Origin of the sequence: Hydrogenophaga sp. T2 (genome assembly GCF_049843535.1) — a bacterium.
Classification (GTDB): Bacteria; Pseudomonadota; Gammaproteobacteria; order Burkholderiales; family Burkholderiaceae_C; genus Hydrogenophaga; species Hydrogenophaga crocea.
In genome coordinates this window covers 109564-219910 of sequence record NZ_JBBHZJ010000003.1, presented here as the reverse complement: position 1 = coordinate 219910, position 110347 = coordinate 109564, and the positions used below count along the sequence as shown (strand labels likewise).

Below are 110347 nucleotides of genomic sequence, written 5' to 3'. Positions count from 1 at the left end.
CTGCAGGCCCAGGACTTCTTCGACGGCTGCGCGGTGCAAGGCGTGCGGCCCGTGGCCGAGCAGGACTGGGTGCGGCTCACGCAGTCGCAGTTCGACCCGGTCGAGATCACGCCGAGCTTCTGGATCGTGCCCTCGTGGCACGAGCCGCCGGCGCAGGCCGAGCGCATCATCCGGCTCGACCCGGGTCTGGCCTTCGGCACCGGCACCCACCCCACCACGCGCATGTGCCTGCGCTGGACCGCGGGCCACGCGCCCGTGGGCCCGCGCGTGCTCGACTACGGCTGCGGCTCGGGCATCCTCGCCATCGGCGCGGCCAAGCACGGGGCGCAGCAGATCCTCGCGGTCGACATCGATCCCGCGGCCGTGGAGGCCACGCGGCTGAACGCCGAGGCCAACCACGTGCAGCTCGTGACCGGCCTGCCCGATGCTGCCGTGGGCGAACACGACCTGGTGCTCGCCAACATCCTCGCCACGCCGCTCAAGGTGCTCGCGCCGCTGCTGTGTGCGCACGTGCGCAGCGGCGGCCACCTGGTGCTCGCGGGCATCCTCGCGCGCCAGGCCGACGAGCTCAAGGCGGCCTATGCGCCCTGGGTCGCGCTCGAGGTGAGCGACGAAGAGGACGGCTGGATCCTCATGACCGCGCGCAAGGCCTGAGTGGGCCGGGCCGGGCGTGAGGCCGCCATAATCCGCGCATGAGTTTCACCACCCGCTGTCCGGCTTGCGGCACCGTGTTCCGCGTGGTGGCCGACCAACTCAAGATCTCGGATGGCTGGGTGCGCTGCGGGCATTGCTCGGACGTCTTCGACGCCACCATCCATCTGCAGCCCTGGACGCCCCCCGCGCGGGCGGCCGCAGAACCCGTGGCCGCGCCGGCACCGCCGGCCGTGCCGCAGCCCGACGAACCGCTGGCCCCGCCCCCGCCACCCCCGGAGCCCACACCGCCCGCACCCGAGGTCGCGATCGTTGCGGCGGGCGAGCCCGACCTCGTGATCGAACCCGAGCCCGCGATCGGGCCTGCTGACGCGGTCGAGCCCCAGCCCGAAGCCGTTGCGCCCGCGCCCGCAGAGGAAACCATCCCCGACGATGACCTGCGCGCCTGGTTCGGTGACGGCCCGCTCGATGCGCCCGCCGCTGCCGAAACGGCGCCGCCCGAAACGCCGGCTCCGCCCGAAGCGGCGCCGGTTCATTCAATGCCCCTCGAAGCGGAGCCGGTCGCTGCGCGCGACGAGGGCCCTTCGTCCGAATTCCGGGCCGAGCTCGAACGCTTCGCGCAATCGACACGTGGCGCGCTCGAGGTGTTGCCCACGCTGCCCGCCACGGCGCGCCAGGACCATTCCACCGACAGCGGCTTCGATGCGCCCGCGGCCGAAACCGCTGCGCCGTCCGTTGCCCTGCCGCCCGCAGCCGCCGACGAAGACGAGGCCCCGGCCGTGCCCGGCTTCGTGCGGCAGGCGCAGCGCCGTGCGTTCTGGTCGTCGCCGGGCATGCGCATCGGCCTGGGCCTGATCGCCGTGCTGCTCGCCGGCCTGCTCGCGGGCCAGTGGGCGGTGCAGCACCGCCACCAGCTCGTGGCCGCGCACCCGCCGCTGCGGCCCGCGATCGAGCAGGCTTGCGGCTGGCTGGGTTGCGACCTGCAGCCGCTGCGCCGCATCGACGAGGTCGAGATCGAAAGCGCCGAGCTCGTGCGCCGCCTGGGCAACTTCTATTCGTTCGACTTCGTGCTGCGCAACCGCTCGGCACTCGAAGTGGCGCTGCCCGCGCTCGAACTCACGCTCACCAACATCGGCGAACAGGCGGTGGCGCGGCGGGTCTTCCTGCCGCAAGACTGGCCCGACGCCCCCACCGCGCTCGCGCCCCACGGGCGGGTGTCCATCAGCCTGCGGCTGTCGCTCATGCTCGGTGACGATGCACCCACCGCGGGCTACCGCGCCCTGGTCTTTTACCCCTGACCTCCACCCTTCAATCCCATCGCCATGGCCATCCTCGTCTGCGGCTCGCTTGCCTTCGACACCATCATGACCTTCGAGGGCCGGTTCGCCGACCAGATCCTGCCCGATCAGCTGCACATCCTGAACGTGTCCTTCCTCGTGCCCGGCCTGCGGCGCGACTACGGCGGGTGCGCGGGCAACATCGCCTACGGGCTGCGCCAGCTGGGCAGCGAAGTGGTGCCGCTGGCCGCGATCGGCAACGACGGTGCCGAGTACCTCGAGCGCATGCGCGGCCTCGGTGTGGACGTGAGTCACGTGCAGACGGTGCCCGATTCGTACACCGCGCAGGCCATGATCATGACCGACCGCGACAACAACCAGATCACCGCGTTCCACCCGGGCGCGATGTCGTTCGCGCACCAGAACCCGGTGCCGGCGCGCAGCGATCTTCAGCTCGGCATCGTGGCCCCGGACGGCCGCGACGGCATGCTGCAGCACGCCGCGCAGCTCCAGGCCGCGGGCATTCCCTTCGTGTTCGACCCGGGCCAGGGCCTGCCCATGTTCAACGGCGACGAGCTGCGCGCCTTCATCGCGCAGGCCACCTGGGTGGCCGTCAACGACTACGAAGGGCGCATGCTCAGCGAGCGCACGGGCCTGTCGCTGGCCGACATCTCACGCCAGGTGAAGGGCCTGATCGTCACCTTGGGCGAACACGGCTGCGACGTGTGGGAGCAGGGCGAGGCGGTGCGTGTGGCCGGTGTGAAGGCCGAGCAGGTGGTCGACCCCACGGGTTGCGGCGACGCCTTCCGTGCCGCGCTGCTGCACGGGCTCTCGCAGGGCTGGCCGCTGCAGCGTTGCGCCGAGCTGGGCAACCGCATGGGCGCGCTCAAGATCGCGGTGCGCGGCCCGCAGAACTACACGCTCGGTGGCCTGCAGGGCTGAAGCCGGCGGCGCCCGCGCATAAAAAAAGCCCGGCGCTTTCGCACCGGGCTTTTCAGATCAACCCAAAGGGACTCAGGGTTTGCTGGACGTGGGGAACGGCCAGGCAGCCTGAGGATTGAGTTTGGTCTGAGCGGCAGGAGCGGCCGCGGGCGCAGGGGCAGCCGGCTTCTTGGCCGGCTCAGCTTTTTTTGCGGGGGCTGCCTTCTTCGCAGGGGCGGCCTTTTTCGCAGCGGCTTTCTTCGCAGGCGCGGCCTTCTTGGCCGGGGCCTTCTTCGCAGGCGCGGCTTTCTTGGCCGGCGCTTTCTTGGCAACGGCCTTCTTGGCCGGCGCCTTCTTCACCGCGGCCTTCTTGGCCGGGGCTTTCTTGGCAGCGACTTTCTTCGCCGGTGCCTTCTTCGCCACGGCCTTCTTGGCCGGGGCTTTCTTGGCAGCGACTTTCTTCGCCGGTGCCTTCTTCGCCACGACCTTCTTGGCCGGGGCTTTCTTCGCAGCGACTTTCTTCGCCGGTGCCTTCTTCACCGCGGCCTTTTTGGCCGGGGCTTTTTTCGCCGCAGCCTTCTTGGCCGGGGCTTTCTTCGCAGTTGCCATTGCTTTCTCCTTGATCAAGTTGCAAAGAGCACTTCATCCGGTCGGATGGCCGGTGAAGTGATTCAACGCCTTGTGGTTGTGCGGCGGTGCCGCAGCAACCCCAGGGGGCTGAATCCGGGTTTCAGGTCAGCGCAGCGTCTGGGCGCGGTGTCGGGCTGACCTGATGAATCGATGCAGGGTCTTTCTTCTTGTGGGATGGCAATGCGGTGTGAGCCCTCGGCCTTTGAAAGCCTCAGTCCCAGGACAGCGCGCCGCCCGATTGGTACTCAATCACCCGTGTCTCGAAGAAATTGCGTTCCTTCTTGAGATCGATCATCTCGCTCATCCAGGGGAACGGGTTCTCTTCGTTAGGGAACAGGGGCTCGAGGCCGATCTGCGTGGCGCGCCGGTTGGCGATGTAGCGCAGGTAGCCCTTGAACATGGAGGCGTTGAGGCCCAGCACGCCGCGCGGCATGGTGTCCTCGGCATAGCGGTACTCGAGGTCGACGGCCTTGAGGAACAGGCCCTTGATCTCGGCCTTGAACTCGGGCGTCCAGAGCAGCGGGTTCTCCATCTTGATCGCGTTGATCAGATCGATGCCGAAATTGCAGTGCATCGACTCGTCGCGCAGGATGTACTGGTACTGCTCGGCGGCGCCGGTCATCTTGTTCTGCCGGCCCAGCGCCAGGATCTGGGTGAAGCCGACGTAGAAGAACAGGCCTTCCATGAGGCAGGCGAACACGATCAGGCTCTTGAGCAGCTTCTGGTCGTTCTCGGGCGTGCCGGTGTGGAAGTTGGGGTCCATGATCGCGTCGATGAACGGGATCAGGAACTCGTCCTTGTCGCGGATGGCCTGGACTTCGTTGTAGGCGTTGAAGATCTCGCCCTCGTCGAGGCCGAGCGACTCCACGATGTACTGGTAGGCGTGCGTGTGGATGGCCTCTTCGAAGGCCTGGCGCAGCAGGAACTGGCGGCACTCGGGCGCCGTGATGTGCCGGTAGGTGCCCAGCACGATGTTGTTGGCGGCCAGCGAGTCGGCGGTGACGAAGAAGCCGAGGTTGCGCTTGACGATGCGGCGCTCGTCTTCGGTCAGGCCGTTGGGGTCTTTCCAGAGCGCGATGTCGCGGCTCATGTTCACTTCCTGCGGCATCCAGTGGTTGGCGCAGGTGGCCAGGTACTTCTCCCAGGCCCACTTGTACTTGAAGGGGACGAGCTGGTTGACGTCGGTCTGGCCGTTGATGATGCGCTTGTCCGCCACGTTGATGCGGCGCTGCGCTGCGCTCTCGCCATGCTTTGCTTCAGCGGTCACTGCAGCTTGCAGATCCGATTCGCTGGCGGCGTTCGGGTTCTGCTTCGATGGCGAATGAGGTGTCGTGGGTTCTTCCCAGGTCAACATAGGGTCGGTCCGATTCAGCGGATTATCAAAGTGTCTGTGCGAATTGCAAAGCGATCAGCGCGCGTGCGATCAAATTTTGTTGCGATGCTGCATCGAATGAATCGATGCAATGCAGCGCGACGCAGTTCGATTGCACGCGATGCAATCACTGGCAAGCCTCGCAGCCCGGGTCGTCAATGGCGCAGAACTTCACATCGGTGGCGGGTTCGCTCGCCATCGCAGCGCTGCTCGCAGCGGCCGGTGCGCTCGGCGTCACCGACACCGCGTTGAGCTGGCCCGTGCGGCCGGTCGATTTCTCGACCTGCGTGGCCGAAGTGGTGCGCAGGTAATAGGTGGTCTTGAGGCCGCGCAGCCAGGCGAGCTTGTAGGTCTCGTCGAGCTTCTTGCCCGAGGCGCCGGCCATGTAGATGTTCAGGCTCTGTGCCTGGTCGATCCATTTCTGGCGGCGGGCGGCGGCCTCCACCAGCCACACCGGCTCGACCTCGAACGCGGTGGCGTAGAGCGCCTTCACGTCCTGCGGCACGCGGTCGATGGGGCGCAGCGAACCGTCGAAGTGCTTGAGGTCCATCACCATCACGTCGTCCCACAGGCCCAGGCGCTTGAGGTCTTTGACGAGGTAGCTGTTGATGACGGTGAACTCGCCCGACAGGTTCGACTTGACCGAAAGGTTGCCGAAGCAGGGCTCGATCGAGGCGTCCACACCGATGATGTTGGAGATGGTCGCGGTCGGCGCGATGGCCACGCAGTTGGAGTTGCGCATGCCGTCCTGCGCGATCTTGCGGCGCAGCGCCTCCCAGTCGAGGCTGGTGGAGCGGTCGACGTCGACGTAGCCGCCGCGCTCGCGCGCCAGCAGGTCGAGCGTGTCGGGCGGCAGGATGCCCTTGTCCCACAGCGAGCCTTTGAAGCTGCTGTAGCGGCCGCGCTCCTTGGCGAGTTCGGTCGAGGCCCAGTAGGCGTAGTAGCAGACGGCTTCCATCGAGCGGTCGGCGAACTCGACCGCTTCGTTGGAGGCGTAGGGCAGGCGCAGCTCGTACAGCGCGTCCTGGAAGCCCATGATGCCCAGGCCCACGGGGCGGTGGCGCAGGTTGGAGTCGCGCGCCTTCTTGACCGCGTAGTAGTTGATGTCGATCACGTTGTCGAGCATGCGCATCGCGGTGGCGATGGTGCGCTTGAGCTTGTCGTGGTCGAGCACCTTGCCGTTTTCACCGTCTTTGAGGTGGCGCAGCAGGTTGACCGAGCCGAGGTTGCAGACCGCGGTTTCGCTGTCGCTGGTGTTGAGCGTGATCTCGGTGCAGAGGTTGGAGCTGTGCACCACGCCGGCGTGCTGCTGGGGCGAGCGCACGTTGCAGGCGTCCTTGAAGGTGATCCAGGGGTGGCCGGTCTCGAACAGCATCGAGAGCATCTTGCGCCACAGGTCGGTGGCGGGCACCTTCTTGTAGGGCTTGATTTCGCCGCGCGCGGCCTTTTCTTCGTAGGCCACGTAGGCCTTTTCGAAGTCGGTGCCGAACTTGTCGTGCAGGTCGGGGGTGTTGGAGGGCGAGAACAGGCTCCACTCGCCTTTTTCCAGCACGCGCTTCATGAACAGGTCCGGAATCCAGTTCGCGGTGTTCATGTCGTGCGTGCGGCGGCGGTCGTCGCCGGTGTTCTTGCGCAGCTCGAGGAATTCCTCGATGTCGAGGTGCCAGGTCTCGAGGTAGGTGCAGACCGCGCCCTTGCGCTTGCCGCCCTGGTTCACGGCCACGGCCGTGTCGTTGACCACCTTCAGGAAGGGCACCACGCCCTGCGACTCGCCGTTGGTGCCCTTGATGTGGCTGCCGAGCGCGCGCACGCGGGTCCAGTCGTTGCCCAGGCCGCCCGCGAACTTCGACAGCAGGGCGTTTTCCTTGATCGACTCGTAGATGCCGTCGAGGTCGTCGGGCACCGTGGTGAGGTAGCAGCTCGAGAGCTGCGAGCGCAGCGTGCCGCTGTTGAACAGCGTGGGCGTGCTGCTCATGAAGTCGAAGGTGGAGAGGATCTCGTAGAACTCGATGGCGCGCGCTTCGCGGTCGATTTCGTTGAGCGACAGGCCCATGGCCACGCGCATGAAGAAGGCCTGCGGCAGTTCGATGCGCGACTTGCGCACGTGCAGGAAGTAGCGGTCGTAGAGAGTCTGCAGGCCGAGGTAGTCGAACTGCAGGTCGCGCTCGGGCTTGAGCGCGGCGCCCAGGCGGGCCAGGTCGAACTGCAGCAGGTCGGGGTTGAGCAGCTCGTTGTCCACGCCCTTCTTGATGAAGCCGGGGAAGTAATCGGCGTAGCGCTGGCCCATCTGCTCGCGCGGCACTTCTTCGCCCAGGATCTCCTTGACGATGGTGTGCAGCAGCAGGCGCGCCGTGGCGTAGGTGTAGTCGGGGTCTTTTTCGATCAGCGTGCGCGCGGCGAGGATGGCGGCCTTGTAGACCTCTTCCATCGGCACGCCGTCGTACAGGTTGCGCTTGGTTTCGGCCACGATGGGCTCGGCCTTCACGTCGGCGCCCAGGCCGGCGCAGGCGTCGGTGAGCAGGCGGGTGAGGGCATCGACGTCGAGCGGCACGCGCTGGCCGTTGTCGATCACGTGCAGCACCGGCTCGTTGGCGCGCGCGGCGGCGGCCTGGCTGGCGCGCTCGGCGGCGCGGCGTTCGCGGTAGAGCACGTAGGCACGCGCCACTTCATGGTGGCCGCTGCGCATCAGGCCGAGCTCGGCCTGGTCCTGCACGTCTTCGATGTGAAAGGTGCCGCCGCCCGGGCGCGAGCGCAGCAGGGCGCGCACCACGTTCTGGGTCAGCTCGTCCACGGTTTCGCGCACGCTGGCCGAGGCCGCGCCCTGGGTGCCGTGCACCGCCAGGAAGGCCTTCATCATGGCCACGGCGATCTTGCTGGGTTCGAAGGGCACCACCGCGCCGTTGCGGCGGATGATCTGGTACTGCGCGTAGAGCGAAGCGCTGCCGGTGCTGCCGCCGCTGGGCATGCCGCTGGCCGGCCGGGCAGTCGATTGCGGTGGGGTCTGGGGGGTGGTGGCGGTCAGCATGGTTCCTCTTGCGGTCCGGTCGGGTTTCTTTATTGGGTGGCTGGTGTCGATGCCCGCTGCATGCCCGTTGCGGTCGGCGGGCCGGGCCTTCGTGCGCGCCCACGAGCATCGCTGGGGGCACACTATATCTGGTGTGTAGGGGGGCTTCAAGGCACTACCGCTAGCGTTTTACGCGTGTGCTTGAGCTACCCCTGCATGGTATCGCCGAAGGCCATTCCCCACACCCGCCAGGGCCTCAGTTCCCGCGTGCGGATCCGCGCGTGAATGCAGTGGCGACGCGCCTTGCAGGGCGATTTGCCGTGGCGGCCCGCATGGCGCCTGCATTCGGCGTTCAGGCGCTGTTCGAAGGCATCGCCGGGGCGCTGCCGATGAATTTTTTTTCGACCTCGGGAAAACACGTGGCCGACCAGCCGAGCGTGTGGCGCAAACGGCACCAATCGAAGCCCGCGCCGGGGTCTTGCTTGCGGCCGGGCGCGATGTGTTCGTGGCCCACGACCTGTGTCAGCGGGTGGTGCGCGGCCAAGGCGCGGCACACGCGGGCCAGTGCCGTGTACTGCGCGTCTTCGAAGGTGCCACCTTCCAGGCCTTCGAGTTCGATGCCAATGGAAAAGTCGTTGCAGTTCTCGCGGCCCCGCCAGGCCGAGCGGCCCGCGTGCCACGCGCGGTCGAGCGTGGACACGAACTGCTGCACGCGGCCGTCGCGGCGCACGAAGAAGTGCGCCGAGACCTCGATGCCGCGGATGGTCTGGAAGTAGGGGTCGGCGTCCCAGTCGAGGCGGTTCGTGAACAGCCGCTCCACCGCGTCGCCGCCGAACTCGCCGGGCGGCAGGCTGATGGAGTGCACCACCACGAGGTCGATGGCGGTGTGCGCTGGCCGCGCACCGAAGTTGGGCGAGCCCAGGGCTTGGGCACCGGCCCACCAGCCCCGCTGCCAGGCCTCAGACATCGCCGGCTTCGGTGTCGGCGCCGCCGGCGGCGCCGGGCAGCACGATGCCCAGGCGCTGGATGCGGTAGCGCATCTGCCGCAGGTTCAGCCCGAGCCGGGCCGCGGCCGCGGTGCGGTTGAAGCCGCAGGCCTGCAGCGCCTGCAGCAGCACGCGGCGCTCCTGCTCGTCGAGGTAGCGTTGCAGGTCGTCGGGCAGCGCCGCATCGCGCGCATCGCTCGCCGCGGAGGGCCGCGCGAACGCGTCCACGGCGGCAGGCAAGGGATCGACCAGGGTGTCGGGGATGGTGTCGCCGGCCTCGCCGAAATCGGCCGGGTGCAGCACCGCGCCGCTGGACAGCGCGAGCGCGCGCTGCAGCAGGTTTTCGAGTTCGCGCACGTTGCCCGGCAGCTCGCGCGACTGCAGCCATTGCAGGGCCGCGGGCGACAGGTCGGGCACGGCCTGACCCGCGTCGTGGCACAGGCGCACGAGCAGCGCGTGCGCGAGCTCGGGCAGGTCCTCGGGCCGGTCGCGCAGCGCGGGGGTGCGCAGGCCGATGACGTTGAGGCGGTAGTAGAGGTCTTGCCGGAACTGGCCCGCCTGCACCAGGGCGGGCAGGTCGCGGTGCGTGGCGCTGACCAGGCGCACGTCGACCGCTTCTTCCTGCACCGCGCCCAGGGCGCGCACGCGGCGCTCCTGGATCACGCGCAGCAGCTTGGCCTGCATGGCCAGCGGCAGGTCGCCGATCTCGTCGAGGAAGAGGGTGCCGCCGTTCGCGGCCTGGAAGTAGCCTTCGCGGTCGGCGCTGGCACCGGTGTAGGCGCCTTTGCGCGCGCCGAAGAACTCGGCCTCGATGAGGTTCTCGGGAATGGCGCCGCAGTTGACCGCGATGAACGGGCCGTGCGCGCGGTGGCTGCATTCGTGCACCGCGCGCGCCACCAGCTCCTTGCCGGTGCCCGATTCGCCCAGGATGAGCACCGGCGCCATGCTGGTGGCGACCTTCTCGATGCGGCCCTTGATCTGCACGATGCTGGGCGAGCGGCCCACGATGCGTTCGAGCGCGCGCACACCCGACGGCGGCGGTGGCGCGACGCGCTGGGGTTCGTTGGGCGCCGCGGCCGGCGCGCGCTGGCTCAGCAGCGCGGCGCTCACGGCGCTGCGCAGCTGGCGCAGATCGACCGGTTTGGTGAGGTAGTCGAAGGCGCCGGCCTTGAGCGATTCAACGGCGTTCTCGGCCGAGCCGTGCGCGGTGATGACGATGCACTTTTCGCTGCGCTGGCGCTCGGCGACTTCGCGCAGCAGCGACAGGCCCAGGCCGTCGGGCAGCTGCATGTCGGAGATCAGCACGTCGAAGCGGCGGCTGGCGAGCTGCTCGCGCGCCTGTTGCAGGTCGGCCGCGGTGGTCACGGCATGGCCCTCGCGCAGCAGCGTGAGTTCGTACAGCGTGCGCAGGTCCGGCTCGTCGTCGACGACCAGGATGGAGGCGCTCGGCGTGGGCGAAGGCATGCGGGCGGCGCTCGGGCTCAGGACGCGGCCAGCGGCGGGCGTCCCGAGCGCAGGGGGTCGACGATGGTGCGTTCGAGATCACCGGGCTCGGCCGGGTAGGGCAGGCTCTGCTGGTGGCCGGCGTCGCGCGCGGGCGCCGCGCTGCCGCCGCGCACCGCGGGGATCAGGACGAAGAACTCGTTGCCCTCGCGCTGGTCCAGGCGCGAGCGCTGGTAGGCGATTTCGGCGCCGTAGCGCTCGCAGAGCTCACGGCAGATGTAGAGGCCCAGGCCGCTGGAACGGCTTTCGGACGAGAAGAAGGGCTCGAACAGGTGCTTGTGCACGGTGGCCTCGAGCGGGCCGCCGTCGCTCCAGACCGAGATGCGCAGGTGGCCGCCACTGGGTTGGGTGATCACGCGGATCGAGGCGGGCTTGCCGCTGGCGTGGCGCAGCGCGTTGTCGAGCAGGTTCACAAGCAGGCGGCGCAGGTGCTCGGGGTCGAAGGCCACCTGCCCCTGGCCCGCGTGCAGGTGCACGCCCAGCGCCTGCGCGACCTGGTTCTGGCGCGACCATTCACCGGTTACCTGGCGCATCACGCTGTCGAGCGGCACCGGGCTGGTCAGGCCGTCGGCCCGGTTCGGCTGGGGCCGCGCCACGTTGAGGATGTCGTCGACGATGCGCGAGAGGCGTTGCGCGTTCTGGTCGATCATGCGCGTGAGCCGTTTGTGCTCGGGCGTCTTCACCTCTTCGTCGAGCAGCGCGTTGGCCTGCGTGATCGCCGACAGCGGGTTGCGGATCTCGTGCGCCACCGCGGCCGACATGCGGCCCATGGACGCGAGCTTTTCGGTGCGCACCCGCGCCTCGACCTCGCGCAGGTCTTCGAGGAACAGCACGCACAGCGCGCCGCGCTCGCCCATCACGGGCGTGAGCTGGGTGCGCGCGTGCAGGCGCTGGTTGGGCCGGTCGGCGTGGTCGATGGTGGTTTCGGTTTCGAGTGCGGCGTCGATCGCGAAGCTCTCCTGCACCAGCGCCGCCAGGTGGGCCCAGCTCGGTCGCGCCGACAGCAGCAGCTTGGCACCGGCCGGGAAGCTTTCGCCCATGAGCATGGCGCGCGCGGCCGGGTTGGCGTTGCGCACCACGCCGTGCGGATCGATCACCAGCACACCCACGCCCAGCGTTTCGATGATCACCTCATTGACCGCGGCCTGGGCGCGCGCGGCGGCCTGGTTGCTGGCCGACACCGCCTCTTCGCGGGCCAGCCGCAGCGCGAGCTGGTGGGCCAGCACCGCAACCACGAAGAAGCCGGTGCCGGTGAGGCCGGCCTGCAGCAGGCGCGTGGCGTCGGCCGTGCCATGCCCGGGCGCGATCCAGGCCTCGGCCAGCATCAGCAGCGTGACCGCGGCGGCCGTGCCCAGGCCCATGAGCAAGGGGCCCAGGATGGCACCGAGCAACACCGGCAGCGCGAACAGCGGCGTGAAGCTGATGGTGCTGGTGTCGAAGTACTGCAGCGCGGCGAACACCGCCACGTCGACGCCGATGGTGAACAGCCATTGCAGGCTGGGCGCGCGGCCGTGTTCGGCCGGCCGCCAGAACAGCATGACCAGCACGCAGGCCAGCAGGTGCAGCGAGGCCAGCGTGGTGAGCCCGATCGAGCCGTTGCCGCCGCCCAGCAGCAGGAACACCTGCAGGCCCAGGATCACCAGCGCCACCACCATGCGCGCACGCATGAAGGCGCGCCACAGGCGCACGAAGGCCTGGTGGCGTTGCTCGCGCGAGCGGTTGACCGGGCTTTCGAAAGCCGAATACCAGGAGGTGGCGAACTGGGAGCTGTCGTCGGAAGGCATGGTGCGATCAGCCGGCGGGGCCTTCGAGCCGTTGGCGGTGTTCGGCGCTGCAATAGCTGCCCTGGCGTCCGGTCACGGCTTCGGTCTGCGGCAGGTGGGTGCCGCAGACGCGGCAGGCCACCATGGTCACCGGCTGGCCGGCCGGGCGGGGGGCGGGGCGCTGTGCGGCGCGTTCGGCCGCCTCGGCGCGCCGGTTGTTGCGCCAGATCCAGAAGGCGACCATCACCACGGCGATCACGAGCAGGTATTTCATGCGGGCTGTATCCAGGGGGTCTACACGGTGCGCTGCAGCAGCACCTCGAGCACGAAGCGCGACCCCACGTAGCCGAGCAGCAGAAAGCCCGCACCGAGGTAGAGCATGCGCACCGCCATGCGCCCGCGCCAGCCCAGGCGCCAGCGGCCCCAAAGCAGCACGCCCATGGTGAGCCAGGCCAGCACCGAGAACACGGCCTTGTGGTTCCACACCATGCGCTGGTTGACCAGTTCCGAGAAGTACCAGCCCGCGGCCAACGTGAGGCTCAGCAGCACGAAGCCGGCGGCCACAAAGCGGAAGGTCAGGCGTTCGAGCGTGAGCAGCGGCATGGCCGCTTCGTTCGCCTGGCCGCTGCGCATGGCCCGTTCGGCGCGCTGCATCAGCAGCGCGTGCACCACCGCGGCCGCGATCAGCCCGTAGGAGGCGATGCCCAGCGCCCAGTGCAGCGGCATCCAGACGGAGGGCAGCGCCGGGTGGTGGGCGCCCGGAAAGAGCAGCGCCAGCAACATCACGGCCGCGCCCAGCGCCGACAGGGTCCAGCGCGCACGCAGTTGCGGGTAGAAGCGGGTTTCGACCAGGTAGACGGTGAGCACCAGCCAGGCCGTGACCGACAGCGCGGGCGCAAAGCCGAAACGCACCGGGTCGCTCATGAGCCCGGTGAGCAGCGCCAGCAGGTGCAGACCCCAGGTGATGCCCAGCACCGCACGGGCCTGCAGGGCGCCCATGCGGGGATAGGCCCAGGGCGCCAGCGCATAGGCCAGCGCGGCGACGGCCGACAGCACCGCCGCCGGCAGGTTCAGCGCCAGTTGGGGCAGCAGGTTCATGACCGTGGGCTGGGGCGGGGCACTAAAATCACCCGCACATCTTAACGGTGCCTCCGGCCGCGAATGCCCGGCCGCCTGCGCCCCGGCCCGAGGCCGCTGCCGCGGCCGCCCTCCATCCCCTCACACCGAGCTCTGCCCATGGCCTCCGCCCTGTCCGAACGCCTGTCACGCATCGTCAAGGAGATGCGCGGGCAGGCGCGCATCACCGAAAGCAACGTCAGCGACATGCTGCGCGAGGTGCGCATGGCGCTGCTCGAGGCCGACGTGGCGCTGCCCGTGGTGCGCGACTTCATCGCGCGCGTGAAGGACAAGGCCCTGGGCGCCGATGTGGTGGGTTCGCTCACGCCGGGCCAGGCGCTGGTCGGCATCGTCAACCGCGAACTCGCCGCCACCATGGGCGAGGGCGTGGCCGACCTCAACCTCGCGGCCCAGCCGCCCGCGGTGATCCTGATGGCCGGCCTGCAGGGCGCGGGCAAGACCACCACCACCGCCAAGCTCGCGCGCCACCTGATCGAGAAGCGCAAGAAGAAAGTGCTCACGGTGTCGGGCGACGTCTACCGCCCCGCGGCCATCGAACAGCTCAAGACCGTGACGGCCCAGGCCGGCGCCGAGTGGTTCCCCAGCACGCCCGACCAGAAGCCCGCCGACATCGCGCGCGCCGCGCTCGACCACGCGCGCCGCCACCACTTCGAGGTGCTGCTGGTCGACACCGCGGGCCGGCTCGCGATCGACGAGGCGCTGATGCGCGAGATCCAGGAACTGCACGCCGTGCTCAAGCCGGTGGAGACGCTGTTCGTGGTCGACGCCATGCAGGGCCAGGACGCGGTCAACACCGCCAAGGCCTTCAAGGAGGCGCTGCCGCTCACCGGCATCGTGCTCACCAAGCTCGACGGCGACGCGCGAGGCGGTGCGGCGCTGTCGGTGCGCTCGGTCACGGGCGTACCGATCAAGTTCGCGGGCGTGTCCGAGAAGATCGACGGTCTCGAGGTGTTCGACGCCGACCGCCACGCGCAGCGCGTGCTCGGCATGGGCGACATCGTGGCCCTGGTCGAGCAGGTCACCGCCGGCGTGGACATGGCCGCGGCCCAGAAGCTCGCGGCCAAGGTCAAGAGCGGCGAGGGCTTCGACCTCGAGGATTTCCTGGAGCAGCTGCGCCAGATGAAGCAGATGGGCGGGCTGTCGAACCTGATCGACAAGCTGCCCGCGCAGCTCGCGGCCAAGGCGGGTGAGGCCGACCTCTCGCGCGCCGAGAAAGACATCAAGCGCAAAGAGGGCATCATCTGCAGCATGACGCCCACCGAGCGCCGCAAGCCCGATCTCATCAAGGCCACGCGCAAGCGCCGCATCGCCGCCGGCGCCGGCGTGCACGTGCAGGAGGTCAACCGCCTGCTCAAGGAGTTCGAGCAGATGCGCGACATGATGAAGAAAATGAAGGGCGGCGGCCTCATGAAGATGATGAAGCGCATGGGCGGCATGAAGGGCCTGCCCAAGCTGCCTGGCATGGGCTGACCCGCGTCAAACCCGCCCGGCCCGCTCGCTCGCATACTGCGGCGCATGTGGCCCCTGATCGAAACCGCCGGCACCGCGCTGGCCCTGATGCTCGCGCTTGCGCTGCGCCCCTGGCGGCTGCTGCGCGGGCCACTGCTCACGCCCGTGCTCGGCGCGCTGGTGCTGTTGCCGCTGCTGTGGCTCACGCCGCAGCTCATGCCGGCGGGGCTGCGCATCCAGCTCTCGGGCGCGAGCCTGCTGGTGCTGATGCTGGGTTGGCCGCTCGCGGTGCCGGTGCTGGCCGCGGTGGCCGCGCTGGTCTGGCTGCTCGGGTCGGGTGGTGCGCTGGACGCGGTGGGCCGCCTCTGGTGGCTGGGTGTGGTGCCGGCCACGCTGGCGCTGGGCATCGGGGCCGCGCTGCGGCGCTGGCTGCCGCCCAACCCCTTTGTCTACACGCTCGGCCGCGGCTTCATCGGCACCGCGCTGGCCGGCTTCGCGGCCGGCGCGCTCATGCAATGGGCCCATCCGGTGGCGGCGGACCAGGCGCTGGTCGCGGCCTGGTTGATGGCCTGGGGCGATGCGTTTCTCACCGGCCTGCTGGTCGCGGTGTTCGTGGCCTTCGTGCCGCAGTGGCTGGCCACGTGGTCGGACGCGCGCTACCTGCGCACGCCCGACGGGGAGTGAAGCGGCGACCTGCCGGTCTCAGGCGGCCTTGAGCGCCAGGCGGCTCGCGTGGCGCCAGGCGCTGCGCAGCACCGCGGGCGACCACGACTCCTCGGGGATCAGCAGCACGCCGCGCGAGCGCATCCAGGCGCCCAGGTCGACATGGCTGGTGGCCACGGTGAGCGGAATGGCCAGCAGCAGCGGCAGCGCCACCGGGGCCAGCCAGAGCAGGGCGTCGGCGTTGAGCAGGGCCACGCCCACGCCCATCAGGCCGATCACCACGCTCATGGGGGCCAGGCGCTGGGCGGCGTCGATCCAGCCGATGCCATTGGCTTCGCGCGGGGGCGACTTCCATTCGAGCTTGATGCCGGTGAGCGCCACCAGCACGAACAGCGAGTGCGCGAGCATGCGGATGGGCGCCTGCAGCAGCGCCAGGCCGGTTTCGATCACGGCGCTCATCACCAGGGTGCGACCACCGCCGAACTGGCGCTGTTCGCGCTTGAGGAACACGGCCACCAGGCCGAGCACACGCGGCATGAACAGCAGGCACAGCGTCCACATCCACAGGCCACGCAGCTCCATGGGCACGGCGTCCCAGCTCGGCACCACGGTCTGGTCGGTCACCCAGAGCGCGGTGCCGAAGGCCAGGAAGGCCAGCCACAGCGGCGCCGACAGGTAGGACATGGCGCCGATGGCGAACATGCTGCGGTGCACGCGGTGGATGCCGGGCTCGGCCATCAGGCGGGCGTTCTGCAGGTTGCCCTGGCACCAGCGGCGGTCGCGCTGCAGCTCGCTCAGCAGGTCGGGCGGCTGTTGTTCGTAGCTGCCCTGCAGGTCGGACACCAGCCACACGTGGTAGCCGGCACGGCGCATCAGCGCGGCTTCGACGAAGTCGTGCGACAGGATGCCGCCCGACATGCCGCCTTTGCCCGGGATGGGCGCGAGCGCGCAGTGCTGCATGAAGGGCTCGACGCGGATGATGGCGTTGTGGCCCCAGTAGTGCGATTCGCCGAGCTGCCAGAACTGCATGCCCAGCGTGAACAGGCGGCCCGTGACGCGCGAGGCGAACTGCTGCGCGCGCGCGTGCAGCGTGGCGTGGCCCACGGCCTGGGTGGCGGTCTGGATGATGCCGGCGCGCGGATTCGCTTCCATGAGCTTGACCATGTCGACCAGGCAGTTGCCGCTCATGACGCTGTCGGCGTCGAGCACGATCATGTAGCGGTAGTCCTTGCCCCAGCGGCGGCAGAAGTCGGCCACGTTGCCGGCCTTGCGGTGGGTGCGGCGCGTGCGCAGGCGGTAGTACACCTCGACCGAGGCACGGCCGCTCTGGGTGGCGAGTTCGGTGCGCAGGTTTTCCCAGGCGGCGCGCTCGGCGCGCTGGATCGCCGGGTCGAAACTGTCGGACAGCACGAAGACGTCGAACACGCGGGCCTCGCCGGTGGCGGCGAGCGAGTCGCAGGTGGCGCGCAGGCCGGCGAAGACGGTGGCCACGTCTTCGTTGCAGATCGGCATGATGATGGCGGTGCGCGCCTCGGGGTTCATGGCGTGGCCGCGCACGTCGGCCGCGCGCAGCGTGTGCTTGTCACCGAACAGCGAGACCCAGAAACCCATGAGCGCGGTGACGAAACCGGTCAGCACCCAGGCCGACAGCGTCACGAACAGCACCAGCTGCCCAGCCTGCAGCCAGGGGTTGCCCTCTTCGGGTTGCAGGTGCGAGAACATCATCGCGGCCATCACCGTCCAGGCCAGCGTGAGTGCGGCAAACACCGCGCGGCGGCGGTTCGCCGCACCCTGCCAGGGCTCGCGCGGCTGCGGCGCGCGCGCAGCGCGCTGGCCGTAAGGCGGCAGCAGGTCGCTCGCGGTGCTCAGCAGCGCGGTGCCCACGCTGTTCCAGAAGCCGCGCCAGGGACGCGGCACCATGGAGCCGCGGTGGATCGGCGGGGCCGTCACCGCGTTCGGGTGGCGCTCCTCGCGCAGGGTGCTGCGCAGGTTCATTCGGGCAGAAGCAGGTGCGTCCATGTTTCGCTCACGGTGTGTTGCTGGTGTTGCAGGAAGGCGCGCAGCTCGACGGGCTGCGTGGGGTCGATGCGCGTGACGCGCAGGCTCACGCGCCAGCTGCGCGTGGCCGGGTTCGGGTAGGCGATGGCCTGGATGACGCGGCCGTTGGCGTTGGCGCTGACCACAGCACGCACGTCGGCGTTGGGGGGCAGGGCGTCGATCGCGGGGCCGGCGAAATCGAGCACGTACTGCGGCTGAGCGGCCTGTTCCTGGGCGCTGAGCCGGGTGTAGCCATGGCCGCGGCGGCTCTGTGTCACCCAGCTCGAGGGCGGGCGCTGCTGCTCGTCGCCCTGCCAGGCGATGTCGTAGGCGAATTCGAGCGGCTGGCCCGCCACCAGGGGCTGCGCGGGCACCCAGTAGGCCACGATGTTGTCGTGCGTCTCGTCGGGCGTGGGCAGCTGCACCAGCTCGACACGGCCCGCGCCCCAGGCGCCGCGCGGCGTGATCCAGGCGCTGGGGCGGCGCTCGTAGCGCGCCTCCACGTCTTCGTAGCTCGAGAAGCGGCGGTCGCGCTGCATGAGGCCAAAGCCGCGGGGGTCGGTGGTGGTGAACGAGCTCACCTGCGGCGTGGCTGGGCGCTGCAGCGGCCGCCACAGCCATTCGCCCTCGCCGGTGGCCAGCATCAGGCCGTCGGAGTCGTGCACCTCGGGGCGGAAGTCGCTCGCCATGGGCTGGTTCTCGCCCGACAGGAACATGCTCGTGAGCGGGGCCACGCCCAGGGTCTTGATGGGGGCGGCGCCATCGCGCGCGAACAGCCGGGCGCGCACGCCCAGGGTGGTGTTGAAGCCGGGGCGGATGTCGAAGCGGTAGGCACCGGTCACGCGCGGCGACTCGAGCAGCGCGAAGACCGTGAGCGCCTTGGCGTCGGCTGCGGGGCGCTGGATCCAGAACTCGGAAAAGCGCGGGAATTCTTCGCCGTTGCCGCCCGCGGTGTCGACCGCGAGCCCGCGCGCCGACAGCCCGTACTGCTGCTGTGCGCCGAGCGCGCGGAAGTAGCTCGCGCCCAGGAAGACCACGAGCTCGTCCTTGTAGGCGACGTTGTTGAGCGGGTAGTGCAGGCGAAAGCCCGCGTGGCCGAGGTCGCCCCAGGCGGTGGTGTCGAAGCGGTTGCCACCGAAGTGGAAGTCGTCGGTGCGGTAGGGCAGGTGGCGCACGCTGCCGTCGGGCATCAGCTCGTGGATGCGCACCGGCTGCGTCTGGTACAGGCCGAGGTGGAAGTACTGGGCTTCGAAGGGCAGCTTGAGGTCGCGCCAGGTGGAGCGCTCGGGGCGGAAGCGGATGTCGCGCAGCTGGTCGTAGGTGATGCTGGCGAGGGGCTCGGGCAGCTTGTCGCCGCTTTCACGCCAGGGCTCGCTGGCGCGCACCTGGGCGAGGTGGGTGAGCTGGTCCCAGTCGAAGGCGTGTGCCGGGGCGAAGGCGAGCAGGGGCGCGGCAAACAGGGCGCTGGTCAGGCGTTGGCGAAGGGTGGGGAAGCTGAGGAAACTCCTTGGCATGCCCTGTCTAGGGCAAACCCTGTGCCAGCTCTGAAAAGTCGTTTCAGATCAAAGGCTTGCACGAAACTGACGGGCGCACCCCCGACCCGGGCCCCCGACGATCAGGGTAAACCCGGGTTTTTTGTCGCCAATGGGCGACGCGGTGCCCGTCGTTCGAAAAAAAGCCCTTGTAAACCAAAGGCTTGGGCGTGTCACGAATCGGCGACAGGGCCCTCGTCGGGCGCCTCGGGCAGGCCCGCGCCATCGCTCTTGAACAGGCCCGGCGTGAGCGCATGCTTTTGCAGCAGGCGATAGAACTCGGTGCGGTTGCGCTGCGCCAGCCGCGCGGCGTCGGCCACCACGCCGTCGGTCATCTTGAGCAGGTCCACCAGGTACTCGCGTTCGAAGCGGTGGCGGGCCTCGGCGAAGCTGAGCACCTCGACCGAGGGCGTGCGCAGCGCGCGCTGCACCAGCGCCAGTGGCACCAGGGGCGTGGTGGTGAGCGCGCACACCTGTTCGACCACGTTGTAGAGCTGGCGCACGTTGCCGGGCCAGGTGGCCATGGTGAGCGCCTTGAGCGCCTCGGGCGCGAAGCCCGAGCTGCGCTTGCCGTACTTGGCCGAGAGCTTGGCCAGGAAGTGGTTGGCCAGCAGGGGGATGTCTTCGCGCCGCTCGGCCAGCGTGGGCAGCGTGAGCGTGACCACGTTGAGGCGGTAGTAGAGGTCTTCGCGGAACTGGCCTTCGGCCATCGCGGCCTCGAGGTCGCGGTGGGTGGCCGAGATGATGCGCACGTCGACCGGCACCGACTGGCTCGAGCCCAGCGGGCGCACCGCGCGCTCCTGCAGCACGCGCAGCAGCTTGACCTGCAGCGCGGGCGGCATGTCGCCGATCTCGTCGAGCAGCAGCGTGCCGCCGTCGGCGGCCTGGAACAGGCCCTTGTGGTTGGCAACCGCGTCGGTGAAGGCGCCCTTGACGTGACCGAACAGCTCGGATTCGAGCAGCGCCTCCGGGATGGCGCCGCAGTTCACGGCCACGAAGGGCTTGCCCGCGCGCGCGCTGGCCTTGTGGATGGCGCGCGCCAGCATTTCCTTGCCGGTGCCCGAGTCGCCGCGCAGCAGCACGCTGGCGTCGCTCTGCGCCACCATGCGCGCCTCGGCGAGCAGGTCGGCCATGCGGTTGGAGCGGCTCACGATGTCGCTGCGCCAGGTCTCGTCGGCGTGCTTCGTCGGCAGGCTGGGGGCGGTGAGCGCCAGCGCCTGCGCGATCTTCTCGAGCAGCTCTTTGGCGTCGTAGGGCTTGGTCAGGTAGGTGAAGACACCGCGCGAGGTGGCCTCGACCGCGTCGGGAATGGTGCCGTGCGCGGTGAGCAGGATCACGGGCAGCGAGGGGTGGCGCGCGCGCACCTCGTCGAACAGGGCCAGGCCGTCGCGGCCGGGCAGGCGCACGTCGGACAGCACGAGCTGCGGGCGCTCGATCGCGAGCTGCGCCAGCGCGGCCTCGGCCGAGCCCACGGCGGTCACGTGGTAGCCGGCCGCGCCCAGGCGCATGGAGAGCAGGCGCAGCATGTCGGCGTCGTCGTCGACCACGAGCAGGCGGGCGCGGGGTGCAATGGGGGTGCTCATGGCGGCCTTCATGGCGAGGGCGGCCGCGGGGCGGTGGCCGGTGTGCGGTTGTTGAGGCTGCGCTCGATCGCGCGCATCGCCTCGAGGCGTTCGTTGAGCAGGTCGATGCGCCGTTGCTGCTCGCGCAGCTGCTGCGCCTGGCGATCGATGTTTTCCTCGAGCTTGCGCTGCTCGAGCAGGCGGTGCGCGATCAGGCGCGCGATCGGCCGGTAGGGGGTGGCGTCGGCTGCGTTGCTGTTGGCGGCGCGCTGTGCCAGCCCGAGCGCGCGCGCCGTGTCCACCGCCTGGCTGGTGCTGGCGAGCGCGAGCGCGAGCTGCAGTTGGCGCGCGGGCTGGTTGCCGGGATCGCCGAGCGCAGCGATCTCGAGCGCGAGCTCGGCGGGCGTGAGGGCGCGCACACGGTCGGCGTAGCGCAGCAGCGCGGCGGTGGCCTCGTTGGCGTTCAGGCCGTTGGGCGCGGGCATCACGAGCGAGGGCGCCAGTGTGGGTGCGGGGGCGGCGGGTTCGGCCAGGGCCGGTGCGGCGGCCGGCGCCGGGGGCTGTGCGGCGCCGGGCGCAGCGCTCGATGCGGCGGGCGCGGACGCCGGTGCGACCGCGCTCGCGGGCGCGCTCGCGGGTGCGCCGGCCGGCGCGGTGGCGGCGGGCGCCGGGCCCGCGGGGGCCTGGGCCGGTGGCAGCGGCGTGACGGCGCAGGCGCCGGCGAGCGCGCTCAGCGCCAGCGCGCAGCCCAGGCGCAGCGCGCGGGCGCCGGGGGATCTGCGCGGGGCGCGTCGGAGGTCATGAGGCATGGGGCAACTCGATGCGGAAGTGGGCGCCCTGCGGGGCATCGATCAGCTCGATGCGGCCACCGTGGGCGACGATGTACTCATGGACGATGGACAGCCCGATGCCGGTGCCGCGCACCGCGCCCTCGGGCTGCCGCTCACCGCGGTAGAAGGGTTCGAAGATCCGGTCGCGATCGGCCGGCGCCACGCCCGCGCCCTGGTCGACGATGTCGATGCTCACGCGAGCGGGCTGGCTCAGCAGCACCAGGCGGATGGTGCCACCGTGCGGCGAAAAGCGGATGGCGTTGAGCAGCAGGTTGCCGATCGCCGAGGCCATCTTCTCGCGGTCCACCGGCACGTGCACCGCATCGCCTTCCACGCGCACCTGCAGGCCGTGCGACTGCCAGTGCAGGCGCTGCGATTCCACCTGCTCCTCGAGCAGGGCGCGCAGGTCGGTGCGCTCGCGCTTGAGCTGCCGCGCCTCGAAGGCCGCGGCGTTGAAGCGCAGCAGGGCTTCGATCTGCGACTGCAGCACCTGCGTGTTGTGTTGCAGGATGTGGGCCACCTCGGCCTGGTCGGTGTTGAGCGGACCGGCCACGCCGTCGCGCAGCACCGCCACGCCTTCGCTCATCGAGGCCAGCGGCGTCTTGAGCTCGTGCGAGATGTGCCGCAGGAAGCGCGCCTTGTCGGCGTCGAGCTCGGTCAGGCGCAGGCGCAGCCACTCGAGCTGCTGGCCCACGCGGCGCACGTCCCTGGGGCCGGGGATGTCGATCGGCTGGTCGAGCCGGTTCTCGCCCAGGCCCACGATGGCGCGCTCCAGGCGCTGGAAGGGCTTGGCCAGCCAGATGCCGAAGCCCAGGGCCATGGCCGCGGCCAGCAGGATGGAGCCGGTCACGATCTGCGTGAGCTGGTCCTGGCTGCGCTTGAAGCCGGCCTGCAGGGCGCTGTTGCGCGCCGCGATGATGGCCTGCACCTGCTGCGCGATCGCGGCACTGTGGCCGTCGATCTCGCGAAAGGCCAGCGCCACCTCGCGCTCGCGCTCGAGCATGGTGTCGGCCGGACCGTCGAGCAGCGCGCTCACCGAGTCGAGCGTGCGGCTCCAGTCGTCGGCGAACTCGGGCGGCAGCTCGTTGTCCTGCAGCTGCCGCAGGATGTCGCGCGCGTTGCCCGCGGCCTCGGTGAAGCGCTGGCGCAGCTGGTTGTCGCGCAGCACCAGCGACTGGCGCGCCGCGCGCTCCATGGTCAGGCTGCGCTCGGACAGCGACTGCGCCGCGGTGGACAGGGCGATCGCCTGCGCCGTGCCTTCGCGGCTTTGTTCGAGCAGGGTCTCGAGCGAGAACAGCGCGCGCACCGCCGCGGCGCCCAGCAGCGCGCCGATCAGCAGGAAGGCGACCAGCAGCAACTGCTGGAAGGACAGCGAGGAGGGCCGCACGGCGCGAGGCAGGCTCAGGCGGTTTCGCGCACCAGCACCTCGCCGCGCAGCGAGTGCGGCAGCGCCTGCGTGATGCGCACGTCGATCATCTGCCCCACCAGGCGCGCACCCTGCGGGCCGCCGTCGAAGTTGACGATGCGGTTGCACTCGGTGCGGCCCATGAGCTCGGCCTTCGCCTGGCCGTGCTCGTCCTTGCCCGGGCGGCGCGACGGGCCTTCGACCAGGATGCGCTGCACCGTGCCTTCGCGGCTCGCGCTGATGCGGCGCACGTTGGCCTCGATGGTGGCCTGCAGGTGCTGCAGGCGCTGCAGCTTGAGCTCGTGCGGCGTGTCGTCGGCCAGGTTGGCCGCGGGCGTGCCGGGGCGCGGGCTGAAGATGAAGGAAAAGCTGCTGTCGAAGCCGATGTCTTCGATGAGCTTCATCATCTTGTTGAAATCGTCCTCGGTCTCGCCGGGGAAGCCCACGATGAAGTCGCTGCTCATCGAGATGTCGGGGCGGATCGCGCGCAGCTTGCGGATGGTGCTCTTGTATTCCATGGCGGTGTAGCCGCGCTTCATGGCCATGAGGATGCGGTCCGAGCCGTGCTGCACCGGCAGGTGCAGGTGGTTCACGAGTTGCGGGATCTTCGCGTAGGCCTCGATCAGGCATGGCGTGAACTCGTTGGGGTGGCTGGTGGTGTAGCGGATGCGCTCGATGCCGGGGATGTCGGCCACGTACTCGAGCAGCAGCGCGAAGTCGGCGATCTCGGCGGTGTCACCCATGGCGCCGCGGTAGGCGTTGACGTTCTGGCCCAGCAGCGTCACCTCTTTCACGCCCTGGTCGGCCAGGCCCGCGATCTCCACCAGCACGTCGTCGAAGGGTCGGCTGACCTCTTCGCCGCGCGTGTAGGGCACCACGCAGTAGCTGCAGTATTTGGAGCAGCCTTCCATGATGGAGACAAAGGCCGAGGCGCCGTCGACCTTGGCCGGCGGCAGGTGGTCGAATTTCTCGATCTCGGGAAAGCTGATGTCGACCTGCGGCCGCGCCTGGCGGCTGCGCTGTGCGAGCAGCTCGGGCAGCCGGTGCAGGGTCTGCGGGCCGAACACCACGTCGACGAAGGGCGCCCGCTGGATGATGGCCTCACCCTCCTGGCTGGCCACGCAGCCGCCGACGCCGATCAGCACGCCCTTTTGCTTCAGGTGCTTGACCCGGCCGAGGTCGGAGAACACCTTTTCCTGCGCCTTCTCGCGCACCGAGCAGGTGTTGAACAGGATGAGATCGGCCTGCTCGGGGTCGTTCGTGGGTTCGTAGCCTTCGGCGGCGTTGAGCACGTCGGCCATCTTGTCCGAGTCGTACTCGTTCATCTGGCAGCCGAAGGTCTTGATGTAGACCTTTTTCTGGGTCATGGCATGGCTCCTGCGGGCGCGGGCGCGCCCTGGTGCGCGCCCGGCGCGGGCGCGCGGTCTGGCGGGGGAATCAGTTGGGGCGCGCGGGTGCGGTGCGCGGGTTGGCCGGGGTCTGCTGCGACTCGAACTCGAAGTTGCGTTCCACGCCGTAGCTGGGCCGCTTCTGCTTCTTTTCTTCGGCCGTGAGCACCCAGGCCTGCGTGACCTGGCCGCGGCGGTCGACCAGGTAGTTGACCGTGAGCGGGCGACCGATCAGCGACGCGGGGCGCAGCACGCGGTTGTCTTCGTCGAACAGCCGCGCGCCGGGCGACAGGCGCGTGAGCTTGTCGTCCATCTCGACGATGGGCGGCTGCTTGATGGTCATTTCGCCACGCCAGGCTTCCCTGGGGAAGTTGCGCACCTGGGTGTTCTGCGCGTGCGCCGTGCCCACGAGGGCCAGGGCGAGCAGCAGGGGGCTTAGGCAGCGGTTCATGGTGTAGATCCAGAGGCTGAACAAGGCCGGGATTGTCTCACGCAGGGGCTCAGCGCCAGCGCACCGGCTCCAGGCTCACGCTGCCGCGCTCGCCCGAGAGCGTGAGCACGCCTTCGAGCACCGTGGCCTGCAGCTGCATGCTGCGTTCGGCCAGGGCGGCGAGCGCGTTGATGCCCTCGGTGGGCAGCCGCCAGACCTGCAGCTTGTCGAGCCGCGTGAGCTTGTTCTCGATGCCGCGCCACCAGACCTCGGCGGCCGAGCCGTAGGCGTAGACGCGCACCGCGTCGGCCTGGCTGCAGGCCTTGGACAGCGGCTTGTCCTCGGGCTGGCCCACCTCCACCCACAGGCGCTTGCGGCCGGTGAAGTCGGTGAGGTGCAGGTCGGGGTCGTTCGGGTCGGACAGGCCGGCGCCGAAGGCCAGGGTGCCGTCGCCGCCGCAGGTGTCGGTGAGCTCGTGCGCGTTGAGCGCAAGCGCGACCAGGCGGGCCATCATGCGCTCGTCGGTCTCGCTCGGGTGGCGGGCCAGCGTCAGCGCGTGGTCGGCGTAGTAGCCATGGTCGATGTCGGCGATCTGCAGGCTTGCCTTGAAGATGGTGGACTTGAGGGCCATGGCGAGAAGGGGGCGGCGGTGCGCGGGCAATGAAAAAGGCGGGACCCGTTGCCGGGGCCCGCCTTCTGGGGTTTGGTGGCGATAGGTGGACTTGAACCACCGACATCAGCATTATGAATGCTGCGCTCTAACCAACTGAGCTATATCGCCGAAGCCCTGCATTATAGACCATGCGCGCGGGCCTGATCAATCAGCGGTTCTGGAAAACGGGCTTGCGCTTGTTCACGAACGCGTCCATGCCTTCTTTCTGGTCTTCGGTGGCGAACATGGCGTGGAACATGCGGCGCTCGAACATCACGCCGTCGGACAGGCCGCCCTCGAACGAGCGGTTCACCGATTCCTTGGCCGCCATCACGCTGGGCAGCGAGAACTCGCAGATGGTGAGCGCGGCGCCCAGGGCCTCGTCCATGAGCTTGTCCAGCGGCACCACGCGGCTCACCAGGCCGGCGCGCTCGGCCTCGGTGGCGTCCATCATGCGGCCGGTGAGCACCAGGTCCATGGCCTTGGACTTGCCCACGGCGCGCGGCAGGCGCTGGGTGCCGCCGGCGCCGGGGATGATGCCCAGCTTGATCTCGGGCTGGCCGAACTTGGCGTTGTCGGCTGCGATGATGAAGTCGCACATCATGGCCAGCTCGCAGCCGCCGCCCAGCGCAAAGCCGCTCACGGCGGCGATCACGGGCTTGCGGATGCTGCGGATGGTTTCCCAGTTGCGGGTGATGTAGTCGCCGTTGTAGGCGTCGGCGAAGGTGTACTTGGCCATGGCGCCGATGTCGGCGCCCGCGGCGAAGGCCTTTTCGCTGCCGGTGACGATCATGCAGCCGATGCCGGCGTCGGCGTCGAAGGCCTTGAGCGCGGCGCCGAGCTCGTCCATGAGCTGGTTGTTCAGCGCGTTGAGCTGCTTGGGTCGGTTGAGCGTGACGATGCCGACGCGGCCTTCGGTGCGCACGGTGATCAGTTCGGGGGCCTGGCTCATGGGGTCTCCTGTGGCGGTTTGTGGGCTCAGCCGGGCACTATAGCGACCCCGGGCTAGGGGTATTCATTAGCCGACCGATCGGTTGGTTAATGGTAGATTGCGCCCCAGCCACCCACCGAGGAGACCAGACGATGAGCGACACCACCGTGGTGTACGAAGAGCGCGGGGCCGTGGCCCTGCTCACGCTGAACCGGCCCGAAGCGCTCAACAGCTTCACGCGCGCCATGCACCGCGACCTGTGGGCCGCGCTCGACCGCGCCGAGGCCAACGCCGCGATCCGCGCGCTGGTGATCACGGGCGCGGGCCGCGGCTTCTGCGCCGGCGCCGACCTCGCCGAGTTCGATTTCGAGCCCGGCCCCGACCTGGTGAAGCGCGCCGACCCCGGCCCGGTGATCGAGCAGGCCTTCAACCCCACGGCGCGGCGCCTCATGGCGCTGCGCATGCCCACCCTCGCCGCGGTGAACGGCGTGGCCGCGGGCGCGGGCGCCTCGCTGGTGATGTGCTGCGACATCGCGATCGCCGCGCCCGGCGCGAGCTTCATCCAGGCCTTCAGCAAGATCGGCCTGATCCCCGACGCCGGCGGCAGCTGGCTGCTGGTGGAGCGCCTGGGCCTGGCGCGCGCGATGGCGCTGGCCATGACGGGCGACAAGCTGCCCGCCGCGCAGGCCAAGGAGTGGGGCATGGTGTGGGATGTGGCCGACGACTGCCTGGCCGCTTCGCTTGCCATGGCCGACAAGCTCGCCGCCATGCCCACGCAGGCGCTGGTGGCCACGCGCCGCCTGCTGCGCGAGGCCGGCACGCGCAGCTTCGATGCCCAGCTCGACGCCGAGCGCGACGCGCAGTCGGCCCTGGGCAAGACGCACGACTACATCGAGGGCGTGATGGCCTTCCGCGAAAAGCGCCCGGCGCGCTTCAAGGGCGCATGAGCATGACACCTGCCGAACGCGCCGCCAAGGTCGGCCAGACCATGTTCGCCGTCGACACCGCGAGCAAGGACACCATGGGCATGGAGCTGCTGGCCTGCGAGCCTGGCCGCGCCGTGATGCGCATGGTGGTCAGGCCGCTGCACCTCAATGGCCACCAGATCTGCCATGGCGGCTTCATCTTCACGCTCGCCGACTCCACCTTCGCCTTTGCCTGCAACAGCCACAACCGCAATGCGGTGGCCGCGGGTTGCAGCATCGAATTCCTGCGGCCCACGCACGTGGGCGACGTGCTCACCTGCGAGGGCGTGGAGCAGACGCTGTCGGGCCGCCACGGCGTGTACGACATGAAGGTCAGCAACCAGCGCGGCGAGGTCGTGGCCCTGTTCCGCGGCAAGAGCGCGCAGATCCCCGGCAACGTGTTTCCCGAAGAGGACCCGGCATGAGCCAGCTTCCGCTTGAACCGATCGAAAAGGCCAGCGTCGACGAGCTGCGCGCACTGCAGCTCAAGCGCCTGCGCGCCACGCTGCAGCACGCCTACGCGAATTCGCCCGTCTACCGCGCCAAGTTCGACGCCGCGGGCGTGCACCCCGACGACTGCCGCAGCCTGGACGACCTCGCGAAGTTCCCCTTCACGACCAAGGCCGACCTGCGCGACAACTACCCCTTCGGCATGTTCGCGGTGCCGCGCGCGCAATGCGCGCGCATCCACGCGAGCAGCGGCACCACGGGCAAGCCCACGGTGGTGGGCTACACGCAGCGCGACATCGACACCTGGGCCACGGTGGTGGCGCGCAGCATCCGCGCCAGCGGCGCGCGTGCGGGCGACCTGGTGCACGTGAGCTACGGCTATGGCCTGTTCACGGGCGGCCTGGGTGCGCACTACGGCGCCGAGAAGCTGGGCCTCACGGTGGTGCCCTTCGGTGGCGGCCAGACCGAGCGCCAGGTGCAGCTGATCCAAGACTTCCGGCCCGACATCATCATGGTCACGCCGAGCTACATGCTCGCCATCGCCGACGAGTTCGAGCGCCAGGGCCTGGACCCGCGCGAGAGCAGCCTGCGCATCGGCATCTTCGGCGCCGAGCCCTGGACCAACGACATGCGCCAGGCGATCGAGCAGCGCATGGGCATCGACGCGGTGGACATCTACGGCCTGTCCGAGGTGATGGGCCCGGGCGTGGCCAACGAGTGCGTGGAAACCAAGGACGGCCCGACGATCTGGGAAGACCACTTCTATCCCGAGATCATCGACCCGGAGACCGGCGCGGTGCTGCCCGATGGCGAACTGGGCGAGCTGGTGTTCACCAGCCTCACCAAAGAGGCGCTGCCCATCATCCGCTACCGCACGCGCGACCTCACGCGCCTGCTGCCGGGCACCGCGCGCACCATGCGCCGCATGGAAAAGATCACCGGCCGCAGCGACGACATGATGATCGTGCGCGGCGTGAACGTGTTCCCCACGCAGATCGAGGAGCTGATCCTGCGGCAGCCCGCGCTGACCGCGCACTACCAGTGTGTGCTCACGCGCGAAGGGCCCATGGACTGCCTCACGGTGCGCGTGGAAACCCGCCCGGGTCTCGACCCCAAGGCCGCCGAGGCCGTGGCCGCGGCGCGCGCGCTGCAGCACGATGTGAAGACCTTCGTGGGCACCAGCATCGACGTGCAGTTGCAGGCCGAAGGCGGCGTGGAGCGCAGCCAGGGCAAGGCCAAGCGCGTGCTCGACCAGCGCCCGAGGTAAGCGTCAGACCGACAGCCAGGGCGCCAGGCGGGTGGCGTCGCCCACGGTGACGCGCCAGGCGGTTTGCGGCGCGGGCCATTGCAGCGGCAGGCGCAGCAGCTGGCGGTCGCGCGACACCAGCGCGGTGAGCTGGGTGCGCGGCCCGCGCAGGGCCTGTACCTCGTCGAGCTTGCCCACGCGCCAGGCCTCGGGCGCGCCGCCGCGCCGGGCGGGCGCGAATTCCACACCCAGCCATTCATCGCCCGCGGCCAGGCCGGCCGCTTCGCCGGCCCCGCCGCGCAGCACGGCCTTCACCGTGAGCGTGCCGCCGGCTTCGGCCACGCGCAGGCCCAGCTGCTGGGCCAGCGGCGCCGGGTCGTGCTGCACCTTGGCGCCCAGGGCCTGCAGCAGCGCTTCGAGCGGCAGGTCGGCGGTGCCGTGCACCCAGGCATCGAGCTCGGCGTCGTAGGCGCGGCCGCCGAGCTGGCGCAGCGTGCGGCGCAGATCGGTCTCGCGCATGGGGCCGGCCTCGCAGCGTTGCCAGAGCGCGCGCATCACGTCGTCGAGCGTGGCGCGGCCTTCCTGGCGCAGCGTGAGATCGAGCGCCAGCGCCACCAGCGCGCCCTTGGTGTAGTAGCTCACCGTGGCGTTGGGCGTGTTCTCGCCCACGCGGTAGTACTTGGTCCAGGCATCGAAGCTGGCCTGGGCCACGGTCTGCAGCTGCCGGCCCGGCGTCTGCAGCACCTGGTTCACGGTCTTGGTGACCAGCTGCAGGTAGGCGGCGTCGTCGATCAGGCCGGCGCGGCGCAGGAACAGGTCGTCGTAGTAGCTCGTGAAGCCTTCGAAGAACCACAGCAGCTCGGTGTGGTTCTCGCGGTCGTAGTCGTAGCGCGCGAACTCGGCCGGGCGCAGCCGCTTCACGTTCCAGGTGTGGAAGTACTCGTGGCTGATCAGGCCCAGCAGCGTGGTGTAGCCATCGCCGGCCTTGAGGGCCGCGGGCTTGGCGTCGCCCGTGCGGCGCGCGGGCAGGTCGCTGCGCTGGCAGATCAGCGCGGTGCTGTTGCGGTGTTCGAGCCCGCCGTAGCCGTCGCCGCTGGCGTGCAGCATGAACACGTAGCGCTCGAAGGGCGGCGCACCGTCGCCATGCCAGAACGCGATCTGGGTTTCGCAGATGCGGCGCGTGTCTTCGACCAGGCGCTCGGTGTCGGCCCAGCCGCCCGCGCCCGTCATCACGAAGCGGTGCGGCACACCGCCGGCAGTGAATTCGGCGCTGAAGAAGCGGCCCAGGGTGACGGGGCAGTCGGCGAGCTCGTCGTAGTCGGCCGCGTGGTGCGTGCCCCAGCCTTGTTCGTCCACCCGTTGCGGCGCCAGGCCGGTGGCCACGGCCCAGTCGGCCGGTGCGTTGCCGCGCGCGATGTCCAGGGTGTGCGGCCGGTCTTCGTGGCCGAGCACGCGCAGGCAGGTGCTGGTGGCGTTGAAGAAGCCGCGCGTGGCGTCGAGCCAGGCGGTGCGCACCGAGGCGTCGAAGGCGTAGATCTGGTAGCGCAGCTCGAGCGGTGCGCCGGCCGCGTTGGCGGCCTGCCAGCGGTGCTTGTCGAGCTGCTTCAGGGCCACGGGCGCGCCGCCCTGGCTGGCCTGCAGGCCTTGCAGGTGCTGAGAGAACTCGCGCACCAGGTAGCTGCCCGGGATCCACACCGGCAGCGCGAAGCGCTGGGCGCGCGCGGGTTCGGTGACGGTGAGCGTGACGCCGAAGAGGTGGGCGTGCAGGTCCAGCACCTCGACGCGGAAGTGCACGGAAGCGGCCGCCTTGCCGCGCGGGCGGCTCATTTGGCCTTCGCTTCCTTGAACTGGGCCTCGATGCGGTCGGCGGTGATGAAGCCCGGCACCCGCGTGTCGTTGGCGAAGATCAGCGTGGGCGTGCCGTTGATGCCGTGTTTGGCGGCCAGCGCGGCGTTGCGTTCGATGGCCGCGGTGTCGCAGCTCGCCTCGGCGGGCGGCTGCTGGTTGAGCATCCAGCTGCTGTAGGTCTTGGCGCGGTCCTTGGCGCACCAGATGCGCTGCGACTTCACCACCGAGTCCGGGCCGAGCACGGGGATCAGGAACACGTGCAGGGTGACGTCGTCGACCTTGGTGAGTTCCTGGTGCAGGCGCTTGCAGAAACCGCAGTTGGGGTCTTCGAACACCGCGAGCTGGCGCGTGCCCTTGCCCTTGACCAGCTTGAACGAGTCCTTGAAGGGTAGGTCCTTGAAGGCCACGGCGTTGAGCTTGTCGAGTCGGGCGTCGGTGAGGTTGGTGCGGTTCTTGGTGTCGATCAGCGGGCCGCCGAGCACGTAGGTGGCGTTGTCGTCGGTGTAGACGAGCTGGTTGCCGCTCAGGCGCACCTCCCACAGGCCGGGGAAGGGTGTCTTGCTCACCTCTTCGATGGGCGGCAGGTTGGGCAGGCGCTCGGCGAGGTTCTTGCGGATGGCCGCGTCCTGGGCCGCGGCCGACAGGCTCAGGCCGGCGAGCAGGCCGAGCAGCAGGGTTTTGAGAATGTTCATGGGGCAGGCCCGGGCGAAGAATCGGAAAGGCGTCAGAGCGACAGGCCCATGGCCTGGCGCGCCAGCCAGCGCTTGAGCGGTCCGCTGCGGTCGAAGCCCGACAGGCCCCGGTTGCGCAGCAGCTGCACCCGTGCATCGGCCAGGCCGAACAGCGAGAACAGCCCGTCGGTCACCCAGGCCATGGCCTGCAGGTCGCCGGCGCGGGCGCGCTCGTAGCGTCTGAGCAGTTTGGGGTCGTCGAGTTCGCGCCAGTACTCGCGTGCATGCAGCACGCGCGCGAGCTCGGCCGCGTCGGCCAGGCCCAGGTTGAGGCCCTGGCCGGCCAGGGGGTGCACGGCGTGGGCGGCGTCGCCCGCGAGCACCACCGTGCCCTGGTCGCCCCGGGCGATCCAGCGTCGCGCGCGCGACAGCTGCAGCGGCCAGGCCTGGGGCGCGCCCAGCAGCGTGAGTTCGCCGAGCGCCTGCTGCGAGCGCTCCTGCACCGCCTGCGCGAAGGCCGCGGGCTCGGCACCCAGCCAGGCGGCGGTGCGCTCGGCGGGCAGCGACCACACCAGCGCGAGCTCGTGCGCGCCTTCGCCGCCCAGCGGCAGCAGCGCGAGCACCTCGCCCTCGGTGAACCACTGGCGCGCGACGCCACCGTGCGGCTGCGCGGCACGCAGCCGCGCCGCGATGGCCTTGTGCGGGTAGGGCCGCACCTCGTGCTCGATGCCCAGGGCCTCGCGCGTGCTGCTGTGCCGGCCTTCGCAGACCACGGTCAGGCGCGCGGGCGGGGCCTCGGTCACGCGCTCCACACCGGCGGCGAAGCCGATCGCGTCCGCGAGCCGGCGCTCCAGGGCAGGCACGTCGACGATCCAGGTGAGGGCTTCGGCGCCGAGCTCGGCGGCCTCGAAGCGCAGCGAGCCGTCGGCGTCGCCCTGCACCTGCATGGCGTGCACCGGGGTGACCGCGCCCGGCACGTCGTCGGGCCAGGCGCGCAGGGCGCGCAGCAGCTCGCGCGAGGCGGTGTTGAGCGCGTAGGCGCGCACGTCGTCGGGGCGGGGGGCGGCGGCAGGGGCCACGAGCGCCACGCGCAGGCGCTCTTGCGCCAGCAGCAGGGCCAGGGCCTGGCCCACCACGCCCGCACCGCGGGTGACCACGTCGGCGCGTCGTGAGGTGGCGTTGGAAGACATGCCCGGATTCTAGGAGCACTGCCCCCACGCTCCGCCGCTGCGCGGGTCGCTGCCCCCCGAGGGGATTGCGCCGGCTTGGGGCGGCCCGGCGCCGGCGCGGGCACAATCCGGCGCTTTCGCGCCACCCCCAAGTCCCCAGCGCCATGTCCGACACCGCCGACGTCCAAGCCACCATCGACGCCCTCTGGGTCTACCCCGTGAAGTCCTGCGCCGGCGTGCGCGTGCAGGAGGCCGAGCTCACCGAGACCGGCCTGCTCTACGACCGCGCCTGGATGGTGGTGGACGCCGACGGCGAATTCGTGAGCCAGCGCGAGCTGCCGCGCATGGCGCTGATCCAGCCGAGCTTCAAGATGGGCCAACTGGTGCTGCGTGCGCCCGGCATGCTGGCGCTGCACCTGCAGCTCGACGCCGCCGAGCGCCCGATGAAGGTGCGCGTGTGGGACGACGAGGTGGCCGCCTGGGACATGGGCGACCTGGCCGCGCAGTGGTTCAGCGACTTCCTCGGTCCCGGGGCGCCGGCCGCGCTCAAGAAGCTGCGCCTGGCGCGCTTCGACCCCGAGGTGAAGCGCGCGAGCGATCCCCGGTGGACCGGCGGCCGCGAGGCCGGCACGCAGTTCGCCGACGGCTTCGCGCTGCTGGTCACGAGCACCGCGTCGCACGACGAACTCAATGCGCGGCTCGCCGCGGGGGGCCACGCGCCGGTGGACGCGCGCCGCATGCGGCCCAACATCGTGCTGGGTGGCCTTCAGGCGCACGACGAGGACCGCGTGGGCGCGCTGCGCATTGAGGCCGAGGGTGGCCCGGCCCTGATCGAGCCCGTGAAGCCCTGCGCGCGTTGCCCGATTCCGGATGTGAACCCCGACACCGCCGAAACCGGCACCGCGGTCAACGACACGCTGCGCGGCTACCGCGCCGATGCGCGCGTGAAGGGCGCCCTGACCTTCGGCATGAACGCCATCGTGCTCGAAGGCGACGGCCGCCTGCTGCGCGTGGGGCAGCGCGTCAGCGGCGACTGGCGCTTCGACTGAGGCCGGCGCGGCCGAACTGCGCGCGGTACTGTGCCGGCGTGAGGCCGGTGTGCGCACGGAAGCGGCGCGCGAAGTGCGGCTGGTCGGCGAAGCCGCTGGCGTAACCCACCTCGGCCAGGGACGCATCGCTGTCGGTGAGCCAGCGCGCCGCGTGGTTCAGGCGCGCCTGGGCCAGCAGCGCGCTGAAGCTCTGCTGCTCGCGCGCCAGTCGGCGCTGCAGCGTGCGCGGCGCCGTGTGCAGCGCCTCGGCCAGTCGCGCGAGCGTCCAGCCGCGCGCGGGGTCTTGCTCGAGCAGCGCCAGCGGGCCGGGCGCGGGCGCCGATGCCGTCGCCGATGGCCCGTCGGCCGCGGGCACCGGGCGCTGCTGCCAGCGCCATTCCCACTCGGCCAGCGCTGCGGGCCAGGCGCCGCTTGCGTCGGGCGCGGCCCAGCGGCCGTCGAAGGTCCAGGCCGTCGCCCCTGCGGGCCGCGCGCGCAGCCCCTGCATGGCGGGCAGGTGCGCGGCGAGCGCCAGCAGCAGGCCGGCCACCAGCAGGTCTTCGGCCGCGGTGGGCGGCGCCTGCGATCGCAGCGAGGCGTGGCGCCAGCGCAGGTGCTGCGGTCCGGCGTCGAGCACCAGCACCCGGTGGCGCGAATGCACGAAGCGTTCGAGCCGCTGCCAGCGCTCCAGCAGGTCGCCGGGGCCGCTCGCGTGCACGAACACGCGCCCCATGGGGTCGCCGTGCAGCGCCTGCACCGCCTCGCCCAGGCGGGCGATGGCGCATGGCCCGTGCGCCTGCCACAAGGCCTGCAGCTGCGCACGTTTGTCGGGCAGGGCGACACGGCCCAGGTGGCTGGGCGGGGGCGCGGGCGCCGGCAGGCCCTGGCGGCGCAGGCCCTCGCGCACCACGCGCATCATCGCGGCCGAAGCGAAATCGTCCATGGCCTCAAGTCTGCGCGAAGGCGGCGGGGTCGAGCGGGAAGCGCGTGGGCCGCCGCCCGGTGGCCGCGCGCACCGCGTTGGCGATGGCCGCGGCCGCGGCCACGATCACCGTCTCGCCCGCGCCGCCCGGTGGCTCGCCTTCGTCCACCAGCACCACGTGCAGCGGCGGTACCGCGTCCAGCCGCGGGATCGGCGCGCTCGCGAAGCTGTCGCTCGCGATGCGGCCCTCGGCCACCGTCAGCGCGTCGCTGAGCGCCATGCCCAGTCCCCACACCAGGTTGCCCTCGCACTGCGCGCGCACGCCGTCGGCGTCGATCACGTGGCCACCGTCGTGCGCGCAGCCCAGGCGCGTCACCCGCACCCGGCCATCGGCGGCCACGCTCACGTCCGCCACCACCGCGGCGTGGCTGCCCTGCTTGTAGGTGCCGCAGGCCACGCCGCGTCCGCGGCGTTCGCCAGCGGCCGCAGGCGTGGGGGGCGGCGCGGCCTGCACCGCGGCGCGCAGCACGCGCGCGAGCCGCGGCTCGCCGATGTGCGCGAGGCGAAACGCCACCGGGTCCTGGCCGGCGAGCCAGGCGCATTCGTCGATGGCCGACTCGATCGCCAGGCCGTTGGGGCCCGCACCCAGGCCGCGCCACGGGCCGGTGAACACGGGCAGGCGCGCGAGCGCGAAGCGCACCTCGCGCCGGGGCACCCGGTAGGGCGGGGCGGCACCGCGCGCCACGCCCGGGTCGCCCGCCACCACGTCGGTGATGCGCTGCAGCCAGGCCGGCACGCCGGCCGCGGTGAACAGGATGTGGCTGCTCGCGAAATGGTGCTGCCAGTCCTGCAGGCGGCCCTCGCGCCAGCGGGCGCGCAGGCGGTGGCTGGAGGGCGGGCGGTGAAAGCCCTGGCGGAACTCCTGCGTGCGCGTCCATTGCACCTTCACCGGGGCGCGCACCGCTTCGCACAGCAGCGCGGCTTCGAGCTCCACGGTGCAGATCGTCTTGCCGCCGAAGGCGCCGCCCACGCGGCAGGGGTGCACGCGCAGCTGCGTTTCGCCGCGGCCCAGCGCCTTGCCGACCACGTCGCGCTGGTACCAAGCGTCCTGCGTGCCGACCCAGAGGTCGAGCGCACCCGCGGCATCGAGCGCGGCCACGGCGGCGCGCGGCTCGATGGCCGCGTGCGCCGCGAGCGGCACGTCGATGCGCAGGTCGAGGTCCCAGGGCGCCGCGGGGTCGATGCGGCCTTCGTCGAGCACCGCGTTCGGCAGCCGGCCTTGTGCGGCATGCGCGTCGACGTCGATGCGGCGCGCGATGGCGGGGTCGTCGCCTGTGCCGTGCACGCCCCACTGCACCGCGAGCGCGGCCTCGATGCGATCGAGCGCGCCCGGCGTGCGCGCCACGATGCCCAGACCCTCGGCCTGGGCCTGCTGCAGGCGCGGGTCGCGCACCAGCGCGACGAATCCGGGCACGTCGCGCGCCGCGCGCTCGTCCAGGCCGAGCACGCGCGAGGGCAGCTCGGGCGACAGCGGTGCGCGCAGCACGCGGCCGTGCAGCAGTCCGGGCAGGCGCACGTCGGCCACGTAGAGCGGCGCGCCGGTGACGATCTCGCGGTCGTGCACACGCGGCACCGGCCTGCGCGCCCCGGGCGCGGGTGCGGCACCGGCCGGGCGCCGGAACGATCGCAGGGCCGTGGGCGGCAGGGGGTCGGCGTCGCGCCAGCCCCGCGTCTCGCCGCGCGCGACGGCCTCGCGCAGCGTGGCGCAGGCCTGGGCCAGCGGCAGGGCGAAGTCGCGCACCGATTCGCTGCCCACCGTGGCGCGCACGCGCGCCAGGTCGGCCGTGCCCGCAAGCTGCACGGCCACGGCCTCGGCGGCCACGCCCAGTTCGTCGGCGGCGACCTGGCGCAGGGCGGTGGCGATCTGCTGGCCCATTTCGGCGCGGGGCAGCCGCAGCGTGTAGCGGCCGTTCTCGTGGTGGATCCAGCCCAGCGCGTCGTGCGGGCTGGCGGCGGGCCGCTTGGGAAACACCGGCAGCGCGCAGCCGCCCAGCCAGAAGCTCACGCCCAGGCCGCTTCCCGCCAACAACAGGCTGCGGCGCTTCATGACGGCTCCCCGCCGGGCTGCCCCGAAGCGCGCTTCACAGCGGCCCAGATGCGCTGCTGGGTGCCGCAGCGGCAGAGGTGACCCGCGAGGGCGTCGGTGGTTTGTGCGTCCGTGGGCCGGGGGTGTTGATCGAGCAGCGCGGCGCAGGCGAGGATCTGGCCGGCCTGGCAGTAGCCGCACTGCGGCACGCGCTCGTCGACCCAGGCCTGCTGCACCGGGTGCAGCCGGCCGTCGGGGCCGGCCAGGCCTTCGATCGTGGTGATGCGCCGGCCCTGCGCCGAGCGCACGGGCAACAGGCAGCTGCGCTGCGGACGGCCGTCGAGCAGCACCGTGCAGGCGCCGCACAGGCCCTGGCCGCAACCGTACTTGGCGCCCGTCAGCGCCAGGTGCTCGCGCAGCACCCACAACAGCGCCTCGTCCTGCCACTCGGGCGCCACGCCGCGGCGCTGCCCGTTCACCATGAGTTCCATGCCGGCTCCTTGGGTTGAATGGGCGGCATGGTGCGTGGCCGGCGCGCCGCCGTCTTGAACCTGCGCGCCATGCGGCGACCGGGTGTGAACACCCCCTGGGCTACACTGCCGGGTTCGTCACGAGGTTCCCCCATGAGCTTGAAATGCGGCATCGTGGGCCTGCCCAACGTGGGCAAGTCCACGCTCTTCAACGCCCTCACCAAGGCCGGCATCGCGGCCGAGAACTACCCGTTCTGCACCATCGAGCCCAACACGGGCGTGGTGGAAGTGCCCGACCCGCGCCTGGCGCAACTGGCCGAGATCGTCCAGCCGCAGCGCGTGGTGCCGGCGATCGTCGAGTTCGTGGACATCGCGGGCCTGGTGGCCGGCGCGAGCAAGGGCGAAGGCCTGGGGAACCAGTTCCTGGCCCACATCCGCGAGACCGACGCCACGGTGAACGTGGTGCGCTGCTTCGAAGACCCGAACGTGATCCACGTGGCGGGCAAGGTCGACCCGATCGCCGACATCGAGGTGATCCAGACCGAGCTTTGCCTGGCCGACCTGTCCACCGTGGAAAAGACCATCCAGCGCGCGCAGAAAACCGCGCGCGCGGGCGACAAGGACGCGCAGAAGCTGCTGGTGCTGCTCGAGAAGTGCCAGGCCGCGCTCAACGAGGCGAAGCCGGTGCGCACGCTGGACCTGTCCAAGGAAGAGCGCGCGCTGCTCAAGCCCTTGTTCCTCATCACCGCCAAGCCCGCGATGTTCGTGGGCAACGTGGCCGAGGACGGGTTCGAGAACAATCCGCTGCTCGATCGCCTCAAGGCCTACGCCGAGGCGCAGCACGCGCCCGTGGTGGCCATCTGCGCCAAGCTCGAGGCCGAAATGGCCGAGATGAGCGACGAGGACCGCCAGATGTTCCTCGAAGAGCTGGGCCAGGAAGAGCCTGGCCTGAACCGCCTGATCCGCGCGGCCTATGGCCTGCTGGGCCTGCAGACCTACTTCACCGCGGGTGAAAAAGAGGTGCGCGCCTGGACCATCCACAAGGGCGACACCGGCCCGCAGGCCGCCGGCGTGATCCACACCGATTTCGAGAAGGGCTACATCCGCGCCCAGACGATCGCCTTTGCCGACTACATCGCCCACAAGGGCGAGCAGGGCGCGAAGGAGGCCGGCAAGATGCGCGCGGAGGGCAAGGACTACGTCGTGCAGGACGGCGACGTGATGAACTTCCTGTTCAGCGGTTGAGGAACCCTGGCGCGGCCCACCGACCCGCAGCGCCGCCGTTCAGGCTTTTTGCGACGGGGGAAGCGGCATCGCGTCGAGCACGCTGAAGATGTCGATGTTTTCATCGGCTCGCGCGCGTGGCGTCGCACTGCCGGTGACGGGCGTGTGGGCGTGTGCGGGCGGCGCGACCGCTGGCAGAGGTTGAAGGGCCTGCGACCGCTCCATCAGTTGGGCCAGCGCCGAGACGCTGTCGCGCAGGCCGGAGGTGATCAGGTGCCTCCCATGCCCATGCTCTTGATCGAGGTGAGGCATGAACAGCAGCGCCATCGGGGCCCGGGCCTCTTCCCAGGTCGACAACTGCAAGCCCCTGAGCTGCGTGACGAACTTCTCCAGCATGCGGTCCACCGCGAGCGAGCGCGTTTCCTCGGGATTGCGGAACAGCGTCAGGTGCCGGTCGATCCAGTTGCCATGGCGGGACGAAATGCGCGTGTTGTGGCCGCTCAGCCCGCGCATGTACAGGGTTTTGGATTTCTGCCCGTTGGTGCCCTTGAGGTAGCGGTCCAGCGCCTGGATGCGGTCCTTGATGTTGGCGTTTTCGTCGGCGACCGTGCGCTTGTCGGCCGCGCGTTGCCGCGAGGCATCGAGGCGGTTCTGGATGACCTGGAGCGGATTCCTGATGGGCGATGTCATGTGATGTCCTGCAGAAGGAGGGGGTCGGGGGCGGCCCGGAGGCGGGACGCCGCTCAGGTCGCGGTTTCGTCCATCACGAACGCCACGAGCTTGTCCACGTCGCGCCGCAGCAGCGGGTCGACCTGCACCGCGTCGGCCAGCGCACCGCTGCGCAGCAGTTCGGCCAGGGCCTGGCGGCGGGCTGCATGGCCCTGGGCGTGCGTGAGCAGGCGGTCGCGCCGGGCTTGCGTGCGCGCATCGGGCGGTGTCTGCGCCGGTTCATGGCCGGCGCGCGCATACAGGGTGCGTGCGCCCGAGGAGGCGTTGTCGGGTTGAGCCCCCGCCGGGGGAAGCGCCGCACCGATGGGGGTGCCGGCGTTGTCGGGATGGGTTGCGTCGATCTTGTTCATGGACGTGCTCCCTCAGGCGCGCTGCAGGGCCATCATGTCCAGGGCCTTCGAAGGCCCGCCGTCGCCGGCTTCGGCGTTTTCCACCAGCATGGTCCAGAACAGGCGCATGCCTTCGTGGCGCAGCAGGGTGTTGGCGAGCAGCACGTGGGCCGCTTCGGCGTCGTCGAGCTGGACATCGTTGATCAGCAGCAGGTGGCCGTCTTCGTCGTCGCGCGCCAGCCGCATGGCCCCGAGTTCGCTCCACAACGTGTTGAAGCTGAGGCAACTGGCGTGCACCTTGGCCTGCACCTCCTCGCGGGGTTGTCCGACGCCTGCCGTGATCACGAGCCGCTGTGGGGACTCGGCCCATTCCACCAGGCACTCGCCGCCGGTTTCGAAGTGCACGAACCAGGTGCCCGGCGAGAGTTCGACCACCGCCTCCATGGCCTCGGCGTGTTCGGCGGCGGCCACCAGGCACCGGGCCGCGGCATCGGGAGAGGGAATGGCGTTCATGGGATCGCGGGATGAAAGCTGGGGCGAAGCTGGGTAACGCATACCCACCCGAGGTTCCCGCGCCCGCGGTGGACTAGGCCTGGGCGCGCGCTGCCGCCCAGGCGCTGAGGCCCATGGACAGGCCCATCAGCACCAGGCCCACCCAGTGCAACTGCAGCAACTGGCCCTGGGCGATGAGCAGCCCCCCGAGCGCCGCCCCCAGCGCCTGTCCGCCGTACATGGCCGAGGTGTTCAGGGCCACCGTGGCCGGCGCGAGCACCGGCGAGGCCTGCACCAGCCGCGCCTGCTGGGCCGAATTGGCCGCGAAGCAGCCCAGCGCCCAGGGCACCATCACCAGGGCCTGGCCCCACCAGTGGCCGCGCCCCAGCGGCCAGAGCAGCAGGCTCATGGCCATGAGGCCGAGCGTGATGAGCACCGCGCGCGCGGCGCCCAGGCGGTCGATCTGGCGCGTGACGGCCACATTGCCCAGCAGGCCGAAGGCCCCGAACCAGAGGAAGAGCAGCGACAGGCCCGCCCCGCCGGCCCCCAGGGTCTGGGTCAGGTAGGGCGCGAAGTAGGAGAACAGCGTGAACTGCCCGAAGGCCGACAGCAGCGTGACCCCCACGGCCATCATCAGCGGGGGCGACCCCAGTGCGCGGCCCCAGGCTTCGCGCGAGAGGGCGGCGGGCCGAACGCCGTCGGGCATTTCGCGCCAGACCCAGGCGCCGCTGAGCAGGGCCATCACGGCGACCAGGCCGAAGGCCCAGCGCCAGCCCAGCTCGCCGCCGATCCAGGCCGACAGCGGCATGCCCATCACCGAGGCAACGGACCAGCCCAGGAACACGAAGGTGATGGCCCGGCCCCGGTGCGCCGGCCCCACGAGCAGGCCCACGCTGGCCGCGGCCTGGGGCGTGAAGACCGCAGGCGGGACCATGGCGAGCACGCGCAGCACCAGCAGCGCCGGGTAGTTGGGCGCCAGCGCGCAGGCCGCGTGCAGCACCGCGTACCAGACCAGGGACCAGGCGAGCAGGCGGCGCCGGTCCCAGCCGGCGACCAGGGTGGCGAACAGGGGCGCGCCCACGCCGATCAGGGCCGCGCCCGCGGTGATCAGCAGCCCGGCCTGAGGAATGGACACACCCAGGGAGCGTGCGATGTCGTTGAGCGTGCCGGCCACGGCCATCACGCCGGTGCCGATCACGAGGTTGCCGACCATCAGCGCCCACAGGGCGCGCGGCAGGGCAGGCCGGCTCATGATGGAAACGCGCCGGGGAAGGCCCACAGCAGCGCTGCCGTCATGACGAGGTAGCGCGCGAACTTGCCGATGGCCATGTAGAACAGGCAGGGCCAGAACGCAAAGCGCAGCCAGCCGGCCACCGCGCACAGCGGGTCGCCCACCACGGGCAGCCAGCTCAGCAGGCAGGCCTTGGGGCCGAAGCGTTCGAGCCATTGCAGGGCGCGCAACTCGGTCGGGTTGCCGCGTGCGCGGTCGACCAGGCGGTGGGTGCCCAGGCCCATGAGCCAGCTCACCGCGCCGCCCAGCGTGTTGCCCGCCGTGGCCACCAGCACCGCGGGCCAGAACAGCTCGGGGTTGAGCTTGACCAGGGCGAAGACCGCGGGCTCGGAGCCCAGCGGCAGCAGCGTGGCCGAGACGAAGGCCACCACGAAAACGGTGCTCAGGCCGACCTCGGGCAGGGCCAGCCATTGGGCAAGGTTGGAAAACCAGTCGGGCATGGTGTTGGGGTCGGTCGCGTGCGCTCTCTCGGGCTCCCGTCTGCTGAAAAAACAGGCAGGTACAATGCGCACCCTTCGCGCCCGCCCGCAGGGGCCCGCGGCGCCGACAAGACCGCCACATTCTCCCATCGCCATGCAGATCGGGCCCTACCGCCTGCCCAATGCCCTTTTTGTCGCGCCCATGGCGGGCGTGACGGACCGGCCGTTCCGCAAGCTGTGCAAGCGGCTGGGTGCGGGCTACGCCGTGAGCGAGATGGTGACGAGCCGGCGCGACCTGTGGGACAGCCTCAAGACGTCACGCCGCGCCAACCACGAGGGCGAGGCGGCGCCGATCGCGGTGCAGATCGCGGGCACCGACGCGGCCATGATGGCCGACGCCGCGCGCTACAACATCGACCGCGGCGCGCAGATCATCGACATCAACATGGGCTGCCCGGCCAAGAAGGTCTGCAACAAGTGGGCCGGCAGCGCGCTCATGCAGGACGAAGCGCTGGCCATCGCCATCGTCGAGGCCGTGGTGCAGGCCTGTGCGCCGCACGGCGTGCCGGTGACGCTCAAGATGCGCACCGGCTGGTGCGACAGCGCGCGCAACGCGCCCGTGCTGGCGCTGGCCGCCGAGGCCGCGGGCGTGCAGATGCTCACCGTGCACGGTCGCACGCGCGAGCAGGGCTACCGCGGCGAGGCCGAGCACGACACGGTGGCGCTGATCAAGAGCCGCGTGCGCATTCCCGTGGTCGCCAATGGCGACGTCGACTCGCCCGAGCGCGCGCGCGAGGTGCTGCAGCGCACCGGGGCCGATGCCATCATGATCGGCCGCGCGGCCCAGGGCCGGCCCTGGATCTTCCGCGAGATCGCGCACTTCCTGGCCACGGGCGAACCGCTGCCCGCGCCCGACCTCGCCGAGGTGCGGGGCTGGCTGCTCGAGCACCTCGACGACCACTACAGTCTCTACGGCGAGAACACCGGCGTGCGCAGCGCGCGCAAGCACCTGGGCTGGTACGCGCAGTCGCTGCCGCTGACGCGCGAACAGGTGAGCGATTTCCGCAGCCGTGTGAACGCCACGACCACCATCGACGCGCAGCGCCGCGTGGTGGCCGACGCCTTCGATGCCTGGATCGATGCCGCCGCGTCGCCCGCCTGGAAACTCGCCGCCTAGGCCACCGAATGAGCAACAAGAAGCACCCCTCGGGCAACCCGCTGGACGCCTGCGTCCGCGACAGCCTGCAAGCCTATTTCCGTGACCTCGACGGCACCGAGCCCGCGAACCTGCACGACATGCTGGTGCGCGCGGTCGAGCGCCCGCTGCTCGAGGTGGTGATGGAGCAGGCGCAGCACAACCAGTCGCGCGCGGCGCAATGGCTGGGCCTCAACCGCAACACGCTGCGCAAGAAGCTGCTCGAGCACGGCCTGATCGACTGACCCTTTTTCTTTTCCTCCGAACTCCCATGCGCGCCCTTCTCTCCGTTTCCGACAAGACCGGCATCGTCGATCTCGCCCGCTCGCTGCACACGCTCGGCGTGCAACTGCTGTCCACCGGCGGCACCGCCAAGCTGCTGGCCGAGCAGGGCCTGCCCGTGACCGAGGTGGCCGAGGTCACCGGCTTTCCCGAGATGCTCGATGGCCGCGTGAAGACGCTGCACCCCAAGGTGCATGGCGGCCTGCTGGCGCGCCGCGACCTGCCCGAGCACATGGCCGCGCTCCAGGAACACGGTATCGCCACCATCGACATCCTGGTGGTCAACCTCTACCCCTTCGAGGCCACCGTGGCCAAGCCCGGCTGCACGCTGGCCGACGCGATCGAGAACATCGACATCGGCGGCCCGGCCATGGTGCGCAGCGCGGCCAAGAACTGGCGTGACGTGGCCGTGCTCACCGACGCTTCGCAGTACGCGGCCGTGATCGACGAGCTCAAGGCCGGCGGCACGCTCTCGCTCAAGACGCGCTTCGCGCTGTCGGTCGCCGCCTTCAACCGCATCAGCCAGTACGACGGCGCGATCAGCGACTACCTCTCGGCCATTGAATTCGACGAGGCCGCCGAGGTGCCCACGCGCAGCGCCTACCCGGGCCAGTCCAACGGCCGCTTCATCAAGCTGCAAGACCTGCGCTACGGCGAGAACCCGCACCAGACCGCGGCCTTCTACCGCGACCTGTACCCCGCGCCCGGCTCGCTGGTCACCGCGAAGCAGTTGCAGGGCAAGGAGCTTTCGTACAACAACATCGCCGACGCCGACGCGGCCTGGGAATGCGTCAAGAGCTTCGACGCGCCGGCCTGCGTGATCGTCAAGCACGCCAACCCCTGCGGCGTGGCCGTGGGCGAGGGCCCGCTTCAGGCCTACCAGAAGGCCTTCCAGACCGATCCCACGAGCGCCTTCGGCGGCATCATCGCGCTCAACCGCCCGCTCGACGGCGCGGCGGCCGAGGCCATCAGCAAGCAGTTCGTCGAGGTGCTGATGGCGCCCGGCTACACGCCCGAGGCGCTCGCCGTGTTCAAGGCCAAGGCCAACGTGCGCGTGCTGCAGATCGATCTGCCGCCCGGCGGCCCCACGGCCTGGGACAAGGGCCTGAACCTGAGCGACGTCAAGCGCGTGGGCTCGGGCCTGCTGATCCAGAGCGCCGACAACCACGTGCTGCAGCGCGAAGACCTCAAGGTGGTCACGAAGCTGCAGCCCACGGCGCAGCAGCTCGACGACCTCATGTTCGCCTGGAAGGTGGCCAAGTTCGTCAAGTCCAACGCCATCGTGTTCTGCAAGGACGGCATGACCATGGGCGTGGGCGCGGGCCAGATGAGCCGCCTCGATTCCGCGCGCATCGCGAGCATCAAGGCCGAACACGCCAAGCTCTCGCTCCAGGGCACGGCGGTGGCCAGCGACGCCTTCTTCCCCTTCCGCGACGGCCTCGACGTGGTGGTGGACGCGGGCGCGAGCTGCGTGATCCAGCCCGGCGGCTCCATGCGCGACCAGGAGGTCATCGACGCCGCGAACGAGCGCGGCGTGGTGATGGTGTTCTCCGGGGTGCGCCATTTCCGCCACTGAGCGTTCCTTGCCCGACGGCCTGCCGCAGCCGCAGCGCCGCTGGGCGGTGCTCGTGATCCTCGTGGGCATCGCCATGGCGGTGCTCGACAGCACCCTGGTCAACCTCGCGCTGCCCACGCTGGCGTCCGATTTCGGCGCCCCGCCCGAGAGCGCGATCTGGGTGGTCAACGCCTTCCAGCTCGCGGTGCTGTGCGTGCTGCTGCCGCTGGCCTCGCTCGGCGACCGTCTGGGCTACCGGCGTGTGTACCTCGCGGGCACGGCGCTGTTCACGCTGGCCTCGCTGGCCTGTGCGCTCGCGCCCAGCCTGTTCTGGCTGGCGGCCATGCGCTTCGTGCAGGGCCTGGGGGCCGCCGGCATGATGAGCGTCAACCTCGCGCTGGTGCGCGCCACCTATCCGCGTGCGCTGCTGGGGCGCGGCATCGCGCTCAATTCCATGGTGGTGGCCTCGGCCTCGGTGCTCGGGCCCTCGCTCGCGGCGGCGGTGCTGTCGGTGGCCGACTGGCCCTGGCTGTTCGCGGTGAACGTCCCCGTGGGCCTGTGGCTGCTGTGGATGGGCGCGCACGCGCTGCCGGACCATGCCGGCGCGGTGGCGAGCCGGGTCGGCCCGCTCGACGTGGTGCTGAATGTGCTCACCTTCGGGCTGGTGTTCCTCGGGGTCGACGCGCTGGCCACGGGGCAGGGCGCGCACGGCGGCTGGCTGCGCGGCGACCTGGCCGCCGCCCTGCTGGTCGCGGGCCTGCTGGTGGGCGCGGTGTATGTGCGGCGGCAACTGGTGCAGGCCACGCCCCTGCTGCCACTCGACCTGTTGCGCATCCGTGTGTTCGCCTTGTCCATGTGCACCTCGGTGAGCGCGTTCAGCGCACAGATGCTGGCCTACGTGTCGCTGCCCTTCCTGTTTCTCGACCTGCTGCGCCGCAGCCACTGGGAAACCGGTCTGCTGATGATGGCCTGGCCGGTCGCGACCATCGCGGTGGCGCCGTTCGCGGGCCGCCTGATCGGGCGGGTGCCGGCCGGTCTGCTGGGCGGCTTGGGCCTGGGCACGATGTCGCTGGGCCTGGCCTTGCTGGCCGTGTTGCCCGACACCGCAGGCGTGCCGCGCATCGTCGTGGGCCTGCTGTTGTGCGGGGCGGGCTTCGGCCTGTTCCAGTCGCCCAACAACCACACCATCGTGACCTCGGCGCCGGCCCATCGCAGCGGCGGCGCCGGGGGCATGCAGAGCGCCGCGCGCCTCACGGGTCACCTGATCGGGGCCATGGCCGCGGCCACCGTGTTCAGCCTGTGGCCGCCCGCGCAGGGCCACGGGCCTTTCGTGGCCCTGGGCCTGGCCGCCGGCCTGGCCTGCCTGGCCGGGGCTTTCAGCCTCACGCGGCTGGCGCGCTGAGCGCGCCGCGGTGGCCGGCGCTCAGCGCGGCAACTGGCGCAAGGCCTCGCGCGCGGCCGACAGGGTGTCGGCGATGTCCTGCTCGCTGTGGGCCGCGCTCACGAAGCCGGCCTCGTACAGCGCCGGGGCGATGTACACGCCGCGATCGAGCAGGCCGTGGAACAGCGCGTTGAAGCGCGCGCCGTCGGTCTTCATCACGGTCTGGTAGTTCTGCGGCAGCTCGGGCATGAGGAAGAAGCCGAACATGCCGCCCTCGCTGTCGCCGCAGAAGGGCACGCCGGCCGCCTGTGCTTCGGCCGTCAGGCCGTCGACCAGCGAACGCGTGCGCGCCGACAGGGCGTCGAAGAAGCCGGGCTTGCGGATCTCGGCCAGCGTGGCCAGGCCGCAGGCCGTGGCCACCGGGTTGCCCGAGAGCGTGCCGGCCTGGTAGACCGGACCCAGCGGCGCGAGCTGCTCCATCACCGCGCGCTTGCCGCCGAAGGCGGCCAGCGGCATGCCGCCGCCAATGACCTTGCCCATCACCGTCATGTCGGGTTCGAAGCCGGGGATGAGTTTCGCGTAGACGCTCTGCGCGCCGCCCAGCGCCACGCGGAAACCCGTCATGACCTCGTCGAAGGCCAGCAGGGCGCCGTGCCTGGTGCAGAGCTCGCGGCAGCGCGTCATGAAGGGCACGCTGGCGCGCACGAAGTTCATGTTGCCCGCGATCGGCTCGATCATCAGGCAGGCGATGTCGGCGCCGTGCTCGGCGAAGGCGGCCTCGAGCTGCTCGAGGTTGTTGTATTCGAGCACCAGGGTGTGCTGCACCACCTCGGGGGGCACGCCCGCGCTGGTGGGGTTGCCGAAGGTGGCCAGGCCCGAGCCGGCCTTGACCAGCAGCGCATCGGCGTGACCGTGGTAGCAACCCTCGAACTTGACGATCTTCTTGCGGCCGGTGGCGCCGCGCGCGAGGCGGATGGCGCTCATGCCGGCCTCGGTGCCCGAGCTCACCAGGCGCACCATCTCGAGGCTGGGCACGAGTTCGACGATGGCCTCGGCCAGCGCCACTTCGCGCTCGGTGGGGGCGCCGAACGAGAAGCCGTCGAGCGCGGCCTTCTGCACTGCCTCGACCACCGCGGGGTGGCCGTGGCCCAGGATCATCGGGCCCCAGGAGCCGATGTAGTCGATGTAGCGCCGGCCGTTGGCGTCCCAGAAGTGGGCGCCCTGGGCGCGTTGCACGAAGCGCGGCGTGCCGCCCACGGCGCGGAAGGCGCGCACGGGCGAGTTCACGCCCCCGGGAATCAGCGCCTTGGCGCGCTCGAACAGTTCGGCATTGCGGTCGGTCATGGGCGATCGGTCAGTGGCGGGTGGTGTCGAGGGGGAAATCGTCGGCGTCGAGCGTGCTGTCCGACGCGGGTTCGGCGGCCGGGGCGTCCTCGGGCTCCTCGTCGTCGTCGTGGGCCCAGAACAGGCGGTCGGGCACGGCATTGCCCATGCCGGGCTGGAAGCCCGCGTCCAGGCACTGGTCGAGGTAGGTGAGCGCTTCGGCGCAGGCGTTCTGCAGGTCGGCGCCGCCCGCGATCAGCGCGCACAGCGCGGCCGACAGCGTATCGCCGGCGCCGCTGAAGGTGGCTTCGAAGCGCTCGTAGCGCGCGGTGGCGAGCACGGTTTCGGGCGAGGCCAGGTGGCTTTCGAGGAACTGGTCGGCGGCGTTGAAGCCGGTCACCAGGGTGTACGACACCCCATGCACCGCGGCGGCGCGGGCCACCTCGCGCGGGCCGGGCGGGCGGTCGCCCTCCCAGTCGGGCAGCAGCCAGCGCGACAGCGTGCTGTGGTTGCCCACCAGCACCGTGGTCTGCGACAGCAGCAGTTCGGTGCAGGCGTCCAGGTAGGTTTCGATTTCGAGCTCGTCCCACCAGGAGAGGTCGGGCATGTAGGTGATGACCGGCACCTCGGCGTAATCGCTCGTGATCTGGGCGATCGCGCTCAGGTTCTCGGGCGTACCCACGAAGCCCACCTTGAAGGCCTGCACGGGCATGTCTTCGAGAGCGCAGCGCGCCTGGTCGAGCACGGCCTCCTCGTCGAAGGCGATGTGGTCGCGCACCGCGGTGGTGTCGCGCACGTAGGTGCCGGTGACCACCGGCAGCACATGGGCCGAGGCGCTGGACATGGCGGTGAGGTCGGCGCTGAGGCCGCCCGCGCCGCTCGGGTCGTTGGCGTTGAAGCTCATGACGCACGGCAGCGAGGCCTCGCCGGGCTGGTCGGGGGAGACGGGTTCGGAAGGGGAGGAGGACATGGTGGGGGATCGTGGGCCGGGGTGGCTCAACCCGTGGCGTGCCGAGCACGCGTCAGTGTCGCGTCCATTCGCCTGAGAAATTGCGCCGCAGAGCGCTTGAACAGGCTAGATACAATTCTTGCATTCTACGATACCGCCTCTAGTAACCATGACCGATAGCAAGACTTGGATGTGCCTGATCTGTGGCTGGATCTACGACGAAGCCGCGGGTGCACCCGAGCACGGCGTTGCGCCGGGCACCGCATGGGCCGACGTGCCCATGAACTGGACCTGCCCCGAGTGCGGCGCCCGAAAAGAAGACTTCGAAATGGTGCAGATCTGACCGGTTGACGGGCCCTCGCTCGATAACCGGTTTTCCGTGTGACGGGGTGGGCTGGCCACGCCGTCACGGATGGTTTGAGGAGCCCGTCCATCGTGAGCGCAACGTCCGCCCTGAAGGTTCTTGTCGTCGACGACAGCAACACCATCCGGCGCAGTGCCGAGATTTTTCTGAAGCAGGGCGGCCATGAGGTCCTGCTGGCCGACGACGGCTTCGACGCCCTGGCCAAGATCAACGACTACCAGCCCGATCTGATCTTCTGCGACATCCTGATGCCGCGCCTCGACGGCTATCAGACCTGCGCCATCATCAAGCGCAACGCCCGCTTCGCCGGCATTCCCGTCGTCATGCTGTCCTCCAAGGACGGTGTCTTCGACAAGGCCCGCGGCCGCATGGTCGGCTCGCAGGACTACCTCACCAAGCCCTTCACCAAAGACCAGCTGCTGCAGGCCGTGCAGCAGTTCGGCGTGCAATTCAACGGAGTGTCCTGATGCCCATCCAGAAGATCCTCGTCGTCGACGATTCCAAAACCGAACTCATGGTGCTCTCGGACCTGCTGAGCAAAAACGGCTACACGGTGCGCACCGCCGAGAACGCCGACGAGGCCTTCCGTCGTCTTGGCGAGGAAAAGCCCGACCTGATCCTGATGGACGTGGTGATGCCCGGCCAGAATGGTTTTCAGCTCACGCGTGCCATCACGCGCGACCCGCAGTTCTCGAGCATTCCCATCGTCATGTGCACCAGCAAGAACCTGGAAACCGACCGGGTCTGGGGCATGCGCCAGGGCGCTCGCGACTACGTCACCAAACCGGTCAACGGCGAAGAGCTGCTGTCCAAGATCCGCGCGCTCGCCTGAGCGCCCACGGGAACCCGATCCACCCAGCATGCCCAAACGACAGTCGCTCAAGGAACTGCAGGAACGCCTGGCGCAACGGCTCACGGCCGCCAAGACCGAGTCCGTGACCGCGACCTGGCTGGCCCTGGAGGCCGGCGGTCAGCGGCTGCTGTTGCCCCTGGTGCAATCGGGCGAAATCTTTCCCTGGTCGACGGTGCAGCCCGTGCCGTACACCAAGCCCTGGTACGTCGGCGTGGCCAACCTGCGCGGCGGCGTGCACGGCGTCATCGACCTCGCGGCCCTGCTGCGCGGCGATGCGGCGCGCAGTCCCGTGCGGCCTGCCGAACGCATCACCTCCGATTCGCGCCTGGTGAGCCTGCACGGCGCCCTCGGCCTCAACGCGGTGCTGTGGATCGACCGCCTGCTGGGCCTGCGCAACCCCGGCGCCTTCCGCGCGGTCGCCGACCGCCCGGCGGACGCGCCGCCGTACGCCACCCGCGTGCTGATCGATGAGAGCGGACAGTCCTGGCTCGAACTGGACCTGCAACTGCTCGTCAACGAGCCCGAGTTCCTGGCCATAGCGGCCTGATGTCGATGCCGTCGCACGGCACACCCTGTATCCGTCACCCGTTCTGAGTTGGAAGGTAATCACATGGCCACGCTGGATCGCTTTCAGGGTCTTTTCTCCAAGAAGGGCAAAGACGCCGACGAGCCCGACCTGTCGAAGGCGACCGACCTGGACATCGCCGAGATCGCGGCGGCCCGGCTGGCGCCCGACGACAACGGCGGCGACCTGGGCGACAACCTGCTGATCACCGACGACGACGGCGACGCCCCCAAGGAAGCGCTGGTCTCGCTGCCGCTGCTGGGCCGCAAGCCCGCCGAACAGCACCAGCGCACGCTCGCCGTGCTGCTCGCGCTGGCGCTGCTGGTGCTCGGCGGCATCACCTTCTTCATCCTGAGCCAGACCAACAAGGTCAGCCAGCAGGTGGCGGCCAGCGGTCAGGCCCTGATGCAGTCGCAGCGCCTGGCCAAGAGCGTGTCGCAGGCCCTGGTGGGCAGCCCCTCGGCCTTCCCGGAGGTGCGCGAGAGCTCCACCGTGCTGGCCGCCAGCGTGCGCGGCCTCAAGCAGGGCGACAACACCATGGGCCTGGAGCCGCTCGGTGGCGAGCTGGGCAGCTCGCTCGAGCCGCTGATGGCGCCGGTGGACGACGCCGAGCGCAACGCCGCCACGGTGCTGGGCCAGCAGGCCACGCTGACCCAGGTGGGCACGGCGCTGCGCACCATCAACCGCCAGTCGTCCGACCTGCTCGAGATCGCCGAGACCATCGCTTCGCTCAAGCTGCAGCAGAACGCGCCCGCGGCCGAGATCTCCGCCTCCGGCCAGCTCGTGATGCTCACGCAGCGCATCGGCAAGTCGGCCAACGAATTCCTCACGCTCGAGGGCGTGAGCCCCGAGGCCGTGTTCCTGCTCGGCAAAGACCTGATCACCTTCAAGGAGGTCAGCGAGGGCCTGCTCAATGGCAGCCAGGAACTGCGCCTGGCGCCGGCGCGCGACGAGCAGGTGCGCGAGCGCCTGCGCGCGCTGCTGCAGGCCTACGAAGCCACCCGCACCGAGGCCGGCGCCATCCTGGGCAACCTGCAGGGCCTGGTGTCTGCGCGCGAAGCGCAGGCCGCCATCGTGGCCGACAGCGAGAAGCTGCGTGTGGGCCTCGAGAAGCTGCAGCAAGACCTCTCGGGCCGCTCGGGCCTGGGCGCCGGCTCGCTGCTGGCCCTGGCGCTGTCCGCGGCCTTCGCGCTCGCCTGCGCCGGCGGCCTGGCCTACGTGCAGCTGCAGGACAGCCGCCAGCGCCAGCTCGTGGCCGAATCGCAGCGGCTCGCTGCCGAGGCGCAGGAGCAGGAAGCCAAGCGCGTCAACGACGCCAACCAGGCCGCCATTCTTCGCCTCATGAACGAACTGCAGACGGTGGCCGAAGGCGACCTCACGCAGGAAGCCACCGTGACCGAGGACATCACCGGTGCCATCGCCGACTCGGTGAACTACACGGTGGAAGAACTGCGCTCGCTGGTGGGCAACGTGCAGGCCACGGCCACGCGCGTGGCGCAAACCACGTCGGCGGTGGAAAACACCTCCACCGAGCTGCTCGCCGCCTCCACCGAACAGCTGCGCGAGATCCGCGAAACCGGCCAATCGGTGCTCGACATGGCGCAGCGCATCAACCAGGTGTCCAACCAGGCGCAGGAATCGGCCGATGTGGCGCGTGCCTCGCTGAGCGCCGCCGAATCGGGCCTGAAGGCCGTGCAGGACGCCATCGGTGGCATGAACGCCATCCGCGACCAGATCCAGGAAACGTCCAAGCGCATCAAGCGCCTGGGCGAGTCCTCGCAGGAGATCGGCGAGATCACCGAGCTCATTTCCGACATCACCGAACAGACCAACGTGCTGGCCCTGAACGCCGCCATCCAGGCCGCGTCGGCCGGTGAAGCGGGCCGCGGCTTCTCGGTGGTGGCCGAAGAGGTGCAGCGCCTGGCCGAACGCTCGGCCGACGCCACGCGCCAGATCGCGGCGCTCGTGAAGGCCATCCAGACCGACACCCAGGACGCCGTGGCCGCCATGGAGCGCTCCACGCAGGGTGTGGTCGAGGGGGCCAAGCTGTCCGACAACGCGGGCACCGCGCTGTCCGAGATCGACCGCGTGTCGCGCCGCCTGGCCGACCTCATTGAACAGATCTCGAACGCCGCTTCGCGGGAAGCCGAATCGGCCAACGAGGTGGCGGGCAACATCCAGCACATCTTCGCGGTGACCGAGCAGACCGGTGAGGGCACGCGCTCCACGGCCCAGCAGGTGCGAGAGCTGTCGGCCATGGCCGAGGAACTGCGCCAGTCGGTGGCGCGGTTCAAGATCGCCTGACATCCCGCCCCTGTGTTCCGCTGACCCACTGATCACACCATGGCCGAAGCGACCGATTCCGTTCTCCAGGACCTCCCCGTTGCCGACCTGGGCCCGCTGGCCTGGGTCTTCGAGGAACTGCGCAAGTCGCTCGACGGTGCGAACAAGGCGATCCGGCGTTTCGTGCGCGAGAACGATCAGGCACGCCACAGCGACCTCGAGGCCGTGGACCCGGCGGCGCTGCGCATCGCGCGCCAGCAGCTGCACCAGGCGGTGGGCGCGCTCGAGGTGGTGGGTCTGGCGGCGCCGGCCCAGGTGCTGCGCGCCATGGAATCGGCGGTGCAGCGCTTCGTGCAGAAGCCCGACACCTGCAACGAAGACGCGGCGGGCCGCGTCGAGCGCGCGAGCTTCGCGCTGATCGAATACCTCGAGGCGGTCCTCAACCACAAGCCGGTGCAGCCGGTGGCCCTGTTCCACCAGTACCGCGAGGTGCTCGAGGTGGCGGGCGCCGAACGCATCCACCCCGCCGATCTGTGGGACGCCGACCTGCGCCACCTCGATCTGCCCGCGCCCGAGGGCGTGAAGCCGCTCGAACCGGCGCCGGCCGTGCGCTCGCTGTTCGACCGCCTGATCCTGTTGGCCGTGAAGACGCAAAGCGTGGCGGCCTGCCAGCAGCTCTCCAAGCTCTGCGCCGGCCTGTCGGCCGGGGCGGGCGAGCCGCGCCAGCGCACCTTCTGGCGGGTGGCCGCGGCCTTCTTCGAGGGTGTGGCCTCGCACGGCCTGGGCTTCGACGTCTACGCGAAACGCGCCACCTCGCGCCTGCTCATGCAGTTCGGGCAGCTCGCCTCGGGCTCGGCCCAGGTGTCGGAAACCCTGCTGCACGACCTGCTGTTCTTCTGCGCCCAGACGCCCGTGCGCGAGGGCCAGCCCTCGGCCCACCTCGGGCCGGTGCGCGCGGCCAGCGGCCTCGACGCCTACCGCGCGGCCGACTACCACCAGGCCACGCTGGGCCGCTACGACCCCGCGGTGCTGGCCCAGGCGCGCAAGCGCATGAACGCCGCCAAAGAGGCGTGGTCGCTGTTCTCGGGCGGCGACAGCTCGCGCGCGCGCCAGGTGGTCGATCAGTTCGGCCTCATCGGCGAATCGCTGCTGCGCCTGCACCCGGCCAGCGCGCCGCTGGCCGCGGCCCTGGTGAAGGCCACCGACCGCGCCGTGAACGAGCCCGGCGGTGCGCGCCCCGAGCTGGCGATGGAAGTCGCCACCACCACCCTTTACCTCGAAGCCGCGTTCGACGACTTCGACCCGACCGACCCCGCGCTGGCCACGCGCACGCAAGACCTCGCCGATCGCCTCAACGGCGTCATCGACGGCCAGCCGCCGCGCCCGCTCGACGACTGGATGGAGCAGCTCTACCGCCGCGTGAGCGATCGCCAGACCATGGGCAGCGTGGTCGACGAGCTCAAGGTCTCGCTGGCCGAAGTCGAGAAGTCGCTCGACCACTTCTTCCGCCACCCGAACGAAAAAGGCGGCCTGCACGTGGCCGCCACGCAGCTTGCCCAGATGCGCGGCGTGCTCTCGGTGCTGGGGCTGGACCACGCGGTGCAGGCGGTCGCGAGCATGCGCAACCGGGTCGAGCAGATCCTCGACACCGAGGTCGACGAAGGCCGCGCGCGCGAGGCCGGCACCTTCCAGCAGCTCGGTGACAACCTGAGCTCGCTGAGCTTCCTCGTCGACATGCTCAGCTACCAGCCGGCGCTGGCCAAGAAGCTCTTCGTGTACGACGAAGCGCAGGGCGGCCTGGTGGCGCTCATGGGCCGCGCGAGCGTGGGTCGCGACCGCGCGCCCGCGGCCCAGGCCGACGCCGAGGCCCTGCAGGACGGCGTGCGCGACGTGGTCGACAGCGTCTTCGGCGGCATCGACGACCTCAGCGGCCTGAGCCAGCAGCTCGGCTCGCTGGCCGAGCAGGCCGCGCTGGCCGAACAGCCGTCCATGGCCAAGGCCGCACGCGAGGCCGCCGAGGCCGTGGTGCGCGACGACGCGCTGCAGGCCGCGCAGGCCCTCGTGGGCCTGACCGAGGTCGCCTCGGCCGCGCAGGCCGCGCCCGCCGAAACGCCGGCCGCCCCGGCAGGCGACGCCGACGAGGGCGACGAAGGCGAACTGCTCGACATCTTCCTGGAGGAGGCGCGCGAGGTCGTGGCCAATGGCCGCGAGGCCATCGCCCGCCTGCGCGACGACGGCGCCGACCTCGACCACCTCACGACCCTGCGCCGCGCCTTCCACACGCTCAAGGGCAGCTCGCGCATGGTCGGCCTCAACGAGTTCGGCGAGGCCGCCTGGGCCATGGAGCAGTTGCTCAACGCCGTGCTGGCCGAACAGCGCGCGGCCAGCGACGCCTTGCTGGGCCTGTCGGGCGAGGCGCTCGACCGCTTCGAACAATGGGTGCAGGCGATCGGCGCGCAACAGGCCGACACCTGGCGTTCGCACCCCTTCCGCGTGAGCGCCGAGGCCCTGCGCGAGCAGGGCGTGTGGGTGCCCATCCGCACCACGGTGAGCGCGTTCGCGCCGCTGCCCGAGCCGGTGGCGGACGGGCCGGCCGTGTCCGAGCCGCTCCTGGCCGAACCCGTCGTGTCCGAACCGCTGGCGCCCGAACCGCTGGCGCCCGAGGCGATCGCCCCGACCGAGGCGCTGCCCGATCACGAACACGCGCCGCTGCTCGCCGACACCGACCTCGACCTGCTGGCCGCGATGCCTGTGGCCGAGCCCGAGCCCGAGCCCGAGCCCGAGCCCGTGTCCGAGATGTCCGTGGCCGAGCCCGAACCCGTGTTGTCCGCCGCCGAGCCTGAGCCCGAGCCCGAGGCCTCCGCCGAACCCGGCCCGGACCGCCGCGTGATGCCCGAGTTCGACGCCATCGAAGACTTCCCGCGCGACGCGGTGGAGTCGGGCTTCGCGGACATCGAACAAATCGAACTCACCGAGCCGCCCGTGGTCGAGCCGCTGCCGCCCGAAGTGGTCGTGGCCGAGGCCGCGGCGGCCGAGTCGCCCGACGAACAGGTGCGCGAGATCGGCCCGCTGCGCATCGGGCACAAGCTCTACAACGTGTTCCTCAACGAGGCCGACGAATGGTCGCGCCGGCTCGGCACCGTGCTGTCCGAGTGGGCGCTTGAAACCCATGCGCCGCTGCCCGAGCCCGCCGAGGCCCTGGCCCATTCGCTGGCCGGCGCGTCGGCCACGGTCGGCTTCGATTCGCTGTCGGGCGTGTCGCGCGCGCTCGAACACGCGCTCGAGGCCGTGGCCGCGCGGCAGAACACCGGCACCGTCGCGGCGCCCGCGCTCGGCGCGGTGTTCGTGGCCGCGGCCGACGACATCCGCCGCCTGCTGCACCAGTTCGCGGCCGGTTTCCTCAAAGAAGCCGATCCCCAGGTGCTCGCCGAGCTGCAGCGTGTGCTGCACGAGCCTGAAGCCTTCGAGGCCCCCGCGGCGCCCGTGGCGGCCAATGGCCACGACGCGGTGTTCCTGCAACTGACCGACGAGGTCGAGCTGCTCGCGCACGACGACGCGCCCGAGGACGGCGCGCCCGAGCCCGAACCCCTGGCCGAACCGCAACCGCTGCCCACGCCCGAGCCCGAGCCGGTTTCGACCGGCTGGGGGGCGCTGGCGCCCGAGCCCCTGGCCCCGCTCGCACCGGCCGAGCCGGTGCCCTCGGTCCACCAGGACATCGACGACGACATCGACGCGGTCGACACCATCGACGTCGACCTCTTCCCGATCTTTGCCGAGGAAGCGCAGGAGCTGCTGCCCCAACTGGCCTCGGCGCTGCGCCAGTGGGTCGCGCGGCCCGACAACACCAGCGCGCGCGGCGAGGTGCTGCGCACGTTGCACACCATCAAGGGCAGCGCCCGCCTGGCCGGCGCGCTGCGGCTGGGCGAAATGGCCCACCGCATGGAGACCGCGGCCGAGCGCCTGGGCTCCGATGTGCAGCGCTCCAGCGACGTGCAGGTGCTGCAGGAGATTTTCGACGCCATCAACGCGCGCTTCGAGCAGCTGCGCCACCCCGACGCCGCCACCGGCGCGGTGGTGCAGTCGCTGCCCGAGGCCGTGCCGCCCGAAGCCCCTGTGGCCGCGCCGGCCGAGGCCGCGCCCGCGCCCGTGCCGGGCACGCCGATCGGTCCGCAGTTCGTGGCCCCGGTGGCGCCCGCGCAGCTCGCCACGCGCAGCGGCGCTGCCGTGCGCGTGCGGCCCGAGCTGCTCGACCGCCTGGTGAATCAGACCGGCGAGGTGATCATCTCGCGCTCGCGCATGGAGGCCGAGATCCTCACGTTGCGCACCTCGCTCAAGGACCTCACGGGCAACCTCGACCGCCTGCGCCAGCAGCTGCGCGACATCGAGCTGCAGGCCGAGAGCCAGATGCAATCGCGCCTGGCCCAGGCGCGCGACGTCAACCAGTCGTTCGACCCGCTCGAGTTCGACCGCTTCACGCGCGTGCAGGAGCTCACCCGCATGATGGCCGAGTCGGTGAACGACGTGGCCACGGTGCAGCGCAACCTGCAGCGCGCGGTGGAAGCCACCGAAGACAACCTCGTGGCCCAGGCGCGCCAGACGCGCGAGCTGCAGCGCGACCTGCTGCGCACGCGCATGGTGGAGTTCGAAGGCATTTCCGAGCGCCTGTACCGCGTGGTGCGTCAGGCCTCCAAGGAAACCGGCAAGCAGGTGCGCCTGGACATCGCGGGCGGCAACATCGAAATGGACCGCGGCGTGCTCGACCGCATGACCGGCGCCTTCGAACACCTGCTGCGCAACCACGTGGCGCACGGCATTGAAGCCCCGGAGCGGCGCGAGCAGCAGGGCAAGCCGGCCGAAGGCCGCATCGAGATCCGCCTGCAGCAGGAACTCAACGACGTGTCGCTGGTGTTCGCCGACGACGGCGCGGGCATCGACACCGCGCGCCTGCGCGAAAAAGCCGTGGAAGCCGGCCTGCTGGCTACCGACACGGTGCTCGACGACGCCCAGGCCGCGCAACTGATCTTCGAGCCCGGCCTGAGCACCGCCCGCGAGGTGTCCGAGCTCGCGGGCCGCGGCATCGGCATGGACGTGGTGCGCAACGACGTGCTCGCGCTCGGCGGCCGCATCGAGACCGCCACCCGGCCCGGCCAGGGCACCGAGTTCAAGCTCGTGCTGCCGCTCACCACCGCGGTGACGCAGGTGGTGATGCTGCGCGTGGGCGAGCTGGCTTTCGGCGTGCCCTCCAACGTGGTCGAGATCGTGCGGCGCCTGTCGCCGGCCGAGCTGCAGGCCGCCTACGCGAGCGGCCAGCTGCCGCACGGCGGTGAAGACGTGCCCTTCTACTGGGGCGGCGCGCTGCTGCAATCGTCCGCGCAGTCGCAGGAAACGCACCGCACGCTGCCCGTGGTGATCTTCCGAAGCGCCGCGCAGCGCGTGGCCATGCACGTCGACGAGGTGCTGGGCAACCAGGAAGTGGTGGTCAAGAACCTGGGCTCGCAGCTCTCGCGCCTGCCCGGCCTGGCCGGCATGTCGGTGCTCGCCTCGGGCGCGGTGGCACTGATCTACAACCCGGTGGCGCTGTCCACCGTGTACGGCCCGCAGGTGGCCGACTGGGTGCGCGCGCAGCAGGCCCTGCCGCAACAGGCCGGGGCCGTCGCCGACAACCCCGCCGACGCCGCGATGGCGCACGTGCCGCTGGTGCTGGTGGTCGACGACTCGATCACGGTGCGTCGCGTCACGCAGCGCCTGCTGCAGCGCGAGGGCTACCGCGTGGCGCTCGCGGCCGACGGCCTGCAAGCCCTGGAACGCCTGCAGGCCGAGCGCCCGAGCGTGGTGCTGTCCGACATCGAGATGCCGCGCATGGACGGCTTCGACCTGGTGCGCAACATCCGCAACGACGCGCGCCTGAGCGACCTGCCGGTGGTGATGATCACCTCGCGCATCGCCGAGAAGCACCGCGAACACGCGCGCGAACTCGGGGTGGACCACTACCTGGGCAAGCCGTACTCCGAAGAGGAACTGCTCGCGCTCGTGGCCCGCTACGCGCGCGCCACGGCCGACGCCTGAGCCCGGCCGTACGGCGCAGAGCCCGTCAGGCCGCCGCGCCGGGCCGCCCCAAGCAAGGCCTCGCCCCCTCGGGGGGCAGCGACGACACGCAGTGCGGAGCGTGGGGGCGCATGCTCAGGCCGGGTTCTGTTTTTTCACGACCGCGTAGCGCTCCAGCGTTTTCTCGCGCGCCGCCGCGTGGTCCACGATGGGCAGCGGGTAGGTCTCGCCCAGCGTGATGCCCGCGGCCGCGAGCTCCACCGCGTTGGCCATCCAGGGCGCGTGGATCGCGGCGTCGGGCAGGCCTGCCAGCTGCGGCAGGTAGCGGCGGATGAAGCGGCCCTGCGGGTCGAACTTCTCGCTCTGCGTCACCGGGTTGAAGATGCGGAACCAGGGCTGCGCGTCGCAGCCGGTGGATGCGGCCCACTGCCAGCCGCCGTTGTTGGCCGCGAGGTCGAAGTCGATCAGCTTCTCGGCGAAGTAGCGCTCGCCCCACTGCCAGTGGATGCCGAGGTCTTTCACGAGAAAGCTCGCCACCACCATGCGCAGCCGGTTGTGCATGTAGCCGGTCTGGTTGATCTGCGCCATCGCCGCGTCCACCAGCGGGTAGCCGGTGCGGCCCTCGCACCAGGCCTGGAACTTCGCCTGTGCGGCCTTGCCGTGTTCGAAGCGCACCGCGTCGTACTCGGGCTTGAAGCTGCGCTCGACCACGTGCGGGAAGTTGGCCAGGATCTGGTGGTAGAAGTCGCGCCAGACCAGCTCCGACAGCCAGCTCGTGGCCCCGGCATTGCCCTGCTGGTGCAGCAGGTGCGCGGCCGAGGCCAGCGCGCGCACCGACACCGTGCCGAAGCGCAGGTGCACGCTGAGGTAGCTCGGGCCCTTGACGGCCGGGTAGTTGCGGGCCTCGGTGTAGCCGTCGATGCGCTGCAGGAAATCGTCGAACAGCGCCTGCGCGCCGGCCTCGCCCGTGGGCATGGGCAGCTTGGACAGGTTGGTCGGCTCAAAGCCGATGTCGGCCAGCGTGGGCACGGGGCGGTTCAGTGTCTCGGGCAGCGGCGCGAGCGCGCCTGCGTGGCGCTCGATCGGGTAGGCCTTGAGGTAGAAGGGCGTGAGCGCCTTGAGCCAGGCGTTCTTGTAGGGCGTGAAGACGCCGAAGGCCTGGCCGGCCTGGGTCAGCACCTCGCGGCGCTCGAACACCACGTGGTCCTTGAAGCTGCGCAGGATCACGCCCTGGTGCGCGAGCTCGCCGAACACGCGCGCGTCGCGCGCCAGCGCCGCGGGCTCGTCGTCGTGGTTGGTGAACACCGCCTGCACCTGCAGGCGCTGCGCGAGTTCGGGGATGGCCCGGGTGGCGGGCGCGTGCAGCACGATCAGGCCGGTGTCGGCGTGGCCGTGGGCGGCGCCCAGGGCACGCAGCGAAGCGTCCAGCCCCACCAGCGATTCGCGGATGAACTCCACCCGGCGGTCGGCACGCGGCAGCGGATCGAGGATGTCGCGGTCGAACACGAACACGCACCACACACGCCGGCAGCGGCGCAGGGCGTGGTGCAGGGCCGCGTTGTCGCTTGACCGCAGGTCGCGACGGAACCACATCAAACCGCTGTCGAATTCGCTCATCCTAAAATCGCCTTTATGGCCGCCGATTCTGCTCCGATCAACCTGACCCACCATTTCCTGATCGCGATGCCCGGCTTGAACGATGAGCTTTTCGGGCGCAGCGTGGTGTTCATGTGCGAGCACAGCGAGCGCGGCGCCCTCGGCCTGGTGATCAACAAGCCCAGCGACATCCTGCTGCCGCGCCTGTTCGAGAAGGTCGACCTCAAGCTCAACCGCGAAGACCTCATGGACCTGCCCGTGTTCCAGGGCGGCCCGGTGCAGACCGAGCGCGGCTTCGTGCTGCACGAGGCCGTGAGCGGCCCCGAGGACACGGTCTACGCGTCCACCCTCACCATTCCCGGCGGGCTGGAGATGACCACCTCCAAGGACGTGCTCGAGGCCATGTCCTCGGGCGCGGGCCCGCGCCGCGTGTTCGTTTCGCTGGGTTATGCCTCGTGGGGGCAGGGCCAGCTCGAATCGGAGATTGCCGAGAACAGCTGGCTCACCGTGCCGGCCGACGTCGACCTGATCTTCGACGTGCCGGTGGCCGAGCGCTACGAGCGCGCGCTCGCGCTGCTCGGCCTGCACCAAGCCTGGAGGCTCTCGCCCGATGCCGGCCACGCCTGACGCCGCGGCCAGCGCGGCGACCACCACGGCCCAGACCTTCCTGGCCTTCGACGTCGGCACCCAGCGCACCGGCGTGGCCAGCGGCAACCGCCTCACGCGCAGCGCCACGCCGCAGGCCACCATCGTGGCCCAGGGCGATGCGCGGCTCGAACACGCGGCCGCGCGCATCCACGAATGGCAGCCCGACGCGCTGGTGGTGGGCGTGCCCTTCCACCCCGACGGCGCGCCGCACGCCAACACCGCCATGGCGCAGAAGTTCGCGCGCCGCCTGCGCGGGCGCCACCGCCTGCCGGTGTTCGAGGTCGACGAGCGCTACAGCACCACCGAAGCGCACGCGCGCGGCGCCAAAGACGCCGACGCCGAAGCCGCCTGCATCATCCTGGAACAGTTTCTGAGGAGCCTGCCTTGACCCAGACCGCCGCCCCGCCCGACGCCGAGGCGCTCTACACCGAACTGCTGCGCCAGGTGCGCGAGCGCGTGCAGGCCGAACCCGGGCTGCAGCTCGTGGGCATCGCCAGCGGCGGCGCCTGGATCGCCGCAAGGCTGCACGCCGACCTGGGCCGCCCCGGCGCGGTGGCGGTGATCTCGTCGTCCATGCACCGCGACGACTTCGCGCAGCGCGGCCTCGCGCGCAGCGTGCAGACCCACATCCCCTTCGATGTGAATGGCGCCAGCGTGCTGCTGGTCGACGACGTGCTCTACACCGGCCGCACCGTGCGCGCCGTGCTCAACGAGCTCTACGACCACGGCCGCCCCGCGCGCGTGGCGCTCGCGGTGCTGGCCGACCGCGGCGGACGCGAACTGCCCATCGCCGCCGACCTGTGCGCCGCGCGCGTGACCGTGCCCGCGGGCGCCTCGCTCGAGCTCGCGCAAGGCGAGGGCGGGCGGCTGCGCTTCCTGCTGGAGGACCGGACCTCATGACCACCCGACGCAACCCCCAGCTCAACAAGAACGGCGAGCTGATCCACCTGCTCTCCACCGAGGGCCTGTCGCGCGACATCCTCACGCACATCCTCGACACCGCGGCCGGCTTCACCAGCGTGAGCAACCGCGAGGTCAAGAAGGTGCCGCTGCTGCGCGGCAAGAGCGTGTTCAACCTGTTCTTCGAGAACAGCACGCGCACGCGCACCACCTTCGAGATCGCGGCCACGCGCCTGAGCGCCGACGTCATCAACCTCGACATCGCGCGCAGTTCCACCGCCAAGGGCGAGTCGCTGCTCGACACCATCGCCAACCTGAGCGCCATGGCCGCCGACATCTTCGTCGTGCGCCACAGCGAGTCGGGCGCGCCCTACCTGATCGCGCAGCACGTGGCCCCGCACGTGCACGTGGTCAACGCGGGCGACGGGCGCCATGCGCACCCCACGCAGGGCCTGCTCGACATGTACACCATCCGCCACTACAAGAAGGACTTCACCCAGCTCTCGGTGGCGATCGTGGGCGACGTGCTGCACTCGCGCGTGGCGCGCTCCGACATCCACGCGCTCACCACGCTGGGCTGCCCCGACGTGCGTGTGGTGGGCCCGCGCACCCTGGTGCCCGGCGACCTGTCCCACATGGGCGTGCGCGTGTGCCACACGCTCGAAGAGGGCATCAGGGGCTGCGACGTGGTGATCACCCTGCGCTTGCAGAACGAGCGCATGAGCGGGGCGCTGCTGCCTTCGAGCCAGGAGTACTTCAAGAGCTTCGGCCTCACGCCCGAGCGCCTGAAGTGGGCCAAGCCCGACGCCATCGTGATGCACCCGGGCCCGATCAACCGCGGCGTCGAGATCGACTCCGCCGTGGTCGACGGCCCGCAGAGCGTGATCCTGCCCCAGGTCACTTTCGGCATCGCGGTGCGCATGGCGGTCATGGGCATCGTCGCGGGGAATGAAGCATGAAGATCCTGATCCAGAACGGCCGCGTGATCGACCCGGCCAGCGGGCGTGACGAGATGGCCGACGTGGCGATCGCGGCCGGTCGCATCATCGCCATCGGCCAGGTCGCGGCCGACTTCCATCCCACGCGCGCAATCGACGCCAGCGGCTGCGTCGTGGCGCCGGGCCTGGTCGACCTGGGCGTGCGCCTGAAAGAGCCCGGCCAGGAACACGCGGGCATGCTCGAAAGCGAAACCGCCGCGGCCGTGGCCGGCGGCGTCACCGCGCTGGTCACGCCGCCCGACACCGAGCCCGTGCTCGACGAGCCGGGCCTGGTGGACATGCTCAAGTTCCGCGCCGAGAAGCTGCACCGCTCGCGCGTGTTCCCGCTGGGCGCGCTCACGCGCGGCCTGCAGGGCGAGGTGCTCACCGAGATGGCCGAGCTCACCGAGGCCGGCTGCGTGGGCTTCGGCCAGGCCGAGGTGCCGATCCAGAACACCCAGGTGCTGCTGCGCGCGCTGCAGTACGCGGCCACCTTCGGCTACACCGTGTGGCTGCGCCCGCAAGACCTGTGGCTGGGCAAGGGCGTGGCCGCGAGCGGCCCGCTGGCCACGCGCCTGGGCCTCTCGGGCGTGCCGGCCGCGGCCGAAACCATCGCGCTGCACACGCTGTTCGAGCTCATGCGCGGCATCAAGGGCGGCGTGCACGTGCACCTGTGCCGCCTGAGCAGCGCGGCCGGCGTGGCCCTGGTGCGCGCGGCCAAGGCCGAAGGCCTGCCCGTGACCTGCGACGTGAGCGTGCACAACCTGCACCTCACCGACGTGGACATCGGCTTCTACGACAGCCGCTTCCGCGTGCAGCCGCCGCTGCGCCAGCAGCGCGACCGCGACGCATTGCGCGCCGCGCTCGCCGACGGCACCATCGACGCGCTGGTGTCCGACCACAACCCCATCGACAGCGACGCCAAGACCCTGCCGTTCGCCGAGGCCGAGCCCGGCGCCACCGCGGTGGAGCTGCTGCTGGGCCTGGCCTGCACCTGGGCGCAGCAGGAAGGCCTGGGCCTCATGCAGGCGCTGGCCGTGCTCACGCAGGGGCCGCAGCGCGTGCTGGGCGCCAGCCTGGGCACGCTGCAGGCCAGCGTGGGCCAGCTCGCGGTGGGCGGCGCGGCCGACGTGGTGGTGTTCCACCCCGACGCGCCCTGGACCGTGACGCCCGCGGCGCTGCGCAGCCAGGGCAAGCACACGCCCTTCGAGGGCCACGAGCTGCCGGTGTCGGTGCGCGCCACGCTGGTGGGCGGGCAGGTCGCGTTCTCGGCATGAGCCACCTGCGTGCGCTCGGCCGCACCGCCCGCGCCCTGGCCCACGTGGTGCGAGGGCTGTGGATCATCCGCACCGAATTCGGCCGGCTTAGCCACAGCCAGAGCCAGCTCGTGGTGCGCGAGTGGTCGCGCCGCATGCTGGCCATCATGGGCATCGAGCTCGTCGTGGAGGGCGAGGTGCCCGCGCACGGCCCGCTGCTGCAGGTGTGCAACCACATCTCGTGGCTCGACATCCTGGTGATGAACGCGGCGCACCCGAGCCGCTTCGTCTCCAAGGCCGACGTGCAGGGCTGGCCGCTGCTGGGCGCGCTCATCACGGGCGCGGGCACGCTCTACATCGAACGCGCGAGCCGGCGCGACGCCATGCGCGTGGTGCACCGCATGGCCGAGCGGCTCGGCGCGGGCGACGTGATCACCGTGTTCCCCGAAGGCACCACGGGCGACGGCCAGACGCTGCTGCCCTTCCACGCCAACCTGCTGCAGGCCGCGATCTCGGCCAGCGCGCCCGCGCTGCCCATGGCGCTGCGCTACGTCGATCGCGGCACCGGCCAGCGCCACGCCGGGCCGGTCTACATCGGCGACGACACCCTGGTGGCCTCGGTGTGGCGCACGCTGCGCTCGGACACGGTGCGCGCGGTGGTTTGCTTCGGCACGCCGCAACGCGCCCACGGTCTGGACCGCCGCGACTGGGCGGCGAAGCTGCACGAGGCGGTGCAGCAGCTGCTCGAACGCCCGCCCGGTTAAACGTCTGCGGGGGGCGGCGCGCTGCCGGCGGCGTGTGCGCGCAAGCGCCGGTACAACAACCCGCGCGACACCCCGAGCTGGCGCGCCGCGCGCGCGATGTTGCCGCCGCAGGCGGCCACGGTCTCGGCGATCACGCGGTCGCGGTGGTTGTCGAGCGTGGCGGCCGGGGCCGTTGCGTTCACCGGCGCGGCGGGGGCGAGCATGGCTTCGGCCGGCTGCGCGGCGGCCACCGCGCGGTTGAAGTCCACCCCGTCGCCCTGGCCCAGGTGCGCGCGCACCCACACCGTGAGGCCGTTGGGCAGGCGCAGCGCGCGCGGCACGCTTTCGCGGTGCAGGGCCAGCAGCGTGTCCAGCGGCACGCCGAACACCTCGGCCGCTTCGGGCAGCAGCGCGGCATCGGCGCCCGTGAGGCGCCGGGCCACCGGGTTGAGCCAGGCCAGCCGGCCTGCGATGTCCACGCCCGCCAGGCCTTCGAGCGGCGTGTCGAGCACCTTGGGGTTGGCCTGGAACTGCAGCACCAGGTGCGCGGGCGACTGCATGCGCAGCAGGCGGTTCTCGATGGTGCTCGCGTAGAGGCCCACAAGCGCGGCGGCGTCGAAGCCGAAGGGCGCGCCTTCGATGGACACGTCGAGCACGCCAGCCAGGCGGCCGTGCACGTCGCGGATCGGCGCGGCCGCGCAGTGCAGGTGCTGCAGCATGGCGTGGTAGTGCTCGGCGCCGTTGACGGTGCAGGCGATGGCCGCGCGCGCCACGATGCCCGGCGCGGTGGTGCCGATCTCGCTTTCGGCCAGGTTCACGCCCACGCGGCTGGCCACCTGCATCAGCGGCTGCGCCACCGAGCCCAGGGGCGCGCTGGCGTGAATCACCACGCCTTGCGCGTCGGTGAGCAGCACACGGCAGTTGGTGCCGCTGAGGGCGGTGGCGAGCTGTTGCAGTTCCTCGTTGCCGGCCTGCAGCAGCTGGCGGTTGCGCATCAGGCTCGCGTGCATGCGGCTGCGCGTCACCGGGTCGAAGCCGATCGGGTCCTGCGCGTTGCGGCGCGCCGCGGTGCAGCGCATCCACGACTGGATGACCGCCTCGTTGACCAGGCCCGTGGGGCGTTCGCCTTCTTCGAAAAAGCGCTGCCGCGCGAGCGCGGTGCGCTGTTCGGCGGTCTGGAAGAACAGGGGGCGGCTGGGCGGCGTCATGGTCGCGGCGGTGGCTGACCGGGCCAGTATGGCGGCGCTGCGCCCCGGGGGATTGCGGGAAATCCCTGCGCCGTGTTCCAGGATGGAACAGAACACCTGCGGGAAATCCCGGGGGTGATGCTGCAGCGCACGCTGCGGAACATGCGAATCCGGTCACACCGAGGAGACAAACATGACAACCCCACCCCGAAGAACCGGCCGCGGCCTCGCATGGCTGCTGGCCACGGCGCTCGCCATGCCGCTCGCTGCGCAGGCCCAGTCCGCCGCGCCCAAAGGCTCGGCCGCACACATCAGTGCGGCCACGCAAAAGGTCAACGGCGGCTTCATCGCCAGCAACGCGCGCACCACAAACGACTGGCCCACGCACGGCCTCGACTACGCCGAGACCCGGCACTCCAGGCTCGACCAGATCCACACCGGCAACGTGAAAGACCTGGGCCTGGTCTGGTCCTACAACCTCGAGTCCAAGCGCGGCGTCGAGTCCACGCCGCTGGTGGTGGACGGCATCATGTACGTCACCGCCTCGTGGAGCGTGGTGCACGCGATCGACGTGCGCACCGGCCAGCGCATCTGGACCTACGACCCGCAGGTGCCGCGCGAGGCCGGCTTCAAGGGCTGCTGCGACGTGGTCAACCGCGGCGTGGCGCTCTACGAAGGCAAGGTCTACGTGGCCGCCTACGACGGCCGCCTGGTGGCGCTCGACGCCGCCACCGGCCAGCGCCTGTGGGAGAAGGACACCATCATCGACCGCCGCTTCAGCTACACCATCACGGGTGCGCCGCGCGTGGTCAAGGGCAAGGTCATCATCGGCAACGGCGGCGCCGAGTACGGCGTGCGCGGCTACGTCACGGCCTACGACGCCAAGACCGGTGAGCAGAAGTGGCGCTGGTTCACGGTGCCCGGCGACCCGAGCAAGCCCTTTGAGGACGAGTCCATGGCCAAGGCGGCCAAGACCTGGGACCCCGCGGGCAAGTGGTGGGAGGCGGGCGGCGGCGGCACGGCCTGGGACGCCATGGCCTTCGACCCCGAGCTCAACCTGCTCTACATCGGCACCGGCAACGGCTCGCCCTGGGCGCACAAGAAGCGCAGCCCCGCGGGCGGCGACAACCTGTACCTCGCGTCCATCGTCGCGCTCAACCCCGACACCGGCAAGTACGTGTGGCACTACCAGGAGACGCCCGGCGACAACTGGGACTTCACCTCCACGCAGCCCATGATCCTGGCCGACCTGGTGCTCGACGGCAAGAAGCGCAAGGTGGTGATGCACGCGCCCAAGAACGGCTTCTTCTTCATCATCGACCGCACCAACGGCCAGTTCATCTCGGCCAAGAACTTCGTCGACGTGAACTGGGCCACGGGCTACGACAAGAGCGGCCGGCCGATCGAGACGGAGATTGCACGCAAGGGCGACCGCCCGCGCGAGGTGATCCCCAGCGCCTACGGCGCGCGCAACTGGCACTCGATGTCGTACAACCCCAAGACCGGTCTGGTCTATATGCCGGTGCAGGGTGTGCCGATCTCGCTCGTGGACAACAAGGACTGGTCGTTCAACGGCGTGCGCCCCGGTGAGCCGCACAGCAACATGGGCTGGAACCTCGCCATGTTCGCCAACGTCGAGCCGCCCACCAGCAAGCCCTTCGGCCGCCTGCTGGCCTGGGACCCGGTGAAGCAGCAGGCGAAGTGGGCGGTGGAACACGTGTCGCCCTGGAACGGCGGCACGCTCACCACCGCGGGCAACCTGGTGTTCCAGGGCACGGCCGACGGGCGCTTCATCGCCTACAACGCCACCAGCGGCGAGAAGCTCTGGGAAACGCCCACGGGCACCGGCGTGATCGCCGCGCCCACCACCTACATGGTCGACGGCAAGCAGTACGTGTCGATCGCCGTGGGCTGGGGCGGCGTGTACGGCCTGGCCTCGCGCGCCACCGACCGCCAGGGCCCGGGCACGGTCTACACCTTCGCGGTGGGCGGCAAGGCGCCGGCGCCGGCCTTCGTGGCCTACCAGATGAGCAAGCTGGTGGAAGGCGTGAAATACAACCCGCAGCACGTGCCCGAGGGCACGGCGCTCTACGTGAGCAACTGCGTGTTCTGCCACGGCGTGCCCGGCGTGGACCGCGGCGGCAACATTCCCAACCTCGGCTACATGGACGCGGCCTTCATCGAGAACCTCGACAAGTTCGTGTTCAAGGGCCCGGCGGTGGCGCGCGGCATGCCCGACTTCACCGGCAAGCTCAGCGCCGACGACGTGGAGAAGATCAAGGCTTTCATCCAGGGCACGGCCGACGCGATCCGGCCCAAGAAGTGAGATCGCGCCCCGGCGCCATGCCGGGGCCTGCCCACCGCCCCGGCCGCGTGCCGGGGCTTATTTTTTGGCGCGCGAGAGCATGAGCTCGGTGTTGGTCTTGCGGTCGGCGTTGATCTTCTGCACCGTGGGGCGCTCGCCCATGCGCTTGAGGTAGTCGCGCACCGGCAGATCGGCCAGGAAGTCGCGGCCGTAGACGATCTTGGTGGCGCTGCTCACCAGCGGCAGGTGCACCACGGCCGCGCAGTCGGCGATGGTGAAGGCCTCGCCCGCGATGAAGGGCGAGAAGGTGGTCAGCTGCGCGAAGGCCGCGATGTTCTTCTCGAGCTGCGGGCCGATCTTTTCCTTGGCGCTGTCGCTCACCTTGCCGCCGAAGAAGGCCTCGGGGTAGAGGTTGCGCGCCACCAGCTCCAGGTGCAGCTCCATGTAGCGCACGAGCTCGCGCACCTTGGCCGCGGCGAAGGGCTCGGCGGGCATCAGCGGCGGGTGCGGGTAGGCGTCTTCGAGGTACTCGAGGATCACCGTGGACTCCGACAGCGCGCCCTGCTCCGTCTTGAGGTAGGGCACCTTGCCCAGCGGGCTGCAGGTCTTGTCGGTCTCGCCGACCCAGGCCAGCTCTTCGGTGAAGGACACGCCTTTTTCGAGCAGAGCGAGCTTGACCTTGTTGTAGTAGTTGCTGGCCGAGAAGCCGCAGAGGGTGAGCATGGGTTTGTCTCCTGTGGAAGGTCGGGAATGGGCCCGCGCATGCTAACCACCGGCCCCGGGCGCGCCGGTCGCGCACCGGACGCGCCAGGGTCGGCCCGTAGAATCGCGCCCCATGTCCCTGCAACGCTGGCTGCGCAAGACCACCGCCTGGATCGCCCTGCTGGCGGTCTGCTTCGGTGCGCTCGCGCCCACGTTGTCGCAGGCCGCGCTGCAGGCGCGCGGCGGCGGCGCCGGCCACTGGGTGCAGATCTGCAGCGCCAGCGGCATCACCTGGGTGCGCGCCGACACCGGCCCGCAGGCCGCCGCCGACGAGGCCGGCGACCACCCGGCCGAGGCCGCGATCACCTGTCCCTGGGGCGTGGTGGCGGCCGGTGCGGCCCACCTGCCACCGGCCCCCGCGCTGGCCTTGCCCGAGGCCGCGCCCCATCCGCTGCCGCTGGCCCGGGCCCAGCGCGGCATCGCGGCCGCACCCAGCGCCCACGCGCCCGCGCGCGCGCCGCCCGCGGTCGTCTGAACGCTCTTCGCCCGGTACCGGCCCAGGGGCCCGTGCCGCGTCTTCTCTTGCCGTTCCAGATGACCATGAAACACCGCTTCATCGCCTGCTCGTTCGCCCTCGCCACCACCGCCTGGGCCCAGTCCTCCCAACCCGTCCAGGTGCAAGACGCCTGGGCCCGCGCCACCGTGGCCCACCAGTCGGCCACCGGCGCCTTCATGAAACTCACCGCGCCCGCGGCCACGCGCCTGGTCGAGGTGCGCTCGCCGGTCGCCGGCATCGTCGAGGTGCACGAGATGAAGCTTGACGGCGACGTGATGCGCATGCGCGCCGTGAGCGCGCTGCCGCTGCCCGCGGGCCAGACGGTGGAGCTCAAGCCCGGCGGCTATCACGTAATGCTCATGGACCTCAAGGCGCCCGTGAAGGCCGGTGACAGCCTGCCGCTCACGCTGGTGTTCGAAGGCGCCGATGGCAAGCGCCTCACGCAAGAAGTGAAGGCCACGGCGCGCGCCATGGCCGTCACGCCGCCCGCACCGGCCGCCGCAGGCGCGGCCGGCCACGGCGCCCACAAGCACTGAGCGCCGCGAGCGAGGTCCCGCCATGTCGATCCCGTCCGACGCGACGGGCGCGCCGCTGCGCGCCCGCGAACGAGCACGCCTGAACGCACACGCCATCGCCTGGCGCTGGCACGCGTACGCTGGCCTGTTCGTGCTGCCCTTTCTGCTGACCCTGGCCATCACCGGGGCGGTGATGGTCTTCTTCACCGGCTTCCAGACCCGCCTGGGCCCCAACCCCGTGGTGCAGCCGCTGCCCCAGGCGCACGCCGTGAGCGAGCAGGCGCTGGCGGCGCTCGCGGTGGTGCCCGACGGCCGCCTGATCGGCTACACCGCGCCGCGAGCGCCCGACCGCGCGGCCTGGTTCGTGGTGCAGCACGGCGAGCGCACGCTCGCGCTCGCGGTCGACCCCTACCGCAACGAGGTGCTGCGCTGGGTCGACAAGGCCAACACGCCCTTTGCCTGGGCCGAACGCATCCACGGCACGCTGCTGATCGGCGACCTCGGCGACCGCCTGATGGAGATCGCGGCCTGGGCCTCGCTGGTGATGCTCGTGACCGGCGCGGTGCTGTGGTGGCCGCGCGGCGCGCAGGGCTGGGCCTCGCGCTTTCGCACCGCACCGCGCGCGCGCGGCCGCGGCTGGTGGCGATCGCTGCACGGCGCGCTGGGCAGCTGGACCGCGATCATGCTGATCGCCTTCCTGCTCACCGGCCTGACCTGGACCGGCGTGACCGGCGCGAAATGGCTGCAGGCCTGGGGCAGCTTCCCGGCCGAAAAATGGGACGCCGTGCCCCGGTCCACGCAGACGCACGCGGCGCTCAACACCGCAGGCCTGCAGGAAGTGCCCTGGGGCCTGGCGCAAACGGCCCTGCCGGCATCGGGTTCGATGGCCGGCGCGGCCGGCGTGCCCGCGGGCTCGCCCGTGAACCTGGACAGCGTGGCCACGCTCGCGCACACCCTGGGCTTTCGCGGTCAGCACCAGATCGCGCTGCCGCAGGGCGAGCAGGGCGTGTTCACGATCTCGGCCGACACCATGAGCGGCGACCTGCAGCGCCCCACGGGCGACCGCACGGTGCACGTGGACCGCTACAGCGGCCGCGTGCTGGCCGACGTGGGCTTTGCCGACTACAACGGCCTGGCCAGGACCATGGCGGTGGCGATCGCGCTGCACCAGGGCGACCTGGGCTGGTGGAACGCGCTGATCAACCTGCTCGCGTGTGCGGCCGTGGTGCTGCTGTGCGTGGCGGGCGCGGTGATGTGGTGGCTGCGCCGCCCGGGTCGCATGGCGACCGCGCGGGCCGCTCAGGCCGCGTGATCGGCCCGCGCCATCGGCACCCCCGGTGCCGGAGGCGACGAGGCCGCGCCGCCGCGCTCGAAGGTCACCACGTGGTCGACCTCGGCGCGGATGCCGATCCACTCGCCCACCGCGTGGTTGTGGTGCGAGGGCACGTGCGTCATGAGCGTTTCGCCGCTGGCCAGGCGCAGCGTGTAGAGGAATTCCGAGCCGCGGAAGGCCTTGCGCACGATCTGCGCCTTCACCGGCGCGTTGTCGTCGTGCACGATGTCGTCGGCGCGCAGCAGCACGTCGCACAGGCCGGCCTCGTAGGCCGTGGGCAGCGGGCATTCCTCCATGTCCTGCAACGGGCCCAGCGGCGTCTGCACCGACACCTCGGCGCCGTGCTGCAGGATTTGTGCGGGCGCGAACACGCCGTGGCCGATGAACTCCGCCACGAAGCGCGTGGCCGGGCGGTGGTAGAGCGCGTAGGCCTCGTCCCACTGGTGCAGGTGGCCGTTGTGCATCACGCCAATGCGGTCGCCGATGGCGAAGGCCTCGAGCTGGTCGTGCGTGACGAAGAGGGCGGTGGCGTTGGCCGCCTTGAGGATGCCGCGCACCTCGTGCGCGAGCCGCTCGCGCAGGTCCACGTCGAGGTTGGAGAAGGGCTCGTCGAGCAGCAGCAGGCGCGGCTGCGGCGCCAGCGCGCGCGCCAGCGCCACGCGCTGCTGCTGGCCACCCGAGAGCTCGTGCGGAAAGCGCGCGCGCAGGCCGTCCAGGCCCACCAGGCGCAGCACCTCGGTCACGCGCGATTCGCGCTCGGCGCGCGGCAGGCGGTGGATGCCGAAGCCCACGTTGGCCGCCACGTCGAGGTGCGGGAAGAGGGCGTAGTCCTGGAACACCATGCCGATGCGCCGCCGCTCGGCCGGCACGTGCGCGCCCGGGCTGCTCACGGTTTCGCCGCCGAGCACGATCTGCCCGCCCTGGGCGCGCTCCAGGCCCGCGACCGCGCGCAACAGCGTGGTCTTGCCGCAGCCCGAAGGCCCGATGAGCACGCCGATCTCGCCCGCGGCCAGGCCGAAGCTCACCCCGTCGACGGCGGGCTGGGGGGCGCCCGCGTAACGGACGTCGAGTTGCGAGACCTGCAAGAACATGGGGACCATTGTAGATATCTACAATTCTCATTTGCGTTGGTCGGGACACTGCCGGGCCAACACCACAACAACGATCGCCCAATCCCATGCCGCGCTGGCTTGCTCAGGTGCTGTTGATCTTGCTGGCCGCGGTGCTGGTGCTGCCCGTGCTGGCGCTGGGCGCGTCCTGGTTCGGCTTCGACGCCGCGGCGCAGGACGTGCTCGCGCAGATGGCGCAGACCGTGCTGCCCGAGTACGCGCTGACCTCGCTGCTGCTGTGCGTGAGCGTGGCCATCGGGGTGGCGGTGGTGGGCGTGCTCACCGCGAGCGCGGTCACGCTGTTCCAGTTTCCGGGCCGCCGCGCCTTCGAATGGGCGCTGCTGCTGCCGCTGGCCATGCCGGCCTACGTGGTGGCCTATGCGTACACCGACTTCCTGCAGTTCAGCGGCCCGCTGCAGACCTGGCTGCGCGAGGCCTTCGCGCTGCGCGGGCGCGTGCTGCCCGAGGTGCGCAGCACGCCCGGCGCGGTCTGGGTCTTCACCTTCACGCTCTATCCCTACGTGTACCTGCTGGTGCGCACCGCGCTTTCCGAGCGCGCGGCCCAGCTCATGGAGGCCGCGCGCCTGCTCGGCGCGCCGCTGGCGCGGCGCATCCGCAGCGTGGCGCTGCCGCTCGCACGGCCGGCCGTGGCCGCGGGCGTGGCGCTCGCGCTCATGGAAACCCTGGCCGATTTCGGCGTGGCGAGCTACTTCGGCATCCAGACCTTCACCGCGGGCGTCTACAAGGCCTGGCTGGTGATGGACAACCGCCTGGCCGCGGCGCAACTGGCCACGCTGCTGCTGCTCACCGTGGCGGCGCTGCTGTGGGTGGAGCACCGCGCGCAGCAGCGCATGCGCTTTGCCACGCTGCGCGGCCAGCGCGCGGGCAGCGCCGAGGCGCAGCCGGTGCGCCTGCGCGGCGCGCGCGCCGCGCTCGCGGTGGCGGTGTGCGCCGCGCCCATCGTGTTCGGCTTCGTGCTGCCGGTGCTGTTCATGCTGCGCCCGCTGCTGGGTGGCTGGGACGTGCTGCCCTGGGACCAGTTCGTGCAGTGGTCGCGCAACAGCATCTGGCTCGCGGGCCTGTCGGCCCTGCTCACCACGGCCATCGCGCTGACACTGGCCTTCGCGGTGCGCGTGCGCCCCGTGCCGCTCACGCGTGGCGTGGCGCAGCTCGCGAGCCTGGGCTACGCGGTGCCGGGCGCGGTGGTGGTGGTGGGCCTGCTGCTGCCCGTGGGCTGGGTGCAGGAACGCTGGCCCGAGGCCGGTGTGGGCTATTGGGTCACGGCCACGGCGCTGGGCATCGTGTGGGCCTACCTGGTGCGTTTCACCGCAGTGGCGCTGCAATCGGTGCAGGCCGGTTATGCGCGCATGCCCGCGAGCCTGGACGATTCGGCGCGCATGCTGGGCACCACGGGCGTGGCGCTGGCCGCGCGCGTGCACTGGCCGCTGCTGCGCCGCGCCACCGTGGCGGCCGCGCTGCTGGTGTTCGTGGACGTGATGAAGGAGCTGCCCGCCACGCTGGTGCTGCGGCCCTTCAACAGCGACACCCTGGCCGTGATCACCTACAACCTCGCGCGCGACGAGCGCCTGGGCGAGGCCGCGCTGCCCGCGCTCACGCTGGTGCTGGTGGGCATGATTCCGGTGATCCTGTTGAGCCGCACGCTGCGGCAGAAGTGAGGCGCCCATGAAGACCCTGCCGTTCCCCGTGGCCATGCCCCTGCCGGTGCGCCGGCGCGAATGGCTCGCGCTCGCCGCCGCCACCGGCGCCGCGCTGGTGGCGGGCTGCTCGTCCACGCCCTCGGGCGTGTCGAGCCGCCAGGCGCCCGCGGCCGATGCGGCCTACAAACGCGCGGCCGCGGGCCACCTCTACCGCCGCTACGCCGACCGCATCTACCCGGGCCGGCTGCCGCCCATGCTCTACGCCATCGGCGTGCTTGAGACCGTGATCGAGGGCAACGGTCGCGTGGGCTCGCTGCGCTGGCTGCGTGCGCCCAGCCACGCGCCCGAGGTGGTGGCGCAGATCGAGCGCCTGGTGCGCGACGCTGCCCCGTTTCCCGCGCCGCCGGGCCGCACGAGCTACATCGACACCTGGCTCTGGGACCAGAGCGGCCGCTTCCAGCTCGACACCCTGACCGAGGGGCAGCAGCAGCTCTGAGGCCGCGGGTGGCGCGGCCCTTACCATCGCCGTCCATGGCGATGAACTGGGCATGGATCGGTCTGCTCACCGTGGCATTGGCCACGGCCCTGGTGCGTGCGCTGCTCGGCGACACCGGCGTGCCCGGCGCCCTGCTCACCGCGCTGTTCGATGGCGCGCGCTCGGGCTTCGAGATCTCGCTCGGCCTGGCCGGTGTGATGGCGCTGTGGCTGGGCCTGATGCGCGTGGGCGAGCGCGCCGGCGTGATCGAGCTGATCGCGCGCCTCGCCGGGCCGCTGCTGCGGCGGCTGTTTCCCGAGGTGCCGCAGGGCCATCCCGCGCAGGGCGCGATGACCCTGAACATCTCGGCCAACCTGCTGGGCCTGGACAACGCGGCCACGCCGCTGGGCCTGAAGGCCATGCGCGAGCTGCAGACACTCAACCGCGAGCCCGAGGGCACGGCGAGCCACGCGCAGATCATGTTCGTGGTGATGAACACCGCCGGCCTCACGCTCATTCCCACCTCGGTGATCGCGATCCGCCAGAGCGTGGCGCTCAAGCAGGGCCTGGGCGCCGATTTCAACGCCGCCGACATCTTCCTGCCCACGCTCATGGTCACCTTCATCGCGCTGCTCGCGGGCGTGCTCGCGGTGGCGCTGTGCCAGCGGCTGCCGCTGTGGCGCGCGCGTTTCCTGCTGCCGCTGCTGGCCGTGGGCGGTCTGCTCGCGGGCGCGGTGGCGGCGCTCGCGCGCCTGCCCGCCGAGCAGGCCGCGCGCATCGCGGGCACCACGGGCGCGGCCGTGATCCTGGGCGTGGTGATGCTGTTCGTGCTCGCGGGCGCGGTGCGCCGCGTGAACGTGTACGACGCCTTCATCGAGGGCGCGAAAGAGGGCTTCGGGGTGGCGATCCAGATCGTGCCCTTCCTGATCGCCATCCTCGTGGCCGTGGGCCTGTTCCGCGCCGCGGGCTGCATGGACTTCGTGCTCGCGGGCATCGGCGCGGGCGTGGCCGCGCTGGGCCTGGACACCGACTTCCTGCCCGCGCTGCCCGTGGGCCTGATGAAGATCTTCTCGGGCGCGGGCGCGCGCGGCCTGATGATCGACGTGATGCAGGTGCACGGCGTCGATTCCTTCGTGGGCCGGCTCGCCGCGATCGTGCAGGGCTCCACCGAGACCACGTTCTACGTGCTCGCGGTGTACTTCGGCAGCGTGGGCGTGCAGCGCACGCGCTACGCGCTGGCGTGCGCGCTGTTCGCCGATGCGGTGGGCCTGGTGGCGGCCATCGGCATCGGCTACGCGATGCTTCGGTGATCAGCCCTGGGCCGGCGCCGCGGGCATGGCCTTGGGCCCGCCGTTGATGCCCCAGGGCGTGCCGAAGCGGTCGGTGACCATGCCGAAGGTCTGCGCCCAGAAGGTTTCGGCCAGCGGCATGGTGACCGTGCCGCCCTGCGACAGCGCCGCGAACACGCGCTGTGCTTCGGCCGGTTCGTCGAAGCTGATGGCCATCATCGCGCCCTGGATGCCCTGGTAGGCCATGCCGGGCGGTGTGTCGCCGGCCATGAGCGAAAAGCCCGGGTGCACGAGGTGCGCATGCATCACCCGGTGCTCGCCACCGGGCGGGCAGGGCATTTCCTGCGGCATCTGGCCGAAGGTGATGAGCGCTTCGAGCTTCGCGCCGAACAGCTCGGCGTAGAAGCGCATGGCGTCGGCGCAGTTGCCGTCGTAGGAGAGGTAGGGGCTGAGTTGGGTGGGCATGCGGGTCTCCGTGTGGGGGGCGTTCAAGGGCACGACGGATGAGACCGGCGGGGATCGACGCGGGAAGGGCTGCAGAGCGACGGCCGGTGGGGATGGAGGTTGATATCAAGTGAAATTTGGAAAGTTATGCTTTTCAAATAACTTTCCAAATTTCTCTATAATCCGCGCATGAACCCCATCCGCAACCCCTTCGCCCCCGGAGCCGGCACACCGCCGCCCGAACTGGCCGGTCGCGACGAGTTGCGCGAGTCGCTGCGCATCAGCCTGGAGCGCACCCGGCTGGGGCGGCCCGCCAAGAGCGCCATGCTGGTGGGCTTGCGCGGCGTGGGCAAGACCGTGCTGCTCGATCGCATCCGCATGGATGCCGAGGCGGCCGGCATCCACACGGTGCGCATCGAAGCGCCCGAGGGGCGCTCGCTGCCTGCCTTGCTTGCGCCCCAGTTGCGCCAAGCCCTGTTGCGGCTCAGCAAACTGGACGTGGCCCGCGATTTGGCGGTGCGTGGATTAAAAGCACTGACCGGCTTTGCGAAGAAGCTCAAGGTCACTTACCACGACATCGAGGTGGGCTTCGATTACGAGGCCGAGCCTGGGCTGGCGGACAACGGCGACCTGGAGCACGACCTTCAGGCCTTGTTCGAGCAGGTCGGGTTGGCGGCCAAGGCCGCTGGCACGGCCTTGGCCCTGTTCGTTGACGAGCTGCAGTACGTTCAAGAGGATCAGTTGGCGGTGCTGATCACCGCCATGCACCGCGTGGAGCAACGGCAGTTGCCCCTCATCCTGGTGGGTGCGGGCCTGCCGCAACTGCGCGGCCAGATGGGCAATGCCAGGTCCTACGCTGAGCGCCTGTTCGATTTTCCCGAGATCGGTCCCTTGCCCAGGGAGGCGGCCCGGCTGGCCATCTGCCGGCCGATCGAAAACGAAGGCGCGCTCATCAACGGCGACGCCGTCGACCGCATCCTCGAGCTCACCGAGTGTTATGCCTACTTCCTGCAGGAATGGGGCAGCCACACCTGGCTCACCGCAAAAGGCTCGCCCATCGAACTGCAAGACGTGTTGGATGCCTCTACGCAGGCCATCGCCGCCCTGGATGAAAGTTTCTTCCGCGTGCGCTTTGATCGCTGCACACCCAAAGAGAAGCGCTACCTGCGCGCCATGGCCGAACTGGGCCCCGGTCCGCACCGCTCGGGCGACATCGCCACTTGCTATGGGGTGAAAGTGTCTTCGCTTGCGCCCACCCGCAGCGAGTTGATTCGCAAGGGCATGGTCTGGAGCCCCAACCATGGCGACACGGCGTTCACCGTGCCCATGTTCGACGCGTTCATGAAGCGCATCATGCCGGGGTCGGATTGGCGCGACAGCTGACGCCCGGCTGGCGCCACCGACAGGAATCGAACCTGTATCTAGCGCTTAGGAGGCGCTCGTTCTATCCATTGAACTACGGCGGCGCGGCGAGCGGCGATTGTATCGGCGGGGTCGGTGCGGCCTGGCCGTGCCAACGGTCTAGTCGCGGCTCAGTGTGAAGATCAGGTCGATCGCGTTTTCGCTGCCGGCGCGCGCGCGCACGGTGAAGCGGCGCGTTACGTCGTAGAAGATGGACACGGTGTTGAGCGTGCCCGCGAGGCTGCGCTCGTAGCTCAGGTAGAGGTTGTCGGCGATGCGCTTGCCCAGCGTGAGCGCGGCGGCCGTGCTGCTGCCATCCGCATTGGTGCTGCTGCCACTGAAGCTCAGCGCGTCCAGGCCCAGGGCCGAGGCCAGGCCGCCGTCGAGCGGGCTGTTGCCGTTGCGCGAGAGCAGGGCGATGGCGGCCTGCTGCAGCACCGCGGCCTCGGCACCCGCGCCGCTCGCGGGCCGGCCCAGCACCAGCCAGGCGAGTTTTTCGCTGTCGGGCAGCTCGGGGTCGGAGAACAGGCGCACGCGCGGCGTCTGCGCGCTGCCGGTGATCTGCACGCCCACGCGTTGCGTGGTGGCGTTGGGCCGCACCGCGAGGATCTCGAGCGCGGGGTTGTCGTAGGGGCCGTTGAAGCGCACCACGCCGGTCTCGATCGCGAGCTGCTGGCCGTAGGCGCGGTAGGTGCCGCTCATGGTGCGCACCTCGCCCACGATGCGCGGCGCCGGGTCGTTGGGCGCGCTGCGCACCTCAAGCTGGCCCGCGAGCCGCGTCTGCAGGCCGTGGCCGCGCAGCTGGAAGGCGTCGCCGAGATCGAGCGCGACCTGCACGTCGGGCACCACGCGCACGCCGCTGCCGCGCTCGATCGGGTATTCGGTGCCGCGCACCACCACGTCGCCGCCGAGCGTGGGCGCGGTTTCATCGGGCAGCACGATGAGCGCTTCGTCGGCGCGCAGGCGGCCGCGCAGCCGCAGCGCCGCGCCTTCGAGGCGCGCGTCGAGCTGGCCACTGACCGTGAGGCGGCGGTCTGGGCGGGTGGACACGCGCAGTTTGTCGGCGCTCAGTTGCAGCGCGAGCACAGGTTCGCGCACGGTGGCGCCGTCGCGCTGCACGCGGCGCCATTCGGCGCTGCCGCTGGCCTGCAGCACCCCGCCGCGCTCGGCGCCGCCGCGGCCTTCGAGCCGCAGGCGTTCGATCACGATGCGCTCGCCCGCGAGCGTGGCGCGCAACTGGCCGTTGCGGAACGTGATGCCGTCGACGTTGGAGCGCAGGGCGAGGTCGTCGCCCTGCAGGCTGCCGCTGAACTGCGGCGCCGCGCGCGTGCCGCCGACCGTGGCCTCGGCCCGCAGCGCGCCGCGCACGCGCCAGCCCGGCGGCGCGAGCACGCTCCACACGCCCACCTGCGGCAGGTTGGCGCGCACGCGGCCGCTCAGGGGCGCGCTCTCGGGCCAGTGCCAGGCGCCCTGGCCGGCGTCGGGCGGCGACAGCGTGGTGCCGGCCTCGGCGCTCACCTCGCCCAGGCGCTCGCTGTCCCAGCGCAGTTGCGCGTTCACGCGCGCGCCCTCGGTGTTCACGCTGAGCTGCGCGGTCTTCACGCCGGCCGGCACGCGCTGGCCGCGCGACGCGGCGTCTTCGAAAGCGGCGCCGTCGGTCTGCACCAGCAGGTCGCCGCTGCGGCGTTCGAGCGTGAGCGAGACGCGCGGCGGCTCGCTGGCCTGCGCGGGCAGCAGCAGGTCCCAGCGGCCGTCGAACAGCAGGTCGCCGCCCAGGCCCGCGGCCGCCAGCGGGCCCTGGCCGTTGGCCTCGGTGCTGGCGAGCGCGTCGGCCCAGGCCAGCGGCAGGCCTTCGAGGCGGCCGCGGGTTTGCAGCGCGCCGGCGCGCCAGCTCAGGCTGTCCCAGTTCAGGGTGATGGGGGCGGCGGCCGCGCTGGCGCCGCGCTGCGGCAGCACGCGCAGGCCGGCGGCGTCGAGCTCGGCGTCCAGGCCTTTGTCGTGGGCGCGCCAGCGCGCGCGCAGCGGAGCGGTGGGGGTGAGCGTCCAGCGCACGCCGGCGTTGCCGGGTGTGGCGCTGAGCGCGAGGCGGTCGAGCCGCAGCACGCCCTGACGGCCGTCGAGCGGGCTGCTGCCCAGCGCGAGCTGGCCCGCGGTGTCGAGCTCGGCGCGCCAGGGCGCTCGCTCGCCGCGCGCGCGCAAGGTGAGCGCGAGCGCCTCGGGCGGGCCCTGCAGCGTGAGCCGGCTGTCGCCGAGCGCGAGGTCGATCGGCGCATCGCCGCCGCGCTGGGCCCGCAGGCGATCGACCTGCAGTTGCAGGTCGATGCGCGGCGGCGCGGCGCGGCCCGCACCGGGCCAGCCGAGCGCGGGAATGCCGCCCAGCCCGCCCTGCCAGCGCAGCCGGCCCGAGGCGCGCGCGTCCAGGCTCGCGTCGGCCCAGGGCGCGAGCGCCGTGCGCAGCATGTCGCCGATCAGCGGGGCGTTCTGCAGCCCGCGCAACCACGCGAGCAGGCGCGCGCCGTCGGCCAGGTCGAGGTCGAGCGCGCCCTGGCCGTCGGCGTGGGCCAGCGTGCCGTCGAAACGCGCCTGCAGGCCGGGCAGGTCGAGCGCGAGGCGGCCGTTGGCCTGCGGCCGCGCGGTGTCCACCCGGCCTTGCGCGTCGATGCGGCCGTCGAGCGCGTCCAGGCGCGCGCGCTGCAGCGTGAGCTCGCCGGCCGACAGCGCGGCGCCCGTGGGCTGCCAGCGGCCTTGCAGCACGAGCTCGCGCAGGCGCCAGGCCTCGGCCGCGCTGCGCCGGGCCTGCCGGCCCGCGGGCGCGATGCGCGCGTCCAGCTCCACGCCGGGGCGCTCGCTGCGCGGCCCGAGCGCACGCGCGCGCAGCTCGCCGTCGAGCGCGGCGGGCGCCAGCGTGCTCCAGAGCTGCGCCGGGTCGATGCCGTTCAGGCGCAGGCGGGCCTGCCAGTCGCCCAGCGCGGCCAGTGGGGATGCGGTGGGTGAGGCGCCGGGCGCTGCCGTTGCACCGGCCGCGGCCACGCCGTCGCGTCGGCCCTCGGCCTGCAGCCGGCCGCCGGCCGCGCGCGCGTCCAGGCGTTCGAGCGTCCAGCGTTCGCCCTGCTGCACCAGCGCGAGTTCGATCGATTGCAGCGGCAGGCGGCGCCGGTCGATCGCGCCCGCCTGTTCGTTCTGCAGTTGCGCGCTCGCGCGCCATTGCGCGCCGTCGGGCAGGGCGCGCAGCGTGCCGGTGAGCGCGGTCTGCGGCGCCTGCGGCCAGAGCATGGCCAGGTTGAGGCGGTGCAGCCGCAGGTCGGCCTCGTCCAGCGGCTGCGGGGCCCAGGGCCGCACGCGCGCGGTGCCGGCCAGCGTGGGCGTGGCGTCGGTGCTGCCCACGGGTTCGATCTGCGCGGTGAGCGCCAGCGCCGCGTCGGCCCCGGCGAGCGTGCCCTGTGCGGTGGCGCGCGCACGCAGATCGAGCGTGCCGCCTTCGGGCACGGTGGTGGCGAGGTCGCCGCGCGCCTGCAGCCGCAGCGGCATGGGCGCCTGGGCGCCCAGCGTGGCCTGGGCCTGGTAGCGGCCCTCGGCCCATTGCAGCGATCGCAGCGTGAGGGTGTGTGCGTCGGTCGCGCCCAGGCCGGGGTCGGCGCGGCCGTAGCGGTAGGTCAGGTCGATCGCCTGCAGCTCGGCCGCGGGCAGCGCGAGCACGCCCACGGTGGCCGAGACCTCGATCGGCAGCGGCAGCACCAGGTTCTGCAGCGGCGTGGCGGGCTCGGCCGGGCGTGGCGGGCGCTCGTCGATCACCTGCACGCGCTCGGCGCGCAGCTGGGCGATGCGCGCCTCGCCGCGCAGCAGGCCGAGCCAGAAGCGCCCGCCCAGGGCCACGCGCGCGCCGTCGGCGCTCACGCGCAGGCCTTCCTGCTGCCAGCGCAGGCGGTCCACGCTGCCGCCGCCGAAGACGCTGCCTTCCACGCCATCGGCCTCGATGCGGCCGAGCCCGGGCGCGTGGTCGGCCTGCCAGGCCAGGCCCCAGCGCAGGGCCTGCGCGAGCGAGCCCTCGGTGCTGGCCCAGATGCCCAGCGCGAGCGCGCCCGCGAGCACCACGCCCAGCAGCACCGCGGGCAACCACAAGAGCGCGCGACCGAGCATCGTCAGACCCCAGGGCAGCGGCCTGGCCGCGCCCTTGGGGTCGCCAGCTTCAGGGAGATGCGCGGGGCGCGGCGGCGGTGTTTCCATGGTCAGAACACGAAGCCCACGCTCAGGTGCAGCCGCACTTTTCGGGTTTCCAGGCCATAGGCGAGATCGACCTGCAGCGGGCCGACCGGGCTGTTGTAGCGCAGGCCCGTGCCCACGCCCCATTGCATCCGGAGGTCTTGCGTGCGGTTGGCGACCGCGCCGCCGTCGATGAACAGCACGTGTTCGAGCGCCGAGCGCGTGAGGCCGTCGCCGCCCACGGGGCGCTGCCATTCCAGGCTCACCACGGTCTTGTAGCGGCCCGCGAGCACGCTGCCGTCGGGCTGCTTCACGCCGATGTCGCGCAGGCCGTAGCCGCGCACGGTGTTGTCGCCGCCCGTGAGGAAGAGCTGGGTGTCGGGCACCGGGGTGTCGCGGTTGGCGATCACCGCGCCGCCTTCGAGCCGCAGCGCGAGCCGGCCCAGCCGCGGGCCGGGCGAGGGCGCGCCCGGCGTGCTGCTGCGCGGCGCGTCGCCCAGCGGCAGCACGCCCAGCCAGCGCGCCTGCACGCGGCCAAAGGGTTTGCGCGTGATGCCCAGCGTGGTGCCCGCGCCGAGCTCCACCGCCAGGCCCTGGCCGCTGTTGGGGTTGATGGGATCGTCGAAGCGCTCGCGCGTCCAGGCGTAGTTGGCGGTGAGCGACGATTCGATCTGGCCGTTGGAGCCGGCCTCGCGCTGGCTCGGCGTGACGGTGCGCGCGCGGTCGTATTGCAGGTACACGCTGCGGTCGTATTCTTCCCCGTCCTGCGCGCGGCCGAAGCGCGCGCGCTGGCTCACGGTGCTCACGAGTTCGTCTTCCTGGCGCGCGGCCTGCAGCAGCGTGATCCAGCCCCAGCCCTCCTTGTCGGGCGGGGCGCGCCAGTCGGTGCGCGCCAGGCTGTCCTGGCGTTCGAGCTTGAGCGTGGACAGCGCGCGCCAGCCCAGGAAGGGCAGCTGGTTGTGGGTGTGTTCGATGGACAGGCGCGCGCCGTTGTCGGTGCTGCCGCCCACGCCGAGCACCAGCTTCTTGCGCATGGCCTCGCGCACCTGCACCTTCACGGGCAGCGGCGCCGTGCCGTCGGCGGGCTCGACGTAGACGAAGGCGGCGTCGAAGTAGCCGCTGTCGATCAGGCGCTGCTGTGCGCGCTGCAGCCGCGCGAGCTCGTAGTCGCTGCCCGGCGTGAGGCCGGTGAGGCTCACGATGCGCTCGCTGATCTTCGGGTCGTAGCGCTGCGCGCCCTCGATCTGGATCGCGCCGAGGCGCTGGCGCGGGCCCGAGTCGAGTTCGATGTAGAGCCGCGCGCTGGTGGTGGGGCCGTCCACGTCGGCCAGGCTGGTGCTGATGCGACCGCCCGGGTAGCGCAGCGCGGTGAGGCGTCGCAGTGCGGCCGATTTGGCGCGGTCCCAGCCGTCCTGGGTGAAGGTCTGGCCCACCAGCACCTGGGCGTCGCGCTCGATGTCTTCGCGCTGTTCGGCGGCGTCGGCGTCTTCGGTGACCGCGCCCTTGAAGCTCACCTGCACCGAGGCCACGGTGGTGACCGGACCCGGCTCGATCTGCAGCGGGATGCGCCCGAGCGGCGCGGGCCCGTTGCCCGCGGCGGCCATGGCCTCGGCACTGGGCGGCTGCAGCGCGCCCAGCGTGATGCGCGGCGCGAAGTGGCCCTGGGTGGCGAGCAGGCGGCGCGCGTTGGCCGGCAGTTCGAGCAGCAGGCGCTCGAGTTCGGCCGCGTCGAGGTTGCGCTGCTCGCGAAAGCGCTGGATCTCGAGGTGGCGTTCGAGCAGTTCGCGCTGCGCCTCGGGCGCGTCGATCTGGAGCTCGAAGCGCGGGCGCACCGGCGCGCGCGCGGCGATGCGGCGCGCGCGCGCGTCGGCGGGCTCGGCGGTATCGGCTTCGTCGGTCGCATCGGGCGCGTCGGGCGCAGGTGCCTGGGCCTGCACGGGCAGGGCGTGCAGGCCGATGAGCAACAGGATCGCGGACAGGAACGGGCGGCAGACGGCCCGGCGGCATCGGGCCGGTGGCGTTACGGGCATGCCGCCATTATTTCGACAGCATGCGCATCGCGTCTTCCAAGCCCTTGAGTGTCAACGGGAACATGCGTTGCCCCATGAGCTGCTGCACGATGCCAATGCTCTGCCGGTATTGCCACACGCCCTGGGGCTCGGGGTTGATCCAGGCGAACTTGGGGAAGGCGTGCGTGAGCCGCTGCAGCCACTCGGCGCCGGCCTCTTCGTTGTTGTATTCCACGCTGCCGCCGGGCTGCAGGATCTCGTAGGGGCTCATGGTGGCATCGCCCACGAAGACCAGTTTGTAGTCCTTGTTGTACTTGCGGATGATGTCCCAGGTGGGGAACTTCTCGGCGTAGCGGCGGCGGTTGTTCTTCCACATGAAGTCGTAGACGCAGTTGTGGAAGTAATAGAACTCGAGGTGCTTGAACTCGCTCTTGACGGCCGAGAACAGCTCCTCGACGCGCTGGATGTGCTCGTCCATGGTGCCGCCCACGTCCATGAGCAGCAGCACCTTCACGTTGTTGTGCCGCTCCGGAATCATCTTGATGTCCAGCCAGCCGGCGTTGGCCGCGGTGCTGCGGATGGTGTCGGGCAGGTCGAGTTCGAGCTCGTTGCCCTCGCGCGCGAACTTGCGCAGGCGGCGCAGGGCCACCTTGATGTTGCGCGTGCCCAGTTCCTGCGTGTCGTCGTAGTCGCGGTAGCTGCGCTGCTCCCAGACCTTCACCGCGGTCTTGCCGCCGCCCTTGCCGCCGATGCGGATGCCCTGCGGGTTCTGGCCGCCGTTGCCGAAGGGCGAGGTGCCGCCGGTGCCGATCCACTTGCTGCCGCCCTCGTGGCGTTCCTTCTGCTCTTCGAGGCGCTTCCTCAGCGTCTCCATGAGCTCGTCCCAGTCCATCTTGGGCGCGTTGGCCTTCTGCTCCTCGGACAGGATGCGCTCCATCTCCTGGCGCAGCCAGTCGGCCGGGATGGGCTTGGTGAAGTCCGCGATCATCTCCACGCCTTTGAAGTAGGCGGCGAACGCGCGGTCGAACTTGTCGAAGTGCTTCTCGTCCTTCACGAGCGCGGTGCGCGAGAGGAAGTAGAAGTCGTCCATGCTGCAGGCGTCGGGGTTGGTCGGGCCGACCACGTCGGCCTTGAGTGCCTCGAGCAGCGTGAGGTACTCCTTCACCGACACCGGCAGCTTGGCCGCGCGCAGGGTGTAGAAGAAGTCGATCAGCATGGCGATCTCCCGGTCGGGTTCAGTCGTGGCGCGCGCGCAGGTACAGCAGCTGGGCGCGCGCTTCGGGCCACTCGCCCGCGCGCATGCTGTACATCACCGTGTCGCGGATGGTGCCGTCGCGGCGCAGCGCGTGGCCGCGGATCACGCCGTCTTTCTTCGCGCCCAGGCGTTCGATGGCCTGCTGCGACGCGAAGTTGAAGTTGTCGGTGCGCCAGCCCACCACGTGGCAGCCCAGGGTGTCGAAGGCGTGGCCCATCATGAGCAGCTTGCAGGTGGTGTTCACGTGGGTGCGCTGCACGCTGCGCGCGTACCAGGTGTAGCCGATCTCCACGCGTTTCACGGCGGGCAGGATGTCGTGGTAGCTGGTGCTGCCGAGCACGCGGCCGCTGGCCTCGTCGACCACCGTGAAGGCGAAGCGGTGGCCCTCGGCGCGCATGCGCAGCGCGTCGTCGATGTACTGGCGCGTCTGCGCGGGTTCGGGCACCGAGGTGATGCGCAGCGTCCAGAGTTCGCCGTCGGCCGCGGCGGCGCGCAGGCCGTCTTCGTGCTCGGGGGCGAGCGGCTCCAGCCGCAGCCCGCGGTCGCGCAGCACGACCGGTTGCACGAACATCAGCGGTTCCTCTGGTTCATGAACACCAGCTTCTCGAACAGCGTGGTGTCCTGCTCGTTCTTGAGCAGCGCGCCCACCAGCGGCGGGATGGACACCTTGTCGTCGGCGCTTTGCAGGGCCTCGAGCGGGATGTCTTCGGCCATCAGCAGCTTGAGCCAGTCGAGCAACTCGCTGGTGCTGGGCTTTTTCTTCAGGCCCGGCAGGTTGCGCACGTCGTAGAAGGTCTTCATCGCCACCTTGAGCAGGTCCTGCTTGAGGGTGGGGAAGTGCACGTCGACGATCTTGTGCATCGTTTCCGCGTCGGGGAACTTGATGTAGTGGAAGAAGCAGCGACGCAGGAAGGCGTCGGGCAGTTCTTTCTCGTTGTTCGAGGTGATGAACACCAGCGGCCGGTGCTTGGCCTTGATCAGCTCGCGCGTCTCGTAGCAGTAGAACTCCATGCGATCGAGTTCGCGCAGCAGGTCGTTGGGGAATTCGATGTCGGCCTTGTCGATCTCGTCGATCAGCAGCGCCACCGGCTGGTCGGCCGTGAAGGCCTGCCAGAGCACGCCCTTGACGATGTAGTTGTGGATGTCCTTGACCCGCTCGTCACCGAGCTGCGAGTCGCGCAGGCGGCTCACGGCGTCGTATTCGTACAGCCCCTGCTGGGCCTTGGTGGTGCTCTTGATGTGCCACTGCAGCAGCGGCATGTTCAGGGCCTGGGCCACTTCCTCGGCCAGCATGGTCTTGCCGGTGCCGGGCTCGCCCTTGACGAGCAGCGGGCGCTTGAGCGTGATGGCGGCGTTGACGGCCAGCATCAGGTCCTGCGTGGCGACGTAGTTCTCGGAACCCTGGAATTTCATGAACGGCGACCTCGGGGTGGCGGCGCGGCTGTCCGCGCGCGGGACTCGGGATGTGCCGGGGGGGTGGCGACCGCTCCTATAATCCGCGGTTGTTCTTTCCCGGCCGTTCTTCATTGTGCTAGCAAAATGACCCCACTGCTGAACCCGATCGCCCGTACCCTTGTCGCCGCTGCGACGTTGTTTGTCGCTGCCGTGTCGGCCCAGGCGCAAGGCGTCACCGGTGACGTGGACGCCGGCAAAAAGAAGGCCGAGATGTGCATCGGCTGCCACGGCATCAAGGGCTACCAGAACAGCTTCCCCGAAGTGCACAAGGTGCCCATGATCTCCGGCCAGTCGGGCCCGTACATCGTGTCGGCGCTCAAGGCCTACCAGAAGGGCGAGCGCAAGCACCCGTCCATGCGCGGCATCGCGGGCTCGCTGAGCGAGCAGGACATGGCCGACCTCGCGGCCTTCTACGCCGGCCAGGCCGGCCCGGCCGCCCCCGAAGCCATCCCCGCCGCGAGCGCCGACGTGGCCGCGCTGATCACCAAGGGCGCCTGCGTGTCGTGCCACGGCGCCAACTTCAGCAAGCCGCTCGACCCGAGCTACCCCAAGATCGGTGGCCAGCACGCCGACTACCTCTTCGTGGCGCTCAAGTCGTACACGGTCGAGGGCAACAACGTGATCGGCCGCAGCAACGGCGTCATGGGCGGCATCGCCAAGCAGTACAGCCCGGCCGAAATGCGCGCCATCGCCAAGTACCTGAGCACGCTGCCCGGCGAACTGCAGACCGTGCCGCAGTCGCGCTTCCGCTGATCGCCGAAGCCAGCCAACAAAAAAGCCGCCCTCGGGCGGCTTTTTTGTTGGCTGCGGGGGGTCAGTCCTGCGTGGCGCGGCGGCGCACGGCGTCGATGTAGGCCTGCCCGTCGGGTGGACGGCCGGCGCGCTGGCTCTCCCAGAGCATGCGGCCCAGGCATTCCATCACCTCGTGCTGCGCCGCGTGCAGGTCGCCGCGGCGCGCGGTGAGCAACTCCACGGCCTGGCGGATGCCGGGCGGCTGGTCGATGCTGCACTGCTCGCTGATGGACAGGTGCATGGACAGGTGCAGGAACGGGTTTTCGCGCGCGGCGTCGGGCTGGCTCAGGCGCGCCACCGCGGCCTCCGCATCGGCGAGTTCGCCGTGGTACTCGGGGTGCTCGGCGATCCACTGCGCGGCGAGCGCTTCGAGCGCGTCCAGCGGCTGGCCGTCGCGCTGTTTGTTGAAGGCGCCGCAGAAGAAGCGGCGCACATCGGCTTGGGAGGGGTTGAACATGGTGCGATTGTCCCGCGGGCTCAAAGACGCCACGGCGGCAGTTGCCAATCGCGCCACAGCGCCAGGCCGCGCAGGCCCGCGGTGAGGCCCACGCAGGCCACCAGCGCCACCCAGCCCGGGGCCTGCAGGGCCGTCAGGCCCACGTAGGCCCAGCCGCCCGCGAAGGCGCACACGGCATAGGGACGGTGGTCGTGGAAGGCGCTGGGGATCTGGTTGCACACCACGTCGCGCAGCACACCGCCGGCCACGCCGGTGACGATGCCCATGAGCACGGCCACCAGGGCGGGCATGTCGAGCAGCAGCGCCTGGTGCGCGCCGGTGGCGGTGAACAGGCCCAGGCCGAGCGCATCGGGCCACTGCATGGCGCGCTCGGTGACCTCGAAATGCCGCGTGCGCAGGAACAGCATGGCGAGCACGCTCAGGGCCAGCACGCCCCACAGCAGCTCCACGTGGCGCACCCAGAAGAACGGGCGCTGGTCGAGCAGCAGGTCGCGCAGCGTGCCGCCGCCGAAGGCCGCGAGGAACGCCACCACCACCACGCCCACGGCGTCGAGCCGCTTGCGCGCGCCTTCGAGGATGCCCGAGAGCGCGAACGCCGTGGTGGCGGCGAGCTCCACCAGCAGCCTCAGGGTTTCACCCCACAATGTCGCGTTTTGCATCGCCGGATTGTCCCCTGTGTCCTCGCTGCCCATCATCACCGACCCCCACTTCTACGCCGTCGCCGTGCCCGCCGTGATCCTGCTGGGCATCAGCAAGAGCGGCTTCGGGGCCGGCTTCGGCTCGCTCGCGGTGCCGCTCATGGCGCTGGCCGTCACGGTGCCGCAGGCCGCGGCCATCCTCATGCCCGTGCTGCTGGTGATGGACCTGCTGGGCATGGCCGCCTTTCGCCAGCACGTCGATCGCGCGCTGCTGAAGTTCCTGCTGCCCTTCGGCCTGCTGGGCGTGGTGGTGGGCACATTGATGTTCAAGTGGCTCTCGCCGGCGGTGGTGGCGGGCATCGTGGGCGTGCTCACGCTGCTGTTCCTGGCCCAGCGCCTGGTGTTCCCGCCGCGGCCCGACAGCCCGCCGCCGCCGCGCTGGCTGGGCGCCATCCTCACCGCCGCCTCGGGCTTCACGAGCTTCATCGCGCACGCGGGCGGGCCGCCGATCAATGCCTACGTGGTGCCGCTGCGCCTGTCGCCGGTGCTGTTCACCGGCACCATGGCCTTCTTCTTTTTCTTCGTGAACCTGGCCAAGTGGATTCCCTATGCCTGGCTGGGCCTGATCGACCTCAACAACATGAGCACCTCGCTGGTGCTGCTGCCGCTGGCGCCCGTCGGCGTGTGGATCGGCGTGCGCATCGCGCACCGCATCCAGCCGGTGCTGTTCTACCGCCTGATCCACATCGGCATGTTCCTCACGGGCTGCAAGCTGGTCTGGGACGCCTGGGCCTGAATCAGTAAGATGGCGCGCAACCGAACCGAGGAGAAGACATGCCGATCGTGGTGGTTGCGAATCCGAAGGGGGGCGTGGGCAAGTCCACGCTGTCGACGAACGTGGCGGGCTACTTCGCGCGCCAGGGCCACCACGTGGTGCTCGGCGACATCGACCGCCAGCAGTCCGCCGGGCTCTGGCTTCAGCTGCGCCCGGCCGCTGCCCGCACCGTCCACCCCTGGGAGATCTCCAACGACCTGATCGTGCGCCCGCCCAAGGAGGCCACGCACGCGGTGCTCGACACGCCCGCGGGCCTGCACGGCTGGCGCTTCAAGGACGTGCTCAAGCTCGCGGACAAGGTCATCGTGCCGCTGCAGCCCAGCATCTTCGATATCTACGCCACGCGCGCCTTTCTCGACGAGCTTGCCGAAACGCGGCGTGCGAGCAAGCTCGACGTGGGCATCGTGGGCATGCGCGTGGACCCGCGCACCATCGCGGCCGACAGGCTCGCCGAGTTCGTGGGCGGCCTGGGCCTGCCGGTGCTGGGCCACCTGCGCGACACGCAGAACTACATCCACCTGGCCGCGCGCGGGCTCTCGCTCTTCGACGTCGCCCCGGGCCGCGTCGAGAAGGACCTGCAGCAGTGGCAGGGCATCTGCGACTGGCTCGATCGCTGAGCCCGTCCGCTGTCGCCGCGCCGACAGCGCCCCGCGCAGGCCCGGCCTAGAGTGGCCGCATGCGCACCTTCCACACCCTTGCCGAACTCGACGCCTGCGTGGGCCAGGCCGTTGCCACCAGCGACTGGATCGAGATCACCCAGGAGCAGGTCAACCGCTTCGCCGACGCCACGGGCGACCACCAGTGGATCCACGTCGACGTCGAGCGCGCGAAGGCCGGGCCGTTCGGTGCACCGATCGCACACGGCTTCTTCACGCTCTCGCTGCTGCCGCGCTTTCTGGAGTCGGCGATCGCGGTCGAGCAGACCCGCATGGGCGTGAACTACGGGCTCAACCGGGTGCGCTTCACCGCGCCCGTGCCTGTGGGCAGCCGCCTGCGCGCGCAACTCACGCTGCAGGCGATCGAGCCCATCGAGCATGGCGGGCGCCAGATGACCTGGGCGGTGGTGGTGGAGCGCGAGGGCAGCGACAAGCCGGTCTGCCTGATCGAATCGCTGGTGCGCCAGTACCCCTAGCGGGCGCGGCGCGGCGCGCCGGGTTCAGCCGATGCGCGCGAGCTGCTTGGGGTCGAGCCAGCCGTCGAAGGTCTTCACCAGCGCGTCGATGCGCTGCGCCGCGGTGCGCTGGTCGTGGCGCTGCGCGATGAGCTGGAAGGCGTCGTTGCGCAGCAGCCAGAGTTCCTGCGGGGTGCGCGCGCGCTCGATCTGGCGGCGCAGGCGCAGGGCCGCCACGCCCGAGCAGTCTTCGATGGTGTGCAGCAGCTGCGCGCGGATCGCCATCACGTCCTTCAGGTGCGCGGCCTTTGGCCGGGCACGTGGCCCCAGGGCCAGATGCAGGCAGCGCGCGAGCAGGGCAACGGCCCACCCACCCGGGGGGGACGCACGGCCGGCGGCGTGATGCGGTTGGCGGTCCATGCGCCTATGGTGGCCCACATCCAACAGTTGGGGGGTGACACAGCGGCGATTCGTGTGATGTGGTTCACGCGGGGCCGGAATCGGCGAAGCCGTGTTGCCGCCAGGCCTCGAACACCACCACGGCCACGGCGTTGGACAGGTTCAGGCTGCGCTGGCCCGCGCGCATGGGCAGGCGCAGCCGCTGCGCGGCGGGCAGGCTGTCGCGCAGGGCAGGGGGCAGGCCGCTTGACTCCGAGCCGAACAGCAGCCAGTCGCCGGCCTCGAAGGCCGTGCCATGCACGCTGCCGCTGCCGCGCGTGGTGAGCGCAAACATCCGCTCGGGCCGCGGTCGTTCGAAGGCGAGGAAGGCGGCCCAATCGGCGTGGCGGCGCACCTCGGCGTACTCGTGGTAGTCGAGCCCGGCGCGGCGCATGAGCTTGTCTTCCATCGAAAAGCCCAGGGGCTCGATCAGGTGCAGCTGGCAGCCGGTGTTGGCGCACAGCCGGATGACGTTGCCGGTGTTGGGCGGGATTTCGGGGTGCACCAGCACGACGTTGAACATGGGGCCGGGATGATAGCCAGCGCTCAGGGCGCCGCGTCGTCCGGGGCGGGCGTGCGCGCGAACACCAGGGCATCGACGCGGGCCACGCCCGCGGCGCGCAAGGCCTGGGCGGCGGCCTGCAGCGTGGCCCCGGTGGTGACCACGTCATCGACCAGCAGCACCCGCGCGCCGGCCAGCACCGCCAGGCGCGACGGCGGCACCGCGAAGGCGCCGTGCAGGTTGTGCAGCCGCTCGGTGCGCGCGAGCCGGTGCTGGGCCGCGCCGTCGCGCAGGCGCACCAGGGCGTCGGCGCAGACCGGGCGCGGGTGGCGCTGGCGCAGCGCCTTCACGAGCTCCCAGGGCGGGTGGTGGCCGCGCTCGGCCAGCCGCGCGGGCGTGAGCGGCACGGGGGCGATCCAGTCGGCGGCGTCCAGCGCCCCGATCACCCCGGGCATTGCGAGCAGGCGTTCGGCGAAGGGCCCGGCCCAGCCGGCCTCGCCGCGGAACTTGAAGCGCGCGACCAGGCCGTCCCAGGGGTAGCGGTAGTCGACCGCCACAAGGCAGGCGGCGGGGCCGGCTTCGGGATCTGGGCGGGCCCGGCAGGGGGCGCACAAGCCGCCGGTGTGGGGCGCGGCGCAGCGCGGGCAGCGCTCGGCGGCGGGGGCGAAACGCGCCAGGCAGGCCGGGCACAGCGGGCGCGATGGCCACAGACCGCACACCTGGCAGGCGCTCGGCCACACCGGGGCGCTGGCCACGAGGTGGCGCAGGGCGTTGGTGGCGCGCGCGGCGAGGGGCATGGCCGGTCAATATACTGAGCGCCCCCTGCCGATACCGGCACCGGTCTGCGCCGGTGCAGCGCCTTGAACCCCATGTCCCCCGAATCCGCCGATCGCGTGCCCGGCCTCGATCCGCGCGCGGCCGCGCGCTGGCAGCGCCTGCCGCGCAGCGAGAGCCCCTGGTTGCACGAAGAGGTGGCCTCGCGCATGGTCGAACGGCTGCAGGTGTTCCGCGATGCCCCGACCAGCTGGCTGCACTGGGAGCCCCTGCTGGGCGGGCTGCAGGGGCATGCCCGCGTGCGCGCGGCCCTGCCCGAGGCGGCCTGCCAGGTCTGGTCGCACGACCTGGCGCAGGCGCAGGCGCTCACGCGCGAAGCGGCCGCGCGGTCGTGGAACCCGTTGCGCCGCGCGCGCGACCGCGTGCCCGACGCGGCCGACCCGCGCCAGCCCGTGCAACTGCTCTGGGCCAACATGGGCCTGCACGCCGAGAGCGCCCCGCAGGCGCTGCTGGCGCGCTGGCATGCGCACCTGGCCACCGGCGGGTTCCTGCTCATGTCCTGCCTGGGGCCCGACTCGTTGGCCGAGCTGCGCGCTGTGTACGCGCGCCTGGGCTGGCCGACCCCGACCCACGCGTTCACCGACATGCACGACTGGGGCGACATGCTGGTGCAGGCGGGCTTCGCCGAGCCGGTGATGGACATGGAGCGCCTGACGCTGACCTACGGCAGTGCCCAGGCGCTGCTCGACGACCTGCGCGGCATGGGCCGCAACCTGTCGAGCACGCGCTTCGGTGGCCTGCGCGGGCGCGGCTGGCGCGCGGCCCTGATGGACGCCATCGAGCGCCACGGCGCGCGCGACGCCGACGGCCGCCTGCGGCTGGGCCTCGAAATCGTCTACGGCCACGCGGTGAAGGCCGAGCCGCGCGCGCGCACCGGCCAGACCGCGGTCCCGCTCGACGATGTGCGCCGGCAATTGCGGCGCGGCCGGGGCTGAAGCGGGCCTTGGCCACCCGAGAACCCGAGTAGGGCACCGGCATGCAGGGCAACCCGCCCCCGGCTGCCGGCTACAATCCCGCGGTTTTGAGTTGAAGGGCATTTTCCCTGCGCGGGTGCGCGGCTTTCGGGCCGGGTGCCAACCGATCCGTGGTGTGGGTGTGAGTCCGTCCAGCAGCGCGTACCGCTTTGCAACCCTGTCCGATGCGGGCATGGAGTGGCGGCTGCGTCGCAACTGCTCGGTGACACCGGCCCAGCTCGGCCTCCTGTACGCCTCCCTCTGTGTCGTCTCACTGGGTGTGGCCGGGTTCTTCTGGGCCCATGGCGCGACGCTGGTGCTGCCGTTCGCGGTGCTGGAGATCCTGGCGGTGGGCATCGCGTTCCTGGTGTACGCGCGCCACGCCGCCGACGGCGAGCGCGTGCGCCTCATGGGCCGCGCGCTGCTGGTCGAGCAGGAGGTCGCCGGGCGGCTGGTTTGCCGCGAATTCGCACGCGAATGGGTGCGGGTGGCGCCGCAGGAAAAGGCCCCGAACCTCATTGAGGTCAGGGGTGGCGGGGAGTCGGTGCACATCGGGCGCTACCTGCGGCCCGACCTGCGACCGGCCTTGGCCCGGGAGATTTCACAGGCATTGCGCGGCGGCTGAGGCCGTGGCGCAGGGCCGATGGGTTTGGTGTAATCGGGGTCGATATCAATCGACGCTTATATTTGAGGCGCAACAAGTGAGTAAGACGACGAAGACGCTGCAAAGCCTGCGCCACCGCTTCAAGGCGGTGCGCAACGCGATGGGCCTGACGCTGCTGAGCGCCGGGGTGTGGACCTCGGTGGCCGCTCAGAAGGTCAACGATCTGCCGGGCGGCCCGGCGGTCAACCAGCTGAACTTCGCGCCCCCCGTGACCAAGATCGCCGAAGAACAGCACTGGCTGCACTGGTTCATGATGGGCATCTGCGCCGTCATCTTCGTGCTGGTGTTCGGCGTGATGTTCTATTCCATCCTCAAGCACCGCAAATCGGTGGGCCACAAGTCGCAAGAGCTGGCCGAGCCGATCTGGGTGGAACTGGGCTGGACCATCGTGCCGCTGCTGATCGTGATCGGCATGGCGCTGCCCGCCACCAAGGTGCTCGTGGCCCAGAAGGACACCACCAACGCCGACCTGACCATCAAGGCCGTCGGCATGCAGTGGAAGTGGGGCTACGAATACATCAAGGGCGAGGGCGAAGGCATCGGCTTCCTGTCCACGCTGGACACCTCGCACCGCGTCATGTCCAACAGCGGCAAGCCCCAGGCCACCGACGACTACCTGCTCAAGGTCGACAACCCGCTCGTGGTGCCGGTCGGCAAGAAGATCCGCATCATCACCACCGCCAACGACGTGATCCACGCCTGGATGGTGCCGGCCTTCGGCGTCAAGCAGGACGCGATCCCGGGCTTCGTGCGCGACACCTGGTTCCGCGCCGAGAAAACCGGCGACTTCTACGGCCAGTGCGCCGAGCTGTGCGGCAAGGAACACGCCTACATGCCGATCCACGTGAAGGTGGTGTCGGCTGAGGAATACAAGGCCTGGGTGGCCGACAAGTACAAAGTCATGGCGGCTGCCGCCGACGATCCGAACAAGGTCTGGACCCTGGCCGACCTGATCAAGCGCGGCGAAGGCGTGTACGCCGCCAACTGCGCCGCCTGCCACCAGGCCAACGGCAAGGGCGCCGGCCCGATCAAGCCGCTCGACGGCTCGGCCATCGTGGTCGACGCCGACAAGTCCAAGATGATCAACGTGCTGCTCAACGGCCAGAACAACGGCGCCATGCCGGCCTGGAAGCAACTGTCCGACACCGACCTCGCGGCGGTCATGACCTACGCGAAGAACAGCTGGAGCAACCAGACCCAGCGCCTTGTGCAGCCCGCCGAAGTGCTGGCCGCGCGCAAGTGATCCGCGTGCATCGAGATTGAGAACCTGAGGAAACGACGATGAGTGCAGTGCTCGACCACCACGACGCCCACGATCACGACCACCACCACGCGCCGACCGGCTGGCGCCGCTGGGTCTTCGCGACCAACCACAAGGACATCGGTACGCTGTACCTGCTGTTCTCGTTCACCATGCTCATGGTCGGCGGCGTGCTGGCCCTGGGCATCCGCGCCGAGCTGTTCCAGCCCGGTCTGCAGCTCGTGAACCCCGAGCTGTTCAACCAGCTCACCACCATGCACGGCCTGATCATGGTGTTCGGCGCCATCATGCCGGCCTTCGTGGGCTTCGCGAACTGGATGATTCCGCTGCAGATCGGCGCCTCCGACATGGCCTTCGCGCGGATGAACAACTTCAGCTTCTGGCTGATGATCCCCGCGGCCCTCATGCTCGTGGCCTCGTTCTTCATGCCCGGCGGTGCCCCCGCCGCGGGCTGGACGCTCTACGCGCCGCTCACGCTGCAGATGGGCCCCTCGATGGACGCCGGCATCTTCGCGATGCACATCCTCGGCGCCTCGTCCATCATGGGCTCGATCAACATCATCGTGACCATCCTCAACATGCGCGCGCCCGGCATGACGCTGATGAAGATGCCCATGTTCTGCTGGACCTGGCTCATCACCGCCTACCTGCTGATCGCCGTGATGCCCGTGCTGGCCGGCGCGATCACCATGACGCTGACCGACCGCCACTTCGGCACCAGCTTCTTCAACCCCGCCGGCGGCGGTGACCCGGTGATGTACCAGCACATCTTCTGGTTCTTCGGTCACCCCGAGGTCTACATCATGATCCTGCCGGCCTTCGGCATCGTGAGCCAGGTCGTGCCCGCCTTCGCGCGCAAGAAGCTGTTCGGCTACGCCTCCATGGTGTACGCCACCGGCTCCATCGCCATCCTGTCCTTCGTCGTGTGGGCGCACCACATGTTCACCACCGGCATGCCGGTGACCGGCCAGCTGTTCTTCATGTACAGCACCATGCTGATCGCCGTGCCCACGGGCGTGAAGATCTTCAACTGGATCGCGACCATGTGGAAGGGCTCGATGACCTTCGAGACCCCGATGATGTGGGCCGTGGGCTTCATCTTCGTGTTCACCATGGGCGGCTTCACCGGCCTGATCCTGTCGGTCGCCCCGATCGACATCCAGATGCAGGACACCTACTACGTGGTGGCGCACTTCCACTACGTGCTGGTGGCCGGCTCGCTGTTCGCCATGTTCTCGGGCATCTACTACTGGCTGCCCAAGTGGACCGGCGTGATGTACAGCGAAACGCGCGGCAAGATCCACTTCTGGTGGTCGATGATCTCGTTCAACATCACCTTCTTCCCGATGCACTTCCTGGGTCTGGCCGGCATGCCCCGCCGCTACGCCGACTACCCCATGCAGTTCGCCGACTTCAACATGATCGCGTCGATCGGCGCCTTCGGTTTCGGCTTCGCGCAGGTGTACTTCTTCCTGGCCGTGATCGTCCCCGCCATGCGCGGCAAGGGCGAGAAGGCCGTGCAGAAGCCCTGGGAAGGTGCCGAGGGCCTGGAATGGGAAGTGCCGTCGCCGGCGCCCCACCACACCTTCGAGAACCCGCCCAAGCTCGACGCCACCGCCACCAAGGTGATCGGCTGATCGCACGGCAGGCACACGCATGACGCCCGAACAGAAAAAGAACAACGTCCGCCTGGGCCTGATCCTGGCCACGGTCGCGCTGACCTTCTTCGCGGGCTTCGTGGCCAAGCTCGTCCTGCTGGGCGGTTGATCGCACGCCTCACGCCATGGGTCTGCGCCAGGAAAACCTCAAGATCGTCGGCAAGCTCGCCGTGATCGCGCTGGGCATGTTCGCCTTCGGCTACGCGCTCGTGCCCATCTACCGGCACATCTGCGAAGCCCTGGGCATCAACGTGCTCGCGGTGTCCGAAACGCGCGTGCCCGGGGCGGCGGCCAAGCTGCCCGCCAACACGCAGGTCGATCTCACGCGCACCATCACGGTCGAGTTCGACACCAACGTGCGCGGCCCCTGGCACTTCAAGCCGGCCGTGCGCTCGCTGCAGGTGCACCCGGGCGAGCTGGCCACGGTGATCTACGAGTTCCAGAACATCCAGAACCGCACCATGTCGGCCCAGGCCATTCCGAGCTACGCGCCCAAGCAGGCGGGCTCGCACTTCAACAAGCTCGAGTGCTTCTGCTTCTCGCAGTACACGCTCGCGCCCGGTGAGAAGAAGGAATGGCCGGTGGCCTTCGTGATCGACCCGCGCCTGCCCAAGGACGTGACCACCATCACGCTCTCGTACACCTTCTTCGAGGTGGGCGGCGGTGTGCCGCCCGCGCCCGAGTCCACGGTGCCGCCGCAGGCCAAGGCCGTGCAGACGCCGGGGGCGGTGTGATGGCCATGGCGGCGCCCGAGCGTTCCGGTTCCCTCCTCGGCACGGTCAAGGCCGTGCTCTGGGGTTTTCTCGGCGTGCGCCAGCGCGCCGAGTACGAGAAAGACATCAAGCGCCTGAACCCCCTGCACCTCGTGGTGGTGGGCCTGGTGATGGCGTTTGTGTTCGTCGGCGCGCTGATCGCGCTGGTGAACTGGGTGGCCGGTTGAGGGCGGCCCCCGAGAGACCGATTTTTTGACATTGACCAAGCGATAGCAGCACAACAGGAGTGAGCAGCATGTCCGCAGCATCCCACGGCTCGACGCCCTACTATTTCGTCCCCGGACTGTCGCGCCATCCGGCCATGGCCGCCTTTGGCCTGTTCTTCGTGATCCTGGGCGCCGGCCAGTGGATCAACGGCCACGGCTGGGGCGCATGGTCGCTGGCCTTCGGTCTGGCCTTCTGGGCTTTCGTGCTGTTCCAGTGGTTCGGCGACGCGATCCGCGAGAGCGAGACCGGCCTGTACGGCCGCAAGATCGACCTCTCGTTCCGCTGGAGCATGAGCTGGTTCATCTTCTCCGAAGTGATGTTCTTCGGCGCCTTCTTCACCGCGCTGTGGTGGGCCCGTTCGCACTCGGTGCCCGCGCTCGGCAGCATCGAGAACGCGCTGATCTGGCCCAACTTCGCGTCGATCTGGCCCAGCGTGCAGGCCGGTGCCACCGCCTCGCCGGCCGGCATCGTCGAACCCTTCCAGACCGTGGGCCCGTTCTGGCTGCCCACCATCAACACCGCGCTGCTGCTGACCTCGGGCGTCACGCTGACCATCGCCCACCACGCGCTGCAGGCGGGCAACCGTGGCAAGACCATCGCCTTCATGTGGATGACCGTGCTGCTGGGCATCGTCTTCCTGGGCGTGCAGGGCTACGAGTACGCGCACGCCTACGCCGACCTGAACCTCAAGCTCAACTCGGGCATCTTCGGTTCGACCTTCTTCATGCTTACCGGCTTCCACGGCTTCCACGTGTTCGTGGGCATGCTGATGCTGCTGTTCATCACGCTGCGCCTGCACAAGGGCCACTTCACCAAAGAGCGCCACTTCGGCTTCGAAGGCGCGGCCTGGTACTGGCACTTCGTGGACGTGGTCTGGCTCGGCCTGTACATCCTGGTCTACTGGATGTGATGCAAGGTCCGGGACGGTCCGCCCCAGAAAAAAAGCGCCGCGAGGCGCTTTTTTGTTTCGGTGCCACCGATGGGATCGGCGGCGGTGCTCAGCGCTGCAGCGGCAGGCCCGTCGGCTGGATCCAGCCCATGAAGTACGCCACCAGCACCACCAAGAACAGCAGCACCGAGAAGCCCACGCGGAAGGCCAGCGCCCGTGCCATGCGCCGCTGCCGCGGGGCTTCGCCCTCGTCCTGCACGCCGCCGCGCATCATGTACACGAGGGCCGCCGCGAGACTGCCAAGAATGGCCACGAAGGCCACGATCACCACGTATTTCATGCCCGCGATTATCCGGTGCGGCAGTGGGCCTGATGGCCGCAGGGTGGTGTGTCCATGAGCCGTGTCCGCTTCGTCGTGGTGAGCGTGGCCACGGTGCTCACCATGGCCGCCACCGCCTCGCTCGGGCTGTGGCAGCTCGACCGCGCCGCCCAGAAGACCGCGCTCGAGGCCTCGATCCGCGCCCGCGCCGACCTGCCGGCCTGGAGCAACGCCGAGCTGCTCGCGGCGCCCGACCGCAGCGCCGCGCTGTACCGCCCGGTGCGGTTGCAGGGCCGCTGGCTCCCGCAGCACAACGTGTTCCTCGAGAACCGGCAGATGGACGGGCGCACGGGCTTCTTCCTCGTGACGCCGCTGCGCCTGTCGGGCAGCGAGCAGACCGTGCTGGTCCAGCGCGGGTGGGTGCCACGCGACTTCAACGACCGGCTGCGCGTGCCCGCGGTCGACACGCCCGCGGGCGAGGTGCGCGTGCAAGGCCGGCTGGCCCCGCCGCCCGGGCGGCTTTACCAGTTCGGCGAGGCCGGCACCGGACCCATCCGGCAAAATATCGAGCTCGCCGCCTACCGGCTCGAAACCGGCCTGCCGCTGCTGGAGCTCTCGGTCCAGCAGACCGGCGATGACGAAGGCCCGCTGCGCCGCCACTGGCCACTGCCCGCCACCGACGTGCAGAAGCACCACGGTTATGCCTTCCAGTGGTTCGCGTTGTGCACGCTGGTGGCCGGCCTCTACCTCTGGTTCCAGATCATCCAACCCCGTCGCAAGAGCAATCGCCGCAATGGCCCAGAAGACGCCCGATGAACCCCTGACGCTGACGGTGCACAGCCTGCCCACGCCCGACCGCGGCGATGCCGAGCGCGCCGCGGCCACCCGCAGCGGGCGCTGGAAGATGTTCCTCATCCTGCTGGTGTGCGCCGCGCCCGTGATCGCCTCGTACTTCACCTACTACGTCATCCGCCCCGAGGGCCGGCGCAATTACGGTGAACTCATCGAGGCGCAGCCGCTGCTGCCCGCGCTCGCCACCACCGATGCGCAGGGCCGCCCGGTGCCGCTGACCGCACTCAAGGGGCAATGGCTGCTGCTCAGCGTGGCCGACAGCGACTGCGACGCGGCCTGCGAGAAGCACCTCTACCTGCAACGCCAGCTGCGCGAGACCCTGGGCCGCGAGAAAGACCGGCTCGACTGGGTGTGGCTGCGCACCGGCGCGGTCGAACTGCGCGAGCCGCTGCGCGCCGCCACGGCCGCGGCCACCGTGCTGCACGTGGGCGATGCCGCGGCGCTGGCGCAATGGCTGCAGCCGGCCCCGGGCCAGCGCCTCGAAGACCACCTCTACGTGGTCGACCCGATGGGCCACTTCATGATGCGCTTCCCCGCCAACATCGACCCCTCGCGCGCCAAGCGCGACCTCGACCGCCTGCTGCGCGCGTCCTCGTCGTGGGACAAGCCGGGCCGCGAGAACTGAGCTTTCCGATCTGACATGGACGCCGCCCAACCCCTGGTCGACCTCGCGCCGATCACGCGCATGATGCTGCTCGGCATCGTGATCGCGCTCGGCCCGCTGCTGTGGATCGGCCTCAAGCACCGCAGCGCCAGCCCCGCGCAGCGCCTGCGCGTGCTCACGCTGGTCACGCTCTTCCTCACCTTCGATCTCGTGCTGTTCGGCGCCTTCACGCGCCTGACCGATTCGGGCCTGGGCTGCCCCGACTGGCCCGGCTGCTACGGCGCGGCCAGCCCGATTGGCGCGCACGCCGACATCTCGGCCGCGCAATCGGCCATGCCCACCGGCCCGGTCACGTTCTCCAAGGCGTGGATCGAAATGATCCACCGCTACCTCGCCACCGGCGTCGGTGTGCTCATCATCGTGCTTGCGGTGGGCAGCTGGATCGAGCGCCGCCGCATCCATGTGCACTGGGTGTGGCCGGTGGTCACGCTGGTGTGGGTCTGCCTGCAGGGTGCGTTCGGCGCGCTCACGGTGACCATGAAGCTCTTTCCCGCCATCGTCACCATGCACCTGCTCGGCGGCCTGGTGCTGCTGGCGCTGCTGCGCGCGCAGTCGGTGGCCTACCGCCTCGGCGAGCCCGGCAGCCCGGGGCCGGTGGCCCTGAGCCCGGCGCAGCGCTGGGCCCTGGTGGGCGCCTTCGCGCTGCTGTGGCTGCAGATCGCGCTCGGCGGCTGGGTCAGCACCAACTACGCGGTGCTCGCGTGCCGCGAATTCCCCACTTGCCAGGGCAGCTGGTGGCCGCCCATGAACCTGCGCGAAGGCTTCACGCTGTGGCGCGAGCTCGGCAGCAACCACGTGGGCGAGGCCATCACCTTCCCCGCGCTCACCGCCATCCACTACGTGCACCGGCTCATGGCCTACGCGGTATTTGCGCTGCTGCTCGCGCTCGCGTGGGCGCTGTGGCGCGTGCCCGGCATGGCGCGCTTCGCGCGCGTGCTGCTGGCCCTGTGCGCGTGGCAGTTCTTCACCGGCCTGAGCAACGTGGTGCTCGACTGGCCCCTGCTGGCGGCGGTGAGCCACACCGGCGGCGCCGCCGCGCTGGTGATCGCCTTCACCGGCGCCCTTGCGTCCTCGCGCGCCCAGGTGTCCCGATGAGTACCGCTCCCCTGCCCATGCCTTCGACCTGGCGCCAGTTCCACGCGCTCACCAAGCCGCGCGTGATCCAGCTCATCGTGTTCTGCGCGCTGATCGGTATGGTGCTCGCCGTGCCCGGCCTGCCCAGCTGGGATCAGGTGCGGCTGGCGGCCATCGCCTGCTTCGGCATCTGGCTCGTGGCCGGCGCGGCCGCGGCCTTCAACTGCGTGGTCGAGCAGCACATCGACGCGAAGATGAAGCGCACCGCGTGGCGTCCCACCGCCAAGGGCGAGCTCACCAATCCGCAGACGCTCACCTTCTCGGCGCTGCTGTGCGCCGCGGGTTCGGCCATCCTGTGGTTCGCGGTGAACCCGCTCACCATGTGGCTCACCTTCGCCACCTTCGTGGGTTATGCGGTGATCTACACCGTGATCCTCAAGCCGCTCACGCCGCAGAACATCGTGATCGGCGGGGCCTCGGGCGCCATGCCGCCGGTGCTGGGCTGGGCCGCCATGACCAACACGGTCGCGCCCGAGGCGCTGATCCTGTTCCTCATCATCTTTCTCTGGACGCCGCCGCACTTCTGGGCGCTCGCGCTCTACCGCGTCGAGGATTACCGCAAGTCCGGCCTGCCCATGCTGCCGGTCACGCACGGCTCCGAATTCACGCGCCTGCAGATCCTGCTCTACACGCTCGTGCTGCTGGCGGCCACGCTCATGCCCTTCATGATGCGCATGAGCGGCTGGTTCTACCTGGTGAGCGCGCTGGCGCTGGGCATCGGCTTCTGCGGCTACGCGTTTGCGCTCTGGCGAACCTATTCCGACGCGCTGGCTCGAAAGACCTTCCGCTTCTCGCTCATCCACCTGTCGCTGCTGTTCGCGGCGCTGCTGATCGACCACTACCTGCCATGGTGAACACCCTCTCGCGCCGCCGCCTGGTGCTCGCGGCCGCCGGCTCGCTCGCCCTGGCCGCGTGCTCCGAATCGCCCCAGGCCTTCAAGGCGATCGACATCACCGGCGCCGACTACGCCACCGGCTTCTCGCTCACCGACCACAACGGCCAGAAGCGCACGCTCGCCGACTTCAAGGGCAAGGCGGTGGTGGTCTTCTTCGGCTTCACGCAGTGCCCCGACGTGTGCCCCACGTCCATGGCCGAACTCGCGCAGGCCAAACAGATGCTCGGCCCCGACGGCGAGCGGCTGCAGGGCCTGTTCATCACCGTCGACCCCGAGCGCGACACGCCCGAGGTGATGAAGCAGTACGTGGCCAACTTCGACCCGAGCTTTCTCGCGCTGTACGCGGCGCCTGGCGAGCTCGAGGCCGTGGCCAAGAGCTTCAAGGTCTACTACAAGAAGGTCGAAGGCAAGACGCCCACGAGCTACACCATGGACCACTCCGCGGGCAGCTACGTGTACGACCCGCAGGGCCGCATCCGCCTCTACCACCGCTACGGCAGCGGCGCGCAGGCGCTGGCGGACGACCTGAAGATCCTGCTCAAGGGCTGAGCCGGAAACCCCATCGCCGGGGTGGGTGACGAAGCGTTCTCTTTTCTGGTTTGAAAAAGGACGCTTTCCCATGCACCTCAACAGCACGGCCTTTCGGGGCACGACACCCATCACCACGCCGCCGGACAGCGGCGAGCCGCGCGGGCCTGGCGCGGCGCTGCCCGTGACGGGCGGGCAGCCTCTCCAGCGGGCCGGCACGCACGATGGCCGCGCGCGGCGCAAAGCCGATCGGCTGCGCGAACGCGAGCGGCGCAAGGCCGGCCCCCACCCGGGCGATCCCCTGGGCAATGGCGTCGCGGCCGTGCTGCACGCGGGCGACCAGCTCGCGAGAGCGGCCGCCGACTGGGCCGCCCGGGCCATGCACGGCCTGTTGCCCCCCGATGGCGAATGGCCCGGGAACCCCTTGGGGCCCCTGGGCACCGCGGCCGAGCCGCTCGACGTCGAGGCCTCAGGCGCCGTCGGCGCCCAGTGCCGGCCCGGGCAGCAGTGCCGCACCCTGGACACGCTGCAGGCCGAGTTCGGCGCTTCATTCGAGCTGACGTTCAGCCCCTCGCTGCGGCGGCGCGCCGACCGGTCGCTGAGCGGCGTGATCGTCGTGCTCGCCGACCACGATCACTACCACGTGCCGCAGCAGGCCCTGCTCACCGACACGCTGGCCGCGATGTTCGAAGCCGGCGATCGCCTGTTCGTCGAGACCCGCGCCGACGCCCCGCCCGCGCCCGTGTACTGCCGGGGCGTGCCGGCCGAGGCCTGCGCCGGCATCGACGATCCGGCCGAGGCCGCGCGCCTGCTCGCCCTGGGCCAGGCGTCCACCGCCGCCGCGCGGGCCGCACAGCACTTCATCGCGCAGCAGGCGCCGCAGGAAGTCCCGCCCGTGAGGTCGAACGACTACGGCCAGGTGCGCGAGGCCTTTCTGCGGGCCTATGCGCGGGTTCGCTCGGGCGAGATTCCCATCGCCGACTCGAAGGTCCGGCAACTGATCCAGAAGGTGGAGGCGCTGAACACGGCCGACGCGCTGTTCCAGCGCGAGTCGCATGCGCCCGATTCACACGCCCGGCGCAACCGCCACATGGCGGAGCAACTCGCGTCTGCCGCCCGGGCGCTGCAGGGCCACAAGGGTTTCGCCGTCGTGGGCCTGGGGCATCTCAAATCCGGGCTGCAGGCCGAACTGATGCAGCGCCTGGACTGCGTGAGCCTGCACCAGCGCGTGTTCCAGGCGGACCAGCTCGGCTCGTCCACCTGGTGACGCGGGGCCGCGGCCCCGGGGCCGGGCGCGTCAGTCGACCTTGGCGCCGCTGAGCTTGACCACGCGCTCGTACTTCGCGCGCTCGCGGTTCATGAAGTCGCCGAAGGCCTGCGGCGTGGTGGGCGTGGGCTCGGCCATGAGGGCCGCGAACTTGGCCTTCACGTCGGCCGACTGCAGCGCCTTGTTGAAGGCCGCGTTGAGCTGGGCCACCACGTCGGCGGGCGTGCCCGCGGGCGCCACCAGGCCCCACCAGGTGTCGATCTCGAAGCCGGGCAGGGCCTCGGCCACGGTGGGCACATCGGGCATCACGCTGCTGCGCTGCGCGGTGGTCACGGCCAGGGCCTTGAGCTTGCCCGCGCGGATGTTGGCCGCGGCGGTGGCGAGGTTGTCGAAGTTGAAATCGACCTGGCCCGACAGCAGGCCCAGCTGCGCCGGGTTGCCGCCGTTGTACGGAATGTGCACCGCGAAGATGCCGGCCTGGTTCTTGAACAGCTCGCCCGCGAGGTGGCCCGCGCTGCCGTTGCCGCCCGAGCCGTAGTTGAGCCGGCCCGGGTTGGCCTTGGCGTAGCGGATCAGGTCGGGCACGCTGGCGATCTTCAGGCGCTGCGCGGTGTCGGCGTTCATCACGAGCACGTTGGGCACGCGCAGCATCTGCGTCACGGGCGCGAAATCCTTCGCGGGGTCGTAGGGCAGTTGCTTGAACAGCCAGGGGTTGATGCCGTGCGAGGCCGTGGTGGCGATGCCCAGCGTGAGGCCGTCGGGCGCGGCCTTGGCCACCTGGCTCACGCCGATGTTGCCGCCCGCGCCGGGCCGGTTCTCGATGATCACCGTGCCCAGCGTGTCTTTCACCGCGTCGGCCAGGATGCGCGCGGTCACGTCGATCGGGCCGCCGGCCGCGAAGGGCACCACGATGCGTGTGGTGCGCGCCTGGGCCCACGAGGGCAGCGCGAGGGCGGCGGTGGCCAGGGCCAGGGCATGGCGGCGGTTGATCATGGCGTGTCTCCTGTGGTGGGGGCGCTCAAACCTTGTCGGCGGCGCTCGTGAACGAGTCGGCGTAGAAGCACTCTTCGGGCAGGCCGGCCTGCGCCACGTAGTCGCGCTTGGCCGATTCCACCACGATGGGCGCGCCGCAGGCATAGACCTCGAAGCCGCTGAGGTCGGCATGGTCTTCGAGCACCGCGCGGTGCACGAAGCCGGTGCGGCCGGTCCAGGCGTCTTCGGGTTCGGCGTTGGACACCACCGGCACGTAGCGCAGGTTCGGCATGGCCGCGAGCTGTTCCTCGATCCAGGCGCTCTGGTACAGGTCGCCGGGGCGGCGGCCGCCCCAGTAGAGCGTGGCCGGGCGGTTGATGCCCTTGAAGCGCATGTGTTCGACGATGGCCTTGATGGGCGCGAAGCCCGTGCCCGAGGCCAGCAGGATCATGGGCTTGTCGCTCTCCTCGCGCAGGAAGAAGCTGCCGAACGGCCCTTCGATGCGCAGGATGTCCTTCTCCTTCATCGTGCTGAACACCGGGTCGGTGAACTTGCCGCCCGGCATGTGGCGCAGGTGCAGTTCGAGACCCGGCTGTTCGGCCTGGGTGTGCGGCGCGTTGGCCATCGAGTAGCTGCGGCGGTCGCCGTCGCGCAGGATGAACTCCACGTACTGGCCGGCGCGGTACTGGAAGGTGTCGCTCGCAGGCAGTTGCAGGCGCAGCACCATCACGTCGTGCGAGGCACGGCTGAGGCTGCTCACGCGCGCGGGCATCTTCTTGATCGGGAAGGCGCCGACCTCGGTCACCTGGCGCGACTCGATCACCACGTCGCTCTGCGCGCTGCCGCAGCAGGTGAGGATGTAGCCCGCGGCCTCTTCGTCGGCGCTCAGGGCCTTGCTCTGGTGCGGGCCGTGGACCACGCTGCCCGAGAGCAGTTTGCACTTGCAGGAGCCGCAGGCGCCGTCCTTGCAGCCGTAGGGCAGGCCGATGCCCTGGCGGATGCCGGCGGCCAGCAGGGACTCGTCGGCGGTGGCGGAGAAGCTGCGGCCGCTGGGCTGCACGGTGATGGTGAATGTCATACTCGCGGGCTCGTTCGGACGGGGCCGCATGCGCAGCGCGCCCCGGAAAATGCAACCGCGCATTGTCGCAAAAACCATTCCGCATGCCTTTTCTCGGAGCCTTGCCCGCACGCTTTCGCCGTGAACGGGTGTTGATCGTGGGTTGTGGCGACGTCGGCCTGCGGGCCGCGCGCGAACTCGGCGCGGCCCAGGGCCGGCGCGCGCGCGTGATCGCGCTCACCTCGAGTCCGGGTCGCGCCGACGAACTGCGCGGCGCGGGCCTCACGCCGCTGGTGGGCAACCTCGACGAGCCGGCCAGCCTGCGCCGTCTCGCGGGCCTGGCCTCGCGCGTGCTGCACCTGGCGCCCCCGCCCTCGCAGGACATGAGCGACTGGCGCATGGACACCCGCACGCGCGCCCTGGTGCGGGTGCTCGCGCAGCGCACGCCGCCGCTGTCGCTGGTGTATGGCTCCACCACCGGCGTCTACGGCGACCGCGGCGGCGCCTGGACCAGCGAATCGCAGCCCGTGCGGCCGCACACGCCGCGCGCCGCGCGCCGCGTCGACGCCGAAGACCGCGTGCGCTGGCTGGGCCGCGCGCTGTCGGTGCGCGCGAGCATCCTGCGCATTCCGGGGATTTACGCCAACGACCGCGCGGGCGGTACGCCGCGCGAGCGCCTGCTGCGCGGCACGCCGGTGCTGCGGCCCGAAGACGACGTCTACACCAACCACGTGCACGCCGACGACCTGGCGCGCGCCTGCGCGCTCGCGCTGTGGCGCGGCCGCGCGCAGCGCGTGGTGCACGCGGTGGACGACACCGAGCTCAAGATGGGCGATTACTTCGACCTCGCGGCCGACGTGTACGGCCTGCCGCGTCCGCCGCGCGTGGCGCGCGATGCGGCCCAGGACCAGTTGCCGCTGATGCTGCTGAGCTTCATGGGCGAGTCGCGCCGGCTGCGCAATCACCGGCTCAAGCAGGAGCTGCGGCTGCGCCTGCGCTACCCCACGGTGGCGCAGGGCTTGAGGGCCTGAGGCGGCGCCAGAAACAACACAGCCCGGCGGGGCCGGGCTGTTGCGTCTCCATGGTGCCGAGGGTCGGACTCGAACCGACACGCCTTGCGGCGGGGGATTTTGAATCCCCTGCGTCTACCGATTTCGCCACCCCGGCCGGAGGGAAGGGGGCGGATTATGGCACAGTGCACCCATGCAATACCCCACCATCGAAGACGCGATCGGCCGCACGCCGCTGGTCGCGCTGCAGCGCATCGGTGCTGCGGAAAACCAGGCGCGCGGCAACGTCATCCTGGCCAAACTCGAAGGCAACAACCCCGCCGGTTCGGTGAAAGACCGGCCCGCGCTGTCCATGATCCGCCGCGCCGAAGAGCGCGGCGACATCAAGCCCGGCGACACGCTGATCGAAGCCACCTCGGGCAACACCGGCATCGCGCTCGCCATGGCCGCGGCCATCAAGGGCTACCGCATGGTGCTCATCATGCCGGAGGACCTGTCCATCGAACGCGCCCAGACCATGAAGGCCTTCGGCGCCGAGCTCATCCTCACGCCCAAGAGCGGCGGCATGGAGTCGGCACGTGACCTGGCCGACAAGATGGAAGCCGAGGGCAAGGGCCGCGTGCTCGACCAGTTCGCCAACCCCGACAACCCGCGCATCCATTACGAAACCACCGGTCCCGAGCTGTGGGAGCAGACCGGCGGGCGCATCACGCACTTCGTGAGCGCCATGGGCACCACGGGCACCATCACCGGCGTGTCGCGCTTTCTCAAGGAAAAGAACCCCTCGGTGCGCATCGTGGGCGCCCAGCCCAGCGAAGGCTCGCGCATCCCGGGCATCCGCAAGTGGCCGCAGGAATACCTGCCCAAGATTTACGACCCCAAGGCCGTGGACGAGCTGATCTACGTGACCCAGGGCGACGCCGAAGACATGGCGCGTCGCATGGCGCGCGAAGAAGGCATCTTCGGCGGCATCTCGGCCGCGGGCGCGCTCTGGACCGCGCTGCAGGTCTCGCGCCAGGTGGAGAACGCCACCATCGTCTTCGTGGTCTGCGACCGCGGCGATCGTTATCTCTCGACCGGCGTGTTCCCGGCCTGAGCGCGCAGCCCATGGCCGGCGACTTCCGCTTCTGCCCGCAGTGCGCCACGCCGCTGCAGCCCGTCACGCAGCTCGAAGATGGCGGCGAGAAGCAGCGCCTGCGTTGCACGGCCTGCGATTACACGCACTGGAACAACCCCACGCCGGTGCTCGCGGCCATCGTCGAGCTCGACGGCCAGGTGCTGCTGGCCCGCAACGCCGCCTGGCAGGGGCGCTTTTTCGGGCTCATCACCGGTTTCATGGAGGCCGGCGAAACGCCCGAGGACGGCATCCGGCGCGAGATCGCCGAAGAAACCGCGCTGCAGACCGAGGCCTTGTCGCTGGTGGCGGTGCACGATTTCCAGCGCATGAACCAGGTCATCATCACCTACCATGCGCGTTGTCGCGGCCAGGTGCGCCTGTCGCCCGAGCTCGCCGAATACCGGCTGCTGGCGCCCGAGCAGGTGCGTTGTTGGCGCGCCGGCACCGGTCTGGCCCTGGCACAGTGGCTTTTGTCACGCGGCATCACCCCGACATTCCTGGACGACACGCCGAACGCGCGTGCCGCCTAAAATGCAGCGTTACCCGACGGAGCCTCCACTTCCATGATCGCCGCTGACCGAGAACTCGATGCCCGGGGCCTGAACTGCCCGCTGCCCATCCTCAAGGCCAAGAAGGCCCTGGCCGACATGCTCAGCGGCCAGACGCTCAAGGTCGTGGCCACCGACGCCGGCTCCGTGCGCGATTTCCAGGCCTTCGCCAAACAGACCGGCAACCTGCTGGTGCACCAGGAAACCGTGGGCGGCGACCACATCTCGGTGCTCAAGCGCCGGTGAGACGCGCCATGGACGTCCTGCTTGTCGACCCGCTGGTGCCCGAGGCCCTGGCGTGGCTGCAGGAGCGCTACCAGGTCGTCTACCAACCCGAACTCGCTGACGACCCTGTCGCCTTGCGGCAGGCCGTGGCCGAGGCGCGCGCCATCGTGGTGCCGCCACACGTGATCGTCTCGGCCGAATTCCTCGAGCACGCGCAGAACCTGCAAATGGTCGCGCGCATGCAGATCTCCAGCGACAACACCGATCTCGAGGCCTGCTCGCGCCGCGGCATCCGCGTGCTGCAGGCGCGCAGCGCCACGGTGCGCTCCAACGCCGAATACCTGCTCTACGGCCTGCTCATGCTGTACCGCCGCGGCATGGTGAGCGCGCTGCTGGGCCGCAAGCTCGCGCAGGTGCGCATGGGCCGCGAACTCGCGGGCAGCACCGTGGGCCTGCTGGGCCTGGCGCCCGTGGCCCACACCCTGGCGCCCATGCTGCGCAGCCTGGGCGTGCGCGTGATCGGCTACGACCCGGCCGTGCACCACGCGGCCGAGCTCTGGGACAAGCTCGGCGTGGAGCCCGTGCCCCTGCCCGAGCTCATGGAGCGCTCCGACGCGATCTCGCTGCAGATGGTCTATGCCTCGCGCTTCAAGGGCTGGATCAACGAGCGCCTGCTCAACCACTGCAAGCCCGGCCAGCTCTGGGTGGGCGTGAGCCGCAGCGCGCTGTTCGACCAGGAAGCGCTGGCGTTGGCGCTGTGCGACGGCCGCATCGACGCCTGCCTGCTCGACGGCGCCAACCCGCAGTTCGCCGCACCGGGCTCGCCGCTGCACGGCATTCCCAACCTGCACCTCACGCCGCGCCTGGGTTCGCACACGCGCGAGGCCAAGCTGCGCGCGAGCTGGTACCTGGCGCGCCGCATCCACGAAACGCTCTCGCCCGAAGACGCGCGCCGCGACCACAACAGCAGCGATTTCGCCGCGCTCGACAGCACGGGCTTTCCCGAATCGGGCGATCCGCAGGCGGCCACGCCCTCGCAGTGGGCGTCGCTGGCGGCGCTGGATAGGGACTAGACACCCCCCCGCCGCGCTGTGCGCGACCCCCCCAGGGGGGCAATGCCTGCGGCCCGGCGAAGCCGGTTCCGCGGCATCTCTGGGTGGTGTTACTTCAGGCGTGACAGTTGCGCCTGCACCTTCTCCAGCGTGGCGCTGAAGTCGGCCACGCGCTGCTTTTCCTGCTCGATCACGGCCGCGGGAGCGCGGGCGACGAAGCCTTCGTTGGCGAGCTTGGCCTGGGCCTTGGCGATCTCGGCCTGCAGGCGCGTGGCTTCCTTGCCCAGGCGGGCCTTTTCGGCGGCGACGTCGATTTCCATGAACAGGCACAGGCGGGCTTCGCCCACCACGGCCACGGGCGCGGCGCCCGCGGCCTGCGCCCAGGCGGCCTCGTCGTCGAACACGCGCACCTCGGCGAGCTTGGC

At 70.6% G+C, this 110347-nt stretch carries 106 protein-coding genes and 3 tRNA genes (2 of these 109 running past the window's edge); 57 read left to right on the top strand and 52 right to left on the bottom strand.

What is annotated here, in order from left to right:
* The 3 genes in view from prmA to WDZ95_RS08105 are tightly spaced (at most 38 nt apart) and all read left to right on the top strand, a layout consistent with a single transcriptional unit that may run on beyond the window.
* Window positions 1–654, top strand: partial view of a 50S ribosomal protein L11 methyltransferase gene (prmA, locus tag WDZ95_RS08115; protein WP_425778058.1) — the 3' portion only. Its footprint begins 231 nt before the window's first position; 654 of the gene's 885 nt are visible here — the last part of the coding sequence; its start codon lies beyond the left edge, outside the window; the stop codon is at window positions 652–654.
* A 38-nt stretch (window positions 655–692) separates the two neighbouring features.
* Complete coding sequence (locus WDZ95_RS08110) at window positions 693–1949, top strand: zinc-ribbon and DUF3426 domain-containing protein (RefSeq protein ID WP_425777591.1); 1257 nt, start codon at window positions 693–695, stop codon at window positions 1947–1949.
* Window positions 1950–1973: 24 nt separating this feature from the next.
* Complete coding sequence (locus tag WDZ95_RS08105) at window positions 1974–2870, top strand: carbohydrate kinase family protein (protein WP_425777589.1); 897 nt, start codon at window positions 1974–1976, stop codon at window positions 2868–2870.
* 72 nt (window positions 2871–2942) lie between these two features.
* On the opposite strand, the gene WDZ95_RS08100 is transcribed toward WDZ95_RS08105, so the two are convergent.
* The 8 genes from WDZ95_RS08100 to WDZ95_RS08065 form a co-directional block, all read right to left on the bottom strand.
* Window positions 2943–3458 carry a histone H1-like DNA-binding protein gene (locus WDZ95_RS08100; protein WP_166231262.1) on the bottom strand — a complete coding sequence of 172 codons (516 nt, stop codon included), beginning with the start codon at window positions 3456–3458 and terminating at the stop codon, window positions 2943–2945.
* Between the two features lie 232 nt (window positions 3459–3690).
* Window positions 3691–4833 (bottom strand): ribonucleotide-diphosphate reductase subunit beta, encoded by a 1143-nt coding sequence (locus tag WDZ95_RS08095; protein ID WP_166227505.1) that lies wholly within the window; start codon window positions 4831–4833, stop codon window positions 3691–3693.
* A 145-nt stretch (window positions 4834–4978) separates the two neighbouring features.
* Window positions 4979–7876 (bottom strand): ribonucleoside-diphosphate reductase subunit alpha, encoded by a 2898-nt coding sequence (locus WDZ95_RS08090; RefSeq protein ID WP_425777587.1) that lies wholly within the window; start codon window positions 7874–7876, stop codon window positions 4979–4981.
* Window positions 7877–8207: 331 nt separating this feature from the next.
* Window positions 8208–8822, bottom strand: coding sequence for a 1,6-anhydro-N-acetylmuramyl-L-alanine amidase AmpD (gene ampD / locus WDZ95_RS08085; RefSeq protein WP_425777585.1), 615 nt, complete (start codon window positions 8820–8822; stop codon window positions 8208–8210).
* Window positions 8815–10305 (bottom strand): sigma-54-dependent transcriptional regulator, encoded by a 1491-nt coding sequence (locus tag WDZ95_RS08080; protein WP_425777583.1) that lies wholly within the window; start codon window positions 10303–10305, stop codon window positions 8815–8817. The genes ampD and WDZ95_RS08080 overlap by 8 nt, the downstream gene beginning before the upstream one ends.
* Before the next feature lie 17 nt (window positions 10306–10322).
* Window positions 10323–12128 (bottom strand): sensor histidine kinase, encoded by a 1806-nt coding sequence (locus tag WDZ95_RS08075; protein ID WP_425777581.1) that lies wholly within the window; start codon window positions 12126–12128, stop codon window positions 10323–10325.
* 7 nt (window positions 12129–12135) lie between these two features.
* Window positions 12136–12381: a PP0621 family protein gene (locus tag WDZ95_RS08070; RefSeq protein WP_166227500.1), complete on the bottom strand. Its 246-nt coding sequence runs from the start codon at window positions 12379–12381 to the stop codon at window positions 12136–12138.
* 20 nt (window positions 12382–12401) lie between these two features.
* Window positions 12402–13205 carry a cytochrome C assembly family protein gene (locus tag WDZ95_RS08065; RefSeq protein ID WP_425777578.1) on the bottom strand — a complete coding sequence of 268 codons (804 nt, stop codon included), beginning with the start codon at window positions 13203–13205 and terminating at the stop codon, window positions 12402–12404.
* 138 nt (window positions 13206–13343) lie between these two features.
* Here WDZ95_RS08065 and ffh point away from each other — a divergent pair, with 138 nt between their 5' ends.
* A complete protein-coding gene (gene ffh, locus WDZ95_RS08060) occupies window positions 13344–14714 on the top strand; it encodes a signal recognition particle protein (RefSeq protein ID WP_166227498.1) in 1371 nt (456 codons plus the stop codon).
* Window positions 14715–14759: 45 nt separating this feature from the next.
* Complete coding sequence (locus WDZ95_RS08055; protein WP_425777576.1) at window positions 14760–15377, top strand: hypothetical protein; 618 nt, start codon at window positions 14760–14762, stop codon at window positions 15375–15377.
* Between the two features lie 18 nt (window positions 15378–15395).
* On the opposite strand, the gene mdoH is transcribed toward WDZ95_RS08055, so the two are convergent.
* The 10 genes from mdoH to WDZ95_RS08005 form a co-directional block, all read right to left on the bottom strand.
* Window positions 15396–17351 (bottom strand): glucans biosynthesis glucosyltransferase MdoH, encoded by a 1956-nt coding sequence (gene mdoH, locus WDZ95_RS08050; RefSeq protein WP_425777574.1) that lies wholly within the window; start codon window positions 17349–17351, stop codon window positions 15396–15398.
* Window positions 17348–18907: a glucan biosynthesis protein gene (locus WDZ95_RS08045; protein WP_425777572.1), complete on the bottom strand. Its 1560-nt coding sequence runs from the start codon at window positions 18905–18907 to the stop codon at window positions 17348–17350. The genes mdoH and WDZ95_RS08045 overlap by 4 nt, the downstream gene beginning before the upstream one ends.
* A 191-nt stretch (window positions 18908–19098) precedes the next feature.
* Window positions 19099–20508 carry a sigma 54-interacting transcriptional regulator gene (locus WDZ95_RS08040; RefSeq protein ID WP_240936383.1) on the bottom strand — a complete coding sequence of 470 codons (1410 nt, stop codon included), beginning with the start codon at window positions 20506–20508 and terminating at the stop codon, window positions 19099–19101.
* Between the two features lie 8 nt (window positions 20509–20516).
* Window positions 20517–21296, bottom strand: coding sequence for a hypothetical protein (locus WDZ95_RS08035; protein WP_425777569.1), 780 nt, complete (start codon window positions 21294–21296; stop codon window positions 20517–20519).
* Window positions 21286–22704 carry a sensor histidine kinase gene (locus WDZ95_RS08030; RefSeq protein WP_425777567.1) on the bottom strand — a complete coding sequence of 473 codons (1419 nt, stop codon included), beginning with the start codon at window positions 22702–22704 and terminating at the stop codon, window positions 21286–21288. The genes WDZ95_RS08035 and WDZ95_RS08030 overlap by 11 nt, the downstream gene beginning before the upstream one ends.
* Before the next feature lie 14 nt (window positions 22705–22718).
* Window positions 22719–24089, bottom strand: coding sequence for a tRNA (N6-isopentenyl adenosine(37)-C2)-methylthiotransferase MiaB (gene miaB, locus WDZ95_RS08025; RefSeq protein ID WP_425777565.1), 1371 nt, complete (start codon window positions 24087–24089; stop codon window positions 22719–22721).
* 70 nt (window positions 24090–24159) lie between these two features.
* Complete coding sequence (locus tag WDZ95_RS08020; RefSeq protein WP_425777563.1) at window positions 24160–24561, bottom strand: hypothetical protein; 402 nt, start codon at window positions 24559–24561, stop codon at window positions 24160–24162.
* Between the two features lie 49 nt (window positions 24562–24610).
* Window positions 24611–25171, bottom strand: a complete 561-nt coding sequence (locus WDZ95_RS08015) for a YaeQ family protein (RefSeq protein ID WP_166227490.1) — start codon at window positions 25169–25171, stop codon at window positions 24611–24613.
* Window positions 25172–25244: 73 nt separating this feature from the next.
* Window positions 25245–25321: transfer RNA gene (locus WDZ95_RS08010), tRNA-Met, on the bottom strand.
* A gap of 40 nt (window positions 25322–25361) precedes the next feature.
* Complete coding sequence (locus tag WDZ95_RS08005; RefSeq protein ID WP_425777561.1) at window positions 25362–26144, bottom strand: enoyl-CoA hydratase; 783 nt, start codon at window positions 26142–26144, stop codon at window positions 25362–25364.
* Between the two features lie 131 nt (window positions 26145–26275).
* On the opposite strand from WDZ95_RS08005, the gene WDZ95_RS08000 reads away from it, so the two are divergent.
* From WDZ95_RS08000 to paaK, 3 genes are read left to right on the top strand one after another with little or no spacing between them, the layout of a single operon-like run.
* On the top strand, window positions 26276–27070 hold the full coding sequence (locus WDZ95_RS08000) for an enoyl-CoA hydratase-related protein (protein ID WP_166227488.1): 795 nt from the start codon (window positions 26276–26278) through the stop codon (window positions 27068–27070).
* 2 nt (window positions 27071–27072) lie between these two features.
* Window positions 27073–27513 (top strand): hydroxyphenylacetyl-CoA thioesterase PaaI, encoded by a 441-nt coding sequence (gene paaI, locus WDZ95_RS07995; RefSeq protein ID WP_425777558.1) that lies wholly within the window; start codon window positions 27073–27075, stop codon window positions 27511–27513.
* Window positions 27510–28805, top strand: a complete 1296-nt coding sequence (gene paaK / locus WDZ95_RS07990) for a phenylacetate--CoA ligase PaaK (protein ID WP_425777556.1) — start codon at window positions 27510–27512, stop codon at window positions 28803–28805. Before paaI ends, paaK begins: the two co-directional genes overlap by 4 nt.
* Before the next feature lie 3 nt (window positions 28806–28808).
* Here paaK and WDZ95_RS07985 read toward each other — a convergent pair whose 3' ends face one another.
* From WDZ95_RS07985 to WDZ95_RS07975, 3 genes are read right to left on the bottom strand one after another with little or no spacing between them, the layout of a single operon-like run.
* Window positions 28809–30611: a M61 family metallopeptidase gene (locus tag WDZ95_RS07985; RefSeq protein WP_425777554.1), complete on the bottom strand. Its 1803-nt coding sequence runs from the start codon at window positions 30609–30611 to the stop codon at window positions 28809–28811.
* Window positions 30608–31324: a DsbC family protein gene (locus WDZ95_RS07980; RefSeq protein WP_425777552.1), complete on the bottom strand. Its 717-nt coding sequence runs from the start codon at window positions 31322–31324 to the stop codon at window positions 30608–30610. Before WDZ95_RS07980 ends, WDZ95_RS07985 begins: the two co-directional genes overlap by 4 nt.
* Window positions 31325–31356: 32 nt before the next feature.
* The gene (locus WDZ95_RS07975; RefSeq protein WP_425777550.1) at window positions 31357–32493 is read right to left on the bottom strand and encodes an FAD-dependent monooxygenase; all 1137 of its coding nucleotides are present in this window, start codon (window positions 32491–32493) and stop codon (window positions 31357–31359) included.
* 143 nt (window positions 32494–32636) lie between these two features.
* On the opposite strand from WDZ95_RS07975, the gene WDZ95_RS07970 reads away from it, so the two are divergent.
* Complete coding sequence (locus WDZ95_RS07970) at window positions 32637–33521, top strand: MOSC domain-containing protein (protein ID WP_425777548.1); 885 nt, start codon at window positions 32637–32639, stop codon at window positions 33519–33521.
* On the opposite strand, the gene WDZ95_RS07965 is transcribed toward WDZ95_RS07970, so the two are convergent.
* The 3 genes from WDZ95_RS07965 to WDZ95_RS07955 are packed head-to-tail and all read right to left on the bottom strand — an operon-like array spanning window position 33496 to window position 36999.
* Window positions 33496–34443, bottom strand: coding sequence for a helix-turn-helix transcriptional regulator (locus tag WDZ95_RS07965; protein WP_425777546.1), 948 nt, complete (start codon window positions 34441–34443; stop codon window positions 33496–33498). The genes WDZ95_RS07970 and WDZ95_RS07965 overlap by 26 nt on opposite strands.
* Window positions 34444–34447: 4 nt before the next feature.
* Window positions 34448–36529 (bottom strand): molybdopterin cofactor-binding domain-containing protein, encoded by a 2082-nt coding sequence (locus tag WDZ95_RS07960; RefSeq protein ID WP_425777544.1) that lies wholly within the window; start codon window positions 36527–36529, stop codon window positions 34448–34450.
* Complete coding sequence (locus tag WDZ95_RS07955; RefSeq protein ID WP_425777542.1) at window positions 36526–36999, bottom strand: (2Fe-2S)-binding protein; 474 nt, start codon at window positions 36997–36999, stop codon at window positions 36526–36528. The genes WDZ95_RS07960 and WDZ95_RS07955 overlap by 4 nt, the downstream gene beginning before the upstream one ends.
* A gap of 132 nt (window positions 37000–37131) precedes the next feature.
* On the opposite strand from WDZ95_RS07955, the gene ychF reads away from it, so the two are divergent.
* Entirely contained in the window at window positions 37132–38223 is a 1092-nt protein-coding gene (gene ychF, locus WDZ95_RS07950; protein ID WP_166227478.1) for a redox-regulated ATPase YchF, read from the top strand.
* A gap of 39 nt (window positions 38224–38262) precedes the next feature.
* Here the strand turns inward: ychF and WDZ95_RS07945 are convergent, their stop codons facing one another.
* The 5 genes from WDZ95_RS07945 to WDZ95_RS07925 form a co-directional block, all read right to left on the bottom strand.
* Window positions 38263–38892: a hypothetical protein gene (locus WDZ95_RS07945; RefSeq protein WP_425777540.1), complete on the bottom strand. Its 630-nt coding sequence runs from the start codon at window positions 38890–38892 to the stop codon at window positions 38263–38265.
* A 53-nt stretch (window positions 38893–38945) separates the two neighbouring features.
* Window positions 38946–39281, bottom strand: a complete 336-nt coding sequence (locus tag WDZ95_RS07940; protein ID WP_425777538.1) for a hypothetical protein — start codon at window positions 39279–39281, stop codon at window positions 38946–38948.
* 12 nt (window positions 39282–39293) lie between these two features.
* Window positions 39294–39773, bottom strand: coding sequence for a type III secretion system chaperone (locus WDZ95_RS07935; protein WP_425777536.1), 480 nt, complete (start codon window positions 39771–39773; stop codon window positions 39294–39296).
* A 73-nt stretch (window positions 39774–39846) separates the two neighbouring features.
* Window positions 39847–41004, bottom strand: coding sequence for an MFS transporter (locus tag WDZ95_RS07930; protein WP_425777534.1), 1158 nt, complete (start codon window positions 41002–41004; stop codon window positions 39847–39849).
* Window positions 41001–41483 (bottom strand): YqaA family protein, encoded by a 483-nt coding sequence (locus tag WDZ95_RS07925; RefSeq protein WP_425777532.1) that lies wholly within the window; start codon window positions 41481–41483, stop codon window positions 41001–41003. The genes WDZ95_RS07930 and WDZ95_RS07925 overlap by 4 nt, the downstream gene beginning before the upstream one ends.
* Window positions 41484–41616: 133 nt before the next feature.
* On the opposite strand from WDZ95_RS07925, the gene dusB reads away from it, so the two are divergent.
* From dusB to WDZ95_RS07905, 4 genes are read left to right on the top strand one after another with little or no spacing between them, the layout of a single operon-like run.
* On the top strand, window positions 41617–42639 hold the full coding sequence (dusB, locus tag WDZ95_RS07920; protein WP_425777530.1) for a tRNA dihydrouridine synthase DusB: 1023 nt from the start codon (window positions 41617–41619) through the stop codon (window positions 42637–42639).
* Window positions 42640–42647: 8 nt separating this feature from the next.
* Window positions 42648–42902, top strand: coding sequence for a Fis family transcriptional regulator (locus tag WDZ95_RS07915; protein WP_166227471.1), 255 nt, complete (start codon window positions 42648–42650; stop codon window positions 42900–42902).
* Between the two features lie 26 nt (window positions 42903–42928).
* Window positions 42929–44515: a bifunctional phosphoribosylaminoimidazolecarboxamide formyltransferase/IMP cyclohydrolase gene (purH, locus tag WDZ95_RS07910; protein ID WP_425777527.1), complete on the top strand. Its 1587-nt coding sequence runs from the start codon at window positions 42929–42931 to the stop codon at window positions 44513–44515.
* Window positions 44516–44522: 7 nt separating this feature from the next.
* Entirely contained in the window at window positions 44523–45896 is a 1374-nt protein-coding gene (locus tag WDZ95_RS07905) for an MFS transporter (protein WP_425777525.1), read from the top strand.
* A gap of 21 nt (window positions 45897–45917) precedes the next feature.
* Here WDZ95_RS07905 and hemL read toward each other — a convergent pair whose 3' ends face one another.
* On the bottom strand, window positions 45918–47219 hold the full coding sequence (gene hemL, locus WDZ95_RS07900; protein ID WP_425777523.1) for a glutamate-1-semialdehyde 2,1-aminomutase: 1302 nt from the start codon (window positions 47217–47219) through the stop codon (window positions 45918–45920).
* Between the two features lie 10 nt (window positions 47220–47229).
* Entirely contained in the window at window positions 47230–48168 is a 939-nt protein-coding gene (gene thiD / locus WDZ95_RS07895; RefSeq protein ID WP_425777521.1) for a bifunctional hydroxymethylpyrimidine kinase/phosphomethylpyrimidine kinase, read from the bottom strand.
* 148 nt (window positions 48169–48316) lie between these two features.
* Here thiD and WDZ95_RS07890 point away from each other — a divergent pair, with 148 nt between their 5' ends.
* The 6 genes from WDZ95_RS07890 (at window position 48317) to WDZ95_RS07865 (ending at window position 58278) form a co-directional block, all read left to right on the top strand.
* The gene (locus WDZ95_RS07890) at window positions 48317–48490 is read left to right on the top strand and encodes a rubredoxin (RefSeq protein WP_166227467.1); all 174 of its coding nucleotides are present in this window, start codon (window positions 48317–48319) and stop codon (window positions 48488–48490) included.
* Between the two features lie 92 nt (window positions 48491–48582).
* Window positions 48583–48978, top strand: coding sequence for a response regulator (locus tag WDZ95_RS07885; protein ID WP_420810286.1), 396 nt, complete (start codon window positions 48583–48585; stop codon window positions 48976–48978).
* Entirely contained in the window at window positions 48978–49343 is a 366-nt protein-coding gene (locus tag WDZ95_RS07880; protein ID WP_166227466.1) for a response regulator, read from the top strand. Before WDZ95_RS07885 ends, WDZ95_RS07880 begins: the two co-directional genes overlap by 1 nt.
* Window positions 49344–49371: 28 nt before the next feature.
* The gene (locus WDZ95_RS07875) at window positions 49372–49911 is read left to right on the top strand and encodes a chemotaxis protein CheW (protein WP_425777518.1); all 540 of its coding nucleotides are present in this window, start codon (window positions 49372–49374) and stop codon (window positions 49909–49911) included.
* A gap of 63 nt (window positions 49912–49974) precedes the next feature.
* Window positions 49975–52233, top strand: a complete 2259-nt coding sequence (locus WDZ95_RS07870) for a methyl-accepting chemotaxis protein (RefSeq protein WP_425777516.1) — start codon at window positions 49975–49977, stop codon at window positions 52231–52233.
* 39 nt (window positions 52234–52272) lie between these two features.
* Window positions 52273–58278: an Hpt domain-containing protein gene (locus WDZ95_RS07865; protein WP_425777514.1), complete on the top strand. Its 6006-nt coding sequence runs from the start codon at window positions 52273–52275 to the stop codon at window positions 58276–58278.
* A gap of 114 nt (window positions 58279–58392) precedes the next feature.
* Here WDZ95_RS07865 and WDZ95_RS07860 read toward each other — a convergent pair whose 3' ends face one another.
* Window positions 58393–59874 (bottom strand): cryptochrome/photolyase family protein, encoded by a 1482-nt coding sequence (locus WDZ95_RS07860; protein WP_425777512.1) that lies wholly within the window; start codon window positions 59872–59874, stop codon window positions 58393–58395.
* Window positions 59875–59889: 15 nt separating this feature from the next.
* On the opposite strand from WDZ95_RS07860, the gene WDZ95_RS07855 reads away from it, so the two are divergent.
* The 6 genes from WDZ95_RS07855 to WDZ95_RS07830 are packed head-to-tail and all read left to right on the top strand — an operon-like array spanning window position 59890 to window position 64398.
* Window positions 59890–60480 (top strand): YqgE/AlgH family protein, encoded by a 591-nt coding sequence (locus WDZ95_RS07855; protein ID WP_166227461.1) that lies wholly within the window; start codon window positions 59890–59892, stop codon window positions 60478–60480.
* Window positions 60464–60889: a Holliday junction resolvase RuvX gene (gene ruvX / locus WDZ95_RS07850; RefSeq protein WP_166227460.1), complete on the top strand. Its 426-nt coding sequence runs from the start codon at window positions 60464–60466 to the stop codon at window positions 60887–60889. Before WDZ95_RS07855 ends, ruvX begins: the two co-directional genes overlap by 17 nt.
* The gene (gene pyrR, locus WDZ95_RS07845) at window positions 60886–61401 is read left to right on the top strand and encodes a bifunctional pyr operon transcriptional regulator/uracil phosphoribosyltransferase PyrR (RefSeq protein WP_287468720.1); all 516 of its coding nucleotides are present in this window, start codon (window positions 60886–60888) and stop codon (window positions 61399–61401) included. Before ruvX ends, pyrR begins: the two co-directional genes overlap by 4 nt.
* Window positions 61398–62360, top strand: a complete 963-nt coding sequence (locus WDZ95_RS07840) for an aspartate carbamoyltransferase catalytic subunit (protein WP_166227458.1) — start codon at window positions 61398–61400, stop codon at window positions 62358–62360. The genes pyrR and WDZ95_RS07840 overlap by 4 nt, the downstream gene beginning before the upstream one ends.
* Window positions 62357–63655: a dihydroorotase gene (locus WDZ95_RS07835; protein WP_425777508.1), complete on the top strand. Its 1299-nt coding sequence runs from the start codon at window positions 62357–62359 to the stop codon at window positions 63653–63655. The genes WDZ95_RS07840 and WDZ95_RS07835 overlap by 4 nt, the downstream gene beginning before the upstream one ends.
* On the top strand, window positions 63652–64398 hold the full coding sequence (locus tag WDZ95_RS07830) for a lysophospholipid acyltransferase family protein (RefSeq protein WP_425777506.1): 747 nt from the start codon (window positions 63652–63654) through the stop codon (window positions 64396–64398). Before WDZ95_RS07835 ends, WDZ95_RS07830 begins: the two co-directional genes overlap by 4 nt.
* Here the strand turns inward: WDZ95_RS07830 and WDZ95_RS07825 are convergent.
* Window positions 64395–65585, bottom strand: a complete 1191-nt coding sequence (locus tag WDZ95_RS07825; RefSeq protein WP_425777504.1) for a helix-turn-helix domain-containing protein — start codon at window positions 65583–65585, stop codon at window positions 64395–64397. The genes WDZ95_RS07830 and WDZ95_RS07825 overlap by 4 nt on opposite strands.
* Window positions 65586–65757: 172 nt before the next feature.
* Here WDZ95_RS07825 and WDZ95_RS07820 point away from each other — a divergent pair, with 172 nt between their 5' ends.
* The gene (locus WDZ95_RS07820; protein ID WP_425777502.1) at window positions 65758–67890 is read left to right on the top strand and encodes a PQQ-dependent dehydrogenase, methanol/ethanol family; all 2133 of its coding nucleotides are present in this window, start codon (window positions 65758–65760) and stop codon (window positions 67888–67890) included.
* A 57-nt stretch (window positions 67891–67947) separates the two neighbouring features.
* Here WDZ95_RS07820 and WDZ95_RS07815 read toward each other — a convergent pair whose 3' ends face one another.
* Window positions 67948–68592, bottom strand: coding sequence for a glutathione S-transferase (locus WDZ95_RS07815; protein WP_425777500.1), 645 nt, complete (start codon window positions 68590–68592; stop codon window positions 67948–67950).
* Window positions 68593–68704: 112 nt separating this feature from the next.
* Here WDZ95_RS07815 and WDZ95_RS07810 point away from each other — a divergent pair, with 112 nt between their 5' ends.
* The 3 genes from WDZ95_RS07810 (at window position 68705) to WDZ95_RS07800 (ending at window position 70954) form a co-directional block, all read left to right on the top strand.
* The gene (locus tag WDZ95_RS07810) at window positions 68705–69106 is read left to right on the top strand and encodes a DUF2946 family protein (RefSeq protein WP_425777499.1); all 402 of its coding nucleotides are present in this window, start codon (window positions 68705–68707) and stop codon (window positions 69104–69106) included.
* Between the two features lie 65 nt (window positions 69107–69171).
* Window positions 69172–69663, top strand: coding sequence for a copper chaperone PCu(A)C (locus WDZ95_RS07805; RefSeq protein ID WP_425777497.1), 492 nt, complete (start codon window positions 69172–69174; stop codon window positions 69661–69663).
* A 22-nt stretch (window positions 69664–69685) separates the two neighbouring features.
* Window positions 69686–70954: a PepSY-associated TM helix domain-containing protein gene (locus tag WDZ95_RS07800; RefSeq protein ID WP_425777495.1), complete on the top strand. Its 1269-nt coding sequence runs from the start codon at window positions 69686–69688 to the stop codon at window positions 70952–70954.
* Here WDZ95_RS07800 and WDZ95_RS07795 read toward each other — a convergent pair.
* Window positions 70942–72066 carry an ABC transporter ATP-binding protein gene (locus WDZ95_RS07795; RefSeq protein ID WP_425777493.1) on the bottom strand — a complete coding sequence of 375 codons (1125 nt, stop codon included), beginning with the start codon at window positions 72064–72066 and terminating at the stop codon, window positions 70942–70944. The two genes, WDZ95_RS07800 and WDZ95_RS07795, sit on opposite strands and share 13 nt — an antisense overlap.
* Before the next feature lie 86 nt (window positions 72067–72152).
* Between WDZ95_RS07795 and WDZ95_RS07790 the strand changes: the two genes are divergently transcribed.
* The 3 genes from WDZ95_RS07790 to WDZ95_RS07780 are packed head-to-tail and all read left to right on the top strand — an operon-like array spanning window position 72153 to window position 75527.
* A complete protein-coding gene (locus tag WDZ95_RS07790; RefSeq protein ID WP_425777491.1) occupies window positions 72153–73760 on the top strand; it encodes an ABC transporter permease in 1608 nt (535 codons plus the stop codon).
* A gap of 7 nt (window positions 73761–73767) precedes the next feature.
* Window positions 73768–74238: a hypothetical protein gene (locus WDZ95_RS07785; protein WP_425777489.1), complete on the top strand. Its 471-nt coding sequence runs from the start codon at window positions 73768–73770 to the stop codon at window positions 74236–74238.
* 35 nt (window positions 74239–74273) lie between these two features.
* The gene (locus WDZ95_RS07780) at window positions 74274–75527 is read left to right on the top strand and encodes a nucleoside recognition domain-containing protein (protein ID WP_425777487.1); all 1254 of its coding nucleotides are present in this window, start codon (window positions 74274–74276) and stop codon (window positions 75525–75527) included.
* Here the strand turns inward: WDZ95_RS07780 and WDZ95_RS07775 are convergent, their stop codons facing one another.
* Window positions 75528–75971 carry a VOC family protein gene (locus WDZ95_RS07775; RefSeq protein ID WP_425777485.1) on the bottom strand — a complete coding sequence of 148 codons (444 nt, stop codon included), beginning with the start codon at window positions 75969–75971 and terminating at the stop codon, window positions 75528–75530.
* Window positions 75972–76139: 168 nt separating this feature from the next.
* Between WDZ95_RS07775 and WDZ95_RS07770 the strand changes: the two genes are divergently transcribed.
* Complete coding sequence (locus WDZ95_RS07770) at window positions 76140–77333, top strand: AAA family ATPase (RefSeq protein ID WP_425777484.1); 1194 nt, start codon at window positions 76140–76142, stop codon at window positions 77331–77333.
* A gap of 8 nt (window positions 77334–77341) precedes the next feature.
* Here the strand turns inward: WDZ95_RS07770 and WDZ95_RS07765 are convergent.
* The 6 genes from WDZ95_RS07765 to WDZ95_RS07740 form a co-directional block, all read right to left on the bottom strand.
* Window positions 77342–77416: transfer RNA gene (locus tag WDZ95_RS07765), tRNA-Arg, on the bottom strand.
* Window positions 77417–77471: 55 nt separating this feature from the next.
* Window positions 77472–81488, bottom strand: coding sequence for a translocation/assembly module TamB domain-containing protein (locus WDZ95_RS07760; RefSeq protein ID WP_425777482.1), 4017 nt, complete (start codon window positions 81486–81488; stop codon window positions 77472–77474).
* Window positions 81489–81577: 89 nt separating this feature from the next.
* The gene (locus tag WDZ95_RS07755) at window positions 81578–83581 is read right to left on the bottom strand and encodes an autotransporter assembly complex protein TamA (RefSeq protein WP_425777480.1); all 2004 of its coding nucleotides are present in this window, start codon (window positions 83579–83581) and stop codon (window positions 81578–81580) included.
* 7 nt (window positions 83582–83588) lie between these two features.
* Complete coding sequence (locus WDZ95_RS07750) at window positions 83589–84776, bottom strand: vWA domain-containing protein (RefSeq protein ID WP_166227443.1); 1188 nt, start codon at window positions 84774–84776, stop codon at window positions 83589–83591.
* 19 nt (window positions 84777–84795) lie between these two features.
* Window positions 84796–85389: a GNAT family N-acetyltransferase gene (locus WDZ95_RS07745; RefSeq protein ID WP_425778055.1), complete on the bottom strand. Its 594-nt coding sequence runs from the start codon at window positions 85387–85389 to the stop codon at window positions 84796–84798.
* Entirely contained in the window at window positions 85386–86228 is an 843-nt protein-coding gene (locus WDZ95_RS07740) for an AAA family ATPase (RefSeq protein WP_425777478.1), read from the bottom strand. Before WDZ95_RS07740 ends, WDZ95_RS07745 begins: the two co-directional genes overlap by 4 nt.
* Window positions 86229–86354: 126 nt before the next feature.
* Here WDZ95_RS07740 and WDZ95_RS07735 point away from each other — a divergent pair, with 126 nt between their 5' ends.
* Window positions 86355–87023, top strand: coding sequence for a c-type cytochrome (locus tag WDZ95_RS07735; RefSeq protein ID WP_425777476.1), 669 nt, complete (start codon window positions 86355–86357; stop codon window positions 87021–87023).
* A gap of 61 nt (window positions 87024–87084) precedes the next feature.
* Here WDZ95_RS07735 and WDZ95_RS07730 read toward each other — a convergent pair whose 3' ends face one another.
* Both WDZ95_RS07730 and WDZ95_RS07725 read right to left on the bottom strand, forming a co-directional pair.
* Window positions 87085–87519, bottom strand: coding sequence for a DUF1841 family protein (locus tag WDZ95_RS07730; protein ID WP_425777474.1), 435 nt, complete (start codon window positions 87517–87519; stop codon window positions 87085–87087).
* Window positions 87520–87539: 20 nt separating this feature from the next.
* Window positions 87540–88178, bottom strand: a complete 639-nt coding sequence (locus WDZ95_RS07725) for a trimeric intracellular cation channel family protein (RefSeq protein WP_166227426.1) — start codon at window positions 88176–88178, stop codon at window positions 87540–87542.
* Between the two features lie 16 nt (window positions 88179–88194).
* Between WDZ95_RS07725 and WDZ95_RS07720 the strand changes: the two genes are divergently transcribed.
* Genes WDZ95_RS07720 through WDZ95_RS07710 form a run of 3 tightly spaced genes read left to right on the top strand, consistent with a single transcriptional unit; the run spans window position 88195 to window position 90124 of the window.
* Window positions 88195–88953 (top strand): sulfite exporter TauE/SafE family protein, encoded by a 759-nt coding sequence (locus WDZ95_RS07720; protein ID WP_240936379.1) that lies wholly within the window; start codon window positions 88195–88197, stop codon window positions 88951–88953.
* Between the two features lie 38 nt (window positions 88954–88991).
* Window positions 88992–89609, top strand: a complete 618-nt coding sequence (locus WDZ95_RS07715; protein ID WP_425777471.1) for an AAA family ATPase — start codon at window positions 88992–88994, stop codon at window positions 89607–89609.
* 59 nt (window positions 89610–89668) lie between these two features.
* Complete coding sequence (locus WDZ95_RS07710; RefSeq protein ID WP_166227423.1) at window positions 89669–90124, top strand: MaoC family dehydratase; 456 nt, start codon at window positions 89669–89671, stop codon at window positions 90122–90124.
* A gap of 24 nt (window positions 90125–90148) precedes the next feature.
* On the opposite strand, the gene WDZ95_RS07705 is transcribed toward WDZ95_RS07710, so the two are convergent.
* The 3 genes from WDZ95_RS07705 to WDZ95_RS07695 form a co-directional block, all read right to left on the bottom strand.
* Window positions 90149–90523, bottom strand: coding sequence for a hypothetical protein (locus tag WDZ95_RS07705; protein WP_166227422.1), 375 nt, complete (start codon window positions 90521–90523; stop codon window positions 90149–90151).
* Window positions 90524–90587: 64 nt separating this feature from the next.
* The gene (gene trmL, locus WDZ95_RS07700) at window positions 90588–91064 is read right to left on the bottom strand and encodes a tRNA (uridine(34)/cytosine(34)/5-carboxymethylaminomethyluridine(34)-2'-O)-methyltransferase TrmL (RefSeq protein WP_425777468.1); all 477 of its coding nucleotides are present in this window, start codon (window positions 91062–91064) and stop codon (window positions 90588–90590) included.
* Window positions 91065–91087: 23 nt separating this feature from the next.
* Entirely contained in the window at window positions 91088–91840 is a 753-nt protein-coding gene (locus WDZ95_RS07695) for a ComF family protein (protein WP_425777466.1), read from the bottom strand.
* Between the two features lie 72 nt (window positions 91841–91912).
* Between WDZ95_RS07695 and WDZ95_RS07690 the strand changes: the two genes are divergently transcribed.
* From WDZ95_RS07690 to WDZ95_RS07655, 8 genes are all read left to right on the top strand, one after another.
* A complete protein-coding gene (locus WDZ95_RS07690; RefSeq protein ID WP_425777464.1) occupies window positions 91913–92812 on the top strand; it encodes a biotin synthase in 900 nt (299 codons plus the stop codon).
* Window positions 92813–92903: 91 nt separating this feature from the next.
* Window positions 92904–93455, top strand: coding sequence for a DUF2244 domain-containing protein (locus WDZ95_RS07685; RefSeq protein WP_425777462.1), 552 nt, complete (start codon window positions 92904–92906; stop codon window positions 93453–93455).
* A gap of 139 nt (window positions 93456–93594) precedes the next feature.
* Complete coding sequence (gene coxB, locus WDZ95_RS07680; RefSeq protein ID WP_166231237.1) at window positions 93595–94737, top strand: cytochrome c oxidase subunit II; 1143 nt, start codon at window positions 93595–93597, stop codon at window positions 94735–94737.
* A gap of 38 nt (window positions 94738–94775) precedes the next feature.
* The gene (ctaD, locus tag WDZ95_RS07675) at window positions 94776–96392 is read left to right on the top strand and encodes a cytochrome c oxidase subunit I (protein ID WP_166227418.1); all 1617 of its coding nucleotides are present in this window, start codon (window positions 94776–94778) and stop codon (window positions 96390–96392) included.
* Between the two features lie 19 nt (window positions 96393–96411).
* On the top strand, window positions 96412–96522 hold the full coding sequence (locus WDZ95_RS07670) for a cytochrome oxidase small assembly protein (protein ID WP_240936378.1): 111 nt from the start codon (window positions 96412–96414) through the stop codon (window positions 96520–96522).
* 16 nt (window positions 96523–96538) lie between these two features.
* Window positions 96539–97147: a cytochrome c oxidase assembly protein gene (locus tag WDZ95_RS07665; protein WP_425777459.1), complete on the top strand. Its 609-nt coding sequence runs from the start codon at window positions 96539–96541 to the stop codon at window positions 97145–97147.
* A 5-nt stretch (window positions 97148–97152) separates the two neighbouring features.
* Window positions 97153–97353: a DUF2970 domain-containing protein gene (locus WDZ95_RS07660; RefSeq protein WP_425777457.1), complete on the top strand. Its 201-nt coding sequence runs from the start codon at window positions 97153–97155 to the stop codon at window positions 97351–97353.
* A gap of 68 nt (window positions 97354–97421) precedes the next feature.
* Complete coding sequence (locus WDZ95_RS07655; RefSeq protein ID WP_425777455.1) at window positions 97422–98303, top strand: cytochrome c oxidase subunit 3; 882 nt, start codon at window positions 97422–97424, stop codon at window positions 98301–98303.
* 88 nt (window positions 98304–98391) lie between these two features.
* Here the strand turns inward: WDZ95_RS07655 and WDZ95_RS07650 are convergent, their stop codons facing one another.
* Window positions 98392–98622: a twin transmembrane helix small protein gene (locus WDZ95_RS07650; RefSeq protein WP_166227414.1), complete on the bottom strand. Its 231-nt coding sequence runs from the start codon at window positions 98620–98622 to the stop codon at window positions 98392–98394.
* 54 nt (window positions 98623–98676) lie between these two features.
* Between WDZ95_RS07650 and WDZ95_RS07645 the strand changes: the two genes are divergently transcribed.
* The 6 genes from WDZ95_RS07645 (at window position 98677) to WDZ95_RS07620 (ending at window position 103941) form a co-directional block, all read left to right on the top strand.
* Entirely contained in the window at window positions 98677–99417 is a 741-nt protein-coding gene (locus WDZ95_RS07645; protein ID WP_425777452.1) for an SURF1 family protein, read from the top strand.
* Window positions 99395–100078: an SCO family protein gene (locus WDZ95_RS07640; protein WP_425777450.1), complete on the top strand. Its 684-nt coding sequence runs from the start codon at window positions 99395–99397 to the stop codon at window positions 100076–100078. Before WDZ95_RS07645 ends, WDZ95_RS07640 begins: the two co-directional genes overlap by 23 nt.
* A gap of 15 nt (window positions 100079–100093) precedes the next feature.
* The gene (locus WDZ95_RS07635; RefSeq protein ID WP_425777448.1) at window positions 100094–101212 is read left to right on the top strand and encodes a COX15/CtaA family protein; all 1119 of its coding nucleotides are present in this window, start codon (window positions 100094–100096) and stop codon (window positions 101210–101212) included.
* Entirely contained in the window at window positions 101209–102105 is an 897-nt protein-coding gene (gene cyoE, locus WDZ95_RS07630; RefSeq protein WP_425777446.1) for a heme o synthase, read from the top strand. Before WDZ95_RS07635 ends, cyoE begins: the two co-directional genes overlap by 4 nt.
* Window positions 102099–102695 (top strand): SCO family protein, encoded by a 597-nt coding sequence (locus WDZ95_RS07625; RefSeq protein WP_425777444.1) that lies wholly within the window; start codon window positions 102099–102101, stop codon window positions 102693–102695. The genes cyoE and WDZ95_RS07625 overlap by 7 nt, the downstream gene beginning before the upstream one ends.
* A 70-nt stretch (window positions 102696–102765) precedes the next feature.
* Entirely contained in the window at window positions 102766–103941 is a 1176-nt protein-coding gene (locus WDZ95_RS07620; RefSeq protein ID WP_425777443.1) for a hypothetical protein, read from the top strand.
* A gap of 30 nt (window positions 103942–103971) precedes the next feature.
* Here WDZ95_RS07620 and WDZ95_RS07615 read toward each other — a convergent pair whose 3' ends face one another.
* Complete coding sequence (locus tag WDZ95_RS07615; protein WP_425777441.1) at window positions 103972–104934, bottom strand: Bug family tripartite tricarboxylate transporter substrate binding protein; 963 nt, start codon at window positions 104932–104934, stop codon at window positions 103972–103974.
* A 25-nt stretch (window positions 104935–104959) separates the two neighbouring features.
* Window positions 104960–105991: a CDP-6-deoxy-delta-3,4-glucoseen reductase gene (locus WDZ95_RS07610; protein WP_425777439.1), complete on the bottom strand. Its 1032-nt coding sequence runs from the start codon at window positions 105989–105991 to the stop codon at window positions 104960–104962.
* Between the two features lie 83 nt (window positions 105992–106074).
* Between WDZ95_RS07610 and WDZ95_RS07605 the strand changes: the two genes are divergently transcribed.
* On the top strand, window positions 106075–107001 hold the full coding sequence (locus WDZ95_RS07605) for an SDR family oxidoreductase (protein WP_425777437.1): 927 nt from the start codon (window positions 106075–106077) through the stop codon (window positions 106999–107001).
* Window positions 107002–107052: 51 nt separating this feature from the next.
* On the opposite strand, the gene WDZ95_RS07600 is transcribed toward WDZ95_RS07605, so the two are convergent.
* Window positions 107053–107137 (bottom strand) — tRNA-Leu (locus WDZ95_RS07600).
* Between the two features lie 36 nt (window positions 107138–107173).
* Here WDZ95_RS07600 and cysM point away from each other — a divergent pair.
* The 4 genes from cysM to WDZ95_RS07580 are packed head-to-tail and all read left to right on the top strand — an operon-like array spanning window position 107174 to window position 109943.
* Entirely contained in the window at window positions 107174–108076 is a 903-nt protein-coding gene (gene cysM, locus WDZ95_RS07595) for a cysteine synthase CysM (RefSeq protein WP_425777435.1), read from the top strand.
* An 11-nt stretch (window positions 108077–108087) separates the two neighbouring features.
* On the top strand, window positions 108088–108627 hold the full coding sequence (locus tag WDZ95_RS07590; RefSeq protein WP_166227404.1) for an NUDIX hydrolase: 540 nt from the start codon (window positions 108088–108090) through the stop codon (window positions 108625–108627).
* A 36-nt stretch (window positions 108628–108663) separates the two neighbouring features.
* Window positions 108664–108891 carry a sulfurtransferase TusA family protein gene (locus tag WDZ95_RS07585; protein WP_166231234.1) on the top strand — a complete coding sequence of 76 codons (228 nt, stop codon included), beginning with the start codon at window positions 108664–108666 and terminating at the stop codon, window positions 108889–108891.
* Window positions 108892–108899: 8 nt separating this feature from the next.
* Window positions 108900–109943, top strand: a complete 1044-nt coding sequence (locus tag WDZ95_RS07580) for an NAD(P)-dependent oxidoreductase (RefSeq protein ID WP_166227403.1) — start codon at window positions 108900–108902, stop codon at window positions 109941–109943.
* A gap of 89 nt (window positions 109944–110032) precedes the next feature.
* Here the strand turns inward: WDZ95_RS07580 and WDZ95_RS07575 are convergent, their stop codons facing one another.
* A protein-coding gene (locus tag WDZ95_RS07575) for a valine--tRNA ligase (RefSeq protein WP_425777432.1) crosses the window boundary here: on the bottom strand, window positions 110033–110347 show its 3' end. 2565 nt of this gene lie beyond the right edge of the window; the window shows 315 of its 2880 coding nt (coding positions 2566–2880); the start codon falls outside the window, past its right edge; the stop codon is at window positions 110033–110035.

Coding starts and splice junctions, on each gene's coding strand:
- WDZ95_RS08110 (WP_425777591.1), top strand. CDS start 693: ATGAGTTTCACCACCCGCTGTCCGGCTTGCGGCACCGTGTTCCGCGTG.
- WDZ95_RS08105 (WP_425777589.1), top strand. CDS start 1,974: ATGGCCATCCTCGTCTGCGGCTCGCTTGCCTTCGACACCATCATGACC.
- WDZ95_RS08100 (WP_166231262.1), bottom strand. CDS start 3,458: ATGGCAACTGCGAAGAAAGCCCCGGCCAAGAAGGCTGCGGCGAAAAAA.
- WDZ95_RS08095 (WP_166227505.1), bottom strand. CDS start 4,833: ATGTTGACCTGGGAAGAACCCACGACACCTCATTCGCCATCGAAGCAG.
- WDZ95_RS08090 (WP_425777587.1), bottom strand. CDS start 7,876: ATGCTGACCGCCACCACCCCCCAGACCCCACCGCAATCGACTGCCCGG.
- ampD (WP_425777585.1), bottom strand. CDS start 8,822: ATGTCTGAGGCCTGGCAGCGGGGCTGGTGGGCCGGTGCCCAAGCCCTG.
- WDZ95_RS08080 (WP_425777583.1), bottom strand. CDS start 10,305: ATGCCTTCGCCCACGCCGAGCGCCTCCATCCTGGTCGTCGACGACGAG.
- WDZ95_RS08075 (WP_425777581.1), bottom strand. CDS start 12,128: ATGCCTTCCGACGACAGCTCCCAGTTCGCCACCTCCTGGTATTCGGCT.
- WDZ95_RS08070 (WP_166227500.1), bottom strand. CDS start 12,381: ATGAAATACCTGCTCGTGATCGCCGTGGTGATGGTCGCCTTCTGGATC.
- WDZ95_RS08065 (WP_425777578.1), bottom strand. CDS start 13,205: ATGAACCTGCTGCCCCAACTGGCGCTGAACCTGCCGGCGGCGGTGCTG.
- ffh (WP_166227498.1), top strand. CDS start 13,344: ATGGCCTCCGCCCTGTCCGAACGCCTGTCACGCATCGTCAAGGAGATG.
- WDZ95_RS08055 (WP_425777576.1), top strand. CDS start 14,760: ATGTGGCCCCTGATCGAAACCGCCGGCACCGCGCTGGCCCTGATGCTC.
- mdoH (WP_425777574.1), bottom strand. CDS start 17,351: ATGAACCTGCGCAGCACCCTGCGCGAGGAGCGCCACCCGAACGCGGTG.
- WDZ95_RS08045 (WP_425777572.1), bottom strand. CDS start 18,907: ATGCCAAGGAGTTTCCTCAGCTTCCCCACCCTTCGCCAACGCCTGACC.
- WDZ95_RS08040 (WP_240936383.1), bottom strand. CDS start 20,508: ATGAGCACCCCCATTGCACCCCGCGCCCGCCTGCTCGTGGTCGACGAC.
- WDZ95_RS08035 (WP_425777569.1), bottom strand. CDS start 21,296: ATGCCTCATGACCTCCGACGCGCCCCGCGCAGATCCCCCGGCGCCCGC.
- miaB (WP_425777565.1), bottom strand. CDS start 24,089: ATGACCCAGAAAAAGGTCTACATCAAGACCTTCGGCTGCCAGATGAAC.
- WDZ95_RS08020 (WP_425777563.1), bottom strand. CDS start 24,561: ATGAACCGCTGCCTAAGCCCCCTGCTGCTCGCCCTGGCCCTCGTGGGC.
- WDZ95_RS08015 (WP_166227490.1), bottom strand. CDS start 25,171: ATGGCCCTCAAGTCCACCATCTTCAAGGCAAGCCTGCAGATCGCCGAC.
- WDZ95_RS08005 (WP_425777561.1), bottom strand. CDS start 26,144: ATGAGCCAGGCCCCCGAACTGATCACCGTGCGCACCGAAGGCCGCGTC.
- WDZ95_RS08000 (WP_166227488.1), top strand. CDS start 26,276: ATGAGCGACACCACCGTGGTGTACGAAGAGCGCGGGGCCGTGGCCCTG.
- paaI (WP_425777558.1), top strand. CDS start 27,073: ATGACACCTGCCGAACGCGCCGCCAAGGTCGGCCAGACCATGTTCGCC.
- paaK (WP_425777556.1), top strand. CDS start 27,510: ATGAGCCAGCTTCCGCTTGAACCGATCGAAAAGGCCAGCGTCGACGAG.
- WDZ95_RS07985 (WP_425777554.1), bottom strand. CDS start 30,611: ATGAGCCGCCCGCGCGGCAAGGCGGCCGCTTCCGTGCACTTCCGCGTC.
- WDZ95_RS07980 (WP_425777552.1), bottom strand. CDS start 31,324: ATGAACATTCTCAAAACCCTGCTGCTCGGCCTGCTCGCCGGCCTGAGC.
- WDZ95_RS07975 (WP_425777550.1), bottom strand. CDS start 32,493: ATGTCTTCCAACGCCACCTCACGACGCGCCGACGTGGTCACCCGCGGT.
- WDZ95_RS07970 (WP_425777548.1), top strand. CDS start 32,637: ATGTCCGACACCGCCGACGTCCAAGCCACCATCGACGCCCTCTGGGTC.
- WDZ95_RS07965 (WP_425777546.1), bottom strand. CDS start 34,443: ATGGACGATTTCGCTTCGGCCGCGATGATGCGCGTGGTGCGCGAGGGC.
- WDZ95_RS07960 (WP_425777544.1), bottom strand. CDS start 36,529: ATGAAGCGCCGCAGCCTGTTGTTGGCGGGAAGCGGCCTGGGCGTGAGC.
- WDZ95_RS07955 (WP_425777542.1), bottom strand. CDS start 36,999: ATGGAACTCATGGTGAACGGGCAGCGCCGCGGCGTGGCGCCCGAGTGG.
- ychF (WP_166227478.1), top strand. CDS start 37,132: ATGAGCTTGAAATGCGGCATCGTGGGCCTGCCCAACGTGGGCAAGTCC.
- WDZ95_RS07945 (WP_425777540.1), bottom strand. CDS start 38,892: ATGACATCGCCCATCAGGAATCCGCTCCAGGTCATCCAGAACCGCCTC.
- WDZ95_RS07940 (WP_425777538.1), bottom strand. CDS start 39,281: ATGAACAAGATCGACGCAACCCATCCCGACAACGCCGGCACCCCCATC.
- WDZ95_RS07935 (WP_425777536.1), bottom strand. CDS start 39,773: ATGAACGCCATTCCCTCTCCCGATGCCGCGGCCCGGTGCCTGGTGGCC.
- WDZ95_RS07930 (WP_425777534.1), bottom strand. CDS start 41,004: ATGAGCCGGCCTGCCCTGCCGCGCGCCCTGTGGGCGCTGATGGTCGGC.
- WDZ95_RS07925 (WP_425777532.1), bottom strand. CDS start 41,483: ATGCCCGACTGGTTTTCCAACCTTGCCCAATGGCTGGCCCTGCCCGAG.
- dusB (WP_425777530.1), top strand. CDS start 41,617: ATGCAGATCGGGCCCTACCGCCTGCCCAATGCCCTTTTTGTCGCGCCC.
- WDZ95_RS07915 (WP_166227471.1), top strand. CDS start 42,648: ATGAGCAACAAGAAGCACCCCTCGGGCAACCCGCTGGACGCCTGCGTC.
- purH (WP_425777527.1), top strand. CDS start 42,929: ATGCGCGCCCTTCTCTCCGTTTCCGACAAGACCGGCATCGTCGATCTC.
- hemL (WP_425777523.1), bottom strand. CDS start 47,219: ATGACCGACCGCAATGCCGAACTGTTCGAGCGCGCCAAGGCGCTGATT.
- thiD (WP_425777521.1), bottom strand. CDS start 48,168: ATGTCCTCCTCCCCTTCCGAACCCGTCTCCCCCGACCAGCCCGGCGAG.
- WDZ95_RS07890 (WP_166227467.1), top strand. CDS start 48,317: ATGACCGATAGCAAGACTTGGATGTGCCTGATCTGTGGCTGGATCTAC.
- WDZ95_RS07880 (WP_166227466.1), top strand. CDS start 48,978: ATGCCCATCCAGAAGATCCTCGTCGTCGACGATTCCAAAACCGAACTC.
- WDZ95_RS07875 (WP_425777518.1), top strand. CDS start 49,372: ATGCCCAAACGACAGTCGCTCAAGGAACTGCAGGAACGCCTGGCGCAA.
- WDZ95_RS07870 (WP_425777516.1), top strand. CDS start 49,975: ATGGCCACGCTGGATCGCTTTCAGGGTCTTTTCTCCAAGAAGGGCAAA.
- WDZ95_RS07865 (WP_425777514.1), top strand. CDS start 52,273: ATGGCCGAAGCGACCGATTCCGTTCTCCAGGACCTCCCCGTTGCCGAC.
- WDZ95_RS07860 (WP_425777512.1), bottom strand. CDS start 59,874: ATGAGCGAATTCGACAGCGGTTTGATGTGGTTCCGTCGCGACCTGCGG.
- WDZ95_RS07855 (WP_166227461.1), top strand. CDS start 59,890: ATGGCCGCCGATTCTGCTCCGATCAACCTGACCCACCATTTCCTGATC.
- ruvX (WP_166227460.1), top strand. CDS start 60,464: ATGCCGGCCACGCCTGACGCCGCGGCCAGCGCGGCGACCACCACGGCC.
- WDZ95_RS07840 (WP_166227458.1), top strand. CDS start 61,398: ATGACCACCCGACGCAACCCCCAGCTCAACAAGAACGGCGAGCTGATC.
- WDZ95_RS07835 (WP_425777508.1), top strand. CDS start 62,357: ATGAAGATCCTGATCCAGAACGGCCGCGTGATCGACCCGGCCAGCGGG.
- WDZ95_RS07830 (WP_425777506.1), top strand. CDS start 63,652: ATGAGCCACCTGCGTGCGCTCGGCCGCACCGCCCGCGCCCTGGCCCAC.
- WDZ95_RS07825 (WP_425777504.1), bottom strand. CDS start 65,585: ATGACGCCGCCCAGCCGCCCCCTGTTCTTCCAGACCGCCGAACAGCGC.
- WDZ95_RS07820 (WP_425777502.1), top strand. CDS start 65,758: ATGACAACCCCACCCCGAAGAACCGGCCGCGGCCTCGCATGGCTGCTG.
- WDZ95_RS07815 (WP_425777500.1), bottom strand. CDS start 68,592: ATGCTCACCCTCTGCGGCTTCTCGGCCAGCAACTACTACAACAAGGTC.
- WDZ95_RS07810 (WP_425777499.1), top strand. CDS start 68,705: ATGTCCCTGCAACGCTGGCTGCGCAAGACCACCGCCTGGATCGCCCTG.
- WDZ95_RS07805 (WP_425777497.1), top strand. CDS start 69,172: ATGAAACACCGCTTCATCGCCTGCTCGTTCGCCCTCGCCACCACCGCC.
- WDZ95_RS07800 (WP_425777495.1), top strand. CDS start 69,686: ATGTCGATCCCGTCCGACGCGACGGGCGCGCCGCTGCGCGCCCGCGAA.
- WDZ95_RS07795 (WP_425777493.1), bottom strand. CDS start 72,066: ATGTTCTTGCAGGTCTCGCAACTCGACGTCCGTTACGCGGGCGCCCCC.
- WDZ95_RS07790 (WP_425777491.1), top strand. CDS start 72,153: ATGCCGCGCTGGCTTGCTCAGGTGCTGTTGATCTTGCTGGCCGCGGTG.
- WDZ95_RS07785 (WP_425777489.1), top strand. CDS start 73,768: ATGAAGACCCTGCCGTTCCCCGTGGCCATGCCCCTGCCGGTGCGCCGG.
- WDZ95_RS07780 (WP_425777487.1), top strand. CDS start 74,274: ATGGCGATGAACTGGGCATGGATCGGTCTGCTCACCGTGGCATTGGCC.
- WDZ95_RS07775 (WP_425777485.1), bottom strand. CDS start 75,971: ATGCCCACCCAACTCAGCCCCTACCTCTCCTACGACGGCAACTGCGCC.
- WDZ95_RS07770 (WP_425777484.1), top strand. CDS start 76,140: ATGAACCCCATCCGCAACCCCTTCGCCCCCGGAGCCGGCACACCGCCG.
- WDZ95_RS07760 (WP_425777482.1), bottom strand. CDS start 81,488: ATGCTCGGTCGCGCGCTCTTGTGGTTGCCCGCGGTGCTGCTGGGCGTG.
- WDZ95_RS07755 (WP_425777480.1), bottom strand. CDS start 83,581: ATGCCCGTAACGCCACCGGCCCGATGCCGCCGGGCCGTCTGCCGCCCG.
- WDZ95_RS07750 (WP_166227443.1), bottom strand. CDS start 84,776: ATGCTGATCGACTTCTTCTACACCCTGCGCGCGGCCAAGCTGCCGGTG.
- WDZ95_RS07740 (WP_425777478.1), bottom strand. CDS start 86,228: ATGAAATTCCAGGGTTCCGAGAACTACGTCGCCACGCAGGACCTGATG.
- WDZ95_RS07735 (WP_425777476.1), top strand. CDS start 86,355: ATGACCCCACTGCTGAACCCGATCGCCCGTACCCTTGTCGCCGCTGCG.
- WDZ95_RS07730 (WP_425777474.1), bottom strand. CDS start 87,519: ATGTTCAACCCCTCCCAAGCCGATGTGCGCCGCTTCTTCTGCGGCGCC.
- WDZ95_RS07725 (WP_166227426.1), bottom strand. CDS start 88,178: ATGCAAAACGCGACATTGTGGGGTGAAACCCTGAGGCTGCTGGTGGAG.
- WDZ95_RS07715 (WP_425777471.1), top strand. CDS start 88,992: ATGCCGATCGTGGTGGTTGCGAATCCGAAGGGGGGCGTGGGCAAGTCC.
- WDZ95_RS07710 (WP_166227423.1), top strand. CDS start 89,669: ATGCGCACCTTCCACACCCTTGCCGAACTCGACGCCTGCGTGGGCCAG.
- WDZ95_RS07705 (WP_166227422.1), bottom strand. CDS start 90,523: ATGGACCGCCAACCGCATCACGCCGCCGGCCGTGCGTCCCCCCCGGGT.
- trmL (WP_425777468.1), bottom strand. CDS start 91,064: ATGTTCAACGTCGTGCTGGTGCACCCCGAAATCCCGCCCAACACCGGC.
- WDZ95_RS07695 (WP_425777466.1), bottom strand. CDS start 91,840: ATGCCCCTCGCCGCGCGCGCCACCAACGCCCTGCGCCACCTCGTGGCC.
- WDZ95_RS07690 (WP_425777464.1), top strand. CDS start 91,913: ATGTCCCCCGAATCCGCCGATCGCGTGCCCGGCCTCGATCCGCGCGCG.
- coxB (WP_166231237.1), top strand. CDS start 93,595: ATGGGCCTGACGCTGCTGAGCGCCGGGGTGTGGACCTCGGTGGCCGCT.
- ctaD (WP_166227418.1), top strand. CDS start 94,776: ATGAGTGCAGTGCTCGACCACCACGACGCCCACGATCACGACCACCAC.
- WDZ95_RS07670 (WP_240936378.1), top strand. CDS start 96,412: ATGACGCCCGAACAGAAAAAGAACAACGTCCGCCTGGGCCTGATCCTG.
- WDZ95_RS07665 (WP_425777459.1), top strand. CDS start 96,539: ATGGGTCTGCGCCAGGAAAACCTCAAGATCGTCGGCAAGCTCGCCGTG.
- WDZ95_RS07660 (WP_425777457.1), top strand. CDS start 97,153: ATGGCGGCGCCCGAGCGTTCCGGTTCCCTCCTCGGCACGGTCAAGGCC.
- WDZ95_RS07655 (WP_425777455.1), top strand. CDS start 97,422: ATGTCCGCAGCATCCCACGGCTCGACGCCCTACTATTTCGTCCCCGGA.
- WDZ95_RS07650 (WP_166227414.1), bottom strand. CDS start 98,622: ATGAAATACGTGGTGATCGTGGCCTTCGTGGCCATTCTTGGCAGTCTC.
- WDZ95_RS07645 (WP_425777452.1), top strand. CDS start 98,677: ATGAGCCGTGTCCGCTTCGTCGTGGTGAGCGTGGCCACGGTGCTCACC.
- WDZ95_RS07640 (WP_425777450.1), top strand. CDS start 99,395: ATGGCCCAGAAGACGCCCGATGAACCCCTGACGCTGACGGTGCACAGC.
- WDZ95_RS07635 (WP_425777448.1), top strand. CDS start 100,094: ATGGACGCCGCCCAACCCCTGGTCGACCTCGCGCCGATCACGCGCATG.
- cyoE (WP_425777446.1), top strand. CDS start 101,209: ATGAGTACCGCTCCCCTGCCCATGCCTTCGACCTGGCGCCAGTTCCAC.
- WDZ95_RS07625 (WP_425777444.1), top strand. CDS start 102,099: ATGGTGAACACCCTCTCGCGCCGCCGCCTGGTGCTCGCGGCCGCCGGC.
- WDZ95_RS07620 (WP_425777443.1), top strand. CDS start 102,766: ATGCACCTCAACAGCACGGCCTTTCGGGGCACGACACCCATCACCACG.
- WDZ95_RS07615 (WP_425777441.1), bottom strand. CDS start 104,934: ATGATCAACCGCCGCCATGCCCTGGCCCTGGCCACCGCCGCCCTCGCG.
- WDZ95_RS07610 (WP_425777439.1), bottom strand. CDS start 105,991: ATGACATTCACCATCACCGTGCAGCCCAGCGGCCGCAGCTTCTCCGCC.
- WDZ95_RS07605 (WP_425777437.1), top strand. CDS start 106,075: ATGCCTTTTCTCGGAGCCTTGCCCGCACGCTTTCGCCGTGAACGGGTG.
- cysM (WP_425777435.1), top strand. CDS start 107,174: ATGCAATACCCCACCATCGAAGACGCGATCGGCCGCACGCCGCTGGTC.
- WDZ95_RS07590 (WP_166227404.1), top strand. CDS start 108,088: ATGGCCGGCGACTTCCGCTTCTGCCCGCAGTGCGCCACGCCGCTGCAG.
- WDZ95_RS07580 (WP_166227403.1), top strand. CDS start 108,900: ATGGACGTCCTGCTTGTCGACCCGCTGGTGCCCGAGGCCCTGGCGTGG.